Origin of the sequence: Christiangramia crocea (assembly GCF_022410465.1) — a bacterium.
GTDB classification, from domain to species: Bacteria; Bacteroidota; Bacteroidia; order Flavobacteriales; family Flavobacteriaceae; genus Christiangramia; species Christiangramia crocea.
This window is the reverse complement of record NZ_JAJSON010000012.1, coordinates 1-115343: the sequence shown is the minus strand read 5'-3', so window position 1 is coordinate 115343 and position 115343 is coordinate 1. Positions and strand designations below refer to the sequence as shown.

113 protein-coding genes and 1 other RNA gene (1 of these 114 running past the window's edge) are annotated in these 115343 nt (G+C 39.8%); 34 read left to right on the top strand and 80 right to left on the bottom strand.

Going from position 1 to position 115343, the window contains the following annotated elements:
• Positions 1 to 1368, top strand: partial view of a heavy metal translocating P-type ATPase gene (locus tag LU635_RS04400; RefSeq protein ID WP_240096605.1) — the 3' portion only. Its footprint begins 624 nt before the window's first position; 1368 of the gene's 1992 nt are visible here — the last part of the coding sequence; its start codon lies off the left edge, out of view; the stop codon is at positions 1366 to 1368.
• Positions 1369 to 1450: 82 nt separating this feature from the next.
• Positions 1451 to 2218 carry a LexA family transcriptional regulator gene (locus LU635_RS04395; RefSeq protein ID WP_240096603.1) on the top strand — a complete coding sequence of 256 codons (768 nt, stop codon included), beginning with the start codon at positions 1451 to 1453 and terminating at the stop codon, positions 2216 to 2218.
• 77 nt (positions 2219 to 2295) lie between these two features.
• Here LU635_RS04395 and LU635_RS04390 read toward each other — a convergent pair whose 3' ends face one another.
• From LU635_RS04390 to LU635_RS04375, 4 genes are all read right to left on the bottom strand, one after another.
• Positions 2296 to 2433, bottom strand: a complete 138-nt coding sequence (locus LU635_RS04390) for a hypothetical protein (protein WP_240096600.1) — start codon at positions 2431 to 2433, stop codon at positions 2296 to 2298.
• Between the two features lie 12 nt (positions 2434 to 2445).
• Positions 2446 to 2754, bottom strand: coding sequence for a hypothetical protein (locus tag LU635_RS04385; protein ID WP_240096599.1), 309 nt, complete (start codon positions 2752 to 2754; stop codon positions 2446 to 2448).
• 37 nt (positions 2755 to 2791) lie between these two features.
• Positions 2792 to 3025, bottom strand: a complete 234-nt coding sequence (locus LU635_RS04380) for a hypothetical protein (protein WP_240096597.1) — start codon at positions 3023 to 3025, stop codon at positions 2792 to 2794.
• A gap of 108 nt (positions 3026 to 3133) precedes the next feature.
• Positions 3134 to 4336: a 3-deoxy-D-manno-octulosonic acid transferase gene (locus LU635_RS04375; protein ID WP_240096595.1), complete on the bottom strand. Its 1203-nt coding sequence runs from the start codon at positions 4334 to 4336 to the stop codon at positions 3134 to 3136.
• Between the two features lie 115 nt (positions 4337 to 4451).
• Between LU635_RS04375 and LU635_RS04370 the strand changes: the two genes are divergently transcribed.
• A complete protein-coding gene (locus tag LU635_RS04370) occupies positions 4452 to 5585 on the top strand; it encodes a DegT/DnrJ/EryC1/StrS family aminotransferase (protein WP_240096593.1) in 1134 nt (377 codons plus the stop codon).
• 309 nt (positions 5586 to 5894) lie between these two features.
• Here LU635_RS04370 and LU635_RS04365 read toward each other — a convergent pair whose 3' ends face one another.
• From LU635_RS04365 to LU635_RS04335, 7 genes are all read right to left on the bottom strand, one after another.
• A complete protein-coding gene (locus tag LU635_RS04365; RefSeq protein ID WP_240096591.1) occupies positions 5895 to 6566 on the bottom strand; it encodes a hypothetical protein in 672 nt (223 codons plus the stop codon).
• A 23-nt stretch (positions 6567 to 6589) separates the two neighbouring features.
• Positions 6590 to 7348: an SDR family oxidoreductase gene (locus LU635_RS04360; RefSeq protein ID WP_240096589.1), complete on the bottom strand. Its 759-nt coding sequence runs from the start codon at positions 7346 to 7348 to the stop codon at positions 6590 to 6592.
• 79 nt (positions 7349 to 7427) lie between these two features.
• A complete protein-coding gene (locus LU635_RS04355) occupies positions 7428 to 7583 on the bottom strand; it encodes a lmo0937 family membrane protein (RefSeq protein WP_240096587.1) in 156 nt (51 codons plus the stop codon).
• 149 nt (positions 7584 to 7732) lie between these two features.
• The gene (locus LU635_RS04350) at positions 7733 to 9280 is read right to left on the bottom strand and encodes a cryptochrome/photolyase family protein (RefSeq protein ID WP_240096570.1); all 1548 of its coding nucleotides are present in this window, start codon (positions 9278 to 9280) and stop codon (positions 7733 to 7735) included.
• Positions 9281 to 9456: 176 nt separating this feature from the next.
• Positions 9457 to 10110: a flavin reductase family protein gene (locus LU635_RS04345; protein ID WP_240096568.1), complete on the bottom strand. Its 654-nt coding sequence runs from the start codon at positions 10108 to 10110 to the stop codon at positions 9457 to 9459.
• Positions 10111 to 10186: 76 nt separating this feature from the next.
• Positions 10187 to 10432 carry a hypothetical protein gene (locus LU635_RS04340; RefSeq protein ID WP_240096566.1) on the bottom strand — a complete coding sequence of 82 codons (246 nt, stop codon included), beginning with the start codon at positions 10430 to 10432 and terminating at the stop codon, positions 10187 to 10189.
• Between the two features lie 89 nt (positions 10433 to 10521).
• The gene (locus LU635_RS04335; RefSeq protein WP_240096564.1) at positions 10522 to 11631 is read right to left on the bottom strand and encodes an alkene reductase; all 1110 of its coding nucleotides are present in this window, start codon (positions 11629 to 11631) and stop codon (positions 10522 to 10524) included.
• 209 nt (positions 11632 to 11840) lie between these two features.
• Between LU635_RS04335 and LU635_RS04330 the strand changes: the two genes are divergently transcribed.
• The gene (locus tag LU635_RS04330) at positions 11841 to 13184 is read left to right on the top strand and encodes an FAD-dependent oxidoreductase (RefSeq protein WP_240096562.1); all 1344 of its coding nucleotides are present in this window, start codon (positions 11841 to 11843) and stop codon (positions 13182 to 13184) included.
• A gap of 151 nt (positions 13185 to 13335) precedes the next feature.
• Here the strand turns inward: LU635_RS04330 and msrA are convergent, their stop codons facing one another.
• From msrA to LU635_RS04310, 4 genes are all read right to left on the bottom strand, one after another.
• Positions 13336 to 13998 carry a peptide-methionine (S)-S-oxide reductase MsrA gene (msrA, locus tag LU635_RS04325; protein WP_240096560.1) on the bottom strand — a complete coding sequence of 221 codons (663 nt, stop codon included), beginning with the start codon at positions 13996 to 13998 and terminating at the stop codon, positions 13336 to 13338.
• Position 13999: 1 nt separating this feature from the next.
• The gene (locus tag LU635_RS04320) at positions 14000 to 14590 is read right to left on the bottom strand and encodes a hypothetical protein (protein ID WP_240096558.1); all 591 of its coding nucleotides are present in this window, start codon (positions 14588 to 14590) and stop codon (positions 14000 to 14002) included.
• 186 nt (positions 14591 to 14776) lie between these two features.
• Positions 14777 to 15556, bottom strand: a complete 780-nt coding sequence (locus tag LU635_RS04315) for a zinc ribbon domain-containing protein (RefSeq protein ID WP_240096555.1) — start codon at positions 15554 to 15556, stop codon at positions 14777 to 14779.
• Position 15557: 1 nt separating this feature from the next.
• On the bottom strand, positions 15558 to 16652 hold the full coding sequence (locus LU635_RS04310; RefSeq protein WP_240096553.1) for a Nif3-like dinuclear metal center hexameric protein: 1095 nt from the start codon (positions 16650 to 16652) through the stop codon (positions 15558 to 15560).
• Positions 16653 to 16773: 121 nt separating this feature from the next.
• Here LU635_RS04310 and lpxK point away from each other — a divergent pair, with 121 nt between their 5' ends.
• Positions 16774 to 17784, top strand: a complete 1011-nt coding sequence (lpxK, locus tag LU635_RS04305) for a tetraacyldisaccharide 4'-kinase (protein WP_240096551.1) — start codon at positions 16774 to 16776, stop codon at positions 17782 to 17784.
• A gap of 108 nt (positions 17785 to 17892) precedes the next feature.
• On the opposite strand, the gene LU635_RS04300 is transcribed toward lpxK, so the two are convergent.
• From LU635_RS04300 to LU635_RS04275, 6 genes are all read right to left on the bottom strand, one after another.
• Positions 17893 to 20121, bottom strand: coding sequence for a hybrid sensor histidine kinase/response regulator (locus LU635_RS04300; protein ID WP_240096548.1), 2229 nt, complete (start codon positions 20119 to 20121; stop codon positions 17893 to 17895).
• Between the two features lie 42 nt (positions 20122 to 20163).
• Positions 20164 to 21171 (bottom strand): type I glyceraldehyde-3-phosphate dehydrogenase, encoded by a 1008-nt coding sequence (gene gap, locus LU635_RS04295; RefSeq protein WP_240096546.1) that lies wholly within the window; start codon positions 21169 to 21171, stop codon positions 20164 to 20166.
• 7 nt (positions 21172 to 21178) lie between these two features.
• Positions 21179 to 22060 carry a lipoyl synthase gene (gene lipA, locus LU635_RS04290; protein WP_240096544.1) on the bottom strand — a complete coding sequence of 294 codons (882 nt, stop codon included), beginning with the start codon at positions 22058 to 22060 and terminating at the stop codon, positions 21179 to 21181.
• 77 nt (positions 22061 to 22137) lie between these two features.
• Entirely contained in the window at positions 22138 to 22707 is a 570-nt protein-coding gene (locus LU635_RS04285; RefSeq protein WP_240096542.1) for an RNA polymerase sigma factor, read from the bottom strand.
• On the bottom strand, positions 22698 to 23801 hold the full coding sequence (locus LU635_RS04280; protein WP_240096540.1) for a glycosyltransferase: 1104 nt from the start codon (positions 23799 to 23801) through the stop codon (positions 22698 to 22700). Before LU635_RS04280 ends, LU635_RS04285 begins: the two co-directional genes overlap by 10 nt.
• Positions 23802 to 23806: 5 nt before the next feature.
• Positions 23807 to 24013 carry a membrane or secreted protein gene (locus LU635_RS04275; protein WP_240096538.1) on the bottom strand — a complete coding sequence of 69 codons (207 nt, stop codon included), beginning with the start codon at positions 24011 to 24013 and terminating at the stop codon, positions 23807 to 23809.
• Positions 24014 to 24181: 168 nt separating this feature from the next.
• Between LU635_RS04275 and LU635_RS04270 the strand changes: the two genes are divergently transcribed.
• On the top strand, positions 24182 to 24799 hold the full coding sequence (locus LU635_RS04270; protein WP_240096536.1) for a fasciclin domain-containing protein: 618 nt from the start codon (positions 24182 to 24184) through the stop codon (positions 24797 to 24799).
• Positions 24800 to 24854: 55 nt separating this feature from the next.
• On the opposite strand, the gene murB is transcribed toward LU635_RS04270, so the two are convergent.
• Together murB and LU635_RS04260 are read right to left on the bottom strand one after the other, a co-directional pair.
• A complete protein-coding gene (murB, locus tag LU635_RS04265; RefSeq protein ID WP_240096534.1) occupies positions 24855 to 25868 on the bottom strand; it encodes a UDP-N-acetylmuramate dehydrogenase in 1014 nt (337 codons plus the stop codon).
• Entirely contained in the window at positions 25868 to 27064 is a 1197-nt protein-coding gene (locus LU635_RS04260; RefSeq protein WP_240096531.1) for a pyridoxal phosphate-dependent aminotransferase, read from the bottom strand. Before LU635_RS04260 ends, murB begins: the two co-directional genes overlap by 1 nt.
• Before the next feature lie 97 nt (positions 27065 to 27161).
• On the opposite strand from LU635_RS04260, the gene LU635_RS04255 reads away from it, so the two are divergent.
• Complete coding sequence (locus LU635_RS04255; RefSeq protein WP_240096529.1) at positions 27162 to 28511, top strand: aspartyl protease family protein; 1350 nt, start codon at positions 27162 to 27164, stop codon at positions 28509 to 28511.
• A gap of 50 nt (positions 28512 to 28561) precedes the next feature.
• Here LU635_RS04255 and LU635_RS04250 read toward each other — a convergent pair whose 3' ends face one another.
• Positions 28562 to 28951, bottom strand: coding sequence for a DUF1573 domain-containing protein (locus LU635_RS04250; protein ID WP_240096527.1), 390 nt, complete (start codon positions 28949 to 28951; stop codon positions 28562 to 28564).
• Positions 28952 to 29088: 137 nt separating this feature from the next.
• On the opposite strand from LU635_RS04250, the gene LU635_RS04245 reads away from it, so the two are divergent.
• Entirely contained in the window at positions 29089 to 31719 is a 2631-nt protein-coding gene (locus tag LU635_RS04245) for a valine--tRNA ligase (protein ID WP_240096525.1), read from the top strand.
• A gap of 75 nt (positions 31720 to 31794) precedes the next feature.
• On the opposite strand, the gene LU635_RS04240 is transcribed toward LU635_RS04245, so the two are convergent.
• From LU635_RS04240 to rsfS, 6 genes are all read right to left on the bottom strand, one after another.
• Positions 31795 to 32070 (bottom strand): acyl-CoA-binding protein, encoded by a 276-nt coding sequence (locus tag LU635_RS04240; protein ID WP_240096522.1) that lies wholly within the window; start codon positions 32068 to 32070, stop codon positions 31795 to 31797.
• Positions 32071 to 32076: 6 nt separating this feature from the next.
• Complete coding sequence (locus LU635_RS04235) at positions 32077 to 32733, bottom strand: phosphatidylserine decarboxylase family protein (RefSeq protein ID WP_240096520.1); 657 nt, start codon at positions 32731 to 32733, stop codon at positions 32077 to 32079.
• Entirely contained in the window at positions 32723 to 33526 is an 804-nt protein-coding gene (locus LU635_RS04230) for a phosphatidate cytidylyltransferase (RefSeq protein WP_240096518.1), read from the bottom strand. The genes LU635_RS04235 and LU635_RS04230 overlap by 11 nt, the downstream gene beginning before the upstream one ends.
• 3 nt (positions 33527 to 33529) lie before the next feature.
• Positions 33530 to 34141 carry an LUD domain-containing protein gene (locus tag LU635_RS04225; protein ID WP_240096516.1) on the bottom strand — a complete coding sequence of 204 codons (612 nt, stop codon included), beginning with the start codon at positions 34139 to 34141 and terminating at the stop codon, positions 33530 to 33532.
• A 98-nt stretch (positions 34142 to 34239) separates the two neighbouring features.
• Entirely contained in the window at positions 34240 to 36300 is a 2061-nt protein-coding gene (gene ftsH / locus LU635_RS04220; protein WP_240096513.1) for an ATP-dependent zinc metalloprotease FtsH, read from the bottom strand.
• Positions 36301 to 36322: 22 nt separating this feature from the next.
• Complete coding sequence (rsfS, locus tag LU635_RS04215) at positions 36323 to 36694, bottom strand: ribosome silencing factor (protein ID WP_240096511.1); 372 nt, start codon at positions 36692 to 36694, stop codon at positions 36323 to 36325.
• Between the two features lie 93 nt (positions 36695 to 36787).
• Between rsfS and LU635_RS04210 the strand changes: the two genes are divergently transcribed.
• A complete protein-coding gene (locus LU635_RS04210; RefSeq protein ID WP_240096509.1) occupies positions 36788 to 37519 on the top strand; it encodes a biotin--[acetyl-CoA-carboxylase] ligase in 732 nt (243 codons plus the stop codon).
• Between the two features lie 31 nt (positions 37520 to 37550).
• Here the strand turns inward: LU635_RS04210 and LU635_RS04205 are convergent, their stop codons facing one another.
• Both LU635_RS04205 and pyrE read right to left on the bottom strand, forming a co-directional pair.
• Positions 37551 to 37943, bottom strand: a complete 393-nt coding sequence (locus LU635_RS04205) for an SRPBCC family protein (protein WP_240096507.1) — start codon at positions 37941 to 37943, stop codon at positions 37551 to 37553.
• Between the two features lie 2 nt (positions 37944 to 37945).
• Positions 37946 to 38587 (bottom strand): orotate phosphoribosyltransferase, encoded by a 642-nt coding sequence (gene pyrE / locus LU635_RS04200; RefSeq protein ID WP_240096505.1) that lies wholly within the window; start codon positions 38585 to 38587, stop codon positions 37946 to 37948.
• An 8-nt stretch (positions 38588 to 38595) separates the two neighbouring features.
• Here pyrE and LU635_RS04195 point away from each other — a divergent pair, with 8 nt between their 5' ends.
• Positions 38596 to 39219, top strand: a complete 624-nt coding sequence (locus LU635_RS04195) for an NUDIX hydrolase (protein WP_240096503.1) — start codon at positions 38596 to 38598, stop codon at positions 39217 to 39219.
• On the opposite strand, the gene LU635_RS04190 is transcribed toward LU635_RS04195, so the two are convergent.
• Positions 39187 to 40938: a M14 family metallopeptidase gene (locus LU635_RS04190; protein WP_240096501.1), complete on the bottom strand. Its 1752-nt coding sequence runs from the start codon at positions 40936 to 40938 to the stop codon at positions 39187 to 39189. The genes LU635_RS04195 and LU635_RS04190 overlap by 33 nt on opposite strands.
• A gap of 175 nt (positions 40939 to 41113) precedes the next feature.
• Between LU635_RS04190 and LU635_RS04185 the strand changes: the two genes are divergently transcribed.
• On the top strand, positions 41114 to 43402 hold the full coding sequence (locus tag LU635_RS04185) for a TonB-dependent receptor (RefSeq protein WP_240096499.1): 2289 nt from the start codon (positions 41114 to 41116) through the stop codon (positions 43400 to 43402).
• 82 nt (positions 43403 to 43484) lie between these two features.
• Here the strand turns inward: LU635_RS04185 and coaD are convergent, their stop codons facing one another.
• Positions 43485 to 43940 (bottom strand): pantetheine-phosphate adenylyltransferase, encoded by a 456-nt coding sequence (gene coaD / locus LU635_RS04180; RefSeq protein ID WP_240096497.1) that lies wholly within the window; start codon positions 43938 to 43940, stop codon positions 43485 to 43487.
• Between the two features lie 49 nt (positions 43941 to 43989).
• On the bottom strand, positions 43990 to 44970 hold the full coding sequence (locus tag LU635_RS04175; protein ID WP_240096495.1) for a D-alanine--D-alanine ligase: 981 nt from the start codon (positions 44968 to 44970) through the stop codon (positions 43990 to 43992).
• A gap of 101 nt (positions 44971 to 45071) precedes the next feature.
• Between LU635_RS04175 and LU635_RS04170 the strand changes: the two genes are divergently transcribed.
• From LU635_RS04170 to LU635_RS04155, 4 genes are all read left to right on the top strand, one after another.
• Positions 45072 to 45692 carry a PASTA domain-containing protein gene (locus LU635_RS04170; RefSeq protein ID WP_240096493.1) on the top strand — a complete coding sequence of 207 codons (621 nt, stop codon included), beginning with the start codon at positions 45072 to 45074 and terminating at the stop codon, positions 45690 to 45692.
• Positions 45682 to 46746, top strand: coding sequence for an RluA family pseudouridine synthase (locus LU635_RS04165; RefSeq protein WP_240096491.1), 1065 nt, complete (start codon positions 45682 to 45684; stop codon positions 46744 to 46746). The genes LU635_RS04170 and LU635_RS04165 overlap by 11 nt, the downstream gene beginning before the upstream one ends.
• Positions 46747 to 46987: 241 nt before the next feature.
• A complete protein-coding gene (gene yaaA, locus LU635_RS04160; protein WP_240096489.1) occupies positions 46988 to 47749 on the top strand; it encodes a peroxide stress protein YaaA in 762 nt (253 codons plus the stop codon).
• 43 nt (positions 47750 to 47792) lie between these two features.
• Positions 47793 to 48458, top strand: a complete 666-nt coding sequence (locus LU635_RS04155) for a uracil-DNA glycosylase family protein (protein WP_240096487.1) — start codon at positions 47793 to 47795, stop codon at positions 48456 to 48458.
• Positions 48459 to 48465: 7 nt separating this feature from the next.
• On the opposite strand, the gene LU635_RS04150 is transcribed toward LU635_RS04155, so the two are convergent.
• The 12 genes from LU635_RS04150 to LU635_RS04095 form a co-directional block, all read right to left on the bottom strand.
• A complete protein-coding gene (locus tag LU635_RS04150) occupies positions 48466 to 48600 on the bottom strand; it encodes a 30S ribosomal protein THX (RefSeq protein ID WP_131397972.1) in 135 nt (44 codons plus the stop codon).
• A 2-nt stretch (positions 48601 to 48602) separates the two neighbouring features.
• Positions 48603 to 48758, bottom strand: a complete 156-nt coding sequence (locus LU635_RS04145; RefSeq protein ID WP_240096485.1) for a hypothetical protein — start codon at positions 48756 to 48758, stop codon at positions 48603 to 48605.
• A gap of 72 nt (positions 48759 to 48830) precedes the next feature.
• The gene (gene trpA, locus LU635_RS04140) at positions 48831 to 49601 is read right to left on the bottom strand and encodes a tryptophan synthase subunit alpha (RefSeq protein WP_240096483.1); all 771 of its coding nucleotides are present in this window, start codon (positions 49599 to 49601) and stop codon (positions 48831 to 48833) included.
• A gap of 97 nt (positions 49602 to 49698) precedes the next feature.
• The gene (gene trpB, locus LU635_RS04135; protein ID WP_240096481.1) at positions 49699 to 50880 is read right to left on the bottom strand and encodes a tryptophan synthase subunit beta; all 1182 of its coding nucleotides are present in this window, start codon (positions 50878 to 50880) and stop codon (positions 49699 to 49701) included.
• A 1-nt stretch (position 50881) separates the two neighbouring features.
• The gene (locus LU635_RS04130; protein WP_240096479.1) at positions 50882 to 51595 is read right to left on the bottom strand and encodes a phosphoribosylanthranilate isomerase; all 714 of its coding nucleotides are present in this window, start codon (positions 51593 to 51595) and stop codon (positions 50882 to 50884) included.
• A 2-nt stretch (positions 51596 to 51597) separates the two neighbouring features.
• Positions 51598 to 52386 carry an indole-3-glycerol phosphate synthase TrpC gene (gene trpC / locus LU635_RS04125; protein WP_240096477.1) on the bottom strand — a complete coding sequence of 263 codons (789 nt, stop codon included), beginning with the start codon at positions 52384 to 52386 and terminating at the stop codon, positions 51598 to 51600.
• Between the two features lie 5 nt (positions 52387 to 52391).
• Positions 52392 to 53387 (bottom strand): anthranilate phosphoribosyltransferase, encoded by a 996-nt coding sequence (gene trpD / locus LU635_RS04120; RefSeq protein ID WP_240096475.1) that lies wholly within the window; start codon positions 53385 to 53387, stop codon positions 52392 to 52394.
• A gap of 3 nt (positions 53388 to 53390) precedes the next feature.
• Positions 53391 to 54032, bottom strand: coding sequence for an anthranilate synthase component II (locus tag LU635_RS04115; protein ID WP_240096473.1), 642 nt, complete (start codon positions 54030 to 54032; stop codon positions 53391 to 53393).
• Between the two features lie 55 nt (positions 54033 to 54087).
• Positions 54088 to 55482, bottom strand: coding sequence for an anthranilate synthase component I family protein (locus tag LU635_RS04110; protein ID WP_240096471.1), 1395 nt, complete (start codon positions 55480 to 55482; stop codon positions 54088 to 54090).
• Positions 55483 to 55706: 224 nt separating this feature from the next.
• Positions 55707 to 56276, bottom strand: a complete 570-nt coding sequence (locus tag LU635_RS04105) for a YceI family protein (protein ID WP_240096469.1) — start codon at positions 56274 to 56276, stop codon at positions 55707 to 55709.
• Between the two features lie 18 nt (positions 56277 to 56294).
• Positions 56295 to 56945 (bottom strand): NAD(P)H-dependent oxidoreductase, encoded by a 651-nt coding sequence (locus LU635_RS04100; protein WP_240096467.1) that lies wholly within the window; start codon positions 56943 to 56945, stop codon positions 56295 to 56297.
• Entirely contained in the window at positions 56929 to 57381 is a 453-nt protein-coding gene (locus LU635_RS04095; protein WP_240096465.1) for a MarR family winged helix-turn-helix transcriptional regulator, read from the bottom strand. Before LU635_RS04095 ends, LU635_RS04100 begins: the two co-directional genes overlap by 17 nt.
• 149 nt (positions 57382 to 57530) lie before the next feature.
• Here LU635_RS04095 and LU635_RS04090 point away from each other — a divergent pair, with 149 nt between their 5' ends.
• The 3 genes from LU635_RS04090 (at position 57531) to LU635_RS04080 (ending at position 60091) form a co-directional block, all read left to right on the top strand.
• A complete protein-coding gene (locus LU635_RS04090) occupies positions 57531 to 57845 on the top strand; it encodes a rhodanese-like domain-containing protein (RefSeq protein WP_240096463.1) in 315 nt (104 codons plus the stop codon).
• Positions 57846 to 58021: 176 nt separating this feature from the next.
• Positions 58022 to 59245 (top strand): S8 family peptidase, encoded by a 1224-nt coding sequence (locus tag LU635_RS04085; RefSeq protein WP_240096461.1) that lies wholly within the window; start codon positions 58022 to 58024, stop codon positions 59243 to 59245.
• A 162-nt stretch (positions 59246 to 59407) separates the two neighbouring features.
• The gene (locus LU635_RS04080) at positions 59408 to 60091 is read left to right on the top strand and encodes an outer membrane beta-barrel protein (RefSeq protein WP_240096459.1); all 684 of its coding nucleotides are present in this window, start codon (positions 59408 to 59410) and stop codon (positions 60089 to 60091) included.
• Positions 60092 to 60305: 214 nt separating this feature from the next.
• Here LU635_RS04080 and LU635_RS04075 read toward each other — a convergent pair whose 3' ends face one another.
• From LU635_RS04075 to LU635_RS04060, 4 genes are all read right to left on the bottom strand, one after another.
• The gene (locus LU635_RS04075) at positions 60306 to 63419 is read right to left on the bottom strand and encodes an efflux RND transporter permease subunit (protein WP_240096457.1); all 3114 of its coding nucleotides are present in this window, start codon (positions 63417 to 63419) and stop codon (positions 60306 to 60308) included.
• A gap of 6 nt (positions 63420 to 63425) precedes the next feature.
• Positions 63426 to 64631, bottom strand: a complete 1206-nt coding sequence (locus tag LU635_RS04070; RefSeq protein ID WP_240096454.1) for an efflux RND transporter periplasmic adaptor subunit — start codon at positions 64629 to 64631, stop codon at positions 63426 to 63428.
• 12 nt (positions 64632 to 64643) lie between these two features.
• Positions 64644 to 65984, bottom strand: a complete 1341-nt coding sequence (locus LU635_RS04065; RefSeq protein ID WP_240096452.1) for a TolC family protein — start codon at positions 65982 to 65984, stop codon at positions 64644 to 64646.
• A 419-nt stretch (positions 65985 to 66403) separates the two neighbouring features.
• Positions 66404 to 67843 (bottom strand): exonuclease domain-containing protein, encoded by a 1440-nt coding sequence (locus LU635_RS04060; protein WP_240096449.1) that lies wholly within the window; start codon positions 67841 to 67843, stop codon positions 66404 to 66406.
• Between the two features lie 252 nt (positions 67844 to 68095).
• On the opposite strand from LU635_RS04060, the gene LU635_RS04055 reads away from it, so the two are divergent.
• Positions 68096 to 68974 carry a DUF808 domain-containing protein gene (locus LU635_RS04055; RefSeq protein ID WP_240096447.1) on the top strand — a complete coding sequence of 293 codons (879 nt, stop codon included), beginning with the start codon at positions 68096 to 68098 and terminating at the stop codon, positions 68972 to 68974.
• A 58-nt stretch (positions 68975 to 69032) separates the two neighbouring features.
• Here LU635_RS04055 and LU635_RS04050 read toward each other — a convergent pair whose 3' ends face one another.
• Complete coding sequence (locus tag LU635_RS04050; protein ID WP_240096445.1) at positions 69033 to 70058, bottom strand: c-type cytochrome; 1026 nt, start codon at positions 70056 to 70058, stop codon at positions 69033 to 69035.
• Positions 70059 to 70307: 249 nt separating this feature from the next.
• Between LU635_RS04050 and LU635_RS04045 the strand changes: the two genes are divergently transcribed.
• Together LU635_RS04045 and LU635_RS04040 are read left to right on the top strand one after the other, a co-directional pair.
• Positions 70308 to 71000 carry a DUF6799 domain-containing protein gene (locus tag LU635_RS04045; protein WP_240096443.1) on the top strand — a complete coding sequence of 231 codons (693 nt, stop codon included), beginning with the start codon at positions 70308 to 70310 and terminating at the stop codon, positions 70998 to 71000.
• 51 nt (positions 71001 to 71051) lie between these two features.
• Positions 71052 to 71942: a hypothetical protein gene (locus LU635_RS04040; RefSeq protein WP_240096441.1), complete on the top strand. Its 891-nt coding sequence runs from the start codon at positions 71052 to 71054 to the stop codon at positions 71940 to 71942.
• A 406-nt stretch (positions 71943 to 72348) separates the two neighbouring features.
• Here LU635_RS04040 and LU635_RS04035 read toward each other — a convergent pair whose 3' ends face one another.
• Positions 72349 to 73572 carry a hypothetical protein gene (locus LU635_RS04035; RefSeq protein ID WP_240096439.1) on the bottom strand — a complete coding sequence of 408 codons (1224 nt, stop codon included), beginning with the start codon at positions 73570 to 73572 and terminating at the stop codon, positions 72349 to 72351.
• A gap of 364 nt (positions 73573 to 73936) precedes the next feature.
• Between LU635_RS04035 and LU635_RS04030 the strand changes: the two genes are divergently transcribed.
• The gene (locus LU635_RS04030; protein ID WP_240096437.1) at positions 73937 to 74605 is read left to right on the top strand and encodes a Crp/Fnr family transcriptional regulator; all 669 of its coding nucleotides are present in this window, start codon (positions 73937 to 73939) and stop codon (positions 74603 to 74605) included.
• Between the two features lie 15 nt (positions 74606 to 74620).
• Here LU635_RS04030 and LU635_RS04025 read toward each other — a convergent pair whose 3' ends face one another.
• Together LU635_RS04025 and LU635_RS04020 are read right to left on the bottom strand one after the other, a co-directional pair.
• A complete protein-coding gene (locus tag LU635_RS04025; protein ID WP_240096435.1) occupies positions 74621 to 75034 on the bottom strand; it encodes a YeeE/YedE family protein in 414 nt (137 codons plus the stop codon).
• A gap of 4 nt (positions 75035 to 75038) precedes the next feature.
• On the bottom strand, positions 75039 to 75596 hold the full coding sequence (locus LU635_RS04020) for a YeeE/YedE family protein (protein ID WP_240096433.1): 558 nt from the start codon (positions 75594 to 75596) through the stop codon (positions 75039 to 75041).
• Positions 75597 to 75863: 267 nt separating this feature from the next.
• On the opposite strand from LU635_RS04020, the gene LU635_RS04015 reads away from it, so the two are divergent.
• On the top strand, positions 75864 to 77015 hold the full coding sequence (locus LU635_RS04015) for an FAD-dependent oxidoreductase (RefSeq protein ID WP_240096431.1): 1152 nt from the start codon (positions 75864 to 75866) through the stop codon (positions 77013 to 77015).
• Positions 77016 to 77280: 265 nt separating this feature from the next.
• On the opposite strand, the gene LU635_RS04010 is transcribed toward LU635_RS04015, so the two are convergent.
• Positions 77281 to 78633, bottom strand: a complete 1353-nt coding sequence (locus LU635_RS04010; protein ID WP_240096429.1) for an MBL fold metallo-hydrolase — start codon at positions 78631 to 78633, stop codon at positions 77281 to 77283.
• Positions 78634 to 78850: 217 nt separating this feature from the next.
• On the opposite strand from LU635_RS04010, the gene LU635_RS04005 reads away from it, so the two are divergent.
• Both LU635_RS04005 and LU635_RS04000 read left to right on the top strand, forming a co-directional pair.
• On the top strand, positions 78851 to 79219 hold the full coding sequence (locus LU635_RS04005; RefSeq protein WP_240096427.1) for a hypothetical protein: 369 nt from the start codon (positions 78851 to 78853) through the stop codon (positions 79217 to 79219).
• A gap of 288 nt (positions 79220 to 79507) precedes the next feature.
• Positions 79508 to 81163: a bifunctional metallophosphatase/5'-nucleotidase gene (locus LU635_RS04000; protein ID WP_240096425.1), complete on the top strand. Its 1656-nt coding sequence runs from the start codon at positions 79508 to 79510 to the stop codon at positions 81161 to 81163.
• 299 nt (positions 81164 to 81462) lie between these two features.
• Here LU635_RS04000 and LU635_RS03995 read toward each other — a convergent pair whose 3' ends face one another.
• Positions 81463 to 82260, bottom strand: coding sequence for a sulfite exporter TauE/SafE family protein (locus tag LU635_RS03995; protein WP_240096423.1), 798 nt, complete (start codon positions 82258 to 82260; stop codon positions 81463 to 81465).
• Positions 82261 to 82969: 709 nt separating this feature from the next.
• On the opposite strand from LU635_RS03995, the gene LU635_RS03990 reads away from it, so the two are divergent.
• Genes LU635_RS03990 through LU635_RS03980 form a run of 3 tightly spaced genes read left to right on the top strand, consistent with a single transcriptional unit; the run spans position 82970 to position 86791 of the window.
• Positions 82970 to 83512, top strand: a complete 543-nt coding sequence (locus LU635_RS03990) for a hypothetical protein (RefSeq protein ID WP_240096421.1) — start codon at positions 82970 to 82972, stop codon at positions 83510 to 83512.
• Positions 83513 to 83528: 16 nt separating this feature from the next.
• The gene (locus LU635_RS03985) at positions 83529 to 85406 is read left to right on the top strand and encodes a hypothetical protein (RefSeq protein ID WP_240096419.1); all 1878 of its coding nucleotides are present in this window, start codon (positions 83529 to 83531) and stop codon (positions 85404 to 85406) included.
• A gap of 26 nt (positions 85407 to 85432) precedes the next feature.
• Complete coding sequence (locus tag LU635_RS03980) at positions 85433 to 86791, top strand: tetratricopeptide repeat protein (protein ID WP_240096417.1); 1359 nt, start codon at positions 85433 to 85435, stop codon at positions 86789 to 86791.
• 327 nt (positions 86792 to 87118) lie between these two features.
• Here the strand turns inward: LU635_RS03980 and LU635_RS03975 are convergent, their stop codons facing one another.
• The 4 genes from LU635_RS03975 to LU635_RS03960 form a co-directional block, all read right to left on the bottom strand.
• On the bottom strand, positions 87119 to 87739 hold the full coding sequence (locus LU635_RS03975; protein WP_240096415.1) for an alpha/beta hydrolase: 621 nt from the start codon (positions 87737 to 87739) through the stop codon (positions 87119 to 87121).
• Between the two features lie 74 nt (positions 87740 to 87813).
• Positions 87814 to 88752, bottom strand: coding sequence for a ring-cleaving dioxygenase (locus LU635_RS03970; protein WP_240096413.1), 939 nt, complete (start codon positions 88750 to 88752; stop codon positions 87814 to 87816).
• Between the two features lie 4 nt (positions 88753 to 88756).
• Positions 88757 to 89299, bottom strand: a complete 543-nt coding sequence (locus LU635_RS03965) for a YceI family protein (RefSeq protein WP_240096411.1) — start codon at positions 89297 to 89299, stop codon at positions 88757 to 88759.
• A gap of 217 nt (positions 89300 to 89516) precedes the next feature.
• Entirely contained in the window at positions 89517 to 90101 is a 585-nt protein-coding gene (locus LU635_RS03960; RefSeq protein ID WP_240096409.1) for a Crp/Fnr family transcriptional regulator, read from the bottom strand.
• Positions 90102 to 90451: 350 nt separating this feature from the next.
• Between LU635_RS03960 and LU635_RS03955 the strand changes: the two genes are divergently transcribed.
• A complete protein-coding gene (locus tag LU635_RS03955; RefSeq protein WP_240096407.1) occupies positions 90452 to 90940 on the top strand; it encodes a hypothetical protein in 489 nt (162 codons plus the stop codon).
• A 265-nt stretch (positions 90941 to 91205) separates the two neighbouring features.
• Here the strand turns inward: LU635_RS03955 and LU635_RS03950 are convergent, their stop codons facing one another.
• From LU635_RS03950 to ssrA, 7 genes are all read right to left on the bottom strand, one after another.
• A complete protein-coding gene (locus LU635_RS03950) occupies positions 91206 to 92168 on the bottom strand; it encodes a hypothetical protein (RefSeq protein ID WP_240096405.1) in 963 nt (320 codons plus the stop codon).
• A 279-nt stretch (positions 92169 to 92447) separates the two neighbouring features.
• The gene (locus LU635_RS03945) at positions 92448 to 94310 is read right to left on the bottom strand and encodes an AAA family ATPase (protein ID WP_240096403.1); all 1863 of its coding nucleotides are present in this window, start codon (positions 94308 to 94310) and stop codon (positions 92448 to 92450) included.
• Positions 94311 to 94476: 166 nt separating this feature from the next.
• A complete protein-coding gene (locus tag LU635_RS03940) occupies positions 94477 to 95445 on the bottom strand; it encodes a phage exclusion protein Lit family protein (protein ID WP_240096400.1) in 969 nt (322 codons plus the stop codon).
• 161 nt (positions 95446 to 95606) lie between these two features.
• On the bottom strand, positions 95607 to 96209 hold the full coding sequence (locus tag LU635_RS03935; RefSeq protein ID WP_240096398.1) for a hypothetical protein: 603 nt from the start codon (positions 96207 to 96209) through the stop codon (positions 95607 to 95609).
• A 165-nt stretch (positions 96210 to 96374) separates the two neighbouring features.
• A complete protein-coding gene (locus LU635_RS03930; RefSeq protein WP_240096396.1) occupies positions 96375 to 97406 on the bottom strand; it encodes an AlbA family DNA-binding domain-containing protein in 1032 nt (343 codons plus the stop codon).
• Between the two features lie 49 nt (positions 97407 to 97455).
• A complete protein-coding gene (locus LU635_RS03925; protein ID WP_240096394.1) occupies positions 97456 to 98595 on the bottom strand; it encodes a tyrosine-type recombinase/integrase in 1140 nt (379 codons plus the stop codon).
• Positions 98596 to 99225: 630 nt separating this feature from the next.
• Positions 99226 to 99625: a transfer-messenger RNA gene (ssrA, locus tag LU635_RS03920) on the bottom strand.
• A gap of 356 nt (positions 99626 to 99981) precedes the next feature.
• Between ssrA and LU635_RS03915 the strand changes: the two genes are divergently transcribed.
• Positions 99982 to 101211: an NAD(P)-dependent oxidoreductase gene (locus LU635_RS03915; protein WP_240096392.1), complete on the top strand. Its 1230-nt coding sequence runs from the start codon at positions 99982 to 99984 to the stop codon at positions 101209 to 101211.
• Positions 101195 to 102031 (top strand): endonuclease/exonuclease/phosphatase family protein, encoded by an 837-nt coding sequence (locus tag LU635_RS03910; RefSeq protein WP_240096390.1) that lies wholly within the window; start codon positions 101195 to 101197, stop codon positions 102029 to 102031. Before LU635_RS03915 ends, LU635_RS03910 begins: the two co-directional genes overlap by 17 nt.
• Here LU635_RS03910 and LU635_RS03905 read toward each other — a convergent pair.
• The 10 genes from LU635_RS03905 to kdsA all read right to left on the bottom strand — a co-directional run bounded on the left by LU635_RS03905 (position 101995) and on the right by kdsA (position 110649).
• Complete coding sequence (locus LU635_RS03905; RefSeq protein ID WP_240096388.1) at positions 101995 to 102396, bottom strand: ribosomal maturation YjgA family protein; 402 nt, start codon at positions 102394 to 102396, stop codon at positions 101995 to 101997. The two genes, LU635_RS03910 and LU635_RS03905, sit on opposite strands and share 37 nt — an antisense overlap.
• Before the next feature lie 26 nt (positions 102397 to 102422).
• Positions 102423 to 103193: an oxygenase MpaB family protein gene (locus LU635_RS03900; protein ID WP_240096386.1), complete on the bottom strand. Its 771-nt coding sequence runs from the start codon at positions 103191 to 103193 to the stop codon at positions 102423 to 102425.
• A 114-nt stretch (positions 103194 to 103307) separates the two neighbouring features.
• Positions 103308 to 104552 (bottom strand): hypothetical protein, encoded by a 1245-nt coding sequence (locus LU635_RS03895; protein WP_240096384.1) that lies wholly within the window; start codon positions 104550 to 104552, stop codon positions 103308 to 103310.
• A 34-nt stretch (positions 104553 to 104586) separates the two neighbouring features.
• Positions 104587 to 104871, bottom strand: coding sequence for a hypothetical protein (locus LU635_RS03890; RefSeq protein ID WP_240096382.1), 285 nt, complete (start codon positions 104869 to 104871; stop codon positions 104587 to 104589).
• Between the two features lie 92 nt (positions 104872 to 104963).
• On the bottom strand, positions 104964 to 105275 hold the full coding sequence (locus tag LU635_RS03885; protein ID WP_240096380.1) for a winged helix-turn-helix domain-containing protein: 312 nt from the start codon (positions 105273 to 105275) through the stop codon (positions 104964 to 104966).
• Positions 105272 to 105916 (bottom strand): hypothetical protein, encoded by a 645-nt coding sequence (locus LU635_RS03880; protein WP_240096378.1) that lies wholly within the window; start codon positions 105914 to 105916, stop codon positions 105272 to 105274. The genes LU635_RS03885 and LU635_RS03880 overlap by 4 nt, the downstream gene beginning before the upstream one ends.
• A gap of 169 nt (positions 105917 to 106085) precedes the next feature.
• Positions 106086 to 106940, bottom strand: a complete 855-nt coding sequence (locus tag LU635_RS03875) for a universal stress protein (RefSeq protein WP_240096376.1) — start codon at positions 106938 to 106940, stop codon at positions 106086 to 106088.
• 8 nt (positions 106941 to 106948) lie between these two features.
• Positions 106949 to 108568: a BCCT family transporter gene (locus tag LU635_RS03870; RefSeq protein ID WP_240096374.1), complete on the bottom strand. Its 1620-nt coding sequence runs from the start codon at positions 108566 to 108568 to the stop codon at positions 106949 to 106951.
• 21 nt (positions 108569 to 108589) lie between these two features.
• A complete protein-coding gene (locus tag LU635_RS03865; RefSeq protein ID WP_240096372.1) occupies positions 108590 to 109747 on the bottom strand; it encodes a hypothetical protein in 1158 nt (385 codons plus the stop codon).
• A gap of 83 nt (positions 109748 to 109830) precedes the next feature.
• Positions 109831 to 110649, bottom strand: a complete 819-nt coding sequence (kdsA, locus tag LU635_RS03860; protein WP_240096370.1) for a 3-deoxy-8-phosphooctulonate synthase — start codon at positions 110647 to 110649, stop codon at positions 109831 to 109833.
• 119 nt (positions 110650 to 110768) lie between these two features.
• On the opposite strand from kdsA, the gene LU635_RS03855 reads away from it, so the two are divergent.
• Complete coding sequence (locus LU635_RS03855; RefSeq protein ID WP_240096368.1) at positions 110769 to 111257, top strand: DinB family protein; 489 nt, start codon at positions 110769 to 110771, stop codon at positions 111255 to 111257.
• Between the two features lie 49 nt (positions 111258 to 111306).
• Here the strand turns inward: LU635_RS03855 and LU635_RS03850 are convergent, their stop codons facing one another.
• A complete protein-coding gene (locus tag LU635_RS03850) occupies positions 111307 to 111861 on the bottom strand; it encodes a hypothetical protein (protein WP_240096366.1) in 555 nt (184 codons plus the stop codon).
• A 356-nt stretch (positions 111862 to 112217) separates the two neighbouring features.
• Here LU635_RS03850 and typA point away from each other — a divergent pair, with 356 nt between their 5' ends.
• Both typA and LU635_RS03840 read left to right on the top strand, forming a co-directional pair.
• Positions 112218 to 114020 (top strand): translational GTPase TypA, encoded by a 1803-nt coding sequence (gene typA / locus LU635_RS03845; protein ID WP_240096364.1) that lies wholly within the window; start codon positions 112218 to 112220, stop codon positions 114018 to 114020.
• Positions 114021 to 114151: 131 nt separating this feature from the next.
• A complete protein-coding gene (locus tag LU635_RS03840; RefSeq protein WP_240096362.1) occupies positions 114152 to 114403 on the top strand; it encodes a PQ-loop repeat-containing protein in 252 nt (83 codons plus the stop codon).
• Here the strand turns inward: LU635_RS03840 and ppgK are convergent, their stop codons facing one another.
• Positions 114404 to 115150 carry a polyphosphate--glucose phosphotransferase gene (ppgK, locus tag LU635_RS03835; RefSeq protein ID WP_240096360.1) on the bottom strand — a complete coding sequence of 249 codons (747 nt, stop codon included), beginning with the start codon at positions 115148 to 115150 and terminating at the stop codon, positions 114404 to 114406.
• Between the last annotated feature and the right edge of the window lie 193 nt (positions 115151 to 115343).

Here is a 115343-nt window from a genome sequence, read left to right as displayed (position 1 = left end):
GAAATTCCTCAAAAGAGCAGAGTCTATGCCGGTACCATTAATGGAGATAGCAGCATAGAAATAAAAGTGATCAAGGAATCCCAGGATTCTACGCTTAACCGGCTTATCACCATGGTACAGGAAGCCCAGGAGAAGAAATCGCCTACGCAACTGCTCGCCGATAATTTTGAAAAATTTTATGTACCCGCCGTGCTTACGCTGGTAATACTGCTCAATTTTGCATTCCTGGTGATCGATGAGAGCTGGTCTCAAAGTTTTTATCGTTCCATGGCTGCACTGGTAGCCGCAAGTCCCTGTGCGCTGGCCATTTCAACTCCTTCAGCCGTTTTAAGCGGAATTGCCCGGGCGGCCAGGGGAGGAGTCCTTGTAAAAGGTGGCAAACCCCTGGAAGATCTGGGGACCTTACGGGCCCTTGCCTTTGATAAGACAGGTACCCTAACCGAAGGTAAGCCAAAGCTAACCGACCTTGTTCTGTTAAACGGACTTTCTAATGATGCCTTTCTCAGAAATGTGATAGCTCTTGAAAGTTCCAGTAACCATCCCCTTGCCAGGGCTGTGGTTCGTGACGGGAAAGAAAGAATGGAGGTTCAGAACGGGATTCCGGAAGTGAGGCATTCTGAAGCTATCCAGGGAAAAGGAATTAAGGGCGAGGTAGATGGTTCCATGCTTAGAATTGGAAACCTTGAACTTTATAATGAATCTGGTGGGGTGCCTTCAGAAGTGAAACAAAAAGTTGAAAATCTCGAGAAAGAAGGGAAAACGGTTATGCTTGTTCAGCATAATAAAGAGTTTAGCGGAATTCTGGGACTTATGGATACGCCCCGGGAGGCTGCAAAACCTACCCTGGCAAAACTTAAAAAGATTGGTATTAAGAAGATGATCATGCTTACCGGTGATAACCAGAAGGTGGCCGATGCGGTGGCCTCTGAAATCGGGATAACCCAGGCCTTCGGTAGTCTTTTGCCGGAGGAAAAAGTGGAGCGTATAAAACAGCTTGAGAAAGAAGAATCCAAGATCGCCATGGTAGGAGATGGGGTGAACGATGCCCCGGCTATGGCCAGTAGTACCGTGGGAATTGCCATGGGAGCCGCGGGTAGCGATGTGGCGCTGGAAACGGCCGATATAGCTCTGATGGCCGATAAGCTTGAGATCCTTCCTTTTGCCATTGCATTAAGCCGTAAGTCCCAGCAGATCGTCCGGCAGAATCTCTGGATTAGCCTGGGGGTTGTGGCGCTGCTCCTGCCGGCTACCATTTTTGGCTGGGCCAATATTGGTATCGCCGTCGTGTTCCATGAAGGTTCTACCGTAGTAGTTGTTTTGAACGCATTGCGGTTATTAGGCTTTAAGGACAGATATAGCAATTCCTAAATTTTTCTAAGATTTTATAGCTAAATAGGATTAAATCCAATATTTTTGATTAAATTTTGGAATTATTCCTAATTAAAAAAACATGGGCACACCCGGATCTATTGAAATTAAGCACTTTAAAGAAGTAAGAGAGGAGAATAATTACACTCAGAGCGAATTTGCCTCCCTGCTCGGGATCAAAAATTCAACTGCCGATATTGAAAGAGGAAGAACCAAACTATCCGGAAAGGTAGTGGCGGAACTCCTTCGTCAGTTCGCCATAAACCCCTTATGGTTGTTTGGACAAAGCGGACAGAAATATTTAAAGATCTCCAAAGGAGATGTGAGTCCCAAGGTGGTGACCGTAGATAATGCCGACAATGAGAATATCGTGCTGGTAAACCAGAAGGCGGCAGCCGGTTATCCACATAATGTCCAGGATGTGGAGTGGTACAATCAGCTTCCGGCTTTTGATATTCCATTGCCAGAATTTCGTAATGCTACCTACCGTGGGTTTCAGATAGAAGGGGACAGTATGCTTCCAGACTACAGGCCGGGAGAATGGGTGATGGGTAAGGCAGTGCCGAGTATTGAAGAAGCCAGCAATAACAGGGTATATGTTGTGGTGATGTATGATTCGGTACTGGTCAAGAAACTCCAGAAGTTGCCAGATCCTTCAAAGGTTCTGCTTATATCTCTCAATGAAGAGTATCTGCCACTTGAGGTCAATGTTCACGATATACAGGAAATATGGCAGGTAAACTCCAAGCTTACCTTTAATCTGGACAATCCTTCCAACAGCGGCCTGTTCCAGGAACTTCAGCAATCAATGGAAGAACTAAAAAAAGAACTGAAATCCTTTAAAAAATAAAGAACCCTTTTTTTAAAAAAAAGGGTTCTTGTTCCGGTTAATAAGCTTGTTACTGTACTACACTGGTAGTATTACGATTACATGTCATCAGCCACATCCTCGGCTGCATCTTCAACATCGTCTGCAACCTGTTCGGTTTTGGATTCTTCGCGGCATGAGGTCATTACTACAGAAGTAGTAAATGTAAGCGCCAGTAACAGGATCAACTTTTTCATAATTTATCTGTTTTAATAATCGTCAGTGGTTTCTTCTTCGATCTCACCTTCAACTTCTTCTGCTGCTCCTTCCACAGCTTCTCCGGTTTCTCTCGCGGCATTTTCTACCGCGTCTCCGGCATCATTAGCTGCCTGCTCAATATCTTCGCCTAGATTATTATCATCATTCATATCATCCATGTCGTCCATGTCATCCATATGGTCTTCGCCTTCTTCATGCATTTCTTCCATATCGTCTGCTCTATCCTCAGCAGTTTCCCTGCAGGAATAAATAACACTTACAGACAGGATTAAAGCCAGCATTAAAAATAACTTCTTCATAATTAAAAATTTTAATTAGTAGTTTATAGATTGGTTTTTAGTTATCGTCTCCTATTTTTTCGATCTCTTCGTTGATCTCCTCATTTACTTCCTTATCCACCTCTTTGGCGGTTCTTTCAAGTATTCCTTCTCTTTCTTCTTCAGGAGTGTCAACTTTCTTTTCAACTTCCACCTCTTTTACGATGGTTTCCTTTTCTTTGGTTTCCCTGCAAGAAGTTAGTACAGAGGCGAACATAAGCAGCATAGCTGCTAAGATTGATAAACGTTTCATGTTAGTAGTTTTTGGTTATTAAAGACCGAAATTACAATTAAAAGGCATTGGACGTTCTTATTTTAAGCTTTTTTAGCACTAAATGTTAACGTTTCTAAAACCTGTAATTTACAGGTACTCCTCTAAAATACGGGTAGCCCCGGTATTGCTATTGATGAAATGCCCGGATATCATCCCGGTCTTTCTTCTGAAGTCTGTATCGGTATACAAACTTGTCATTATGGCTGTAAATTCATCTTTGTCTTTTACCGAGAACAGGCCGGCGAGCTGTCTCAGTCTTTGGGCTTCGGGGAATTTTTCAAAGTTCCTTCCGATAAGGATGGGAATACCGAAGGTGGCTGGTTCCAGGACATTGTGGAGCCCGGTATTTCCTGCTGCACCACCCACATAAGCGATATTTGCATAACTATAGGCTCTTCCCAGTAGTCCGATAGTGTCCAGAATAAGCACCCGGTAATTTTTTAAATTCCTGTCTTCTTTTTCTGAGTACTTTATCACCGGAATACTGATATGCCGCCTGAGCTTTTCAACTTTTTCAGGTTTTATTTCATGAGGCGCGATAATGAACTTTATACTACTGGAATTATTGATGAAATCCAGCATCAAGTCTTCATCTTCCGGCCAGGTACTTCCGCAAACCACGAGTAACTGATCATCCTTAAAGTCTTCTATGAAGTCTATCTTATTATCTGCTTCAATTTGCGCAGCCACCCGGTCAAAACGAGTATCTCCGGCCACGGTTACATTTTCAAAACCTATGGAATTGAGTAATTCTTCAGATTCCTTATTCTGGACGAAGAAATGTTCAAAGGCTTCGAGGGCAGATCTCATCCATTTTCCGTATATCTTGAAAAAAGCCTGATCTTTTCGGAAAACACCGGAAACCAGAAAGGTCCTTACCTTTCCTGCCTTTAATTCATTCAGAAAATTCGGCCAGAAATCATACTTAATGAAAAAAGCCATTTCAGGCTGAATAATATCCAGAAATTTTCGTGCATTCTTTTTACTGTCAAGGGGGAGGTAGGTAAAGTGATCTACAAGGGGATGCTTTTTCTTATTCTTATAACCGGAAGGGGAAAAGAAACTCACGATGATTTTATGCTCCGGATATTTATTTTTTAGCATTTTTAATACCGGGACAGCCATCTCAAACTCCCCGAGCGAAGCTGCATGTACCCAGATATGGTCTTTAGAAGGGTCGATGGCCTTTTCCAGTTTTGGAAAAAGATCCCTGCGTCCTTCAGTAAATTCCTTAAGCTTTTTGCTGAAATAGGCTGCCGATTTAAGTACGACGCCGGTTAAATTGACCAATAAGTTGTAGACTCGCTGCACACTAAAAAACTTCTGTTTGCTAAAATAGGCCTTTCAAATGGATTGTTAGTAGGGTCTATATTTTGTATTTTCGTAGACCTGAAAAATATTGCAAATGAAAAAGATTCAAATGGTTGACCTTAAGGGTCAGTATGAAGGTATAAAAAAACAAGTGAATGATTCCTTGCATGAGGTGCTTGAAGATACATCCTTTATAAACGGGCCACAGGTTCATGCTTTCCAAAAGGAACTGGAAGAGTACCTGGGAGTGAAACATGTGATCCCCTGCGCTAATGGAACAGACGCTCTTCAGATCGCCATGATGGGCCTCGGTCTGAAACCCGGTGATGAGGTGATCACTGCCGATTTCACTTTTGCGGCGACGGCAGAGGTTATCGCACTGCTTCAGCTTACTCCCGTGTTGGTAGATGTAGACCCGGTAACCTTCAACATAGACCCTGAAGAGATCAAAAGGGCGATTACTCCTAAGACCAAAGCTATTGTACCTGTTCACCTTTTCGGGCAGCCAGCCGATATGGATGCGATAATGGAAATTGCAAGGGAACATGATCTTTATGTGATAGAAGATAATGCACAGGCCATTGGTGCCAACTATCATTCAAAAGAAGGCAAAACCATGAAGGTGGGGACTATAGGGGATGTAGCGGCAACCTCGTTCTTTCCTTCCAAGAATCTTGGATGTTATGGCGATGGGGGAGCTATCTTTACCAATAATGATCAACTGGCACATATCATAAGAGGAGTGGTGAATCACGGCATGTACGAGCGGTATCATCATGATGTGGTTGGGGTGAATTCCAGGCTGGACAGCTTTCAGGCTGCCGTTTTAAGAGCGAAACTTCCAAATCTGGATAAATATAATGAAGCCCGAAAAGAAGCCGCAGCAAAGTATAACAAAGCCTTTGAAGGTGAGGAAAGCATTGAAACACCTGTTCGCACTGGGGATTCCAGCACCCATGTTTATCATCAGTATACCCTGAAGATCAAAAATGGGAAAAGGGATGCACTTGCAAAACACCTTCAGGAAAAGGGAATTCCATTCGGGATCTATTATCCTATCCCGTTACACCTTCAGAAGGCATATACAGATGAAAGATATAATGAAGCAGATTTTTCGGTAACCAATCAGCTGGTGAAAGAGGTTATTTCCCTTCCTATGCATACTGAACTGGAAGATGATCAGATCGAACATATCTCAAAAACCATTATAGATTTCTTAAATAACTAGGCAAGGAGAAAACTGTTTTTAGCCGCACTGGCCATTTATCTTTTCGAAGCTAAGGGCTAGTGATAAGGTCATCGTGGTTTCAGAGAAAAGGATAAAGGATGAGGAAGATGGCGTCCTGGCTCTGCCTGCGGCCGAAGATAGTTTGATAGACCTGAAAGAATGGTATTGCAGGGACTAACCCATATGCACGTTCATAGTGCAGCCGAGTTTAATCCCATGAAATATCTTCATGGCAATACCCACAGTGAAGCCGATAATGCCTTCAATTCTGTCTGCCTTTTTTTGTAAAAACCTTTAAGCTATCCTCTTCTATTCCACTGAAATATCCGAGAAGAACAGCTCAAAGTTGCCATCCTTGGATTTATGCATGGTGGCGATCTTTATCCCGTCAAAATCTTTATAATCTTCCCAGGTTGAAGGAGATTCCCTTTGCCCGTCTGAAGATTTATAGACCCATTCTCTTATCATATAATCTTCATCAAAATAAATGTCATAGCTGTCGCCAGGTGTATAGCCGCCTTCAGAAGGATAGCTTACGGTTAGCATTTTCATCTCTTTTTCACTTATAGGAGCTTTGGCAGTCTTTACTTCACTGAACTCAGCATCAGACCATTTTAACTGGTAGGGGAAAAGCAGCCAGTAAGAGTCATTTACAAATCTGCGATCTATATATTTTTTGTCTTCAGCAAGGCTATCCTTTTTTGTATAGCTCATCGTACTGTCCTTTTCGGTAAGGCTTATTTTATCGGTTTTGATGTTCCATGACCAGCGCCTTTGAGAACGAAGGGTATCATTTACTTTTACATTAAAGGTAAAATTGATCTTGTTTATGCTGTCGAATTTTTCAAATCCGTTGGCCATGGCAATTTTTTCATGGACTTCGAGATTGGGATCTCCGGCTACTTCTTCTTTTTTCTTCTTTTCCTGGTTACAGGCAATTACTGTAAGAGACAGTAGAATTAGTGTGATTGTTTTTTTCATATGGTCAATTTTTAGTTGTTGGTTTATATTGCTTTAATACTCATACCTCCATCGGCAATAATATTCTGTCCCGTGATGAAGGATGATTTTTCCATGGCCAGGAAGGATATGACCGCCGATATCTCGGTTGCCTCTGCTACTCTTTTCAGGGGAGTACGGTCTAAAATGGCCTTCAGTTTCTCTTCCTGATTAAGGTAGCCTTCTGTTAGCGGAGTTCTGGTGAACCATGGGGAAACAGCATTTACTCTTATTCCATCTTCAGCCCACTCTGCAGCCAGGCTTCTTGTTTGCTGAAGTAATCCGGATTTTGACATGGCATATGGAACTCCCGTCCCCACATCCTGATTAGCGGCAGAAGAGGATACATTAATAATGGATGCCCTGGCTGATTCCTTAAGAAAAGGATGCAATAATCGGCTGAGTTCAAATGGAGAGATCAGGTTGATCTCAAGAACCTTTCTGAATTCTTCATCTGAATAATCAATCGCTTTTCGGCGAATATTGATGCCGGCATTATGAACAAGAATATCAAGCTGTTTCCAGTTTTCAGCTACCCATGATTTTATCTTTAAACGATCTTCTTTATTAGAGGAGTCTGCAACCAGACCATGAGCTTTTAAACCTTTATTACGAAGTTCTTTTTCGAATTGCTGTACATCTTCTTCACTTCTGGAGGTGAACAGTACTTCGGCTCCCAGTTCCAGAAATTCAAGTACTGTAGTACGACCAATTCCCTTTGTGCCGCCCGTGACTAACGCTTTCTTTTTATTTAATGTCCACATAGACCTGATTATCACTACTAATTTAAGAAATAAAAAACCCTTTGATCGCTCAAAGGGTATTCTTAAAAAATTTCAATTCTTAAAGTCTTCGTCCGGTCAATAATTTGTAAAGGATCATTATAACGGCAAGTACTATGAGGATGTGAATAATGCTTCCAAGATCTGGGAAAGCAAAATACCCTACAAGCCAACCAATTACCAGCAAAACGATAATAAGCCAAATTAAATCTCTCATGTCAGGTTGATTTTTGAACAACCTAAAAAAAAGGCTGTTGTTGGTTAATATTAAATATAAGTCAGTTAAAATGTTGGTTAATTCTCATACTAATTTAGATAATCGACTCCCCTGTAACACGGCATTTAACCTTGATTTAACGTTAGTTATTAAAAATCAGAGGGATGCTCAATAATGCTGGCAGCTCTTTTTCTGATCTTTTCCATTTCTTCAGAATCCTTTTTATCAAGCAGGCTCATCATCATATTCATCCTTTGATTTTTACTGAATTCTTCCCGGTTTACATCCAGGAAATTCCAGTAAAGACTGTTAAAAGGGCAGGCATCTTCTTCGATTTTTTTATTCACCTTATAATGGCAGTTTGTGCAATAATTACTCATTTTATTGATATAACTACCGCTTGAAACGTAGGGTTTGGTTGCCACCAGGCCTCCATCTGCAAACTGGCTCATTCCACGGGTATTGGTTATTTCTACCCACTCAATAGCATCAATATAGATTCCCAGGTACCATTTGTCTACTTCATCAGGATGCGTTTGGGTTAAAAGCGCATAATTTCCGGTGATCATCAAACGCTGAATATGGTGAGCATAGGCATTTTCAAGGCTGTTCTTTATGGAATGATGAAGACAATTCATTTTAGTCTCAGCATCCCAGTAGAAAGGAGGAAGATCATTTTGGTTTCGCAGCTTATTACTTCTCGCGTAACCTGGCATTTCTTTCCAGTAGATCCCTCGCATATATTCTCTCCAGCCCAGTATTTGCCTAATAAAACCTTCTATCTGGGAAATATCGATCTCATCCTTATGTTTATAATAATAGTCAACCGCGCTATCGGTAACTTCTTTCGGGCTTATCATCTTCGTGTTAAGGCTGAAAGAAAGGCGGGAATGAAATAAATAGGCCTCGTTAGTATGCATTGCATCCTGGAAATCGCCGAAATGTATCAGCAGGTTTTTGCAGAAATAATTCAAAACCGATAGAGAATCTTCCCGGGAAGTGGGCCAGTTAAAACTTTTCTCATTCACCTTCCCCATGGTTTTGATTCCTGCTTTATTTATCTCTTCAAGGATACCCGAAACATCCTTTCTGAAACCTCTTTCATGAGGGATTTCAGGCTCAGCCTTCCATTTCTTTCGGTTAGATTTGTCAAAATTCCATTTTCCGCCTTCAGGATTCCCAGAGTCCAGCATCAGGATGTTGTGTTTTTTACGCATATCCCGGTAGAAGTACTCCATAGTAAGCTGTTTCTTTCCTTTAAAAAACTTTTCCAGGTCATCCCGCCTGGTAAAAAAATGTTCGGTATCAAAAGCTTCGGTCTCAATATTCAGCCCTTTGCAAATTTTCTTTAACTGCTCATCCAGCCTATATTCATCGGGAAGCTGGTATTCGAATTTTTCAAAATTTCCTTCTGAGATCAGTCTTTTTAAATTCTTTTCCAGGTCCTGTTCGTTGTTCTTATCATTTATTTTGAAGTAAATAACATCATGTCCTTTTTCCTTAAGAAATTCGGCGAAATTCCGCATAGAACTGAAGAAGCCAATAACTTTTTGGATATGATGAACCACATAATCTGTTTCCTGCCTCATTTCCATCATCACATAGGTAGTGTTCTCTGGTTCTGCCTGAAACCAGCTATGCTGATGGTTCAACTGGTCTCCCAGGATCAAACGAAGTGTTTTTAAATCTTCAGCCATAGATCCTGATATTCATTATAAGGCTCATAGTTTTCTTAAAATCATGAGCCGACTTTTGATAATGCCCTGGATTAACAAAATATACAGACCTCATGAAGATTACAGGTGATTTTCAGTCTTCCATTATCCCGGCTTCGAAGATCATTTCTAAACCAAAACTGAGCTGGACTCATATTTTACTGACTGGCTTCCTTACTAAAGAATGATTTTACTTCCTGTCCGGGACGTGCGTAATGGAACCTGTCAAGCAGTGCAGGGAGGGAATATCCATCCAGCCCATTTATAGCTACGGTTCCTGCATCATCAAGGCGTAGCCATCCGTCGGGCATCTGTATTCCTTCATCAAAATAAATGTGTTCTATAGAGGCAATGATTAGAAGAGTGTCATTTTCTTTGATCTTATATTCATTCAGGTATTTACAGCCCATCTTTATTTCAGATTGTTTTACATAAGGAGCAAAAAAGCCGTTCAGGTATTCTTCTTCCAGTCCTGTTTTGTGGAATTCAGAAATATCCTCCTCATATTTTGCAGCCGTTTGATGGGCCTGTTCGATCATTTTTTCATGAATATGGTTAACGGTGAAATAAGAGGTCTCTTTTATATTCTGATAGGTATTGCGAGCCACACTTAATGGTCTGGTCACAAACCCCAGCATTGCCGGGTCGCTTCCAATGTGGGTTACCGAACTGAATACGGCCACATTCGGATTTCCAGATTTAGATTTGGTGGCTATAAGGTTTGCAGATTTATAACCGGAACAGCTGTTGATCAGATTCAACCGGTAGATCTTCTCCATTTTCCTGATATCCTCTGCGCTAATATGCTTCATAAAAAAAGGTCAGTTTTGTTAGACTGACCTCAATTTAGAAATTGCTTGTTTAAAAGCCTGTTAACGGACTTTTAAATTAATCCTGATTCTCTAATTTATTAATTGACATTTCGTAATCTTCCATCGCTTCTCTAATAGCATCAATATTATCTGAAGCTTTTTGATGTGCGTCTTCCATAATTTTCTCCAGATCTTTATCCGGATGCTGAAATAAATCTGTGATCACATGGTTTATTTTATCTATAAGACTTTCCTGAGTGTTCTTGATATCCTCAAGTTTGTTCAGTACAGATCTCATGTGGTCTAACTTTTCCTGATCCATAATTATATTATTTAGTTGATACTAATTTAATTTTTCCCTTAGACTGGCGAAAAATCCTTAACAGCTTTTATAACAGGTTTATTAAAAAATTAGGACTTTTTCTCTTCATAAGCCGGGTAATCGGTATATCCTTTGGATCCCTGGGTGTAAAATGTTTCTGTATCCCAATCGGCAGTTGGCCAGTTATTTTTAAACCTTTCCGGTAGATCAGGGTTGGAAATAAACAGCCTGGCAAAGGAGACAAGGTCTGCATATCCATCTTCAAGAATTTTATTTCCCTTTTCCTGAGTAAATCCCTTATTGGCCATTATAGTGCCTTTGTAGATTGGTCGGTAATGTTTACAAACCTCAGAGACCAGATAATCAATATTGCTTACATCATTCATTGGTTCCGATAGGTGAACATAGGCCAGATCATATGCATTAAGCTTCTCCATGATATAATCAAAGACCGCGATACTTTCTTCAGTTGCCGTAATTCCAAAAGCTCCATTCAGAGAAGGGTTGAAGCGGCATGCAATCCTGTTCTCGGGCCATATCTCACCGATTACCTCCAGAACATCAAAGAAAAATCTTGCCCGGTTAGGAATACTTCCTCCATAATCATCGGTTCTTAAATTTGAATTCTTATTGAAGAACTGATGAAAAAGATAACCATTGGAGGAATGGATCTCCACTCCATCGAATCCGGCCTTTTTGGCCATTTCGGAAGCATGGCGAAATTCCTGAATGGTTTCCTGGATCTCCTGAATGCTCATTTCCTTAGGTTCTGTGGTCTGTTCAAACCCATCAGGAGTAAATACCTTAGTTTCGGGATTTACGGCACTTGGAGCAAGAGGTCTCTCCCCGTTGTGGAACTTAGGATGCGACAACCTTCCGCAGTGCCATAATTGAACGAATATTTTGCCTCCTTCCTCATGAACGGCATCTGTGACTTTCTTCCAGCCGGCAACCTGGTCTTCAGTATGAATGCCTGGAGTATGTAAGTAACCAACGGCCCGATCTGATACCTGGGAGCCTTCAGTAATAATAAGTCCGGCGCCAGCACGCTGGGTATAATATTTTACGTGAAGGTCGGTGGGCGCATTGTATTTATTATCTGCCCTGTTCCTTGTCATTGGTGCCATGACCACTCTGTTCTTTAACGGAAGGTCTCCAATTTTATAGGGTTCAAGAAGGGGTTGGTTAGCCTGGGCCATGTCGCGGGATTTTTTCTGTTTGTTCTATAAAATTACCAGATATGAGCCTTTAGGGCTGTTAATTAAATGATAAATGCCAGAAATCAATGGGTTTATTCACAGCTTTCAAATAAGTCTGTTTCATTTTTATTAAGTAATTTCGTAATTAAAATTTTGAAATCCTTTGGCGCCGCTTAGACCTCTGCCAAAATTTATTTTCAAACCATTTCATGCAAACAAAAAAGAATGTAGCCATAGTAGGATCGGGACTAGTTGGATCGTTGCTGGCTATTTACCTTAGGAAGCAGGGTCATTCAGTTACGGTATTCGATCGCAGACCCGATGTAAGGAAAGTTGAGTTCTCAGGGAGATCCATTAATCTTGCGATGTCCAATAGAGGCTGGAAGGCTCTGGGAGTGGTTGGAATAGAAAAGGAGATAAGAAAGTTAGCCTTGCCTCTGGACAAACGTGCTATGCATGTTGAGGGAGAACCTGTGTATTATCAAAAATACGGAGAAGAAGGAGAAGCCATCTATTCGATATCCAGAGGCGTGCTGAACCGGAAGATGATCGATCTGGCGGAAAAGGAAGGAACTCAGTTCAAGTTTGAAGAAAAAGTTTGGGAAGTAGATATGCCCAATGCCCGCCTTTATACAGGGGAGTCTGAGAAGAGCAACTGGGAAGAATATCAGTTTGATCTCATCTTTGGAGCCGATGGTGCTTTTTCCCGGGTGCGACATAAAATGCAGCGACAAAGCAGGTTTAATTATTCCCAGCACTTTATTGATGTAGGTTATAAAGAGCTTACCATCCTTCCCAATGAAGACGGGACTCATAAACTGGACAGTTCGTCTTTTCATATATGGCCCAGAGGGAATTTTATGCTTATCGCCATGCCAAACCTGGATGGGACTTTCACCTGTACGTTGTTTTTACCTTTTGAAGGAGAGGTTTCATTTGAAAGTATAAAGTCTGAACAGGATGCCGATGTATTTTTTGAGACTTATTTTTCTGATATCAAGGATGAGATATCCAATTTGAAGAAAGACTTTTTCAGGAATCCTACGAGCGCCATGGTAACTATAAAATGTTTCCCCTGGTCTTATTATGATAAGATCACCCTGGTGGGAGATTCGGCCCACGCGATTGTACCTTTTTATGGACAGGGTATGAATGCAGGATTCGAGGATATTTCAGTGCTGAATGAAAAAATGGATAAATATGGAAACGACTGGCAGAAGATATTTGAAGAATACCAGACCGAAAGAAAACCTAATGCCGATGCTATAGCCGAACTGAGCTACCGGAACTTCATGGAGATGAGTAGTAAGACGGCAGATCCAAAATTCCTGTTGAGTAAAAAAATAGAAAAGAAATTCGCCCAGGAACATCCGGATCTCTGGACCCCTTTATATTCCAGGGTTACTTTTTCTGATAAGGCCTACTCTGAAGCCTTAAAAATTGGGGATTATCAAAGGGAAATTATGGATGAAGTAATGAAGATTCCCAATATTGAAGAGAAATGGGATTCCAGGGAGGTTGAAGAAAAGATTATAAGTCTTATTAGAAAATAAAGAAACTTTCTTAAAACTGTTAGTCTTCTCGTCAGGGCTGAACTTGTTCAGCTTCTTTTAATATTTCTCATGAATTTTTCCAGACAGATCCTGAGATAATCCCGATAGCTATCGGAACAGGATATATTTCAAAAAAATTCCCCAAAGTATTTTAATGAGCATCCTCCTTCAGAATATCAGGAAATTTTGCTTTGAACCTGTTTAATCTCGGAATTGAAACTTTTTGAATATATGGATTATTAGGATTGTTCTTCTCATAATCCTGGTGGTAGTTCTCGGCTTTCCAGAATTTTTGAAATGGTAAAATTTCTGCGGCAATAGGTTCGTTATAGTCTTTGGCCACTTCAGCCTTAACCTCTTCTATGATCTTTTTCTGTTCTTCATTCTGATAAAAAATGATGGATCGGTATTGGGAACCTCTGTCGGGACCCTGGCCATTCACCTGGGTTGGATCCTGGGATCCAAAATAGACTTCTACTAGTGTTTTAAAGCTAACCACATCGGGATCATATATCACTTCTACAGATTCTGCATGTCCGGTTGTCCCTGTGTTGCTTGATTCATAGGTTGGATTCTTAGTGTGCCCTCCCGAATAACCCGAGATGGCCTCTTCTACGCCTTCAATACTTTCGTAAATGGCTTCTACACACCAAAAACATCCACTGGCAAAATAAGCCCTTTCCATTCCGTTTTCAGCTGCAACTTCAACAGGCTCTGCATTGGCAATTTCAGGTCTTGTAGCAGTATTTTCCTTTGTCTGGTTGCCACAGGCAAGAAGCACCAGACTTATTAAGTTTAATGCTAGAAATCTCATATTATTTTCTCTTGTAAGTTCCTTCTAAAGTCTTCTTTCCGTAAAGCGCGTAATCTACAGCTATCTTTCCGTCGATTGTAAATCCTTTCCAATCCAGATCAAAGCCGTTTCCTGATGGGCTTAGAACCGCTATTGGAGTGTTTTTTTCAAACTTATCCCATGGAATTTCAGAATCTGTTGTTTTGGACGACTTCCCTGAATAATAAACATTGATATTATTTCCACTCTGCTCAAACCGGCCATTTACATATAATTTGTCTTCAGAAAGGCATAATTCTGAAGTGCCGCTCATTTTTACTTCCAGGCAGAAGCAACTGCAATTCCAGTCTTCGGGATGATCACTTCTAATATAGGTCCCTGCAATACTATTACCTGTATCGGGGTTCACTTCAGAGTCAGAATTTGCGGTATCAGAATCAGGAACATCAGGGTTTTGGTTTATAGGCTGATCCTGGGAGGTACCTCCTGTTTTTTCCTTTGATTCTATGGATTCGGTTTGATTTTCCTCTATTTCTTTTTCTGCGTTTTCCTTATTGTCTTTACAAGACATTAAAAACAGCATCATGCAAAAAAGGATTAATGTAGTTCTCATCTTTAACGAATTGGGTTAGTTAAAGGTAGCTTTTTATAGCCCGATAAATGTGAAATACTTGTTAATCCCATATCAGTGGGGTAAGCCTGAGATTAAGACATAAAAAAACTGCCTGAAAAACTTTTGCTTCAGATCTAAGATCCTACTGTTATTTTTCAGGCAGTTTATATTTACTGTTTAAAGAGTTTAGAACTTCTTAAACATGCTTGACATTTTTTCCTGTTCTTCTTTTGCCAGTTCCTCGTCTACAAGTATTCTACCACTATGCTCATCGGTGATGATCTTTTTGCGGCCAGCAATCTCCATGATCACCTGTGGTGGAATGGTAAAGAACGAACCTCCTGAAGCTCCACGCTCAACAGGAACAACTGCAAGACCATTCTTAACGTTACTTCTTATTCTTTTATAAGCAGTAACCAGTCTTTCTTCAATGTTCTTTTCGTATTCCTGTGATTTTTCAATAAGGGCCTGCTCTTCCTTTTCGGTTTCTTTTAATATCTCGTCAAGCTCACCTTTTTTGTGCTTAAGATGTGCCTCTCTTTCTGCAAGCTTCTCTTTGGTTTGGGTAATAACCTCTTTCTTCTGCTCGATTTTGGCCTTATACTCCTTGATGTGCTTTTCAGAAAGTTCTATTTCAAGCTCCTGAAATTCGATCTCTTTACTTAGGGCATTGAACTCCCTGTTGTTACGAACATTTTTCTGCTGTTCAGAATATTTTTTGATCGTAGACTTAGACTCCTCAATCTGGTTCTTCTTGTTCTTGATGTCATTTTCAATGACTTCTATGTCGGCTTCCAGTTTTTCCAGGCGTCTGTTTAAACCTGCTACTTCATCTTCCAGATCTTCAACTTCAAGGGGAAGTTCACCACGTACGTTTCTAATTTCATCAATTCTCGAATCTACCAACTGAAGATCGTACAGTGATCTTAACTTCTCTTCTACAGTAACATCGTTTTTTTTCGCCATATTATAAATAGTTGATTGGATTGGTGTTTGTATCTGCTAAAATAAGTGCAAAACTACTAATTTTTTTGCTAAGAAAAGAATATAGTAAATTTTTTGTAAACTGTTCACTTTCATAGTGTCCAATATCTGCTAACACCAGCTTTTCCTCGGCTTTATAAAAGTCGTGATATTTGAGATCTGCGGTGATAAAGATATCGGCTCCTGCAGCTTTGGCATTTTCTATCGCAAAAGCGCCACTTCCACCCAGAACAGCTACTTTTTTTACTGGTTTGTTCAGCAATTTTGAATGTCTTATGCAGCCGGAGCCAAAGGTTTTTTTAACCTTATCAAGGAAGCTGGCTTCATCTATTTCTTCCGAAAGTTCTCCTGTCATTCCCATCCCTAAATGCTGATTTTTATTTTCCAGGCTGTGGATCTCGTAAGCAACTTCTTCGTATGGGTGAGATTTAAAAAGATTTCCAAGAATTCGCCCTTCCAAATGAGCAGGATAGGTGATGCCTATTTGTACTTCTTCCTCGAAATGGACCTGGCCTTTTTCCCCGATTACGGGATTGGAGTCTTCATTACCTTTAAATGAACCTTTTCCCTGCATATTAAAACTACAGTTATCATAATTGCCAATGCTTCCACCACCGGCATCAAATAGGGCCTTCCTTACCTTATCGGCACTATTTACCGGAACAAAAGTGCTAAGTTTTTTTATGGAGTCCCTGCGAGGAATCAGGATCTGCCGGTTCCTTAATCCGAGTTTTTCCGATATCATATCATTTACCCCTTTAAACTGGTTGTCTAAGGCAGTATGTATGGCATAAATGGCAATATCATTTTTAATAGCCTTAAGAACCGTTCTCTCCACATAGTTTTTGCCCGTAAGCTTCTTAAGTCCGGAAAAGATGATGGGATGAAAACTGATGATAAGGTTGCAGTCTTTTTTGATTGCTTCATCTACTGTAGCTTCCAGGGTGTCCAGTGTTATTAAAGCACTGGTAACTTCCTTTGAATTATCGCCTACCAGGAGCCCTACATTATCAAAATCTTCAGCATATCTCGTGGGGGCAAAATCTTCTATAAGGTTAATTACTTCCTGTATGGTCATAATTTAATATTTTAGCCTTTGATTTGTGACAGAGAGAATATTAAAATTGTAGAATTATTCTCCAGTATTCCAATTTTTCAACCTTTAACTGTCCAAATATAAATATTATATATAGCCTTCCATGCCGAATCCGAGAAAATTACTCTTTCCTTTTTCAGTCTTATACCATGTAGTGACCGGGCTTCGGAATAAACTTTATGATAAAGGTATCCTCAATTCAGTTTCCTATGATCTGCCGGTAATTGGTGTGGGGAATCTCAACATGGGAGGGACGGGAAAGTCTCCAATGATCGAGTATCTTCTAAAAATGCTTCATAAAGATTTTAAAGTTGCAAGCCTTAGCAGGGGCTATAAAAGGGAAAGCAAAGGTTTTCAGCTTGTTGAAACAGATCAACCGGCAGCAAGGGCTGGGGATGAACCATTACAGTTCAAAAATAAATTTCCTGAGGTGACTGTGGCTGTGGATGCCGATAGGAGGGAAGGTATCAGGGAATTACAGAAGTTTTCTCCAGATGTTATTTTACTGGACGATGCTTTTCAGCACCGGAAAGTTAAGCCCGGTTTCTACATATTGCTAACGGCTTATGGAGATCTGTATACGGATGATCTTCTATTACCCGCAGGGAATCTAAGGGAATCGTCAGCTGGGGCTGAAAGGGCTGATATTATAATTGTAACCAAATGTCCTTCTGATCTATCTTCAGAAGACATGAAGAAGATCAGAGAGAAGATTAAGCCCGGGTCTCAGCAGGATTTATTCTTTACGTCGATCAATTATTCTGATAAAGTGTACTCCCATAAGGATGAAAGGCTATTGGAAGATGTATCGGTTGCCGAATACTGTCTGGTAACGGGAATAGCCAATCCAAAACCTCTTCTTGAGTATCTTGAAGCCATGGGAATAAGTCCTGAACATTTCAAATTTCCTGACCATCATAATTTTTCAGAAAAAGAAATTCAAAAGCTTCAGCAACTCCCAAAAAAGATTCTTACCACTGAAAAGGATTTTATGAGGTTAAAAGACAGGATACGAAATGAGCAACTATACTATCTGCCTATTGAAATGGAATTCCTTAATGATAGGAAGGCTAAGTTTGAGAAGCGAATTTTAGATTTTATCAATAAAAAATGAGGTGTGGGGAACACCTCATTTTACTTTGGCTAATTCAAACTATATAAGATAATTCTTCGCTATATAATTCTACTAACCATTCTTTAAACAAAGCATGTGCCAAAGAAGTTAAACCGTTGTTTCTCTGGATGCTAAGTATTTATTTATCTTATGGAAGAACTCTTCCGTTTTATAAGGTTTTGGTATAATATCATTGAAACCATTAAGGTAGAATTCATCCAGATTATCATCAAGGGTAACTGCTGTTAAGGCAATGATCGGGATGTCCTGGTTAAACTTCCTTATCTCCACTGTAGCTTCAATCCCGCTAATTCCGGGCATGTGTATATCCATCAGAATAAGGTCAAAATGATTGTTCTGAACCTTTTCTATAGCGGTAGTTCCATTATCAGCGACATCACAAATCACCTTGTTCTTTTCAAGGATCTTGCGTGTAATCATCTGGTTGATCTTATTGTCTTCAACCACCAGGATTCGCTTGTCTTCCATTATCTCGTTGGATAATTGTTTCTCTTCCACTTTTGGAGCCACTGGAGTGTCGGTAACTTCTACTTCAGGGGCTTCAAATTCCAGTTCAAAGCTGAATTTGGAACCTTTTCCTAATTCGCTATCCAGGTTAATTTCACTGTTCAGTAGGGTCAGCAGGTTTTTAACAATGGAAAGGCCTAAACCGGTACCACCAAACTTTCTGTTGATCTGTGTAGATCCCTGGGTGAAGTTCTCAAAGATCGCTTTTTGTTTCTCCTTGCCAATTCCTTCTCCGTTGTCACGAATTTCAAACTGAAGGTAAACTTTTTTGTCTTGCTGTCTGTTTTTCTTAACCGAGATCCAGATATCTCCGTTTTCGGTAAATTTAATCGAGTTACCTATAAGGTTGATCAGGATCTGCGAGATCTTCAGTGGATCACCTATCAATTTCTTAGGAATGGTTTTGTCAAAATCGAAATGAAGCTTGGTTTTCTTCTCGTCTGCCGAATTCTTTAAGGCTATAAGTACATCAGACATTCTCTTTTCAAGATTGAAGGCTGATTTAACTATTTCGACCTTATTGGCCTCCAGTTTGTTGAGGTCTAAGATATTGTTGATAAGAGATAAAAGATATTCGCCTGAAAATTTCAGGGAATTAAGATGTTCCTTCTGGCTCTCAGTAGGACTTTCTTCCAGGAGCAGATGGGTGAGACCCGTTACTGCATAAAGAGGTGTCCTTAATTCATGAGTGATCGTAGATAGGAATTGCGCTTTTGCCAGGGAAGCTTTTTCAGCATTCTCTTTGGCCAGGGTGAGTTCAGAGTTTTTCTTCTGAAGCAATTCATTAGCCCTTGCTCTTAAATTGTTGTTCTTATATAAGGATAGAGTTAAAAGAGACAGAATCGTTATTAAGGCTACACTTAATATCGTAGTGAGTTTGTTAACTTTTAAGGTCCTTTCCTGTTCGGCGTTTTGCAGGGTAAGTTCATTTACTGTAGACTTCAAAGATTCCATGCCCAGGCGTTCAAATGTTTCGCTGGAAAGAGCTTCTTTATTCATATCAAAAACGGCTTCCTGGATTTCATTGGCCTTTTTTAAATGTTCAAGTGCCTTAGACGGCCTGTCCTGAAGTTCTGCGATCTGGCTTAGGATTGCATAGGAGTACATGGTCATTCCTACGAAATTTCCAGATTGTGCAAGACTTAGAGCTCCCTGTGCTGCTTTTTCGGCTTTTTCGTAATCGTTTGCAAGTATGGCCGCCCTCGCCCTGTAATAGTGAAGTCTTGAAAGCTCGTAATTATTTTTGCTGTCCTTTAGATATATTTCAGTGTTGTTTAATAAAGCTAAAGCCTGGTCTCTTTTACTTTTATCATATAAGTAAACTATAGCTTTATTAAGGGATATAATTCCCAGTTGTTCCTGGTTTTGTTCCTTTTCATAATAGTCCTGAGCCAGATTAAAATATTTGATGGCTCGATCATATTCGCCTTTCGACTGGAATAATTTTCCATAAAGTATATAGGAATAGGCGAGGCCGGCTTCATCATCTATTTCGCGCTGTATGTTTATAGCCCTTTGAAGTTGGGTTACACCTTTATCATATTCATGCCTAACGTGATACATCCGCGCTAGAATACTGCTTGAAAGAGCGATATATCTCTTGTGGTCTATGCGTTTCGCTAATTCTAACGACTTGTTAAGCTGATCCTGGGCTTTATCAAATTCCATCATATCTATGGAATTTTCAGCCTGAGTTAAAAGTTGCTTTATCTCATTTGGACTGGGCCGAGCTTCATCTATCTTTGAGTCCTGAAAACTCAAGGTTAGAAAACAACAAAGTAATAAAAAGGTTAGCTTTAGGTTCTTCATTCGGGAAAAATAGCAAGCTGCTGTTAATGTGGTTAAATATAGCTATTTATCGCTAATGAGTGAAATTAAATCGATAAGACGATTAGAATATCCAATTTCATTGTCATACCATCCTATCAATTTTATAAGCTTTCCGTCAATTACGGAAGTCATTTGCGCGTCGAATATGCAACTGTACGGGCTGTCAAGTATATCTACGCTTACAATGGGATCGTCTGTATACTGGATAATTCCTTTCATTGAATTTTGAGCAGCTTCTTTAAATAAATTATTCACTTCTGTGATACTGGTCTCTTTTTCAACATTTAGAGTCATATCGGTTAAGGAACCATTTGGAACGGGTACGCGAATTCCGCAGCCACCTATAACACTGCTTAGGTCGGGGAAAATTCTTGTCAGGGCCTTTGCGGCTCCAGTGGTTGTGGGGATAATGGACTGTGCCGCAGCGCGGCTTCTTCTCAAATCCTTATGTGGTTTGTCATGAAGACTTTGATCTGAAGTATAGGAGTGAACCGTTGTAATATAAGCCTGTGTTACTTTAAGATTATCATTGATCACTTTCAGCATGGGCGCTGCATTGTTAGTGGTGCAGGAAGCATTTGAGATTATTTTCTCGGTACCGTCTAAAATTTGCTCATTAACACCTAAAACTACCATTCTGATATTATCGTCCTGGGGTGGAACCGAGAGAATCACTTTTTTAACCCCTGGTTTTAAGTGTGGTTCCACAGAATCCTGGGTTTTGAACTGTCCTGAGCATTCCACAACATAATCTACCTCATAGTTGTTCCATGGAATATCTGCCGGATTCTTAAAATTCAGTAAGGGGATAAGATTTCCATTTACGATGATTCCTGATTTGTTAGATGAAACCTCGGCCTTCAAAGTTCGATGAACGCTGTCATATTTCAATAGGTGGGCCAGACTTCCGGAATCGTGGATGTCGTTTATAGCCACCACCTTTATAGAAGGATGGTTTAATAAAATGCGAAAGAGGTTTCTTCCAATTCTGCCAAAACCATTAATGGCAATATTAACAGTTGCGGCCATTTGCAGACTAGTTAATATGTTTTTGAGCTTTGTAAGAAGATCTCACCAGTGCACTGCTTTCTACATGTCTGAAACCGAGGTCCAGCCCGATCTCCTCATATTTTTTAAACTGGTCTGGTGTGACGAACTGCTTTACCGGCAGGTGTTTCTTACTTGGTTGTAAATACTGGCCAATAGTTACTACATCAACTCCGGCTTCTTTCAGATCGTGTAAGGTTTGAATTACCTCTTCTTCCTGTTCGCCGAGACCCAGCATGATCCCTGATTTTGTTCTCTTTATACCGCTATCCTTCAGGTATTTGAGAACAGCAAGGCTTCTTTCATATTTTGCCTGTATCCTTACTTCCCGGGTAAGCCTTCTTACGGTTTCCATATTATGTGAAACCACTTCTGGCATTACCTCCACGATACGATCTATATTTGTTTCATTTCCCTGAAAGTCGGGTATGAGTGTTTCCAGGGTAGTGTCGGGATTCATTCTCCTTATGGCCTTAACGGTTTCAGCCCAGATGATGGACCCCATATCTTTAAGGTCATCTCTGTCAACACTTGTAACAACCGCGTGCTTAATCTTCATTAGTTTAATGGACCTTGCCACTTTTTCAGGCTCATCCCAATCTACTGTCTCGGGTCTCCCGGTTTTTACACCACAGAAACCACAGGAGCGGGTACAAATATTCCCAAGTATCATGAATGTGGCCGTACCTTCACTCCAGCATTCCCCCATATTCGGGCAACTCCCGGAAGTGCAGATAGTATGCAGGTCATATTTATCTACAAGATTCCTTAGTTCGGTATATTTTTTTCCGGTAGGAAGTTTTACACGAAGCCATTTAGGTTTTGGCTTTCTTTCGGTTTTTGATTCTACGGTTGCAACGTCTGTATTCATAGCAAAAATCTGTGGTTCAAAGATACAATAATAAGCTGAACTGCATAAATTAGACTCGACTGCTTTTTATTCCTTACTCAGCTTTTTCTGGCTTCAATAATTTCAGCCAAAAGCTTCTTGGCCCGCAGTAGTTTTACCTTCACGTTATTCATGGGTTCATCAAGACTATTGGCGATCTCTTTGTAACTTTTTTCCTGAAAAAATCGAAGATTGATTACTTCCTGGTAATGGGGTTTCAGCTGTTTGATATCGGCAAGCAACTGCTCCAGATGTTGCTCCTTGATGAGTTTGTCTTCAATGCTTGGAGTTTCATCTGCAATTTCATAGACCCTGTTCTCATCCTGAACACTGGTCTTTGAACTTATAGAAGAATTTTTCTTACGTATCTGGTCTATATGGATATTCTTTGAAATGGCTATTAGCCAGGTAGTAAAGGAATAATTCTCATCAAAGCTGTCTATCTTATTGAAAGCCTTGGAAAACGTCTGAATGGTAATGTCTTCAGCCTCATATTCGTTTTTGGTCTTCTTTAATTGAAAACCATATACATCGTTCCAGTATCTGTCTAAAAGATAATTAAAGGCCGATTGGTTTCCCTTTTTGGCCTCCGTGATCTTTTCCAGGAGTTCGTCCGGGTTTATTTCCAATGTCTTGGTTTTGAAATGAGGTTAGATATAAAGATAGCCATTTGCAGGAAGATTAAAAAAAGATCGAAAAACGGAAAGAACCAAACAACATCGGTCTCATTCAGTTTTTTGGCTGATTTGAAATAAACAAAAGCTTCAATTATCAGCTTAAAACCTAATACTCCAAGTACGATTTCCGGATATATCTGCAAAACCAGAAGCAATGCCAGCAGTATCCAGAAAATAAATCTGAAAATGTAAAAAGCACCGAGTAAAAACTTATGTTTTGCCTTATAGTGTTTCGCTACAGCTACATGTCTTTTTTTCTGATTAAACCATTCGGAAAAGTTGGTTTTAGGGATGCTTCGAGTCAGTGCGTCTGCATTAAAACATATGGCTGTATTGTTGGAATTGGATGCCTCATTCACAAAAAGGTCGTCATCACCAGACCTTAGGTGAAGGTGGTTTGCAAAACCTTTTAATTCATAGAACTGGGAAGAGGTGTATGCCAGGTTCCGGCCAACTCCCATGTAAGGAGACCCCAGACGGGCATAAGAAAAATACTGGATAGCTGTGAGCAATGTCTCAAACCTGATGAGTTTATTCAATAAAGATCCGGTATGATGGAAATATCCTCCGTAACCAAGAACTATAGAAATTCCTGGTTGGAAATTAGCTGACATCTCCCTTATCCAGTTCCTGGATTGCGGGGCACAGTCGGCATCAGTAAAGAGCAAATGCTCATGTTTGGCCTTTTTGATCCCTAGCGTTAATGCATATTTCTTATTAGCCCAGAAGGCTTCATTGTTCTGGACATCTACAATCTTTATACGAGGATCGGTTTTCTGAAATTCCTCAATGATCTCCAGGGTATTATCTGAAGAAGCATCGTTAATAACAATAACTTCAAACTGTGGGTAGTCCTGTTCGAGTATGGAGGGCAGGAAGTTTCCGAGATTTTCTGCTTCGTTTTTAGCACAGATTATTACTGAAACCGGAACTTCAGGGTGTAACTTATTTTTACTTTCTGCAGTAGCAAAAGAAAAAAAGGAGAAGAAATAGAGGAGATTAACTAAGGCAACAAAAATGAATAATCCCAGTAATAATGTTCCCATTCAGCCTATTTGGTCTTAGGGGTTTCAGAACAATTTTCTATTTCATCTGGCATTTTCCCACAGAAACTGCATGGTTCGCCAGCTTTATTCAAATAGGGATTCTGGCTGGCACAGGTACCGGCAAATTTCCCGTCTTTTTTACCCCAAATTTTTATTGCAATGCCTGCAAAAGCCAGGGCGAGTAAAATGATACTTATAATTAATAATTTCATATGGCTTCATGATTCTGGTGCAAAAATAACAATAAAAAAAAGCCTGTGAAAATAGGAGGATGCATTAGTATAATCTTTACACTATTTAACTAAAATTTAATCGAAATGGATTATGTATATATCTTTTACACAATATCTTGCGCTGTTAATTCAAAAAAAGCTTCGATTATGAAAATAAAAATTTTATTTATTCTTTTTGCCATTTCGGCAATGGTCTTCACTTCCTGTGAAGATAATAAGAAGAAGGAGCAGGAAGATAATGAACGTATGGAGCAAATGGAGGCCGAGAGAGAAGCCGAAATGAATGCCGAGATAGAAAGAATGGATATGGAATCCAATAGCATTGCCGCAAAAGCAATGGAAACCGATACCCTTAGTACTTTGGTAAGTGCCTTGCAAACGGCGGAAATGGCAGACCTCCTAACTGTAAGTGAAGGGCCATATACTGTTTTTGCACCGAATAATGCGGCCTTCGAAAAAGTTGATAAGGCAACTCTTGATAATCTTATGAAAGAAGAGAATCAGGAGGATTTGAGTAATTTTTTAGAATACCATGTGGTTGAGGATGAAATTACTTCTCAGGAGCTGGTGGAAATGGTCAATGATAATGAAGGCGAATATACCATTACCACTCTTGAAGGAGGAGAATTGAGATTTACTCTGGAAGGGGAAAGCCTTATTATAACCGATGAAGCTGGTAATAAAGCCAAGATCGTTCAGGCCGATGTTGACGCTTCTAACGGAATTGTACATATCATTGATGCCGTTGTAATGAAGAAGGCATAAAAAGGCTTTATCCACGGTGAAACAGGGGGCTGCAATCGAGTAGTTCCCTGTTTCTTTAGATAATATTCACTTCCGGCTCCAGTTGAACGCCGAATTTCTTTTTGATTTCCCTTTGGATCTTTTCAGAAAGGGCGAGTATTTCCTGGCCAGTGGCTTCCCCATAATTCACCAGTACTAATGCCTGGTTGCTATGCACTCCGGCATCGCCTTCCCGATAACCCTTAAAACCAGCTTTATCTATCAGCCAGCCTGCGGGTACTTTTATAGCCTCATCAGAAACATGATAGGATGGTACGCCAGGGAACTTTTCTTGTAGTTTTTCAAACTGTTTAACCGGAATGACCGGGTTTTTAAAGAAACTGCCACTATTCCCAAGTCTCGCCGGATCGGGTAGTTTTGATTGCCTTATGCTTATTACAGCGTTTGAAATATCCCTGATAGTAGGCGAATCTATTCCGCTACTTTCCAGCTCAGCTTTTATTGAACCGTAATCGGTGTGCAGGGAATGATCCTTTTTTGTAAGTCTGAAATTAACAGAGGTAATTATATACTGTCCTTTCAACTGATTTTTAAAAACAGAATTCCTGTACTCAAATTCACAGTCTTCCAGGCTGAATTCACGCTCTTCAAGCGTCTGGATATTCATTGCATGGCAACTCACAAAACTGTCTTTTAACTCAACACCATAAGCCCCGATATTTTGAATAGGCGCTGTACCCACATTTCCAGGGATTAGGGATAGATTTTCAAGTCCGCCATAATTCTGTTCCAGCGACCATAACACGAATTCATGCCAGTTTTCGCCGCCGGCAGCCCTTATCAGTACCTGGTCTTCAGTTTCGGAAATGATCTCTTTTCCCTTAATTCCGATATGTATAACGGTTTTCTTAATATCTCCCGTTAAGAGCATATTGCTTCCTCCTCCTAAAATGAATACTTCAGAGGCGTATGTTTTGCGAAGAATAGTCCTCAGGTCATCAGTGTTCTCAACAGAAATAAATCGGTTGGCTCTAACATCAATGCCAAAGCTGTTGTGATTTTTAAGAGAAAAGTTTCGCAGTATTTGCATTAATTCTGCAACTTATATTCCTTCAGGGCTTTTTCAAGAATACTGATTGAACGTTCCAGGTCTTCCTTTTTCAGGACATAAGCTATTCTCACCTGATTTTTTCCTGTATCTGGAGTGGAATAGAAACCTGCTGCCGGGGCTACCATTACAGTTTCGTTATTATCTTCGAAACTTTCAAGAAGCCAACGGGCAAAATCATCGGTATCTTCAACTGGGAGCTCTGCAATACAATAAAATGCTCCATTAGGTTTGGCTACACGAACCCCTTCTATTTTTTCAAGTCCTTCAACCAGTAAATTCCTTCTAAAGGTGTATTGTTCTATAACTTCATCAAAATATTCCTGAGGAGTGTCAAGAGCGGCTTCACTGGCTATTTGCGCAAAAGTTGGAGGACTAAGCCTTGCCTGGGCAAATTTCATGGCTGTAGACATCACTTCTTTATTCTTCGATACCAGACAGCCTATTCTTGCACCACACATACTGTAACGTTTGGATACGGAATCAACCATAATAGCATTCTCTGCCAGTTCAGGAAGGCTCATAATAGAGTGATGTTGGGCTCCTTCGTAAGCAAATTCCCTGTAAACTTCATCTGACACTATAAAAATATCATGCTTTAATGCGAGGTCTGCCAGTTGTTTAACTTCTTCCAGGGTATATAAATAACCGGTGGGATTGCCCGGGTTGCAAATTAAGATCGCCTTTGTTTTTTCAGTGATCAGTTTTTCGAATTCAGATATTGGTGGAAGTGCGAAACTGTCTTCTATACTTGCCCGGATAGGCTTTATCTTCACGCCTGAGGCTGTGGCAAAACCATTGTAATTGGCGTAGAAAGGCTCAGGGATAATCACTTCATCTCCCGGATCTGTAATGCTTCCCATTGCAAAAAGCAAGGCTTCGGACCCGCCAGTGGTAATGATAATATCTTCTTTCTCTACCGGGAGGGCGGTTTTTTGGTAATAACCGGCAAGTTTTTCCCGATAGGTATCAAATCCTGCGGAATGACTATATGAAAGAACCTCTATATTATGATTTTTTACCGCATCCAAGGCACTTTTAGGAGTCTTAATATCCGGCTGACCTATATTCAACTGATATATTTTTCGTCCTTTTTTTACAGCAGCTTCGGCAAAAGGAACAAGTTTTCTTATTGGTGATTCGGGCATTTCCCGCCCCTTATTTGAAATTTTAGGCATTGCATTTTATTTGTAGGGTGCAAAATTGCAAAATTATAGGATTAAACAATAATAATACGCGGGTAATTATGCTGTATTTTTCGTAATTTAACGTAGTATGATCTGTTATAAACACCCATCGGTCTGGATCATTATCATATTAATTTCAGCCATTTTCTCCAACACTTTCTCACAAAATGAATTTGTAATAGAAAATGATAAAGGAAAATTTAAGCAAAAATTTGATCTGGTTAATGATCTTGTGATACTTCCCGTTGAAGTAAATGGGAGAGAGATGTCATTTTTACTGGATACCGGGGTGAATTCTACCATTCTTTTCAGTTTATCCAGCGAAGATTCAGCAACGGTTAATAATCCTATGACGGTATACCTCAAAGGAATGGGTGTAGGAAAGCCGCTGCGTGCTCTTAAAAGTAACCATAATGAGTTCAAAGTTGGAGAAGCCGTAAGTAAAGATCATAGCATATACATTATCGAGGGACAGGTGTTTAGTATATCAAATCGTCTTGGTTATCCATTGAATGGAATACTGGGATATGATTTTTTTAAGGATTTTGTGGTAGAATTCAATTATAAGCGGAAATTCATGTGGGTATACATGAAAGATGAATATGAGTATAAACGCTGCAGGCGTTGTGTGGATCTGCCCTTGAATTTTTATAAGAATAAGCCCTATGTAGAGGCTGAAGTTTCAATCGAAGGAGAGGATGCTCATCAGGTAGATCTTTTGCTGGATAGTGGTTCCGGAGATGCTTTGTGGTTGTTCAGTGATGAGGAGAATGGTATATATTTGCCTGAAAAATCTTTCGCAGATTTTCTGGGATTTGGGATAAGCGGGAGTGTATACGGGCATAGAAGCCGTATTAGCTCGCTCTCTTTGGGCAAATATGAACTAAAGGATATAACTGTTAGTTATCCGGATAGTCTTTCCCTTGAAACTGTAAGTTCCTTTGAGGAAAGGAACGGCAGTGTTGGTGCTCAGGTTTTAAAAAGATTCCATTCGGTAGTAGATTATAAGGGAAGGAACTTAAGGCTAAAACCCAATAATAATTTTCATGATCCTTTTGAATATAATATGAGTGGAGTAATTATAAAGCATAGTGGTTATCAGGTAGTTAAAAGTGCTGCTGCCTCCAATAGCTTTCAGATCCAGAATGATGATCCTTCCAATGAAGGAACAAAGGTCTATCAGACTACACGGCAGGTTATTTACAGCCTGGAACCAAGTTATGAAGTAGCCGAAATTAGACCTGATTCTCCTGCCGAAATGTCCGGACTTAAAATAGGTGATAAAATAATCAAGCTCAATGGCCGGCCCGCATACAAATACAATTTGCAGAAAATTTCAGAAATATTTTCTTCTAAAGAGGGGAAACGAATAAAAATGGAAGTTCTGCGGGAAGGAAAAGCGATTGAAATAGAATTCAGGTTAGAACGCATATTATAAAAATAAGCCCTCCTTAAAAAGGAAGGCTTATTATCAAATATATTGTGAGTCTAGCTATCGTCAGATTCATCTATAACAGTCCCCTTTATTTTCAGGGCTTTTACCGGTTCGTCTGAATTTGAATATACGGTCACTGTTTTTCTGATTGGGCCAACTCTTTTGGTGTCATATTTCACCTCTATTTTCCCGGTTTCACCAGGCATTACTGGTTCTTCGGGCTTTTTAGGGACGGTGCATCCACAACTGGATTTTACATCCTCTATTACCAATGGTGCAGTACCAGTATTAGTGAATTCGAATACTCTTACTCCATCACTGCCTTTTTTTATCTCACCATAATCAATGGTTTCGGATTTAAATTCCATTTTTGCGGTTTTCTGAGCCTGTGCCGTGGCAAAGCCTGCAAATACAAATATGGCGATTGCAATTAGTTTTTTCATAATCTTAATTTTTTTAAGCGGAAAAGTAAAGATAAGCCGAAATACTTCAATTCTCAAAAATTTTAATCATTTCAGCAGCTTTCATAATCCTTCATTAATAATTACTTTTGCCATTATTTCAAAAATCAGACCAAGAAATGGCAATTGCTTCACAGTATAATGCGAAAAAGGTAGAAGATAAGTGGTATGACTACTGGATGAAAAATAATTATTTTCATTCTGAAGTCGATGAGAGAGAACCATATACAATCGTAATTCCACCCCCTAATGTTACCGGAGTTCTGCATATGGGACATATGCTGAACAATACGATCCAGGATGTACTGGTTCGCAGAGCCCGGCTTAAAGGCTTTAACGCCTGCTGGGTGCCGGGAACCGATCATGCATCTATTGCTACTGAAGCCAAGGTGGTTGCTAAACTTAAGTCTGAGGGGATTGACAAAAAAGATCTGACCCGTGACGAATTTCTACAGCATGCCTGGGACTGGACCAATAAGCATGGTGGCATTATTCTGCAACAATTGAAAAAGCTGGGAGCTTCCTGTGACTGGGAGCGTACCAAATTCACCATGGATGAGAAAATGTCGGCCTCTGTGATAAAGGTTTTTGTAGACCTTTATGAAAAAGGGCTCATTTATCGTGGATATCGCATGGTAAACTGGGATCCACAGGCGAAAACAACCCTGTCTGATGAAGAAGTGATCTATGAAGAAAGAAACGGAAAGCTCTATTATCTGAAATACAAGATCGAAGGTAGTGATGAGTACCTTACCATTGCTACCACTAGGCCTGAAACCATACTGGGAGATACCGCTATCTGCATAAATCCTAACGACGAAAGATTTAAGCATTTAAGAGGTAAAAAGGCTATAGTGCCTATTTGTAACAGGACTGTTCCAATCATTGAAGATGAATATGTAGATATGGAGTTTGGTACAGGTTGTCTTAAGGTTACTCCGGCCCATGACGAGAATGATAAGAATCTGGGGGATAAACACAATCTGGATGTAATAGATATTTTTAACGACGATGCTACCCTTAACCATTATGGTTTGCACTATGAAGGGAAAGATCGTTTTGTGGTCCGTGCTGAAATCGTTGAGGAACTTGAAATTTCAGGTTTTCTATCCAAAGTGGAAGACCATATGAATAAAGTGGGTACCAGTGAACGTACCGGTGCGGTTATAGAACCAAAATTGAGTGATCAGTGGTTTCTTAAAATGAAGGAGATGGCCAGGCCGGCTCTGGATGCTGTTCTGGGTGATGAAATCAATCTGGTTCCTGAGAAATTCCTGAATACCTACCGTCACTGGATGGAAAATGTTAGAGACTGGAATATCTCCCGCCAGTTATGGTGGGGACATCAGATCCCGGCTTATTATTATGGAGATGGGAAAAATGATTTTGTGGTGGCAGAGACCGCACCGGAGGCTCTGGAAAAAGCCAGAAAGAAAACGGGGAACAATAATCTTCAGGCTTCAGATTTAACTCAGGATAAAGATGCTCTGGATACCTGGTTTTCCTCATGGTTATGGCCAATGAGTGTCTTTAATGGTATTCTTGAGCCTGAAAATGAAGAGATCAAATATTATTATCCCACGAATGATCTTGTAACAGCACCTGAAATACTTTTCTTCTGGGTTGCAAGGATGATCATGGCCGGGTATGAATATCGCGGTGAGCGACCTTTCAGGAATGTTTACCTAACAGGAATTGTTAGGGATAAACAAAGGAGAAAAATGTCAAAATCCCTTGGGAATTCTCCAGATCCGCTAGGTTTAATAGAACAGTATGGAGCCGATGGTGTTAGAGTAGGCATGCTTTTAAGTTCACCTGCAGGAAATGACCTGATGTTTGACGAGGACCTTTGTAAACAGGGAAGCGCTTTTTCAAATAAGATATGGAATGCCTTTCGTTTAGTGAAAGGCTGGGAGGTTTCTGAGGAAATATCACAGCCCGAAACAGCCAGGATAGCCATACAATGGTATAATTCCAGATTCCAGAAAACCTTAAGAGAGATAGAAGATCACTATTCAAAATACAGGATCAGTGATGCTTTGATGGCTACTTATAAGCTGGTTTGGGATGATTACTGTAGCTGGTTCCTGGAAATGGTGAAACCTGGATATGGAGAACCAGTTGATGCTCAAACCTACAGGGCTGTGATCGAGATACTGGAAGAAAATCTGAAGATCTTACATCCGTTCATGCCTTTTGTGAGCGAGGAGATCTGGCAGGAGATTACTACCCGTAAACCTGAAGAAGCCTTAATAGTAGCGAAATGGCCTGAGGAAAAAGCTTTCGATGATACTGTGATCAAAGAATTCGCCCATGCCGCAGAGGTTATTGCCGGTGTTAGAAAGATCAGAAAGGACAAGAATATTTCCTTTAAAAATGAAATAGAATTAAGTGTTCTGAATAATGAGAATACTTCTAAAACCTTTGATCCGGTAATTGTAAAAATGGGGAATATCTCAAAACTGGAATATGTAACCAATTCGGTTGAAGGCGCCCTTTCTTTCAGGGTTAGGTCTAATGAATATTTTATCCCGATTGTTGGCGCTATAGATGTTGAGGCCGAAAAGAAAAAGATCGAGGAAGAACTGAATTATACAGAAGGCTTTTTGAAATCTGTAGAAAAAAAGCTTTCAAACGAAAGGTTTGTTAACAATGCGCCAGAAAAGGTTGTTGCTATTGAAAAGGCGAAGAAGGCTGATGCTGAAGCAAGGATCGAAGCTTTAAAAGCAAGTCTTGAAAATCTTAACTAGTGTAAATAACCTGATAAGAACTAAAAAAGGAGGACGATTCGTCCTCCTTTTTTAGTTCTTATTTTTCTTTTTTAGTTATTCCGGGATGGAACCTATATGAAGTTCTACAAGCTCGATATATTTTTTACGGGCTTCTTCTTTGCTGAGATCTTTTACCTGTACAAGTGCGTTTACCTTGAATGCGCTTCTAAGATCCCCCCGGTTGGTGGTTGGGATATAGAAACCATTCTTTTCTGTTGCTCTTTTGTAAAGTGCGTAAAAATGCAAAAGCACATCTGGTGGGAATTGCCTGTTTGTGCTGCTCGCCATTTCATAGGCTTTTAGAAATTTTGAATTTTCTTCTGCCATCATAATTATCTAGGATGGGATATCAGCAATTACACTAACACCACCTTTTACTTTTTCATTTAAACCAACTCTTACTTTCGATCCTACTGGAACGAACACATCAACCCGGCTTCCAAATTTTATAAATCCACTGTCGCTACCCTGAACCACTTCGGAATCCACTTCAGCGTAATTCACGATCCTTTTTGCCATAGCTCCGGCTATCTGCCTGTACATGATCTCTCCGGCTGTGTCATTTTTAACAACAACGGTGGTCCTTTCATTTTCTTCACTGGATTTTGGATGCCATGCAACCAGGAATTTTCCAGGATGATACTTACTATAAGTGACTTTTCCGCCCACGGGATGACGAGTTACATGCACATTAATAGGTGACATGAATATCGAGATCTGAAGCCGGTTATCCTTAAAATATTCCTTTTCATAAACCTCTTCAATCGCCACCACTTTTCCGTCTACGGGAGCTATTATGTGCTCGTTATTGTGAGCTGTACGTCTTTTTGGATTTCTGAAAAACTGAAGTATCAGAAGAAAAAAGATCACCGAGACTATAAGAATGGCAAATTTGATCCAATATGTATTAATTAAACTGTAAGTAATGATATTTATTGCAATCAGAATGATCGCAGTAATGGTCATTATTTTAAATCCTTCCTTATGAAACATAGTTCAATATATATAAATAAGCATAAATAAACGGACTTGCAAAGATAATACTATCCAGTCTGTCAAACAATCCGCCGTGACCGGGCATTAATTTTCCGCTGTCTTTTACTCCTGCCTGTCTTTTGAATTTAGACTGTATAAGATCGCCAAGGGTTCCGAATAAACTCATTATTATAGCCAAACCGAACCAGATCTCGGGATATAGGAAATCAGTATAATACCAGAATAAATAACTTATGATGCAGGTAAAGATCAATCCTCCCAAGAATCCTTCGACCGTTTTGTTAGGTGATATTTTTTCATAAAGTTTCGTTTTTCCGAAGTTTTTACCAACGAGATAAGCAAAGGTGTCGTTGGTCCAGATCAGAAAAAATATTCCAATAACCAGATTGGGTTTAAAGGTACCCTGGATAGTGGGGATCAAAGTGAGGAAAATTGTAGACGAAATTAAATAGAAAATGATAATAATGTATTTCTTTTTCTCGAAGACCGGAATCTTCTTAACTACAAGTAAATCCTTTACCAGAAACAGGTTTACGAAAATCGTTATGAATAGGAGTAGGACTGTGGCGTCCTGGTTAAACTTGAGAAAGCTGAAAAGGTAGAAAAGTATTGCCTGTAAAAAATAAAGGGCATAGCTTTTTAATCGTAGCAGCTTCTGCATTTCAATTAAGCAAACCAGGCTTAAAAGGTAGAAAAGCAGAATGAAAATCAGCTCGGAAGATAGGATTGAAGCTACTAAAATAGATGTATACAACAATCCTGAAACAGCACGAATTATGGTTTCCCTCATAAATTACAGATCTTCCAATAGAAGCAAATATAAGTTTTTTGTGCTACTTCCGTAACTCATGAAATCACCCTCTTTCTGGGTCTCAAAATTCTTGATTGTAGTGATGTTTGAAGGGATTTGCTGTCTATTCTTGAATTTGATGCCTCTTAGGCCTTCCCCAATTGTGTCTATTAACTGGCTGGTTGAGGATAGAATGACGAAATTGGCAGGGAGATCATGTAGCTTACGCTCTTTGATCTGGTTGGATGAAATGAGAATGGAACCATCATTCGCCACAAGAAACTCACAGGTTGAAAGAAAGAACTCGGCACTTGCAGATTTATTGAACTCCAGGTTGAAGCCGTTGAACTTGCTTTTTAATTTCTCATCAAAACAGCAGCACTGCTTTTCATACCAATCGTTCTCCAATAGAATATTGTCAAAGGCTTCCTGTATTTCCGTATCGTCTATACAATACAGGAACTTCCCCCCATTATTCTTAAAGTTCATCATGAAACGCTCGTCGGTAGGTAATTTTACCTCCGGCATATATTTCCCTCTTTCAGCATTCTCAGGCACATCCTGATCCTGTTCTGCTTTAGGTTTTGGATTGAGAAACCTCTTGAATAGATTCATAGAGTTTTGGGTATGGTTCCTACAGTCATTTTACCAAAGTTAAAAAATCTCAAATTAACGCTGATTGAATTTGAGATTTTTTACCTGGAACTTCTACACTATTTATTAACCGAATCGTTTTCGGTCAATTCTTCTTCATCATCTGTACTTTTCCCCTTGGTGGCAGGTGATTCTTTGCCATTTTTGTTCTTTTCTCCGAGGGTGTTCTTTTCCTTCAAAGGCTGACTCTCTTCTTTTTCCTGGTTGAACGGGCGCTTCCCAAAGATCTTTTCAAGGTCGTCTTTAAAGATAACCTCTTTGTCCAGGAGGATCTCTGCAAGCTGGGTAAGCTTGTCCTTATTGTGTTCTAAAAGATCCACAGCACGCTGATACTGGGTTTCAATAAGATTTGAGATCTCTTTATCTATTAATTCGGAAGTCTTTTCACTATAAGGTTTGGTGAAATTGTATTCACTCTGGCCTGAAGAATCGTAATAGGTAAGATTACCAACGGCTTTATTAAGACCATAAATGGTAACCATGGCTCTTGCCTGTTTCGTTACTTTTTCCAGGTCACTAAGTGCGCCGGTTGAGATCTTATCGAATATCACTCTTTCAGCAGCGCGTCCTCCAAGGGCGGCACACATTTCATCCAGCATTTGTTCCGGTCTAACAATAAGTCTTTCTTCAGGTAAATACCACGCTGCGCCCAGTGATTGTCCACGCGGAACAATGGTTACTTTAACAAGTGGGGCGGCATGTTCCAGCATCCAGCTTACAGTAGCATGGCCTGCTTCGTGAAAAGCGATTGCCTTTTTCTCGTCGGGGGTAATTATCTTGTTTTTCTTTTCAAGACCGCCAACTATCCTGTCTACTGCATCCAGGAAGTCCTGCTTTCCTACAGCCTTATTACCTTTTCTGGCTGCGATAAGTGCGGCCTCATTACATACATTCGCGATGTCGGCTCCTGAAAATCCTGGAGTCTGTTTCGCAAGGAATTCTATATCGAGTTCATCTGAAACTTTTTTAAGAGGTTTCAAATGAACTTCAAAAATTTCTTTTCTTTCTCTAAGGTCCGGAAGGTCAACATATATCTGACGGTCAAAACGACCTGCCCTCATAAGCGCTTTATCCAGTACATCTGCACGGTTGGTCGCGGCAACCACGATCACATTGGTATTGGTCCCAAAACCATCCATTTCTGTTAACAGCTGGTTTAGGGTATTTTCACGTTCGTCGTTAGAACCTGAAAAATTGCTTTTACCACGGGCTCTACCAATAGCATCTATCTCATCAATAAAGATGATAGAAGGCGATTTTTCTTTTGCCTGTTTGAAAAGGTCCCTTACCCTGGAAGCACCCACACCAACAAACATTTCCACAAAGTCTGATCCTGATAGTGAGAAGAACGGAACTTTTGCTTCTCCGGCTACCGCTTTTGCCAGTAAGGTTTTACCGGTTCCTGGAGGTCCTACAAGCAGTGCTCCTTTTGGGATTTTTCCTCCGAGAGCTGTGTATTTTTCCGGTTGTTTCAGGAAGTCTACGATCTCCTGGACTTCTTCTTTAGCGCCTTCCAATCCGGCTACATCCTTAAAAGAAGTTTTTACATCGGTGTTCTGGTCGAATAATTTGGCTTTGGATTTTCCAATATTGAAGATCTGCCCTCCTGCGCCACCACCGGCACCGGAACTCATTTTTCTCATGATGAAGATCCAGACACCTATTATCAGTATAAAAGGCAGCAATGCCCAGAAGAGTTCACCTATAACATCGTTTGAAGTTTCGTAGGTGACAACGGTTTCAAGATTATTCTCATTCTTGATTTCGTTAATATCATTCTCAAAATTCTGAAGGTCTCCAAACTGGAAGCTATAAGTAGGGCTTTCTCCGGTTGGAAATAATTCAGGGTCAATATTTTTCTTATGAATTTCTTTTTGTTTGGCCTCTTCCGTCAGATAGACACGTGCCAGATTTCTGTTGATGATCTCAACTTTCTTAATGTCCCCATTCTTCAGATATTCTTTGAATTCTGCTGGATTGGTCTTGGCAGGTTCAGAAAATCCCCCTCCTCCAAAAAAGTTTATGCCTAAAAATATGATAATGATCGCCGCATAAATCCAGTAGGCACTGAATTTAGGTTTTTTGGGATCTAGTTTTTTCTTCGGTTTTTGATTCGCCATTCTCTCGTTCTATAATTTAGATTTAATAACTGGTTTCTATGGATGTGATTTTAGCATCACCCCATAGGCTCTCAATATCGTAAAATTCCCTGATATGTTTTTGGAATACGTGAACTACTACATTCACATAGTCCAGTAGAACCCATTCGGCATTCTCACTTCCTTCAACGTGCCAGGGCTTATCTTTCAGGTTTTTACTAACTGTTTTTTGTATGGAATTTACTATGGCGTTAACCTGCGTATTGGAGGTACCGTTGCAAATTATAAAATAATCACAAACTGTGTTTTCTATCTCTCTAAGGTCCAGGATATCAATATCATTCCCCTTAACTTCCTCTATCCCTTTAATAATATGTGCAATAAGTTGATCGCTGTTTTTTTCCTTTTTCGACATTAAATTAATTTATTTACGCAAATTTATCATTTTTTGCTCTTTTAGAGGGATTGTTTACACAAGATTTAACGCCCTCTGCCTTAGTATTTATATATGCGTATAATCAAAGTTGATGCCATTGATTCCACTAATTCCTTCGTTCGTAAGTTTTATGAAGGTAATAATGATTTTGACCCGGTGTGCGTGCGTGCCATTCGTCAAACCAGGGGCAGGGGCCAGCGTGGCTCTTCCTGGCAGTCAAAAGCAGGTGAAAACCTCACTTTCAGTATTCTGTACCCACAGAAAAAGCTGAATGTTTCCCGTCACTTTTTGCTTAGCGCAACCATTTCGTTAGCGGTCCTGGAAGTCCTTGAAGAACTGGGACTTCCGGAACTTAAAGTGAAGTGGCCTAACGACATTCTGTCAGCCAAACGTAAGATAGGTGGTATCCTAATTGAGAATATGGTAAAGACGGAAGGGATCGTAGCCAGTATTATAGGTATTGGTCTTAACGTGAATCAGACTGAATTTGAAGGACTTCCGCAAGCTGCATCACTAAAAAGCATTTTGGAGAAAAGCTTTGATTTAGACGAATTAATGAACAAAATCCTTTCGGTTGTCGAGAATAAGATGAAAGGACTTCCTGAAGTTAGTGCTAACCGGATACTGGAAGATTATGCTCAGAATATGTTCAGGCTGAATGTGGTTTCCACCTTTTCCACGCCTGATGGAAGGAAATTTAATGGAATTATTAGAGGGGTTACAACAGAAGGTAAACTGAATCTGGAAATTGAGGATGGTGTTTTTAGAACTTTTGACCTGAAAGAAGTGCAGCTTCTTTACTGAAATAAAAAAGCCGGCACAGCCGGCTTTTAATTTATAATTTTGAAGCGTTCTCGCTTAAGGTATTTATAAACTTTTTGAGCGGTCCTTTGATCATCATACTCATCATCGCATTAAATTTACCTTCAAAATTCATAAAGACCTCACTTTGTGAAGGTCCAGCTTCAGCAATATGAATATCTAAATTAAAAGGAAATTTATCGGAAGTTGAGCCCAGTCGAACCAGTTCCGGTTCCTTTGTTTCGGTTATTTTCAATCTTATTTCAGGCATTCCTTTTAACTGAAAAAGGAATGTGTCCTGAGCGGTAGGTTCAAATTTTTCTTTTGTTTCCGGCATCAGCTGTTCATAGTTCTCTACATTGGTGAGAAAATGAAACATTTCCTGCTGACTTTTACCGGTTATTACTTTCTGGCTTTCTAATTTCATGTTTATGCTTTCCAGTTGGCAGGATCTTCTCTCCATTTACGAAGGACTCCTGCTTCTTCTGTATTGATATAATTGGTTTTCTGAGCGGTTTCTATAAGATGCTCATAATCGCTTAAAGTGTGCAGTTCGACCTCTGCCTTTTTAAAACTATTTACTGAAGTATCAAAACCATAGGTAAAAATGGCAAACATGCCTTTTACGTTAGCGCCAGCTTCTTGAAGTGCCTTAACGGCATTCAAACTGCTTTTACCTGTGCTTATAAGGTCTTCTATCACCACAACAGTTTGACCTTCTTCCAGATTCCCCTCTATCTGATTTTGCCTTCCGTGCCCTTTTGGTTCAGGTCTCACATAGGCAAAGGGGAGACTTAAATATTCTGCAACCAGCATGCCTATTCCAATGGCACCTGTTGCAACTGCTGCGATTACATCTGGTTTCCCATACTTTTCTTCTATTTGTTTAGCGAAATGTTCACGGATGTAATTTCTGATCATCGGATATGACAGAACTATCCTGTTATCGCAATAAATAGGGGATTTCCAGCCACTTGCCCAGGTAAAGGGTTGTTGTGGTTCCAATTTTATTGCTTTAATTTGCAACAAAAGCTCAGCAGTCTTTTTTGCTGTTTCTTTATTCAAAATCATAGCTGCAAATGTATAAAGTTTTTGTGAATGATATTCCCATAATTCTTTCTACAGAGAAAGAAATTGGAGAAAAATATACATCCTTTCCCTTAAAAACTGTCCGATTCAAGAGGGTTGTGAAGCGGATTCTGAAAGGTGAATTAATGTATGTAAACCTTTACCATCCCGATGAAACAAAACTCCTGAAGTATCTTTTCAAAAAGATGCGGGTGGTTACTGCAGCAGGCGGAATGGTAATTAATCGTCAAAAAGAGATCCTTTTTATTTACCGGAATAATCGGTGGGACCTTCCAAAAGGTAAGATCGAAAAGAATGAGGATGTGAAAACCTGTGCGATCAGGGAAGTTGAAGAGGAAACCGGAGTACAGGGTCTTGAAATAACTCGCTTCATTACCAGAACCTATCACGTATTCAGGAGAAAGGGAAAACTACGCCTAAAGGAAACATATTGGTATGAAATGTATACCGAATATGAAGGTGAACTTGTACCTGAGTTAAATGAGGGTATAAAGAAAGCAAAATGGAAGAACATGGAGAAAAGCCAGAAAGCCCTGAAAAAATCCTATGCCAATATAAAAATGCTTTTTCCTGAAAAATATTTAGCGGGGAAGTCGGAAGACTGGGTAGCGTAGATGTGCTTCTTCATAATTTTCAGAATGCTTATGCAACCAGTCTAACTGGGCATACCAGCGATTACTGAATTGAGCATCATTGCGTTTCCTTTCTTCGAACTCAGCTTTGAGTTCTGGATCTTCTTCAAGTAATTCTTTGGCGATATCTTCAAAAACATAAGGTGAAAAACCTTCCTTCTGCTGAAGTACAGTATCAAAAAAGTTCCAGTTAAAGAAAGAATCTACTGCCCTTGGTTCCAGCGTTTCCAGTAAATATCTCGCACCATCCTGAAAAGTGGTGACCAGATAATCACCTTTTCTGAACCTGATTTCTTCAACAGATTTGCTTACGGAAGTATTTTTATGAAGATAATGACCCTCGTAAGCCGAGTCAACTGTTTCAAAATCTTCAATTTTGTAGACCTCCACTTGAATCAGGGTATCTCTTCCCAAACTTTCCATCTTGATGTTGTTCATTTTTAACCGGTCTATCACCTGCCACCATCCCTGAGGTATTATATATGCTCTTGGAATTTCTATTTCCTCGGTTACGGTAAAATTATCGTAATACTCAATTTCTTTGGTAAAAGCCTTTTTCCGGTTATATTTTAAACGCTCATCACCAGTAACTTCACTTGTAATTTTTTCAGCTTCATAGCCTTTAAATTTTCGTGGGGAAGGGTTTTCCTTATCTACTTCAAATTTCAGATTGTAATGGCGGTCGGTGAGGTATTTTCTTCTGGCCTGGCTTCTAAGATCTTTGATTATGGTTGTTTCTGCATCTGTAATTGTGATCATAGAGCGCATCACCTCATAAGTTCCCTTTACTCTTTTGTCATAAGGTTTAAGCATATGGGTTTCCACCATCATTCCAAGCGTATTCCAGAGCGTGGTGTACCCGGTGGAATACCTTGGGTAATCCATGAACTGGGAAAACCCGTTTTCCGGCACTTCATTGAAAACATTCACATAAGGAGTAATATCCCATTTTTTTGCTCTTAAAGAGTCTTCAAGGGCAGGCATCATCTTTTTATTTACATATTCACCTAAGTTTCCACCTAGCTTATTATGCTGAGTGAATAAATGTGTGAGCGTATACTGGTAGTCTGCACCATTGCTAACATGATTGTCTATAAACACATCGGGATTCAAATAATGGAAAATCTCGTAAAAGCTCTGGGCGTTCTTAGTGTCGGCTTTTATGAAATCGCGATTGAGATCATAATTTCGGGCATTTCCTCTAAATCCATATTCCCGAGGACCATTTTGGTTGGTTCTGGTGGTGGAGTTCCTGTTAAGCGCTCCACCAACATTATATACCGGAATTGTAGCAATGATAGTATTTTTGGGAGAAGAGATAGAATCTCCCGCCATATCCCTGAAAAGCATCATAGTAGCATCTATTCCATCGCTCTCACCAGGATGTATGCCATTGTTTATAAGTATTATGCTGTGGGACTTTCTAAACTTTTCAAGGTCTAATTCATTATCCGGATGATAAACAGCAAGGTGAAGGGGTAAACCACTGTCAGTTTCCCCAAACTCCAGTAAGCTTACACTTTCATAAGCATCTGCCAGTTGTTCATAAAAATCGATTACCCCGTAATAGGTGTCAGTTTCTTTTCCTCCCGATTTTTCAAACTGGGTCTCAAAATCATATTCCTTTATTAGCCTGTATTTTGAAAAATCACAGGAGCTTAGGCTGATCAAAATCCCCAATACCAACCAAAATTTTTTCATAAAATTTTCTGAAAATATTAGCGTAAACTTACTTAAAAAGTCTGAAAGCAGCCAAAATCCTTGCCTTTATCTCGACTTTCTGCAACTCTTAAATATGTCCTGGGATTTTAAAAACATCATTTTAGGTAGTATTCTTTTATATTTTAACTAAAATTGCTAAAAAATAACGAATATTTTGAATAGATATTTACTCATTTTTATTGCACTTATATGGATAAATTTACTCGAGGCGCAAAGCATCTCTGGTAAAATCAGGGATTCTCATACCGGAGAAGCCATGGGAAATGTTGAGATTGAAAATATTCAGTCCGGAAGGATAGTCTATTCCGATTCTCTGGGCCTGTTTTCCCTTGATGGAATAAATTATCCATTGGAAGTAAGGTTTTCTTACCTGGGGTATAAAGACAGAATCAGGCTTCTGAGGTCACCAAAAGCCAGTTTAGATGTGTTCATGGAGCGGGAGATTGGTCAGTTATCGGAAGTGGTTTTGAGAAGTACAAATATTCCACGCCAACTTATAAGAACACCTGCTGCAGTCAGCCTTATTTCAAAAAATGACCTGGAAAGATCAGATAATATCAATCTCGTCCAGAATTTCAATTATATCCCCGGTGTTTATGTGAATCAGGGTGCCCTTAATACCAATAAGATCAATATTCGTGGAATAGGTTCCCGGGCTCAGTACAGCACGAACCGCATCAAAGCTTATATCAACGGAATTCCTCTAACCACGGGAGAAGGCGAACTTACTTTAGACGATTTTGATCCCGAATTTCTGGATGGTATTGAAATTTATAAAGGACCTGTATCTTCAGTCTTTGGAGCCGGCCTTGGTGGAGCCATTAATCTCTATACCGAAAGGAAAACTGATAATCTAAGATCGGTAAATGGAGATTTTACCTATGGAAGTTTTAATACCCGGAAAACAAGAATGAACATCACTTACGTTAAGGATAGTCTGGATCTGTCAGTGAATTACAATAAAATAGACAGTGAAGGTTATCGGGAAAATGGCGATTATGACAGGATCTCGATGACCGCTAATGCCGGTCTTCTTAATAAGAAAGGAAATTACTGGTCTTTTCTGTACTCGTATACCAATTTAAAAGCTTTTATTCCCAGTTCTTTAAATGAGAATGATTTTCTGAATGACCCCCAAAAAGCAGCCTTTACCTGGGGTCAGGCAGCGGGATATGAATCTTATAGCAAAAATCTTGTTGGCTTGTCTTACGAGCACAAGTTCTCACAAAATTTAAGGAATCAAACTTCGGTTTTTTTTAGTTCCCGTGACGGCTATGAGCCACGGCCCTTTGATATTCTGGATGATGACCGAAGTTCTGTGGGGATTAGAACTAAATTCAATCTGGAAACCTCCCTGTTTAGAAAACCTGCTCAATTTAGTTTTGGGTCTGAAGCGATGCTGGAATGGTATGATATTGCCAATTTTGAGAATCTCTATGAAGAGTCTGATATACCTGAAAGTGTTCAGGGCGAACTTTTAAGTCAGAATCATCAGAGTCGAAATTATATCAATATGTTCGGCCAGGTGAATATGGATCTAAGCTCTAAACTGCTGCTGGAGTTAGGCTTTAATTTTAATACCACTGCTTACAGTCTTGAAGATGAATTTGCGGAGGATGGTGTAGACCAGTCCGGTGATTATCGATTTGATCCTGTTTTCTCTCCGCGATTGGGGCTGAGCTATGAAGTTTCTTCGGGAAAGAACTTTTATACATCTGTAAGTCATGGGTTTTCCACGCCAACTGTGGCAGAAACTCTTACTCCTGAGGGTTTAATAAATACCGATCTTCAAACAGAGAAAGGCCTGAATTATGAAGTGGGATTCAAAGGGAACTGGCTGAACAACCGGCTTTATACGGAAGTGAGTTTATATTCCATACAAATTAATGATTTGCTGGTAGCGCGCAGAGTGGGTGAAGACCAGTATGTAGGTTTGAATGCAGGAAAGGCTGATCGTACCGGGATCGAGTTCACCTCTTCTTATGTAAGCAGTTTTACTGAAGATTTTCAGTTGAATTTATTCCTGAATTCAAATCTGAATTTCTACGAATATGACCGGTTTGTGGACAGGGGAGAGGATTATTCCGGAAATGAAATTCCAGGAACACCACAGTATATGATCTCTCCCGGGATTGAGCTGAATTTTCAGGAATTGTCGGCTCACCTAAATTATCAGGCTTTTGGAGAAATGGCGCTAAATGATGCCAATACAGAGTATACAGATCCTTACCAGTTACTAAACTTAAAACTAAATTATGATCTACATTTAAGCCGGGGATTGGATCTTGGACTGAATTTCGGAATAAATAATATTCTTGATGAGCATTACGCCGCAAGTGTAGTGACCAATGCTGTTGGATTTGGAGGGGCAGCGCCCCGATATTACTATCCGGGGAATCCGAGGAATTATTTCGGGGGGTTGAGTCTAAAGTATATGTTGTAAAACCGTCCTGTTCTGATAACTATCGGGAATTGTTTCAGGAGCTGTAAGAGATTCATCACTTAGTTCGGGATGACCATTAGAACTACTTCTTCCTCACCACATCCGGGACCATGAATTCATAATTTCCTCCATGATGAATCACGTCTCGCACCACAGTTGAAGAGATATGTCCTTTTCCAGAACTGGAAATAAGAAAAACGCTGTCTATACCAGACATTTTATAATTGGTTTGTCCTATGGCCTTTTCAAATTCGAGATCCTGGGCGTTACGTAATCCGCGGAGGATAAACCCGGCGTTTTGAGATTTGCAGAACTCCACTGTAAGACCTTTGTAGGTCTCGACTTTTACTTTCGGTTCATTTTCGTAGGTCTTTTTCAAAAAATGAAGCCTTTCTTCCAGGCTGAACATATACTTTTTATTGGAATTCGTTCCTATGGCAAGGATGATCTCATCGAACAACGGCAGGGCACGGTCAATGATATCTGTATGTCCCAAAGTTAACGGATCGAAAGATCCGGGAAAAACTGCTTTTTTCATCTCGCGGTTTTTTTGATCGGTTATGATTTCAAAAGATAATCAGAAATTATCACTTTTGGTTTAAAGCTGCTTCGATGGCACTTCCAAAAAGTTCCTGCAGGCTTATTCCGGCTTTTTCTGCCTGCTGAGGTAAGATACTTGCCTGGCTAAGTCCCGGGTTTGTATTCATTTCAATAAAATGGGGTTCGCCATTATGAAAGATGAACTCAGACCTTGAATAACCCTTCATCTTCAGCTTCCTGTATATCATTTTTGCGATATTCTGAACTTTTTCAGTGTCCTCTTCAGAAATTCTCGCCGGGGTTATTTCCTGGGATTTCCCCAGATATTTTGCTTCATAATCAAAGAATTCATTCTCTGATACGATCTCGGTCACCGGAAGTGCCAGGATCTCACCTTTATAAGTGATCACCCCAACTGAAACTTCTGTTCCGTCAAGAAAGGATTCAATAATGATCTCATTATCTTCCGATAGGGCATTTTTTATTGCAGGAACAATATCCTCTTTGGTATTTGCCTTTGCTACACCAAAACTACTTCCAGCGCGATTGGCCTTCACAAAACATGGAAGTCCTACTTTATCCACTATTTCATCAATATTAACTTCATCACCCTTATCCAGGAAATAGTTGACAGCTGTTTTTACGCCATAAGGTCTCAGGACACTAATAAGATCACGCTTGTTGAAGGTGAGTGCTGACTGATACATATCACAGCTGGTTTGGGGGATATTAAGAAGTTCCAGGTAAGCCTGTAAAAGGCCATTCTCACCGGGTGTACCGTGGATGGTATTAAAAACACAATCAAAACTTATTACCTTATCGTTTATAGTAACGGTAAAATCACTTTTGTTTACCGGGTATGGGGTGTCGTCTGCTGCCACCACGAACCATTCATTTTGCAGGATATGAACACGATATGGTTCATATAGGTTACGGTCAAGATTTTTATAAACTATATTTCCACTGTTGATGGAAATGCGGTATTCACTGGAATATCCACCCATTGCGATGGCAATATTTTTCTTCATATTCAATATATCCGGTTAGAAGTCGTTAAACAAAAATATCACTTAAAAGGGCAGTCACCAAAACCAAAGGGTTTTATATCTTTGCCCATTATCAATAAACTATGGGATTATTCAGATTTATTTTTAGCAAGACCTTTTTAATTCAGTTAGTACTTGCGGTTATTGTACTGATTGTTATAGCATTCTTAACGATGCAATGGCTTGATTATTCTACCAATCAGGATCAAAGGATAGAAGTGCCAGATCTGGCAAAAATGAATCTGGACGTGGTAGAGGATAAACTGGATGAGCTTGATCTTAAATATGAGATCCTGGATTCTGCCAATTTTAATCCTGATTTCCCACGTTATTCGGTAATAGACCAGGTTCCGGCCCCGGGCAAATTTGTGAAAGAGGACAGGAAGATATATTTAACCCTTAACCCTTCTGGGTACCGTAAGATACAGATCCCGAATGATCTTATCAGAAAGACAAGAAGACAGGTTGAACCCACCCTGCGTTCCCTTGGTTTTGAGATAGGAGAAATTACCTATAAACCGGATATCGCCGAAGATGCTGTTTTGGAAATAAGACATAAAGGTAGACTTATCGAGCCGGGAGATGAACTGATGAAGACATCGGTTATAGACCTGGTATTAGGTGATGGAAGTGGAAGGTATAATCAGGAAACTGAAGATACCAATGAAGTGGATGAAACAGAAAACGAAGTTGATGAATTCTAAAAAAGACCAGAGGGAAGAGATAGACGAGCAGGAGGAGGACGAAAGTCTTTATGAACATCATAAATTCGTTGCTGAAGTAGGCCAGAAGCCTTTGAGGGTGGATAAATACCTGATGAATTTCATTGAGAATGCCACTCGGAATAAGATTCAGAAAGCCGCGAAAAGCGGAAATATCTACGTAAATAACGAAACGGTAAAACAGAATTACAAGGTTAAGGCCGGGGACGTGGTACAGGTGATGTTTGAGCATCCGCCTTATGAATATTTGCTGGTTCCTGAGGATATACCAATCGATATCGTTTATGAAGATGATCATTTGCTGGTCGTTAACAAGCCTGCCGGTATGGTAGTGCATCCCGGGCATGGCAATTACAGTGGTACCCTTATAAATGCTCTGGTTCATCATTTCGATAATCTGCCAAATAATAGCAGTGACAGGCCTGGATTGGTTCACCGTATTGATAAGGATACCAGTGGCCTGCTTGTCATCGCTAAAACTGAGCAGGCTATGGCCCACCTTTCTAAACAGTTCTTTGATAAGACCAGCAAACGGGAATATGTTGCGCTTGTTTGGGGGAATGTTGAGGAAGAGGAAGGCACTATTGAGGGAAATATTGGCAGAAACCCTAAAAACCGGCTTCAGAATTTGGTTTATCAGGGAGATGATGCCGATAACGGCAAGCCCGCGGTCACTCATTACAAGGTCATAGAGCGATTTGGATATGTGACCCTGGTCTCCTGTAAGCTGGAAACGGGAAGAACGCATCAGATCCGCGTTCATATGAAGCATATTGGTCATACACTTTTTAATGATGAGCGTTATGGCGGCGACCGGATTCTAAAAGGTACCACCTTTACCAAATACAAGCAATTCGTTGATAATTGCTTCAAGATACTTCCAAGACAGGCTTTACACGCGAAGACCCTGGGCTTTACCCATCCCGAAACAGGAAAATGGATGAGCTTTGATTCCGATCTTCCACAGGATATGGTGGACTGTATTGAGAAGTGGCGTAATTATGCTAAGAATCAAAAGGAATATCTGGATAATTAGGGCGTGCCGCAAAATAAGATTTTGGGTCGGGCTTTAGGAAGTCGCTGCCCCGCTAAAGGCGGGACGAGCTCCAACAAAGCCTCAATCCCTCACGCGAGAAAATCAAATCGCTAAATCTGGTTCAGAACAACGGGACTTTACCTGCATAAATGCCTTCTATCGGTTAATAAGAAACAAATTTCAGCGATCTTTCGGTTTTTGAACTGATGCGTTATCTTTGATGTAAAATAACCGAAAAGAAATGAAAATCGTTGTTTCGCCGGCTAAAACGCTGGATTATGAATCAAAATTACCAACTACAAGAGGAACTCAACCTGAATTTCTGGAAACAGCCTCAAAACTGAATCGCAAACTTTCCAGACAGAGTAAAAAGAAGATTTCAGAATTAATGAGCATCAGCGATAAGCTGGCAGATCTTAATTATACCAGGTATCAGGAATTTCAGGAAGAACACGATAAAAAGAATTCCCGCCCTGCCATCTATGCTTTTAATGGAGATGTGTATACCGGACTGGATGCCTACACGATCCCTACTGACAAACTTGACAGACTTCAGGATACCCTGAGGATTCTTTCCGGAATGTATGGAGTTTTGCGTCCGTTAGATCTGATTCAGCCTTACCGGCTTGAAATGGGAACTTCTATTGGAATAGATAGAAAAAAAGATTTGTATGGCGTCTGGAAGAAGAAGGTGACAGAATATTTGAACAACGAACTGGAAGATGATGAGCTGTTTTTAAATCTGGCCAGTAACGAATATTTTAAAGCTGTAGATACCAAAAAACTCAAAGTACCGGTAATTTCTCCTGTTTTCAAGGATTTCAAGAATGGAAAACTTAAGATTATTAGTTTCTTTGCGAAGAAAGCCCGTGGCTCCATGGTTCGTTACATCATTGATAATGATTGTAAAACTCTGGACGATATAAAAGGCTTTGATTATGACGGGTACCGCTTTAGTGAGGAATATACCGAAAAGGAGAATGAACCGACTTTTATAAGATAAATCAAGCTTTAAGCTTATTGCTTTCAGCTAAAAGCTATTTAAATTGGAACTCTTCCACCACAAACATCCATTTCCGCCATTTATCCCGGAAAATGCCACAAAATTGATCGTAGGCACCCTTCCGCCGCCAAGATTCACCAAAAGGCAGTTGAGGGAAGATGATGTGGATTTTTGTTATGGTAGTGGAGATGGTTTGTTATGGATAATTTTAGACCGGATTTTTGACCTGGATCTTAAATTTGAAAACACCGATGATGCTGTGGAGCAACGTAAGAATTTCCTGCGTGAAAGAGGGATCGGGATCTGTGATGTGGTTGAAAGCAGTCGGCGGGAAAAGATCGATGCTTCCGATCTTGGAATGCAAAAGGTGGAGTTGAGGGATATGATAGGTATTCTTAAAGAAAACCCGAAAATAGATACGCTCCTTTTTACCGGCGGGAATTCTAAGAATGGCCCGGAATATTTCTTCAGAAAATATTTAAAGGAGTCAACTCATGATATTCGGTTAAAGGTTATTTCAAACAGATCTCCGCGAATCCATCAGTTTGTACTTGATGGCAGGTTGATCAAAACTGTTTCTTTGATAGCACCCTCCGGAGCCGCTAATATAGCGGTGGGAAGTTCACAGTTGTATAAGGATCTAAAAAAGAAAAACCCTGAATTCAATACGATTGATTTCAGGGTCCTTCAGTATAAGGAATTTTTCTAGGTGCTAATCATTGCAATTCTTTTTTTTCCTGATCGGCCAGAGTAGTAGGTTTGATCTTAAACTTTTTACGTTTAGGTCTTAACTTACCATGTGTGCCGATAGCAATTTTACCACGCTTGGTCTTTTTATCACCTTTTCCCATAGTTATTTTTTATTTTTCTGATCTCTTATGGTCTCTTCGTCAATGTCAACTTCATTGTGGTCCACATCACGATCACCGATTCCTCCACTTAGAGGATCATTTTCGCTTCTTCTTTTATCTTTTTTTCCTTTGTGTTTATCTTCAATTGGTCCTCCCATAACTTAAAATTTTAAAGGTTTATTCTAAGATAAGGAGAACTGCAATAAAAAGTTGCTAACAGGCTGTTACAATTAGGTTAAAGCTTTAACATTTTGAACAAATGAAGAAATGTCTGAAACCCCATTTTTATCTACATATTTAATAAATGCACTACCTATAATGGCGCCTTTGGCATATTCTGTAGCCTGGTCAAAGGTTTCACTGTCTTTTATTCCGAAACCTACAATCTGTGGATTTTTTAGCTGAAGATCATTGATCCTTTTAAAGTATTTCCGGGTTTCCTCTCCAAATCCAGTGGTAGAACCGGTCACACTGGCACTGCTCACCATGTAAATGAATCCGTCAGAAACTGAATCAATGAATTTTATTCGCTCATCTGAAGTTTGGGGTGTAATAAGAAATACATTGATTAGTCCGTATTTCTCGAACAATTTCTGATATTTTTCATGATACACATCCACCGGAAGATCCGGAATTATCAATCCGTCAATCCCAACCGACTGGCATTTTTTGCAGAAATCTTCCACTCCGTATTGTAGGATAGGATTGAAGTATCCCATAATAATAAGAGGGATTTCCACTTTTTCTCTTATACCATCAAGTTGCTCAAAAAGTTTTTTAGTGGTCATTCCATTTTTCAGCGCCTTGGTAGAACTTTCCTGGATAGTAGGTCCGTCAGCTAACGGATCGCTAAAAGGTAGTCCGATCTCAATGAAATCCACTCCGCTTTTTTCAAGATCCACGATGATTTTTTCAGTGTCATCAATATTCGGAAATCCGGCTGTAAAATATATTGATAGCAGTTTATGATCTTCCTGCAGTTTTTGCTTTATTCTGTTCATTTTCTTTGTTTTCTGTCATTGCGAGTTAAGAATTAGCGACGCAATCCCATATTGTACTGGAGATTGCGTCGGGCATTGCCCTCGCAATGACGTGATATTACAAACTAAAATATTCGATATAGGTATTGAGGTCCTTGTCACCTCGTCCGGAAAGATTCACAACAACAATATCATCCTTCTCAAATTTCCTGGTTTCAAAAATCGCCAGGGCATGGGAGGTTTCAATGGCGGGAATAATTCCTTCCAGTTTTGCCAGTTCGAGTCCTGCTTTCATGGCATCTTCATCGGTAATACTGATGAATTCTCCTCTTCCGCTGGTAAAAAGGTTGGCATGCATGGGGCCCACACCGGGATAATCCAGTCCGGCAGAAATAGAGTAGGGCTCGGTAATCTGTCCGTCCCCGGTTTGCATCAGTAAGGTTTTACTTCCGTGGATGATTCCCATTTTACCCAGGGCTGAGGTAGCTGCGCTTTCACCGGAATCTACTCCTTTGCCGGCAGCTTCCACAGCTATAATACCAACTTCAGGATTATCTAAATAATGATAATAGGCTCCCGCGGCATTACTGCCCCCACCTACACAAGCAACTACATAATCTGGGTCTTCCTTACCTTCTTTTTCTTTTAGCTGAACTTTGATCTCTTCTGAAATTACACTCTGAAATCTCGCCACCATATCCGGATAAGGATGAGGCCCTACAACCGAGCCAATAATATAATGAGTGTCCACCGGGTTATTGATCCAGTCACGGATTGCCTCATTTGTCGCGTCTTTCAACGTACGGCTTCCTGATTTTGCAGGAACTACCTTAGCCCCCAGCATTTTCATTCGGGCTACATTTGGTGCCTGTCTGTCTATATCGATCTCGCCCATATAAACGATACACTCCATTCCCATTAGTGCACAAACAGTAGCTGTAGCTACACCATGTTGCCCGGCGCCGGTTTCCGCGATAATTCGATTTTTTCCAAGTTTCTGGGCCATCAGGATCTGCCCGATGGTGTTATTTACTTTATGAGCGCCGGTATGGCATAGGTCTTCCCTTTTCAGGTAAACCTTTGTTCCATATTTTTCACTAAATCTTTTCGCATAATAGAGTGGAGTAGGACGGCCTACATATTCTTTCAGAAGCTCTTTGAATTCTTTCTGAAAGGACTCTTCTTTCATAATGTCCAGATAGCGCGAACGCAATTCCTCGACATTGGGATATAACATTTCGGGAATGTAGGCACCGCCAAATTCCCCGTAATATCCTTTTTCATCAACCTGATAGCTCATTCTATGAATTTATCTTTTTTTTGAAATCTTTTAATTCCTTTAATTTTTTTAATCCCGGCTTAAGTTCAAATTTGCTGTTCACATCAACTGCATAAAGCAAGGCCGGTTTTCCTATTCTTAAAAAGTGATCTTTTAATTCTGCAATTGCACTCCCGTGTTCCGGCCCGATTCCTCCACTAAGAAAGAAAGGGGTGTTGGACGGATATTCTTTAAGGATCTTCCAGTCGAAATCTTTTCCGGAACCTCCTCTTAATTCAGTTTTTGTATCGAACAGAAAATAATCAACTATTCCTTCGTAGGGTTTTATCTCCTGAAAATCGAAATTTTCTCCAACAGAAAATACCTTGATCATTTCAGGCGTATTTCCCAATTGCTGAAGTTCGGTTTTCAGATCTTTACAAAATCCTGCCGATTCATCCCCGTGAAGCTGAACGGCGTTCAGATTGTATTTTGAAACTTTTTGGAGGATATCTTTAATCGAAGCATTCACGAAGATCCCTGTTTTCTTGATCTCGGCCGGAAGTTCAGGCAATTCTTCGTCAAAATAACGGGGAGATTTGTCATAAAAAATGAATCCCATGTAATCCGGCTGAAGTTCAGCCACCTGGATCATATTTCCTGGCTGTTTCATCCCGCAAACCTTAAGACTCAATCCTGAACTCTGTCCTGAAGCCGGTGTGATCAGGGTTTTTTCTTTCATGTTTTCTTCGTTCATTTTTATGCGATGCTTTTTAATTGGGTAATAAATTCCTTAGCTGATTTTCCCGGGTCGTTCGTTTTCATAAAATTCTCACCAATCAAAAACCCTTCAAATCCATATTTTTTTAGATCGGCAATTGCTTCTGTATTGCTTATTCCGCTTTCCGAAACTTTCACGAAATCATTCGGAATTAGACCAGATAGCTTTTTCGAATTAGCGATATCTACCTCAAAGGTTTTCAGGTTACGGTTATTCACCCCAATCATATCTGCGTTCACTTTAAGGGATTTCTGTAATTCTTCTTCATTATGAATTTCCAGAAGCACATCCATACCAAGCTTTTTGGCAGAATCTGCAAGATAAGTCAATTGTTTTTCAGTTAAAACCGCAGCAATTAACAGGATGGCATCAGCACCATAGGCTTTAGCTTCTAATATCTGGTATTCCTCAATCATAAATTCCTTCCTAAGGATAGGGATATTTACAGAAGCCCTGGTGTAAAGCAAATCTTCTAGCGAACCACCAAAATATTTCCCGTCGGTTAAAACGGAAATTCCTGAAGCACCGGCATTTTCATAACCTGAAGTTACATCCTGAACATTCAGACTTTGATTAATCACAGATTTAGAAGGAGACCTTCTTTTATGTTCCGCAATAATGCCTGATCCTGTTTTTAAATTATCGGCCAGAGAAATGCAATTTCTGCCAAAAAGAACTGAGTTTTCCAATTGAGAAACCGGGATCAGCGCTTTCTTTAATTCAACTTCCTTAAACTTATCTGCTATGATCTTATCGAGAATATTCATCTAATTCAAATTTGACTTAATTCCTGCAATTTTTTGAAACTTTCAAATGCTTTTCCGGATTCCAGAGACTCTTTAGCGGACTGGAAGCCATCCTGCGGACTCAGATTCCTGGATGTCGCTATGGCCATTCCTGCGTTGGCACAAACTACATTATTCTGGGCTTCGGTTCCTTTACCTTTTAAAATATTGGTAAGAATTTCTGCGGAACTTTCAATAGTACCACCTCCGGTAATCTCTGATTCCTTTAGTTGTGACACTCCAAAGTCTGAAGCCTTAAGAATACGTTCAGAATTGTTGCTGATACTTTTAGTTTCACCCGTTAAAGAGATCTCATCATAACCGTCAAGAGCATGTAAAATTGTATAATTCTTATCGGTATTCTGGTAAAGATAGGCATACATACGGGCCAGTTCAAGGCTAAAAACACCAACTAATTGATTCTTCGGAAAGGCTGGATTAACCATGGGCCCCAGCATATTAAAAAAAGTCTTTACCGCCAGACTTTTTCGAACCGGCGCGACATTTTTCATCGCAGGGTGAAATAATGGCGCATGGAGAATGCAGATATTAGCCTTATCAATACATTTTTCCAGAAAACCAGCATCATTACTGAATTTGATTCCGAGATATTCCATCACATTGGAACTACCGCTTACCGATGAGACTCCGTAGTTTCCATGTTTAGCCACTTTAACTCCAGCTCCCGCAGTAACAAATGATGAGGTAGTGGAGATATTGAAAGTATCCTTTCCATCGCCACCGGTTCCGCAAAGGTCTACAGCTTCATAACCAGAAAGATCAACCTTGATGCATAATTCCAGAAGTGCATCGCGAAATCCTTCAAGTTCTTCAATGGTAATACTGCGCATCATATAGACCGTAAGAAAAGCCGCGATCTGGGTTTCGTTGTACTTTCCCTCTGAAATATTGAAAATGACCTGTTTGGCCTCTTCGCTGGTAATGGTCTCGTGGCTTATGAGCCTGTTTAATAGTTCTTTCATTTCCTAAATTTCGTGCTGAGGTTTGGCTTCTGTTTTTTCTTGTTTCCCTTCAGGATTGTGGCTTACCCAGTTCCTGATCATTTTTTTTCCTTCCGGAGTTAACACTGATTCAGGATGGAACTGAACTCCCCGAACATCGAATTCCTTATGTCTTAAAGACATGATCTCACCTTTTTCATCATAGCTGGTAGCCTGAAGGCCCGGAGGCAGATTTTTATCTACGACCCATGAGTGATATCGCCCCACTTGCAGCTCCTTGTCGAGGCCTTCAAATATATATTCATCGTCCACAAAAAGCTCAATCTTAGTGGCTACCCCGTGATAAACATCATCAAGATTATTCAGGGTCCCACCGAAGACTTCGCCGATGGCCTGCATTCCAAGGCAGACTCCAAGTATACTTTTAGTGGCAGCATATTTTGCAATTATTGGCTTTAAAAGTCCGGCTTCATCAGGGATCCCGGGCCCGGGAGATAATAATATCTTATCATAATCTTCAGCCTCATCAATATCCAGCTGATCGTTCCTTTTTACTACCACATGGCAATCAAGTTCCTCCAGGTAATGAACCAGATTGTACACGAAAGAGTCGTAATTATCTATTACCAGAATTTTCTTTCCTTTTATGATTTGATCTTTATTCATTTCTTTCTTTTTAATCAACTAGTCAAAGCCTCTCCTAGGAGGCGTTTGGGGAGACCTATATTTCTTCAGCGATTTCAAGGGCTTTGGTCAAAGCGCCTAACTTATTATATACTTCCTGTAATTCGTTTTCGGGTTTTGATTCAGAAACTATTCCCGCTCCAGCCTGATAATGCAGTTCATGATTCTTACTTACAAAAGATCTTATGATGATCGCGTGATTAAAATTTCCGTCAAAATCCATAAAACCTATGGCTCCACCGTAAGCGCTGCGGTTTACATTCTCAAATTTTTCGATGAGCCTTAGCGCCATGGGTTTGGGAGCTCCGCTTAGAGTTCCGGCCGGAAAAGTGTCTGCCACGATCTGTGGCGTTGAGACATTCGGGTCTTTTTTGCCGGTCACCTTGCTTACCAGGTGTATCACATGCGAAAAGAACTGGATCTCCCGATAGTTTTCCACCTTTACCTCGCTTCCATTCCGGCTAAGATCGTTTCTTGCTAGATCTACCAGCATCACATGTTCCGAATTTTCTTTCTCATCGGCTGCCAGTTCTTTGGCAATCTCAGCATCTTTTTCATCGTTCCCGGTTCTTTTAAAGGTTCCGGCGATAGGATGTATTTCTGCCATTCCTTTATTTACAACCAGTTGAGCTTCGGGAGAACTTCCAAAGATCTTAAAGTTTCCATAGTCGAAATAGAACAGGTAGGGGGAGGGGTTAACATTCCGTAATGCCCGATACACGTTGAATTCATCTCCCTTGAATTTTTGAGAGAACCGCCTTGAAAGCACCAACTGAAATACGTCACCTCTGTGGCAATGCTCCTTTGCAGCTTTGACTACAGATTTATATTCTTCATCGGTTAAGTTAGAAATCGCGTCTTCATTTCTGCTGAAATTATAGGAAGCGAAATTCTTCACCTTTAATAATTGCTCAATTTCATCGATCTTATTTTCTGATTTGTAGGAGTGATCAAAAATATAAGCTTCATTTTTGAAATGATTGATCGCAATTATATTCTGGTAAACAGCGTAATAAATATCGGGGATCTGAAGATCCTTTTCTTTGCGTTTCACCTCTACGTTTTCAAAATATCTGACAGAATCATAAGCGATATAACCGAAAATTCCATTATTGATGAATTTGAATTCTGAAGGATCTGTTGTGAATTTCCCGGAAAAATTCTGAATTGCCTCTGGGACAGAAACCGAATCATCCACTTTTGTCTTTTGGGTGCTTCCATCAGGAAAAGTTTCGGTTATTTGTTCATTCTCAATTTTAAAGGAAGCAATAGGATTGCAACAGATATAGGAGAAACTATTATCACTCGCATGATAATCGCTACTTTCCAGTAATAAACTGTTAGGATATTTATCCCTTAATTTCAGATAAATACTTACCGGGGTAATGGTGTCCGCAAGAATTTTTCTGTACCTGGTATTTAATTTGAACATTGAATGCTGATTTTTTTTTGCAATAAAAAAAGGCTTGTCGTGAGACAAGCCTTATATTTTATATAAATGAATGGCAGTTTAGCTCACGAATTCCGACGTAAGTTAATCCACCACCAGTTATGTCCTTTTGTTATAAACATGGCCTCAAATATAGAAACGATATTTTTCTAAACAAACATTTTTTAAATAAAAATCCCGGAATTAAGATTCCGGGAGATCTATTCTTAGAATTTCAGGTTTACATCTAACTCGAAATTATCATATATGGTCTTGTCTCCTAAGTTGTCGAAGAAGCTTCCTGAACCATATCTCACGTTGTATTTAGAACGATCGATGGTTAATTGAGTTGAAGCCGAACCTTCATTCATTTTAAGATCGAAGGTGATTGGATGTGTCTCATTCTTTATAGTAAGGTCCCCAACAATGCCATAAACTCCATTTCCTTTTGGAGCAGCACTTGTGATCACTAATTTGGAGGTAGGGTGATTTTCCACTCCGAAGAAGTCATCAGATTTCAGGTGGCCTTCGAGTTTACCTTTGTTTTCGCCGGAAAGATCTGTTACTGTGATGGAGCTCATGTCCATTACAAACTCACCTCCGACAATCTTCTCATCTTCAATCATTAAATGTCCGCTTTCAAGCTCGATTGTTCCGTTGTGTGAACCTGTTACTTTTTCACCGGTCCAGGTTACGGTACTGGCTTCAACGTCTACTTCTTTCTTGGTGTTCGTGAACGCTAAGGTTGTTAGAACAATTACTGAGGCGATTCCGCCTTTTAAAAATCTGTTTTTCATAGTTTTCAATTTTTGTTATTATAAAATGGTATATAATTCTGATTTACTTTTTCTTACTTTGTCAAGGTGTTGAACATTATCCTCTTCACTTCGATAACCTACGGTGGCAATTACAGAGGAAGTGAGATTTTTGCTGTTCAATTCTAAGATTTCATCAAACTTAGAATTGTCGAATCCTTCCATTGGGCAGGCATCGATCCTGAATTCGGCAGCAGCCGAAAGTAGATTGCCAAGTGCTATATAGGTTTGCTTGGCACCCCAGATCCGCTGTTCTTCTTCTGTAAAGGAAAGAATCGTGGTTTTTAGCATGTCTTCCATACCTTTCAAATCTTCCCTGCTTATATTTCTCGTTTTAGCGATATTGTCCAGGTAAGCATCTATATCTGCTTCTTCAATTTTTCTGAAATTGGCAAAAACGAATACATGTGAAGAATCAGTAAGCTGTGGCTGATTCCATGCAGCCTCCCTTAGTTTTTTCTTCGTTTCGGTGTCTTTTATTACAAAAATTTCATAGGGTTGCAACCCGTAGGAAGAAGCTGAAAGCCTCACGCTTTCAAGCAACTTCTGCAGGTCTTCTTCACTAAGTTCTCGTTCTTTATCGAATTTCTTAGTGGCATAGCGCCAGTGGAGATTTTCAATATAATTTTCAGTCTTAACTTCTAAGTTCATTCAAATTTGTGTTTAGTGATAAAATTTCCTTTTCATTTATTTTCTTGGCAAAATCATTTTCTAGCTTGTCGATGACCGGATCTATTTTTTTAAGCAATTCCAAGCCTTTTTTGGTTATCCTGATTTCTACCTTTCGGCGGTTGGATGGACAAACAATTCTTTCGCACAATTCCTTATCCGCGAGTTTGTCTACCAGTCGAGTTGTATTACTCATTTTACTTACCATTCTTTCCTGTATGGTGGATAGATTAGCTGGTTTACCCTTTTGTCCACGCAGGATTCGAAGAACGTTAAACTGCTGGTTACTTATTCCAAATGGCTTTAATGCTTCTGCCAGAAGTTCACTTATGTGATTAGCTGTAACAATAAGATTTAGTACCAGCCTTCTGGATTCTGGCATCTTATCTTTGGTCTTAAGTAATTCTTCAATCTTCATTTGTATATACAACAATTGTAGGTACAAATATAATGGAATTGTAAAATGAAAGCTTTAATTTTTTGTTAAAATATTCAGAGAGAGCTCCAGAGATTTCTCAGACAAAAAAATCGGTTATATTTACAGTTCTTAAAATTAAAATTTTTACTATGAAAGAATTAACTCAGGAAGAATGGCAGGAAAAGCTTAAAAATGACAGTGATGCCGTTATTCTCGACGTTCGTACTGAAGAAGAAGTAGCTGAAGGGTACATTCCCAATGCTAAGGTTATAGATATCTATAAGGGCCAGGGATTCATCAATGAAGTCGAAAAACTTGATAAATCCAAGCATTATTATATCTATTGCCGCTCTGGCAAAAGGAGTTCTCAGGCATGTACTTTATTAGACCAGATGGGATTTAGTGAAACCTATAATCTGTTAGGCGGTTTCATGGAATGGGAAGGAGAAAAAACCACTGACTAGATTAAAAGTGTAAGCATTTTAAAACACTGATTATCAAATAACATAAAAGTCACGCTATCAGCGTGACTTTTATGTTATATTTTGTGAGTTTTAAGTTAAAAAGATTTGCATTTTAACTAACAAATCTTAGCTTTAAACGATCTATTAACCTTTTTTTAACTTTAAACTTAAAATATATGAAGCTAAAAACACTCAAAAGACTAGGTGCTACTCTTTTCGCGGCAGCATTTTTATTTTCCTGTAATCAGGACTCTACTGCTCCTGTCGAGGAAGGAGATGTTCAAATGGTCGCACCATCTGATTCTCAGGTTATTCCCGGTCAGTATATAGTTGTATTTAATAAGACTGATGAGGGTAAATCTGTCGAGAATTATCAAAAATCTCAGGATATGGTAAAAGCCCGTGCCATTAAATTAATGTCTGATGCAGGTATAAAAGGAGAGATTGTAAATGCGTACAGTAAGACCATTAAAGGGGCTACATTGAAATTAAGCTCCAGTGATGCCTCAAAACTCAGCAAAAGGGAAGAAGTGGCATATGTGGAAGAAGATCGTATTGTAGTTTTTGCTCCTCCATGTGGAACTCCTAACGGTGGACCATGTGATGGTGGTGGAGGTGGTGGTACTGAAGGCCAGGAGACACCATATGGAATTACTAGAGTAAATGGAGGTGTAACTTATTCAGGTTCAAATGTAGCCTGGGTGATAGATACTGGTATCGATCTTGACCATGAAGACCTTAAAGTAGATGCTTCACGCGGATTCAATGCTTTTACTTCGGGAAGAGATGCCAAATCATTAGATGACGGTCATGGGCATGGGACTCATGTAGCGGGAACTATTGCCGCTATAGACAATAATGTAGGTGTTATTGGTGTAGCAGCAGGAGCTACCGTTATTCCTGTAAAGGTTCTGGATAGCAGAGGGAGCGGATCTTACTCTGGCGTCATAGCAGGTGTTGATCATGTTGGAGCAAACGGTTCTAATGGTGATGTAGCAAATATGTCTTTGGGTGGACCTGTTTCACAGGCATTAGATGATGCGGTGCTTGCTGCTTCTGCAAATGGGATCAAGTTTTCACTTGCTGCAGGAAATGAATCTGATGATGCCAATAATCACTCACCAGCCCGTGCAAATGGTTCGAATATCGTAACAATTTCAGCTATGGACGATACAGACACCTGGGCTTCTTTCTCCAATTACGGGAACCCACCTGTTGATTATGCAGCTCCCGGAGTAGCAATTAAGTCTTCCTGGAAAAATGGAGGATATAATACTATTAGTGGTACTTCTATGGCTGCACCGCATGCCGCAGGAATTCTGTTACTTGGAAATGCAGGAACTGACGGAACCGTAGTCGGAGATCCGGATGGGGATGCTGATCCAATAATTGTACACTAAAAATCAAAATTTTATAGATCTGAAAAGCACCGTTTCCTGGTGCTTTTTTATTTTCAGATACTCAAATTGAAATTTTTACGTTAAAAACATATGCCGAACTATTTGATTGGTTTTTTAAATTGATATATTTAACCCCGATTGTCCGCGAATTATACTATGAATATGAATAAAGCACTTTATCTATTTTTACTTGGTTTCTTTTGCTTTTCCTTTGCTAATGCTCAGGAGTTTAGTTTCGGAATTAAAGGAGGAGCGAATTATGTTATGGGAGGTCAGATCACTGGAAATAGCTCTAACGGACTCTATTATGATGGTACCGTTGAAGCAGATTCCAAATTTGGATTTCACGGTGGAGCTTTTTTCGAAGTAAGATTCGGAAAATTCCTACTTAGGCCTGAATTTATTTACAGTGCCATGGAGACTGAATTTCAGTTTCCAACGGCACCTTCAATATATGCAGTTGATAAAATAAGCGTTCCCTTATTATTTGGTTACAATGTTTGGGGACCGATAGATATATATGCCGGACCAGCATATCAAAATATTCTGGATTCTTCTTTAGAAGGAACCGAGCCTCCAAATCAGGCTATTGTTTCTCAAAATACACCCTTGGCGGCTCAGGCCGGAATAAAAGCAAGCTTTGGTAGATTTGAAGTAGACCTGCGTTATGACCGGTCTCTGGCATCAAAGGAATCCATGCCATTGGATATAGTAAATAGCGATTATGGTATTAACCGTGCTACTTTTGATGATACACGATTGAATCAGTTTCTGATCAGTTTAAGCTTTAAAATATTTGACAGTTCAGCTAATCCAGGCAGGCGAAAAGGAGGCTGTTACTTCTAGTGCTATCTAACAAGATAAGAATAAGAACAAAAGGGATGCATTAATTAATGCATCCCTTTTTTCGTGTTGGTTAGTTAAAGAATAAGTTGAAAAATAATGCCTATGCTTTAAGCTTACTCAATAACCAGAACTATGGATTTTAAAGTTATAGCTAAATTTTCATTATTCCTATAGGGGTATAACCATCGAAATTGCCAGGTTATATAAAAAAGAGTTATGAAGCAATTTTTCTAATATTTTCCCTTAGCCTCATAGTTTTTATATCTTCAAGAATAAGGTATAAACAGGGAACTATTATCAGAATGATCGAGGTAGCAAATACAATTCCAAATCCTAATGATATGGCCATAGGAATTAAATAATAAGCCTGACTCGAAGTTTCGAGAATAATAGGCGTAAGACCACCAAAGGTTGTTAATGTAGTAAGCAGGATAGGCCTGAAACGGCGTAGCCCAGCTTCATGAATTGCATCATACACAGAATTACTCCTTCTCAGTTTGTTTGCATAGTCTATCATTATGAGTGAGTCATTTACTACCACTCCCGATAAAGCTATGACTCCCATCAGACTTACTAAGGATAGATCATAACCTAAGATGATATGCCCTATAACTGCTCCAACAATGCCAAAGGGAATTGCTGTCATGACGATTAGTGGTTGGGTATAACTGTTGAATGCGATGGCTAATAATGCATAAATTAAAAGCATTGCCATTGAAAATCCACTCCAGAGCACAGCGGTTGATTCTCTCATATCAGCCTGACTTCCTTCAAAGGTCCATGTAATACCAGGAAAATCGGCTCTAAGTTGGGGTAGAATTTCTGCCTGTATTGATTCAAGTACACGCGTAACTGCGTTGGCTGGTTCTACATCCATCCCTACATTTACAACTCGGCGGCCATCCCTTCTGTTAATACTCGTAAAGGCTTCTCTTTGTTCCACTTTTACAACATCCATTAATGGAACTTCAACTCCATTTTGATTTCTAATGAAAAAATTTTCAAGATTCTGAATATCTCTTCGTTCTTCCAGCGGTAATTTCACCCGGACTTCAATTTCCTCGGTGCCCCTCAGCTGTCTTAGTGCTAAAGCACCGAAAAATGCATCTCTCACCTGCTGGCCAATCTGTGAAGATGTGAAGCCCAGGTTGCGGCCTTCCGGAAGCAGCTTGAAATCGAATTGCAGCTTACCTTTATTATAATTATCACTAATATCTCGTGTGTTTTCAAACTTTTCCATGCGCTCAAGGAAAGCATTGCTTGCTTTTTCAAGCACATCAATATCTGAATGGCTCAGATCTACACTTATATCCTGCTGGTAGCCTCCGGGGCCCCTTTCGGCTTCAAAGGTGATCTGGTCAACTCCCTCGATTTCGCCAATATTATTACGCCAAAGTGCTATAAGCTCCCTTGCCGACATATCTCTTTCATCCGGTGGACGCATGACTATTTCAACATCGATAAAATTCTGTCCCCGTACATTGGTCTTGATACCTTCGGCTACTTCGTATAGATTATGCTTTTCAAACATTTCCCGGGTAGATTTCGTAATATCCTCCGCTACCTTTGCAGCCTGCAGGGTAGTAGTACCTACAGGTAACCTTACACCGGCTTCAATCTCATCTGCTGCTACTTCCGGCATCATGATCATTCCCATGTGGTCGCTGTAGCCATAACCTCCAACCATTAGAAGAAGTGCCAGGGCAGCACTCATGGTAATATAGCGGTACTTAAGACAAACATCAAGAAATGGACGGTACTGGTTTTGAATTATACCGTTGAATTTACTGGCGAATTTTCCCTGCCAGTTTTCCAGTTTTGCCACCCAGCCTTTGGTTTTCTTTTCTTTAAGATGGGCAAGATGGGAAGGTAGAATAAACAGGGCTTCCAGAAGAGAGACAGCCAGAATTACTATAACAACTACCGGCAGCGGCCACCAGAATTTCCCGGTTTCGCCAGGCATAAATAATAGGGGGATAAAGGCAATAATAGTTGTAATGATGCTAAAAATAACCGGTTTGGAAACATCTTTTGTGCCTTCAATGGCAGCTTTTACATAGCTCAATCCCTTCTGGCGATATTCATAAATGTTTTCTCCTACCACGATAGCATCGTCCACTACAATCCCCAGTACTACCAGGAATCCGAACATGGAGATCATGTTAATGCTAACGCCAATCACGGGCAATAAGATTATCCCGCCAATAAATGATATCGCCATTCCCATCATCACCCAGAATGCAAGGCGATACTCCAGGAAAAGAGTTAGGATTAATAGAACGATTACTATAGCTAGGATGCCATTTTCAGTAAGCAGGGAGAGACGCTCCCTGTAATCTTCAGCACTATTACTGTCTATTCGATAATCCACTCCTGGTGGAAGCTGAAAGTCATCGAGTATCTGCTGAACAATTTCGGCAATTTCCAAAGGCGACTGATCACCAACCCTGAAAATATTAAGTTCTACTGATGGAGTTTGATTGAATTGCCCATGAAAGCCCGATTCCTCAAATCCATCGGTGATCTTAGCGATATCGGCTAGAGTAATTTTTGCTCCGGAAGAGGAAGAGACTATGGTAATATTTCCAAATTCTTCTGCCCATTGTTTGCGTTCCTGCATTCGTAACAGGATCTCGCCTGATTCTGTTTCAACTGCTCCGGCAGGAACATCTTCACTTGACTGGGCAATTATATTGGCTACCTGTCCCAAGGTAAGATTATACTGTCTCAGATCATGTCGGGAAATTTCCACATGAGTGACATAATCGGGGACATTCCCTATTTCAACCTGGGTTATTTCAGGATTGCTCAAAAGCCTGTTCCTTAATCTTTCGGCAAGTTTTCGCAAAGTCCAGATATCGGCACTGCCATAAAGGCCAATTTCCATTACCTCCTGCTGTCTGGATTGAAGACTTACCTGTGGTTGTTCAATATCATCAGGAAAGGTGCGGATTCTACTCACGGCCTGATCTATCTCCTGAAAGGCTTTCATCCTGTTTGTGCCGGCTATCAATTCTATTACTACTTCCCCTGAGCCTTCATTAGCGGTAGAAACAATCTCTTTAATCCCCTGGATCCCCCGAATGGCTTCTTCCACCGGAAGCAGGATTCCCTGTTCTACTTCAGCCGGGGCAGCTCCGGGATATACCACGTTAACATTCACATAATCAAGTTGAAATTGTGGGAAAACCTCCTTCTGAATATTGAACATGGTCCATATACCTCCACCGATAAGGATTATCATCAGTAGATTTGCGGCAATGGAATTTCTTGCCATATAAGCTATGGCTCCTTCTTTTCTTGATTCTTTGTTTTCAGAGTTTTCCATTTTCTTCTATTCCACTGCTTTAGCTGAATTTCCTGTGTCGGTTAAAGAATCATTGGCCTGGGTTCTGAGTTTTATTCCCTCTGTAACGGTACTCAAATTTGTGGTCACTATTTTTTCTCCTTCTTTCAGGCCCTGCGAGATGTATGCATAATCTGAATCTGTAAGTACTATTTCAACATTTCTTATAGAAAGTTCATCTTCCTGCATTACCCAAACTGTTTGATTGTTCCTTACATAATTCCTGTTTATTCTTATCACTTCTTTTATTTCATTTGCCTGAATATTTGCTTCTACAAAGGTTCCAATCATAAGTTTAGGTTTATTCTGCTCCTTCTTCTGTGCAAGAGGATCAGGAACTTTAATAAGTACCCTTGCCAGTCTTGTCTGTTCATCCAGGGCTCCAACCTGTTTATCCAGATAACCGACCCTGAAACTTCCGGCAGGCCAGGCCGTATTGTTTCTAATTTTTACTATAGAACCCGTCTCATTCTCAGAATCGGGAAAACTCAGCCATTGAAGTTTTGATACCGGGACAGTAAGTGTCACCCAGTAATAATCTGTGCCTACCAGCCGGCCGAGGTTATCTCCCGGAGCAACTTGTGAGCCCACGGTTACATTTTGATTAAGAATATGCGCGTCGAACGGAGCTCTTAAGGTAGTTCTGGAAAGATTGATCTCAGCCTGATTCACAGCGGCCCTTGCCGCCTTGATATTAGCTTTTGCAGCATTTAACTGTGGCTCTCTAAGCACAAGGGAACGCTGTTTCGAAGAAAGGGAATCATTTCCAACGAGTTCCAAATCCTTTTCTGCCACTTCCTGTCGACCCATTTCCATCTCCAGATCGGTTTCTGTCTGGAGCAGCTCACTTTTTCTAAGCTCCAGTATGTTGCGATAATCTGAAGGGTCTACCTGTAGCAGTATCTCTCCCTTTTTAACAAATCCTCCCGGTACGAATGATGGGTCACGTCTAATAACCTTTCCATTCACCAGGGGGCTAATAATCACGTCCTCAACTGGCTGAACAGTTCCGGTGGCCTGGATTACAGGGATGAAATCACCTTGTTCTGCAGGTGTAACTTCCACCAGCATAGCCATTTGTTTGGTAGCTCCTTCCTGCTTGGCTTTAGGTTCTGTCATAAAGATGAGCAGGGTTACTGCTATGGCGGCCAGCAGGATTATTCCACAGATCATCAATATTTTACGGGTTTTCATACTTGAATGTCTTTAGTTTATCTGAGAGTTTTCCGGCGGTTCATATCCAAAGTCACCCGCCAAAGCCCTATACAATGAGATCCTTATTTCCAGCAGGCTTTGTTTAGCCTCGATCATATCCCGCTGTAACTGTTGCTGTTCATCCAGCTGTAAAAGCACTTCCAGATAATCGCTAAGACCATTAAGAAATTCTGTTTTTAACTGATCACTGGTTTTTTTTGCCAGATCCAGTCGCTTTTGCAGAACTTCTATTCTTTTCTTTTGGTTTTGTTCTCTGATAAGGGCATCCTCTACTTCCCTGAAGGAGATTAATACAGTTTGTCCGTAGTCATATAATATCTGGTTTTTGGTGGCCTGGGTCCTGTCAACTTCAGCCTGTAATCTTCCTCCATAAATCAGGGGAGCTACAATATTTCCGGCCAGAGTATAGGCCCAGTCCTGAAACAATGAATTATAATTGTTGGACCGCATTTGACCTTCTAAATTTAATGATATTCTGGGATATTTATTTCTTATTGCCTGTGCCATGTCCCTATCGGCTGCCAGCACCAGATTATATGCCTGCCTTACATCAGGACGGCGCCTGATAAGTTCCAGAGGAAGTCCGGTCTCAGGTAAGGGAGGGAGTTTCGGAAGGCTGTCTGCGGGAAAAATACTTTCATTCTGTGGAGGTCGCCCCAACAATACTGATAATTGATTACGGAGCAACTCAATATTAGTCTCGTAAAATATTCTTTGATCTTTTGTGCTTTCAAGTAATTGTTCCTGTCTCAATATGTCTACAGCTCTTATCTGTCCACCGGTAAAACGTGCTCTGATCAACCTCACAATATCTTCATTGGTTTCTATCTGTTTGTTGATGAGAGCCAGTTGCTTTCTGGCCGAGACCAGTTGAAACCAGGTAATACTCGTTTCTGCGGATAGAGTCATGGCAGCCGCCTGGTAATCAAAATAAGAAGCCTGTGCCCGGAATTTTTCAGCTTCGATTCCTGAACGAATGCGACCCCAGAGATCGATCTCATATGAGGCTGAAAGGCCCACCTGCATATTTTCTCCCCCGGCAAAGTCCGGTTCCGGTCGGCTTATGGCTGCTCTGGCCGAGGCTTCAATATCTGGCCAAAGAAAGGATTTTTCTCTTTGCACTACGGCAAGGGCTGCCCTGAATTGTTCCCAATCGCCCGCGAGCTGAAGATTGGTCTCTAAAGCCTGATTTACCAACCGATTCAAATTGGGATCCTCAAAACTGGTCCACCATTTTTCCGGGATGGTATCAGTTCCTGAAACTGAAAATTCTTCCGGTTCACTGATTGGAGCCTTTACATCTTCAAGCTTTGGTGCACAACTGGTTTTCAAAAAGAAAATAAAACAGAGAGTTAGTATCCATGTATTATATGGACGCCAATGAGCGAGGAGGTCGCCTATCTTTTTAATGAAATTTTTTGCCAGAATAACGCCTGTTTTAATTTAACTGAACGAACTGGTATAGACTTGAATCTTCAGGTTGATAACCAGCCTTTTAAAGTTACATTTTTTTGTGATAAGATGGAATATAACGATTCTTGAAGGGACTAATAGTTGAATTTACAAGAGTTTAAGATTAGTTCAACTTCCGTTAAATGTTTAAAAGAAAAAAAAGGCGGAGCTAAAGTTTTTTATAATGTTGATTTTTTGATTGGGGATTTGATTTGCAAAAGCCTTAGAAGCTTGCATTTCTATAAAGTAAGGAAAGACGTATTCAGTGTTGCAGAAGCCGCAGAACCTCTCTTTTGATTTTATTGGATCAGCCCACCGAAGAAACTTTCGGTAGATTTTGTCCCCGCTTCCCGGGATGTGTCGAGTGGAATTTTAATAAGTTCCTTTTTGGTATTCAAATATCGACTTAGAATTCTATCGGTATAACTGGAATTCTTCTGCGGAATAAGAAAATTTTTGAATTCCTCCGAATGATTGAATTCCTGGGAATTATCTATGAAACCATATCCGGCATACCTGCCCTGGTTGAGGTAGATAAAAGATTTTTCCTTTGCAGTTCTTCCTTTTTCTACCAAAAGACAGGAATCCTCAAATTTTTCAAGATACTCTATGGCTTTAGAGACCCTAATATTATATTCTTCCGCATCGATCTCATTCTTACAGGCACCACTACAGGGAGTAATCTTGTAATGGTCACAATATTTAACCCCACTTTGAAGTGCGCAGTATTTTGGGCAGAGTTTAAATTCCTCGCATAAAAATTCCAGGAATTTTATCGCCTCATCGCGGGTGTAGAACTTCATCCAGGTCACTGGTGCGATCTTATTCTTATGCAAAGCAAACTGTTCGATACCTTTTTGATTATGATAGGAGGTAAGTGTATATGGCCGTCCCGGCTTTTTTTGTGCTTTGTTAAATTTCGGGTAATATTTCAGGATCAGTTCAGATTCGCGCAGCAGGGCGAGTAGTTCATTTCCGGTAAGTTCATAATCTATACTGTAGGTAGCCTGCATCAGTTTATATTTCCTGTTAGACCTTTCCTGAAAATGGGACTTTATTCTACTCTTAATGTTTTTTGCCTTTCCTATGTAAAGGGGAATCCCGTCTTTATCTTTGAAGAAATAGACCCCTGTTGATTGCGGAAGTTTTTCAAAATCAGATCTTTTGAAATTTGGAGGGAGATAGGATGCGGCCGTTCTCTGATTCAGTAATTTTGTGATCACTTCATATTCAGGGTCTAATGAAAGACACCTCTGAAAAAGGTTGACTGTAGCTTCAGTATCGCCTCCCGCACGGTGACGATCGTAGTGAGGAATATTGATAGATGTACAGATATTTCCAAGACTGTAGGAAAACAGTCCGGGGATCAGGTTTTTGGTGAGCCTGACAGTGCACAGGCGCTTCCGCTTGAATTCCTTTCCGATAGCGGCAAATTCAGAACGAATAATGTTATAATCGAAATTTACATTATGAGCCACGAACACGCAATCTTCTGTGATTTTCTCCACATCTCCAGCAATCTCAGAGAATTGAGGAGCATCACCAACCATCTCATCATTGATTCCGGTAAGACTTTCAATATATAATGGTATTGATTGACTGGGATTCACCAAAGAAGAGTATTTATCTATTACTTCTCCATTTTGCACCACCATGACGCATATCTCGGTGATCTTATTGCCTTTGATCCCACTGCCGGTAGTTTCGATATCGGTTATTGCGAACTTGACATCTTTCATGGCGGCAAATTAAAAGTTTTCTGGAAGTTTTGAAAGGATTTTATCCAAATTAATGGAAAAATTCCACTATATGGTAATTGAAAGCTTGATTGTGGATTCGGAGAGAACTACTATTTTTCGAAGTTTACATATTCTAAGGGGGTTAACAAAAGGGCTCAAAATAGTTAATAATGGGAGAATAAAGCCATAAAATTTTTCAGTTTAGCTGAAAAAGACTGAAATTGGGCTCTTCTTAAAACAACCAAAAGAATTATGGCGTCAGGATTTTTTGCGCTGCTGGACGATATAGCTGCTTTAATGGACGATGTGGCCACCATGGGAAAAGTAGCCGGAAAAAAAACCGCCGGCATCCTGGGGGACGACCTCGCGGTGAATGCCGAAAAAGCCTCGGGCTTTATGTCTTCCCGTGAGATCCCCGTGCTCTGGGCCATCACTAAAGGTTCCTTTCTCAACAAACTTATCATCCTGCCCGTCGCCTTTCTGTTAAGTGCCTTTGTGCCCATCGCGGTAAAGATTATCCTGCTCATGGGCGGACTCTACCTGGCTTATGAAGGTGCCGAAAAGGTCTATGAATATTTGTTTCCGCATGCGCACCCGAAGGAAAAGCCTAAACTGGAGAAGATCACCAAAGAAGAGGCTCTGGCACGGGAGAAGGAAAAGATAAAATCGGCCATTATCACCGATTTCATCCTCTCGGTGGAGATCGTGATCATCGCCCTTGGTACGGTAAGCACTGAGCCTATCGCCACCCAGATCATGGTGGTTTCCCTTATCGCCCTCGTGGCAACGGTGGGTGTCTATGGAATCGTGGCGCTCATAGTTCGTATGGACGAGTTCGGGGCGAAACTCATAGAGCTTAACGACAAAACCGATAGTTTCTCAGACATGGTTGGTAACTTCCTGGTGAATGCCCTGCCCTGGGTGATCAAATCTTTGGGAGTGATAGGGACCATAGCTCTGCTACTGGTTTCAGGAGGGATCTTTGTGCATAATCTTCCTTTTATACATGAACTGGTACACAGTCTGCCATCCATCCTTGGAGAATTTCTGGTAGGAGTGGTGGTTGGTGCGATCACTCTGCCGGTGGTAGGCCTGGGGAAAAAGATTTGGAAGGGCATTAAGAAAAACTAGTGCGCCTGCACATCTTGTCAGACTAGTGAACCAACGGAACTAAAAACCTCTTCAGGCCTTACTTTGTCTTGGTAAGATTATATTTCTTCTTATAGAATTCGATGATAGGAGGGAAGGGCCCCGATCTGTGCTGCTCGGCCGAAAAATCATCCGCCCATGGACCGTATGGAGTGGAGACCGGTTTCAGTTTTCGGTCGGGGAAATCAAGTTCCAGATGCTGTTTATGGGGTCTGGAAAAACTGTTGATATATCCCGCGAGGTGATAAGCCTCTTCGTCGCTGAGTTTTGGAGCGTCCCAGGTAGCCTGTTCAAACGGCATATTAGATCTGATGAACTGAGCGGCCGTTAGCACCCTGTGCATTCCCGCGCCATCATTAAAACTGTCCTCTCCCCACAGCGGCGGATAAAGATATGCGATGGAGGGATCATTGCTTTTCTGGCCCTGTCCGTCCTCGCCATGACAAACGGCGCATTCCTTAAGATATAAGGTCTTTCCTTTTTGAAGGTCTACGACCATATCGGGTATTTCGATCTGCGGAAAGCCTTTGAACTCCTTTTCCCTTTCCTTCGGAAGACCTTCCCCAAGCCATTCCATATAGGTGACGATGGCTTTCATCTCTTTTGATGCTTCGGGTAATTTCTTCCCGTTCATGCTTCGTTCCATACAGCCATTCACCCGGTCTTCTATGGTACCTTCACTATTGGAGCGGCCACGGAATTGTGGAAACCTTTCGGTAACCCCTATCCAGCTGCCGGATCCGGCCTGGGTCCCCGCCTTAAGATGACAGTTCACACAGGCGAGGTTATTCCCCGCAAAATGCATTTTCGGATCTTCGGCCATTGGGCCGATATGCGCTGAAGTTTCAGTTATCAGTAAATAGCCGTATTCAACATACGGCTCTATAAAACCGCCGGCAATTTCAGCGGCGGGATCTTTGGGTTGCCAGATCTCTTCTGACGCTCCTGCAAAGAGCCCGGGGTTCTGATGATAAAGGAAAGTGCCAAGCAATATAACAACGATCAGCCCTGCCACTGTGACGAAGACGACCGAGATGGATCTGGCCAAAGCTCTGAAAGCATTCATAAGATTACTACTAAGATCTCAATATTTTGAGTGAACATTATCCAAACCTAATTCTTCCCATTATTATTTCCAGTAACATTTGTTACAATAGGGATGTGAGTTTTTTACCATGCCCTAAGGCCTTTAAAACTGGGGGATCTGCCTGAACCTGTGTATTCGGTTCATAATAGTTCCTTCCGGGAGTGATTTATGTCATTCTCTTTGAGGGAGCCGGATAGTAACTTTAATAGGATGATAAAATAGTTAAAAATGAAAACTTTAGTAATTCTATTAGCATTTCTGGTCTATAGCCCTTTCGTAGTGACTGCTCAAGACCAGATAAAAGATCAGGATCGGGATCAAACCCGATTAATGATGGTAGACGGTGATTTATTACAAATCAGAGATCGTGATCAGGTTCGGTTAAAGGATAAAATCACCTTGAATGATGGAACTGTGCTTAGCCCTAATGGTCGATATGTGACCAGAGACGGAAAAAGACTCAGATTAAAGGACGGCGAATGCCTTGACATGGACGGGGTTAAATATAATAATGAGTACCAGTACAGGTTCAAAGTAAGGCAGGAGAATAAAGGCCTTTCTCAGGAACAAATGAGAGAAAGGAATCAGAACCGAACCCAGTTCGTATTTATGGACGGACAGATGTACCAGATCAGGAATCAGGAACAGCAACGTATTCATAATCAGCTTGTGCTGGAAAATGGTGCCAGGATCAATCCCGATGGTTCCTATCAAATAAGAGATCAGCAGCAACTGAGACTTAAAGACGGGGAATGCCTGAATCTGGATGGACAGAAATTTCAGAACATCATGCAGCAAAGAAAAATGGTTATGCAAAAAAATATGCAAACCAATAAAAACCTGAATAAGATTAAGATGCAACAAAAGGTTCAGAAAAACGTAAAGAAAAGTACTGCCGCTAAAAAACGGGGTAAAAAATAAGCAAGTCATAAAAAGAGTTCCTCAGGAACTCTTTTTTTTAATCTTATAATCATGAAACATATTTTTAAATTTTTCGCGCTCTTGCTTATACTATCTGGAAATATAGAAGCCCAGAACCCTCAGCATGAAGGTTCAGATTTTTCCTATTTTCTTGCAGACGTGAGTTACATGAGTGATGCGATCTTTATGGGACGCAAGGATTCGGTAAGGGCACCTTATGTATATTCTTCTCTTGGATACTATGACAAATCGGGTTTTTTTGGCAATTTTTCTGCCTCGTATCTGGTATCTTCAGAAGATGAAAGATTTGACCTCTTTCTGCTTAGTGCCGGATATATCTACTCCCGGAACGATCTTAGCGTAGGGCTTTCTGGGACAAAATATTTTTTTGACGACGAGAGTTATAATGTACAATCGGAGATCGAAGCTGGTATTACAGGGCTGCTTGCTTATGATTTTGATATACTTGAATTTACTTTAAGCGCTTCGGGTTACTTTAGTGATAATGATTCTCCTGATGTAGCTGTTAATTTCATGGCTGACCGAAGCTTCTTTGCTTTGGAGAATAATCTTATGATAACACCTACTTTTATTCTGGCAGCCGGAACGCAGTACTTTTATGAGGAGTATTATAATTCCAGCAGGTTGGGTAACCGAAAGGGAAGTGGAAATGGTCAAGGACAGGGAGGGAATAATATTATGCAATCTCCAATGACAAATGTTTCAATTTCGGAAGCTTCAGAGTTTAATATTCTCAATATTGAAGCAAAATTACCTCTTATGTATTTTTATAAGTCCTTTATATTTTCATTTACTCCTATAATATCGTTTCCGCAAACTCCTGCAAGCATTATTACAGATGACGCTGTGTATAAGGAGGACCTGGAAAGCATTTTCTATTGGTCTGCCGGAATTAGTTACTGGTTGAAGACTGGAAAGTAGACTGAGTAAAATCATTTTTATTTACCCGGAGCATAGCATTCCGGGTTTTTTTAGGAAGTGCCTGGAAATTTTAAAAAACAGTCCCTTTTTAAATAAAATTACTGAACCTGTTTTACTGAGGGTGCGGAGCATTAGGAATTGACTGGGTTATTTCCGGATTTCATTTTTCCTTAAAATGTGATTTGCTGATTCCTTTCAGATTGGTGGTAAAAGTAAAACCTTTGATCATTTATGAGCACAGATAGAAATGCTTTAATCAACCCTATTTTCCCTGATACTCTACAAAGCTATTCAGAAAAATAGTAATGCAATTGACCAATTCTGAAATACTGAATAGCAAGTGTTTTAAAAAGGAACGGTTCGCAGTAAAACTACGAACCGATCTGCTTTTCGTGAAAAAATCCTTTTAGTTTTTTGGACCATTACCACTTCCATTATTGCCGCCATTATTGCCGCCACCTCCACCACCGGTAGATCTTTCTACAATTCTTATGTCCATGTAGGTCAGGTTTTGCGAGACATCTAAAATGCCTGTACCACCTTTCACTTCTTCTTCCGATTCGAGGCTGATTTCCTCTTCTTCCTCCAGGGGCAGGATTATTTCGGTAGATTCTGTAAAGAAGGTGTTCAGACCGGCAGAGGAAGGAGCAGAGGCATCAAAGCTGTAGGTTATCCTGTAATCGCCGGATCCTTCATTGAGTTTCTTCATATCCCAGGTAAAACCGTACATGATCTTACCTTTAACATTGACTTCGGCATTAAAATAACCGGGTCCATCGGCAGCTTCATGAATAGCATTGCTAAGAAGTGGTTGGTTAATAACAAGGACCTCATCTTCCACATTATCTATCCACATAGAATTTGCCGCATCCCATTCCAGTTGGTCCATTAGAGGATCATCCCGGTCTATATTAAGCTTTTGGATGGTCAGTCTGGTATGGGTGGAATATACAGTAGCCTGATCGCCTGGTGCATTGTCAAACTGTATGTTTCCGTCAAGATCTGTTTGCAATCCATGCACCTCAGTGATACCCCATCCTGTAACATGTCTCATTGGATATTGAAGAACAGGTGCGGGCATTACTTCATAAAGAACCAGCTCGGTTCGTACCTGGGATTTCAACGTCCAGTCTATAGACTCCAGATTGTCACCCCAGTCAATGAAATCTACATAGACTGGTTCTTCTGCATTAGCATTAAAAGCTTCCCAGAAATTAAGCGCATCTTTTTGAACAAAGGCCTTAAACAACCCGGGATCGTTTAGGTCAATTTGAGTTTGATCTAAGCACAGCAATGGATTTACAGGGTTTGGCTCACAGCTAAAGATAGGAGACGCCGGATCTATTGGTTCTTCTCCCCATACATACCACCATACCCCTTCCAGTTGCAAACCATCTGTCGCGTTGGCTGGAGGTGTTCTGAGAGTTTTTGCAATTCCCTCTGCCCAGATCACCGGGAAGGAAAGATTATTTCCCGCAGACTCTACGGCAGGAGCTTTTACTTTTAAAAAAGCTTCGGTTGTTTGATATTCAAACTGCTCCTGGTTCAGCTCTTCTTTTTCACATCCGGTGAAAAAGATCATCAGCATAGCGAGTATTGCTGTTTTTCGAAAAGTGTTGAAAAATTTCATCTTTGAAGAATTAGATATTAAACATCTTCAATTTAGGCGGAAACCCATTCCTGAGGAATGACTAAAAGTGGGTTGAGCAGGATTAAATATCTGTATATCAGTAATAAAAGTCACTGCTAAAGATTGTTTTATGGCATGGATTAGTCAGAAGTAATGATAGGATCCCTGTGCCCAAATGGATTTTAGTATTTTATTATTTCAATGAGATATGCCTGAGGCTTACGGGAACTTTCGATAAAGCTTAATGGTGTTAAAGCTGTGTTATTTAAAAGGTTGTGATCGCGAAAATGATTTTTGTCATTTTAGAGGAAGAGAATAGTTTCTATCTTCCGAAAAAGAATAACCCATTAATGAAGGATGTCGTATGTATACTATTAATTATAAACCCTCTTTCGCCGATCTTGAAATTCCTCAGGCGATGCGAGAAAGAGCAGATGTGCTTTTTTTCAAAAAAGGACAGATCGTTTATCAGGAAGGAAGTACTCCCCTCGGGGCTTATTTTGTAGATTCTGGCCAGGTCAAGATAAGTATGCTGGGAAGTCTGGGTAAGGAAAAGATCGTTAAGATTGTTACTGATTCTGAACTTTTATGTTTTTCAGACCTTTTTTCTCATCGAAGATATAGTACCAGTGCCCAGGCTATGGAAGAGACTTCCCTATTGTTTATCTCAAAACGCGATTTTTGGGAAGTGCTCAATGATCGAAGAGATATCTTTTTGAGCTTGCTCTGGCGGCTTTCAGAACAAATAAAAGTGGTTCAGGAAACAATAACCGATCTTGCCTATAAACCGGTAAGAGGCCGGCTTGCCGATGCGATACTTAATTTAAATAACAAGATTAAAGGAAAAGACCTGGAATACCAGTCCATTTCTCTTACCCGCGCCGATCTTGCCGGCTATGTAGGAACGGTAAAAGAAACAGTGAATAGACTACTGTCTGAATTAAGGGAAGAGAAAATAATCTCCACCTCGGGCAGCCGCATAGTAATCCGGGACATGGATAAGCTTATCAGGATAAGTGAGATGTATAATTAAATGCTGGCCAGGGTCTTAATGAGGTAATTTATGCCTTAAGAGGCCATATATAAATGTCCCGATAAGTGCTCCCGCAAGGGTCACCAGGATGGGCAGGTAACCGGCCCCAACCAGGGTATAGATAGGCCCCGGACAGGAACCTGCAAGGGCCCAGCCCAATCCAAAAAGGATCCCACCAAACATATAGCGGGAAAAACTCTTATCCTTTGGTGTGAATTTGATGGGCTCTCCATCTATAGACTTCAATTTATATTTCTTGATAAGATAGGTTCCCAGAACGCCCAAAAAAAGGGCAGAACCTATGATGCCATACATATGGAAAGACTGGAACTGGAACATCTCGTAAATGCGAAACCAGGATGCGGCTTCACTTTTGAACATTACAATTCCGAATGCAATACCTATTAGAACGAATTTTAAATATTTCATCTTCTTAAAAAATTAATGGGAATAAAAAGTGAATCATCACAAGACCTCCAATAAAAAAACCTATCACCGCAATTAAAGAGGGCAGCTGCAGATTACTAAGACCTGAAATAGCATGGCCTGAGGTACATCCGCCTGCATACCTTGCTCCAAATCCTATCAAAAGTCCTCCGATAAGGAGAATGGCCAGCGCCTTGGGATCTGTAAATGCCCCTGTGGCGAATAGTTCATCTGGCAGATATGCTTTACCTGCGCTCTGGAAACCAAGCCCTTCTAAAGTAGAGACGGTCTCCGGGTTAATATCCACCGCAGGATCTTTGCTCAGAAAGTTCGCCGCTATGAATCCGCCAATAACAGCGCCAACCACGACCATCAGATTCCAGCGCTGGGCTTTCCAGTCAAAAGCGAAAAAATCAGCTTTTTTTCCGGCACCGCCAATACTACACATGGTTCGCAGGTTAGAAGACATTCCAAAGTTCTTACCGCCAAATAAGAGCAGGAACATGATCGCTGCAATAAATGGCCCGGCAACATACCAGGGCCAGGGTTCGTAAATCCAGTCCATTCAATCTTTTTTTTGTGGATACTAAGAAAATATGATTTTCGTCATAGCACAGTAACAATTGTTACAGTATAGTATAAAATAGAGATCACTGTGTAACAAAAGTAGCTTTCTAAAGCCAGACCTGTCTATATCTTTGATTTTAAGTAGAGGCTGTTTGCCCCTGAATTATAAGCAAGAGATCCTGCCAGCAACATTTGGGACCCTGGTAGGGATTGTTCATTTACAGACCTGTTATTAAAGAAATCTATAACTGAAAAAACCTTAATTATGAAAACGATCCTGGTATTAGGTGGTGGAACCGGTGGAGTGGTCACAGCCAAAGAAATAGCTAGACACAGCGGAAACGAAGAAGATATCACCCTTGTACGGATCCTTCTTTTCGAAAAGGAAGAAGCCTATGTATTCTCCCCATCACTTCCATGGCTGATGGTGGGCAAGAGAAAGCAGAAGGAGATCACTGAAAAGATAGACAGGCTTCAGACTTCGGGTCTTGAAGTGATCAAGGGAGATATAGAAAATATAGATCCCCAGGATATTTCGGTTACAGTAAAGGGGGAGAAATATAAAGGTGATCATATGGTGATCTCCCTTGGGGTTGAACAAAAAGATATTTATAATCTGGGCCATTATGGTCATAATTTCTTCAGCCTGAAAGGAGCGGAGAATTTCTATACAGAGCTGAAGGAATTCAAGGGAAGTGATATCGCCATCCTGGTTTCTTCCCTGCCTTTTAAAAGCCCCGCTGCACCATACGAGGTGGCCATGCTCGTGGAGGATTATATAAGGAAAAATGGTTTATCAGAAGATACCACTGTCTCTCTTTACACCCCTGAATCGGGCCCCATGGAATTTGCGGGTGCCGAAGCATCAGAGGAACTTAAAGAGCTGCTGGAAAAGAAAGGCATAAGATATTACCCAAACCACGAACTTATCTCAGCATCAGAGAACAGCCTTGAATTCAGTAATGGAAAAAGCTATTCCTACAATCTACTGGCCTATACGCCAAAACATGAACTGCCAGAGGTAGTAAAACAAAGCAGGCTGCAGGGCGATTCAGACTGGATAGAAGTGGACGAAAAGACCCTCGAAACCCGGTTCGCTAATGTATATGCTATTGGAGATGTTACTGGCATTACCACCGAAACGGGGGCGGTCTTTCCAAAGATCGGGGTGTTTGCAAGGCACCAGGGCGAAGTGGTAGGTCATAATATAAGCCGGAAGATCGCAGGGCTGGACCCCGATCGAAGCTTTGTGCCGGAAGGCAGATACTTTATCGAAGCTGGGGAAGGAAAAGCCAGTGAGACCGGTGGCCGATTTGAAAATACGGAGGAAACCCATTTAAGGATGAAGACTCCGGCTCAGTGGGGGCATTTCTCCAAATGGTGGGATGAGAAATTCTGGTTCTTCAAGAACTTTTGATCAAAGGCGATCCCTGGAATTAACTTCAGGGGAATGCAAAGACTTTCCTGTCAGCCTCTTTTTCTATGGTAAATAAAAATTAAAGGAAATCTTCGGGAACTAGCCCGGATCAAATAAAGAATAAAGCTTAATAGGGGTCTAGCGTGAGATGAATTTGCTTCTCCGAATCCAGGGCAAAGAAACCAGCCTGAAAAAGCCTGGAACATCCTTTCTGATAAAAAAAGAGGCTGCCTTTTGGGCAACCTCCTTTCCTCAATCAATTAAACTAAACCTTTTCCGCTTCCTTAAAATCCTTAATAGCCTCGCTAAGGTCAAAGACCTTCTGCTCCCTGAATTTATTTTCCAGGATACTGCTTCCTGCTGCAGAGCGGTATCCGCCCGCACAGTGTACTAAGATAGGCTTGTCAGCTGGTAACTCATTTGCACGGTTTCTCAATTCGTTCAGCGGGATTCCTATAGCCTTGTCAAAGATCAATCCTTCGGCAAGTTCATTTTCGTTCCTGATATCTACAATGGTGTAATTAGCCTTGTTCTTCTTAAAGTCATCAAGATCAAAATCATCTGAAGTCGCAGAGACCTTTCCGCTTAAGGTGATCACACCTTTCATTTGTTTTTCATAGCCTATTTTGGCGGTCCTTTCCAGGATCTCATCTATATCTTCCACCGAGCTCACGGCTAGGTAGAATGATTCATTCGGCTCAATTATCGCGCCCAGCCAGGTCTCATATTTGTCTTTTTCGCTGCGGGCCATGATATTTATACTATTTGGCAGGTGGCCTTTTTTATAGGCATCGCCATCCCGTACATCTACTACCGTGATACCTTCTTCAACTTTATCGGCGGCTATATGCAAGGGAGCACGATATTTTTCCTGCTGAACATTACCTGCGCCATTTCTGTTAAGGTCTACGTTGAAACCGAAGTAAGAAGGAATGAAGGGCTGATCTTTAAGAAGCTCTTCCACGAATTCTTCTTCGGACTGGTCTTTAAAAGCCCAGTTGGACATGCGTTCATTTCCCAGGGTACTTGAGGGAGAATCGCTCATGTTCTTCCCACATAAGGAACCAGCTCCGTGCGCCGGATATACCAGTGCGTCATCAGGCAGGTCGTTGAACTTGGTCTGTATGGTCTCGTACATGGCTTTTGCAAGTTCAACCCTTTTAGCCTTCATATTTCCGGCTTTTTCACGCAGGTCGGGTCGGCCAACATTGCCTATAAAAAGCGTGTCTCCCGTGAATAATGCAGTTTTTCCTTCTTCTTCGGCTACAAAGGTAAGGCTGTCTGGCGAGTGACCGGGAGTGTGTAAAGGTCTGAAGCTGGTCTTCCCAACCTGGACGCTCTGGCCTTCATCAAAAGCTTCATGCGGATAGCTTACTCCAACTTTCTCACTTATATATATAGTAGCACCGGTCTCCTGATGGATCTGCAAATGTCCGCTCACAAAGTCGGCGTGAGGGTGAGTCTCGAAAACAGCGACGATCTTCGCATTGTGTTCTTCTGCGAATTTATAATACTGCTTCGGGTTACGGCTTGGATCAACCAGAGCAATCTCTCCATCGCTTAAAATAGCATAGGAATAGTGCGCTAAAGGATCATCTTTGAATTGTTTTATTGTCATAATTCTTCTTGTTTTAAAATTCACTTATATAGAACTGATAAACAGAACTTTTGATTTTTTATAGGGACAAAAATATCCTCATTCGGTGCCTTTCGCAGTAACAATTGTTACAATAAGGACATTAACCGAATCCCATGGTCCTGCCAGCAGAGGGCGAAGAGGGCTATGTAACCAAAGTCACAAAACACCAGAGAGAGAATCTTTACATTTGGGCTTCATGGATCTAAAACCATACATAGCACTCTATTTCATCTTTGTTTTCTTCGGAAAATTTGTAGTGATGGATTCAAAGATCCTGCTGGCTGTAATGGATGGTGACGAGATCGCGTATAATAACCCCTTCTGTGAGAAGCATAAAAGGAAGGTTCCTGCAGTGGCTTTTATGGACACCATGGAAAGCGATTCTGAGGGTTTCGATCTTACTATAGAATCCTTGTGTAACAATCCCCTGACATTTGAACTTTTCAACTGGAACTATAAGAATATTAAAGTGAAATCCCGGGAATACGCTTATTATACTCCCTCCCTGCAGGAGTCTGTTCCGGACAGGTTTTACCCTCCCCCAAAGATGTATTCTGCAGGTTAATATTGCAGAACTGAACTGAACCTACTGCCCTTAAGATATTGAAGTGACCGGGCAATATATATATGATATTTCCAAGGGCCGAAGCCGGAGCAGAACAGGGAATCCTGGTTCTCTTCAGGCTTTCCGGATCGGAATTATTCGGCTCCATGGAAAAGACATAAAGCTAAGCTGACATCTCAGGAAAGACTGAATATTGACAAATACGTATAAATAAAAAGGTGGCAGACTTCTCCGCCACACACAATTATAAAAATCAGAATACTACAGTATAACCCTAACATAAAACTTATGAAGATTAATTTGAAAATATTTTTCTGGATACCTGCCATAGTGGGGCTGTTAAGCCTTGCCGCCTGTAACCAGGCAACCGGAAGGGATTCAGACAAAACAGCTAATAAAAAAGATACTCTCAGCATAACCGTGCTGCAAACGGCCGATATTCACGGGCAGCTGGACCCACACCCCGAACTATTCTGGGAAAACGAAAAGATAGTTTTCAAAGAAAGGGGCGGCCTGGCAAATATCAAGACCCTTTTTGAGAGAGAACGTAAGAAGAACCCGGGGCGTACCATTATCGTAGATGGTGGGGACCTGATCCAGGGCAGCGGATATGCGGCACTTTCAGAAGGGCGTATCTTTCCGGATCTTATCAGCGAGATGAACTACGATGTGATCATTCCGGGAAACTGGGAGGTAGTCTACGGAAAAGAAAGAATGATGGATATTATGACCCATTATAACACCCCGGTTATTGCTCAGAATATGTTCCATGAAAAAGATGGGAAAGAACTTTTTCCTCCTTACTGGACAAAGGAGATCGAGGGGGTTAAGATAGGCTTCATAGGCATCAACGATCCCGATGTCCCGGTGCGCCAGAATCCTATTTTTAGTGAAGGCATTACTTTCAGCGGGATAGAGGATGAGGTGAAAGAACTTATAGACACCGTCAAGAAAGAGGAAGAGTTAGATGTTCTTTTTCTTATCACGCATTTTGGGGTGTTTAAGCAGGTAGACCTTGCCGACCGCGAACTGGCCAAAGAAGTGGATTATATCCTGGGGAACGATACTCATGAGAGACTGCGCGAGCCTATACAGGGAAAATACGCCAAGGTCACTGAACCTGGAGCTTTTGGCTCCTTTGTGGGGAAACTGACCTTACATTTTGTTGATGGAGAACTGGTGGGAGACGATTATGAGCTTATGGATGTGGATCCCGAAGTATATCCGGCCGACCCGGAACTTCAGCGACTTGTGGATAAGGCCAAGGAACCTTACGAAGAACATCTGGAGACAGTGGTTGGTTATACGGCTACTCCCATTTACCGTTACCTCACCGTTGAAAACCCGATGGATAATATGATCACTGATGCCGCAAGGTGGAAAACCGGGGTGGATATTTCCATTTCCAACGGTTTCAGATTTGGGAATCCTATAGTACCTGAAAACGGAAAACCAGCGCCCATCACCCGAGCTAACCTGTGGAACCTGCTTCCGGTAAACGAAAAGGTGAAGACCGGTGAAGTAACAGGTCAGCAGGTGAAAGACTGGCTGGAAAGGGAAATGCATAATGCCTTTGCAAAGAATCCTACCGAACGTTTTGGTGGCTGGCTGGTGAGGTTCTCAGGGATGCAGGTAGATTTTAACAGCCAGGGCGAAAAAGGAGAACGGGTACAATCCATAACCATCAATGGGGAGCCTATGAAAATGGACGAATATTATACCATTTCGGCCTGTGTGCGTCCCGGGGATCCTGTGGATAATCTTTGCCGAATTCCCGATGTGAAGAATGTTGAGGTAAAGGATTATTATATCCATGATGTGGTTGAAGAGTATCTGAGAAAGAACTCTCCGGTATCTCCCAAACTGGAAGGTCGTGCCTATTGTGAGTATTTAGGACAGTATTCCTTCTCCACGGTGCCCAAAACAGATTATAAATTTCAATAGTTAGAGAAAACTGTTTTTCTTACAGGCCTGCCGGAGTTTGATCATCTACGGCAGGTTTTTTTTTATGGAATGATATCACATGATTTTACAGATCCATGGAGATGAATCCATGCTTTTTCTCATGAAAAATATGAGAGAGGGATATGGAGCAGAGGAGCCTGGTAAGTAATTCCGTCAGCATTGGCGAGGATCTTACAAGGCCTGGTGAGCGAGGAATTATATGAGTGGTTTATTGAGCTTCCAAATAAAAAAGGAAGGAAAGGGCAAGACCCAGACCTTCCTTATTATCCTGTTAAAATTTATATGATCTCTTTTCCGAGTATATAGATCCCCATCAGGAGGACGAACCAGCCAAAACTTTTCTTTAGTTTCTTACCGTTAACGAATTTATTCAGGTAACCTCCCAGAAAGATCCCGGCGATGGACAGACCTGTAAAGATTATGAGGAAAAACCATTCGATCTTAAGGTTCTGAATATCTCCTATAAAGCCAATGAGAGACTTCACAGCTATAATGAGAAGGGAAGTTGCCACGGCCTTTTTCATCGGCAGTTTAGCCAGGAGTACCAGGGCCGGGATGATAAGGAATCCTCCCCCGGCACCTACGATACCGGTAAGCGCACCTACCACTATCCCTTCAATGAAGATGAGCGGATAGTTATACTGCACCTCGGTCTCTGTCGTATCATCCTTCTTCTTATCACTGATCATGGAAACCGAAGCTACGATCATAATGATCGCAAAGAATATCATAATGCCTATATCCTTGGTCACTTCAAAACCCCAAAGAGTGAAGATATGTTCGGGGATGGCAGGAACAAGGTATTTCCTGGTAGCGTAAACGGCTATAAATGCGGGAATGGCAAAAACCGTTGCCGTGCGAAAATCTACCAGTTTGTGCTTCATCGTGTTCAGTGCGCCCACCAGGGCCGTGAATCCCACCACAAAAAGGGAGTAGGCCGTTGCGGTGACAGGATTCACGGCTAATAAATACACCAGTACGGGTACCGTGAGTATGGAGCCACCGCCCCCAATAAGTCCTAAGACCACTCCGATCAATAATGCTCCAAAATATCCAATAAGATCAATTATTTCCAATGTTCCTGTTTTTAGTTAGGCGAGCAAAAATAACCTACGATTCCGCCCGGGGCAGTAACAAAGGTTACAGTAAGTGTCCTAAAGAGCTTTATAAATGCAGGAACCACGGCCGAGAGTAACAGCATAAATTCCCGGCTAGAATTGTAATAATCTATTAATCAATGAATAGCATTAGGTTGTCTCAAGAAAAATTAATTTATATCAACAGATGCTGGAGCTTAAACCGTTTTCTAAGATCAGAACAGGTCAGTTTATTGAGCTGGTTCAATTTGATATGTTATGAAACCAAAAAAGATATGGGCAAACTTTGGGGTCGAAGGCATTGAATGAATCCAGGAATTCTACCAAAGCCTGGGACTCAGGCTAAATGGCAAGCCTGCTAAGGATTTAGTAAGTCTTCTTCAGCGATGATGATTTCAGATAATATAGATTTCTTTCTGTTTCACATCTAAGACTGATTTTATCTGTAAAAGAATGCCATTGTACAGAAATCATACAAATGTGAAACAAAATACGTAAATCCTTATATTAACAAATCACGGTTCTAAATAGTGGAGTCGGAAGGGCTTGCGCCAAAGGCGGATGAGTCAGGCGAAATGACTTGGTAATTGAATACATTTTAATATTGGTTTAAAATACCTTTTTAATGGTATTGACCTGCTTTAACATTTTTTTAAAGTTTGCCTTGTGAATTTAAGCCCTGTTTATCATGAAACCGAATTCCATCGTGATCCTGCTATTTTTTACCATTAATATATATGGGCAACAGGTTCAGAGATTTACGAAAAATTTCGAGACGAGTGATGGTATTTATGGTACGGTAAAGATATCGACCAAACCTATGACCTTCTCTGGTGGTTCGATTATGATCCAGCAAGATGCTGTAATTGTACAGGGTATTAGGTATGAAGGACAAACCTATTCGGGAAATCAGTTGTCGTCTCTGGGAATTCAATTTCCTATAGAATGCTCTAATTGCTACTTTACAGCAAGCGGAACCGTTAGTATGCTAATTCCGGGATCAGTTGAAAGAGATTTCGGAAAATTTGAAAGTGGAGGATCTGTGCATAAGGGAGGTTTTTTAAAAACCAATCAGGAGGTGATTTTTTCTGACAGTGTAAAAGAGCGTCACAATGCCAATAATCAAAATGGTTCTCCCTGGGAAAAAACCGGAAGAGTAGAAGAATTAAGAATTTCTGAAGTTCAGGGTGCAGATTTGCATAGGATTATCGATTCGGTAAATAATCATTGATTAAAACTCATATTTAATGAATAAAAAATTAATAATCATAGTTTTAGTCTTGTTTGTGGCTTCAAATAGCTTAGCTCAAAATGACCGAAAGTCCTTACTTATAAATCATCGCACTCCGGATAATATTCAAATTCGCATTGAGATAGATTGGTGGTGGGGACCGGTAAGAACAATTCAGGTATATACTAAAAATATTGTAATAGAATGGGCTGGAACAAAATATGGGCGTGGAAACAAATTACAACATAATGGGAAAGTTTATGAGTTCCCAATGAATTGTTCTGATTGCATTTATGACATAAGTGGTTCTGTGACCATTGATACAAGATCTTACAATTTCCAACAAAGAAGGCTTGGTAATCGCAGACAAGAAAGAATAGACCCAGATTTAAACCACAATGAAATCGATCAAATTGAATGGGAGAATAACGCCTCTTTGGATTCTCCTTTTGTAAAAGCTTCTAACATTTCGGGAGCAATTCTCAGAGACATTCGAGCAGCTGTTGCAGCATTTAACTCCTCTCCGGAATCGCAAACTACTTCAGCTTCCAATTCCACAATGGGTAAAAGAAATTGGAACGGTCAGGCCCATGTAGCCCATGTTGCAGAACTAGAGCGGAAAGCCAAAAACAAGTCTGGCGATAAAAGTAATGGACTTTCAAGAGATGAATTTCATAAACAGCATGTGCAGCAAAACAATGCTGCATATTATGAGAGGGTAAAGCAGAAAAAGTCCAACGATAATGCTTCGATGAAAGAATTTCAGCAACAACAGGAGCAAAAAACTTCGAACATTATTGAGGAACAAGAGCAAAAGCGTAGGGAATACTACGAAGAATTAGAACAGAGGCGAATTGCCCAGATAGAAAAACAACGGATAGAGAATGAAAGGATGGACAGGGCGGCTACACAGGCAGCACAGCAGATTCAAGGGGGTAATTATGTGGGGGCAGGTATGACGCTTGCTCAGGAAGCGGCTAACCAGGGATCTGCAGGGGGTGCGGCTGTAGCAGCCGGAGCTGGAATCGTCGCACAGATTTTTCATGATGCTGCAAAGGAGAAGGAACGAAAGAGACAGGAGGAAGCAAGACGGTTAGAACGTGAAAGAATTGCGAGAGAAAGAGAAAGAAAAAGGCAGGCACTCCTGGCCAGTCAGAAACGAGAGTTCAACGCTTTGGTAGATGAAATAAGAAGAGGAAAAAAGGCCATAATTCGATCCCGGGAGAATTTTTTAAATTCAGATATAAGTTATACAAAGACTTATGATAAGTTCGCGAAAAATGGAGAGCCTATTTATTTGTTTTTTACCGAAACTAATAAGAATTATAACTCCTACAAAGAGAACGTTTCGTTTCCTAATACCATGGAAATTACGATTGAGGACAAGGTAGAGCTCCGGTTTTCCCCGATTATCGCGATTTATCCTAACTCAAGTGGAGAATACCCTTATTTAAAAGATTTGTTTGCGCAATTAGAAACAGAATATTTTAAAAAGTCTACTTCTCACTACAAGCTTTATAACTGGCGAGGAACTTTGCCCGAAATACAAAAACTTTATTCAGCAGTTTCTGAAAAAGCTTTGAAATCGAATTTTATTCCAAAGATACCTTCTGGAGAGTTGTTGGTAGAATTTAATAAATCCCAGAATTCAGAATCAGATGATGCCTACTGGGCTAATGAACAGCCAATATCTCCCAAAACTTCTGGAGATGATTACTGGTCGTCGGATACTAAGGATCAGGAGTCCGTTTCAAAGCAGCCACAAAAGCCCAATTATTGGTCGACATCGGTAGAAATGAAAACAGACTCTCTCTCCATACCACGGGTAGATGAAAAATCCGACTACTGGTCAGAAAAAAAGAAACAAGATTCTATTCCGGATAACTTTAATTAAACCTAAATAACTGAAATTTCTAAATCATGAAGTTAAAATTACTTTTTATCGCAGTAATGCTATGTCTTTTTTCTACCCAGGCTTTTAGTCAAAACCTGGCCAGGGCTTATTATATTAAAGCAAAAGAAGCCTATTCTGGTAATCAATATACAGAGACTCTTGAGTTTCTGGAAAAAGCTGAAAAAGAATTGGGTAATACCAATCCGGATATTTTATATCTGGAATTGATGTCCAGATTTGAGATCAATAAAAGAGATAAAAATATTCCGGAACTTTCAAAAGAATTCATGCGCACTGCAAGGTCTAGTGATGATCGCACACAACAAGTGAGTATGATAGCCGTAGAACATAAAGAATTGCTGGAGGCCGATAGAGAAGCTGAGGATAACGCCTATAAAATGGCTGTTAACACTAAAAGTCTAAAAGATCTGAGATCATATTTAAGTAAATATCCGAATACTTCAAAAGCGGAGGAGATAAAAATAATTCTGGCAGATAAGGAAGCAAAGGACTTTGAAAATGCCAAATCGGTAAATACAGCCAAAGTTTACGAAGAATATCTGGAAGATTATCCGGAAGGAAGATATATGGATGAAGTTAACGACCTTCTTGCAGAGGCCCGGGAAGAAGAATTATACAAGAAAGCTATGAAACTGAATGATATTCAGATTTATAATACTTATAGGATTAAATATTCTACAGGAAAATATATTGATGAGATTGAAGAAGCCAGAAAGAAGGCCATCCTGGCAAAAGCTAACCGACAATTTGAAAATGAAGAGTTTGGTTTGGCAAAAAACACCTACCAACAGTATAAAGCTGATTATCCCAGGGGAGAGGAGGTAGGTTTTGCAAATGAAAGGCTTGAGGATATCGATCAGGAAATGAAAAAAGAAGATCGGGTTGCCAATCAGACTTCCTCCAAATATATTTTAGGTAGTTACTCAAGTAACGAAATGTTTGGACTGGAATTCGGTAGAATGAGTTTGAGAGGAGTTGGAACCTATTTTAATTTGAACGCTAATCAGAATGTGGGAAATACATCGATATTATCTTTTTCCGGTACTGAGAAGGAATCAGTTAGTGCTGCTTCCGAAGATTTTGAAGAAGCCAAGCTAGGTGCAAATTTTGGATTCACTTTCAAGGTGTTATATCCGCTATGGGTGTATGCGGGGGCCGGTGTAGTTTACACTGACTATTATTCTGAGAATGATGGAGAGGTAATATATTATGAAGTAGAAGGGGTTGAAAATATTCAGTTTTACCCGGAATTAGGCCTTCAGGTTAAATTAGGGAATGTGGCAGTACTCAAAGCAGGAGGTGCGTATATTGATGGAGAAATCTATGCGAAGGCAGGTTTTGGTTTCCAAACGAAAATTTGGTAAGCTGGTAAAGTTAGTAGCTTTAGTTAAAAAAGGCTTGTGTTCTGAACACAAGCCTTTTTTGCTGGTTTTATGAGCTTTTCCCTCGGTATCTTCCATTAGCAGGATTTTACCCCCTTCAAAAACTCTTTTTTCACCTGTTAAGGTTTCTATCTCTATTTGTCCATCCAGCAGAATAATATATTGTCGCTCCGCAGCATTATGAAAATCAAAATCATATGTTGGCAGAACTTATCTGAAAATAATCCCTTTTGTTGCTCAAGTGCTTACCACTATTCCTTAACGAAGCACAATCTAAGTTCTTGTTACTAAGTAATTTTCAGGATTTTCTTAATTTTCAAAAACCAGTTCATTAGCCTTTTCAATCTCATCCTGGGAAATGGTATGCGGCCTGTTATCATAAATCGTTACGCTAACTTTGGCATTCATACTTTCCATTATTTTCTGAGTTTCCTTTACTCTTTCTACTGGCACGTGGGCATCCGGATTTCCGGACCCTATAAATACCGGGGTGCCATTGAAATTTCCGCTATAGTTTTCAGAATAAATCTTATCCCCAATGAGTCCGCCGGTAAAAAGTACTATTCCCCCAAATTTTTCTGCATTTCTGGTTACGAATTCTGCTGTTAGACAGGCGCCTTGCGAGAATCCTCCAAAGTAAATATTTTCAGCAGCGATGCCTTCACTTTTAATATCTTCCAGAAGCTGATGTAGGATTTCTAAAGCCGAAGAAAGCCATGGTTCATTCTGACTTGGCGGTGCAAGAAAGGAATAAGGATACCAGGTGTTATTAGTTGCCTGAGGTGCGAAAAGAGCAAAATCTTCGGTATTTAAATTATCGGCCAGGGAAAGTATCTGCTGTGCATTACCACCACGGCCATGCAATAGGATCAGCACCTTCTTTGCTTCTGAAATATTTTTCCCGCCTGTAATTATATTTTTTGTGTGCATAATTTTAGTTTAAAAAAAGAAAAAGTCCGGAGAAAATGTCTTCAAATCTTTACTCCGAACTTTCATCTGTAAATTTACTGTTTCAATTCCGGCAGAGCTTTTTCTATCTGCTCCCTAACGCCTTTATACCTGTCTGGTAACTGAAGGCTGCTTCCCAGTTCTTCTACAGTTTCATCTGTAGCAAACCCGGGGTTATCTGTCGCGATCTCAAAGAGCACTCCTCCCGGTTCTCTGAAATAAAGAGAAAAGAAGTAATCCCGATTGATTTTCTCAGTGATCTGCAATCCTTTTTTAAGAACTTTCTCTCTCATGGCCATGAGGGTTTCCTCATCTTTTACCCTGAAAGCTACATGATGGTTTGTACCACCAGCATTAAGGCCTCTGGGCAGATCTGGTATCTCCAAAAGATCTACTATCGCGGCATTTTCAACCGTATCAGTTTTATAACGGGTTAAGTTACCTTCAGATTTAACTTTTTTGTATCCAAAAACTTCGGTCAATATCTCTGCAGTAGCAGCATTGTTATTCAGGCTTAATGTAACTGCATGAAAACCTTTAATAGCCACATTTGCCTTTACTTCTGCAGTTTCAAAGCCCTTTCTCTCGTCCTTATGTTCAGTTTCAATAAGGCTTAACTTTAAACCATCAGGATCCTGAAAGGGCAGTTTTCTCTCTCCAAACTGCTCGGTAATCTGGTAATGCCTTACATTCTTTTCTTCAAAACGATCTTTCCAGAACTCAAGGCTGCCTTTGGGTACAGAATATCCTATCTCGGTAGCCATCCCTGAACCGTCTTTCCCTTGCCTGACATTAGTCCACGGGAAAAAAGTCAGAATGCTTCCGGGAGTTCCTACTTCATCTCCAAAGTAAAAGTGATAGGTTTGAGGATCGTCAAAATTCACTGTTTTCTTTACCATTCTTAACCCGAGGGTTTTGGTATAAAAGTCGTAATTTCTCTGTGCATCACCCGCAATTGCGGTGATATGATGCAATCCTAATATTTTGTTTTCCATGATTTCAGGCTTGTTTTACAAATTGTAATTCCCCGTTGATACGTACGTCATCACTTACCATAACTCCACCGGTTTCCAGGGCTGCATTCCATGTTAATCCAAATTCCTTACGGTTGATCTTCCCGCTTATTGAAAAACCGGCTTTTTTCTGCCCATAAGGATCTTTCATCATTCCACCGTGTTCCACATCAAGAATCACTTCTTTTGAATTTCCTTTAATCGTTAGCACGCCAGTTAATTTATAATTATCCTCATCCAGTTTTTCAAAGTCGGTTCCTTCAAATTTAAGCTCTTTATTCTTTTCAGCATCAAAGAAATCTGCACTTCTAAGGTGGGCGTCACGATCTTTATTATTGGTATACACTGAATTTGCTTCTACTTTACTTGTAACTTTGGCGCTATTAAAATCCTCTCCCTGGGAAACGATTTGCGCATCAAAATTTTGAAATTCCCCTTTAACATTGCTTATCATAAGGTGCTTTACCTTAAATGTAAGTTCGCTGTGTGAAGGGTCCAGTTTCCAGATAGTTGTTTTTGTAGTATCCATAAAATTTGTTTTTTTAATTATTTCTATTCAAAGATCCCTTAATACTTCTCCGATTTCGTTCACCTATGTTAACTTCGAACGGGATCTTATTTTCACTAATTAAAGAAGGTTAAAAATCTGCATATAGTTTTTTAAAACCCTATAGAATTAGACTACAAGGATTCATATATAACGCATCAAAATGATTCACTTATGTTAACTTCGAAAAGAAGAGGATCTACCTTTGGACAAGATTTTTGCGAATTCTGCTCAAAGACTGCGGTTTGATCCCCAAATAAGAGGCTATGAGATATTGGGGAATACGCTGAATAAAATATGGGTGTTTATCTGAAAATTCCTGATATCTAAGCTCGGCTTCCTCACTTATGGTTTTTGCGATTCGCTGGTGCAGGGAGGCCAGGGCATTTTGCAATAAGATGCGGAAGAATTTATCAAAGAGGGGATGGGAGCAGCAAAGTTTATCGTAATCCTGGCGATTAATGAGTAGGGCTGTGGTAGGCTCCAGCGTTTCAATAGTAGAAACAGCAGGCCTCCCCGTAAAGTAGCTGGCAGCATCGGTGATCCAGTATTCTTCAATAGCGAGTTCGATGACATTTTTATCGCCTTTCTCATTTACATAAAAAGAATATGCAGAACCTTCAATAATAAAATACTGGTATTTACACTCAACCCCCGCCTCAGCGAGTAATTCTTTTTTATCGAAAGACCTTTTAAAGGAATATTTTTCAATAAGATCAAATAATTCTTCGGGAATTTCACTTCCCAGGCTACGTTCAAGATTATTTTTTAGAATTTCCAGCATAATATTAACAAGATTCCCTAAAGATAGAAAATCTCGTTTTGCTTATTTTTAATACGATATAAAAACTTTTAAGTGCCCCCTTTTAGTTGAAGATAGGGTTGTATTAACGGTTTGTGGCTATAGCAAGTTGCGGGAGTAGGGCCGCGGTCCCGATAGCTATCGGGATGTCGGATTAACTATTTTCTTTCTTGATTTCTAAAATTACACTTTTTCGATTAAACCCGTTATTTGGTATAACCGATGTTAGGCAAAGTAAATTTGCAGAATTTTTTCGATTGAGAAAATATTACAAATCCTTTAATACTCTAAACGTTAAGGTTTTAGTATTTTTAATTAAAACCATAAACGATATGAAAAAACTAATCAATCTTTTTGTACTACTCATCTTAATTGTAGGATGCGAAAACAACAATAAAGAACTATCAGAGAAATTTGAGAAACTTCAAAGTCAACGAGACAGTATTAGCCAGGTTCATTCCAAGTTTAAATCTATCCATGATGAAATGTTAAAAAAGTTTCAAAATTTTAATCAGAAACTAGGATCTATGGATGTACAGGATTCTACGATTTTTGAAGATGTAGCAAAACATTCAACGATATTGGAACAGCATGATGCAATCATTAAAAGCCATGATGAAATACTTGAAGGACATAAAGAAATGAAAACAAGCTTTGATGAAAAATCTGAAGCCGAGAAAAAAACTCAGATCGAAGAAATGATCGCAACCCACAAGAAACTTATGGAAGAACATAAAGCGATGGAAGAAGACCATAGCACAATGGAAAAAGAGCACGAGGAAATTATGGTAAAATTGGATAGCACAGATACTTCCAATTAATAATTAAGATTTAGAATTATAAGAGCCGCTGGTCATATAGGTCAGTGGCTTTTTCTATAAATCCCATTTTAAAATACACTTAGAATTTCAAACCCGTATATTTTATTTTGCCTAACCGTCCCGGTTATCGCCAGTTGGCGGAGTAGGGACGCGGTCCCGATAGCTATCGGGATGTTGGTTTAGTATTGGATTGTTGGTCAAGTTAATTATTTTCTTTCTAACGCTACCGCTTATTGGCGATGAACTTTTGTTCGCAACTGTTGCTTTAATAGACCTTAAAAGTTTTATACATATTTCGGTCTATAGCATTCGGAATTTCCGAGATTAATACGTAAGTACCTTGCTTAAGCTGAGTTTTAAAATAACCTGTTTCACCTTCCTCTAAATCCTCTACGCCACCTAAAAATGTCAATCCTTCTGGAATTGGAGTTCTAAAAGCTTTAATATTAGCAGCATTAATCCACCTGCCTAATGTATCCAATTTTGAAATATTGTCAAGTCTAACTAAGTTCACATCATGGCCTAAAAGTGTTTCATATTGCTTTTGATCCTTAAAGTTGATAGCTAACTGGTAATTTCCGGCTTTAATTGAATCTTGAAATGTAATTCCTTCTTGACTTGAAATACTTATTTGATGATCGTAAGAGGGTTCTTTGAGGTCATTTGTTTCCTCTGTCACCTGAATTTCTTTTAACATTCCATAGAATGCATGAGGCATGCCATTGGGCATTCTAACATAGCATTCCATTACATAGGTTCCCGGGTGCATGTAAATTGTAGATTCAGCTACACTCTTTGGAGAAATTAAACCAACACCGCCACCCAGTTTCACATCATTCCACCAGGCTGGGACTTTTTCAAATTCTTCCATAGCCTTTTCCACTTCATCATTTATTAGATGATTAAAAGCCGCTTTAAAAGGTGGTACTAATTCATTGTTATAATTGTCAATCGTTATCCCTTCTGGCATCTTTTCAAAAATGAAAAAATGAGTTTCTGAAGATTTATTGTTATACCTGAAAGTTGTCCATCCAGATTTAAGGCGAGATGGTATTTGAAAATCCATTTCATTTGTTACTACTTCAATGATATTTTCGGTATTGTTAGCTTCAATATTATCCTCTTTTTGATTCGGATTATTTTCTTTGTCATTTTTACAACTTATCAAAGGGACTATAAATATTGATAATACTAGTAATGACTTTTTAAAGTTAGAAACTGCATACATAATATTAGAATTTAATTAGTAGTCAATTGTTTTAATTTCTGATTATCAGATGTTTGTGATGTTTCTAATTTAATTCTTTTTTTCTTTTTCAGAGTTAAGTAGTAAAAATTAAGGTAGTTTTTTGCCATGGGCAATTGTTGCCAACGGTTTGCGGTTATCGCAAGTTGCGGGAGTAAGGACTCGGACTTGTCGGATTTACCATTTTGTTTCTTGGTTTCTAAAATTACATTTTTTCTACAATACCCGGAATTTGAGATGAACCGCTGTTATCTCTAGCCTTTAACTATTTGCTTTTTTAATATCTAAAACTAACTGCTGTAATTTTTTATTTATCTCTGAATCTTCAACTGAAAATCCATTTCTAACAAGCTTTTCGGCCACCTTTAGTTTATCAATTTTTCTTACTGTTTTTGCAGTTTTTTGAATGGCATTTTCAATTTCTTTTCTTAATTCCTTACCGTCGATTCCTGTAAGTTTGCCATTTTTATTTTTTTGGATTTTTTGAAATAAGTCATTGCTTAACTTTATTGAAGGTTTATAATTTGGTTTTGCATCTAAGTCAATGAATTGACATCTATCCCCGAAATCAGATTTATCAATTTGTATATTTTTGATTTTATGAGCATCTTTTACAGCTTTTTCAAAATCATCAAAAGGAATATAATTTTCAATTTCCCGTAATCTTGTTAACCAGAAAAATGCATTATTTTCTTCAAAAACTCCCTTCAATTTCTTTTTCTTTTTATTGTATGGTTCGGTTGCCTTGGATCTGTCACTATCCATTATGAGCGCGTAATTCTGGTTAAGGGATTCAATAAAATCTAAACTAAAATCACCGTTGTTCTCCAAGAAATGTTTATAAGAACTTCCACCATAGAACATAATGCTATAATCTTCCTCCTCAACCAAATTTTCATCTAACTTCTTAATTAAATAGTTTAAATAGATTTTATCGCTTGGTCCTTCAACCCACAATAAATAGTTTGTTTGAAATAAGTCATTAGGTTTATAACCTAATTCTTTTAAAACATCAACCTTTTCTGTCTTAATATCAGAGAAGTTGATCTGAGTTTTTCCATTATTTTTAGATACGATAAAAATTGAATTCTGAGGAGAATTAATAAATATTGAAGAATGAGTTGAAATAAAATATGTGTGCTCAGAAAATAAGCTCATAGCTCTAAAAAGCAATCTTTGCCATTTGGGATGTAAGTGGGTTTCTGGTTCTTCAATAAAAATTATATGACGTTCCTTTCTATTAAGGAATATTGGGAATAATATAATAATTAATGTTTGAAGTCCATCTCCTAACCTATAAATTGGGAATTGTGATTCTTCTCCAATTTTAATATGCAAAACATCATCGTTATACTTGGGAATTAAGTTGATTTTGTCTTTAAAAACATTTTCGCTTAGAAAACTCTCAAATTCTTTTATCTCATTTCTTTCATTTTCATCACCCAATAATAAACTTTTTACGTTTTCATAAATTGAAAGACCGGAAAATACGTCACCATTAGGAGTTGAATTTTGAAAATAATCGTGTCTGGTTCTTTTAGAATAAATATCATCTTTAGAGAAATTCTTTTCTTCTTTAGCAATAGGTCTAAGCCCTCTTAAGATAGGTATGTAAATTCGTTTTACTTTTTCATTTTCAATTCCTAGGCTTTCTAATATGGCAGTTAAATTATTTTTTTGCGAACTTATATTTGATAAATTTCTAATTAAAAGATGACGCTTACCTTCAAATATTACTTCGAATTGATTTTGTTCTAAATTTTTAATAAAGTTATGGAGTATAGTTATTTGATCAAGGGAATTCTGATTTCCATCAATATCATTAAGTGCTTTCTCAAATTCTTGTCGATGTATGTATTTAATACTGTGACCATCTAAAACTTTAATAACTTGGAAAATATCTCTAATTAGCCTAACTGAATTTTTAAAGATTGATTCATCAATTTCGTAGATGAATTTAATGTGATTGGATCCTGAAAATACTGTTCTTAAAAATCTACTTTTACCGGTGTTATTTGCTCCCACTATTGTATTTAGCTGATTTAAATTTGTAATCAACCCTAATTCATTTGGGATATCATAAACGGCTTTTAAAGATTCACTTATTTTTATTCCTTGGAGCATAATCTTCTTTAAAGGTTAGAGATAACGGTCTCGGTTATCGCCAGTTGGCGGAGTAGGGGACGCGGATTTGTCGGCTTAGTATTGGTTCTTTGGTCAAGTTAATTATTTTCTTTCTAACGGTGCCGCTTATTGGCGATGAACCGTTGTTATATCCAGTGCCTTAGTATTAAGTTTCTTTTGCAGTTGATTTAATTTCTTCAATTAATGGTATTCTACCACCATACCTCTCTTTTACTTCTTCAACTTGTTTTATTGAATCAGTAAAATATTGCTTTGGATTTTTAAATTCTTTAGCAAATAAAATCCATTTTTTAAATATTACTTGCCATTCCATTATAACCATAACAGCTATCGACCAACTCATATTATCTTCTTGAAAATTCCAATAATTGAGCATATCTAAAAGCCTTTGATGAGGATTGGGGTGTTGTCCACCATTCAAATTTTCTGTTGTTATAAATAAAGAACCTATAGCTGTAGTATATCCTGATGCTAATGAACCAATAAGATTTTTATCCGTAATACCTTCGAATTTTGAACAGTATTTTAATGCAAATTGGTCAGCTTCCTTTTCCATTTCTAAAGCTCTTTCGTCAGAAATTTTAGCACCCGATATTTCCTTAAAATGATCTAATATAATATGTGCAAATTCGTGATATACTATAAAGTTAATCCCATTCAAACATAAAAAATTTGTTTTACCTACGTACTGATCAAGTTCTTTGCTATATAATTCAGGATTAGGAAGTATTTCCTTATCCCAATAAGGAAATGAATTTAAAAGTGCTCTTCCATATTCAATAACTTTACCACCTAATTCCCATCTGTCTTTGTCATAGGAATTTTGTTGTGGCATTCTTGCCATTATTCCGTAATTGAAACACCATAAGAAAGATAAAAAAGAGTCGTGTAGCAGAATTTCATTTCCATTCGTATACGGGCCAATAACCTTGGAATTTTGAGTAATTATTCTAAGATTAATTTTATCTAAATCTTTTGTTGGAAACTCTCTTTTTAATATTGATTTAATCTTTTCGAATTCTTCTGTAATAGAAAAAATTAAAACTCTACTCGGTTGGTCGCCGGGTTGATAAAAATTTCCGTAAGTATAATAATCACAAAAAAAATCTGTCATAAAAGTTGAATTTTCAGAGGCATTGGATATAACGGTTACGGTTAACGCCAGTGTGCGGAAATCAGCACGCGGAGTTGTCGGCTAATAGTTTTGTGTTTTGGAGTTCTAAGTTATTGTTTTTCCTGGAATACCCGCATATTGGCCGTTAACCGATGTTGTGGTTAGTTTTTTTTCCTCAATAATCCTATCATTTGTCCTATGCCTATTCCGATGTATGTTCGATCTTTATTAATTTGTAGCATAGGGGAAAGGGTCAATCCATAAAATCTTGTAAAGGGAAATTCTATTTTTGGATTTATTATTAAGCTTATGGTATTGTATTTATTATATTCAAATGAATAATTTTGATTTACAAAACTTCCTTCTATGGGTTGCCAATTAGTAGGTTCTCGTATTACCGTAAATCCAAGTCCAAAAGAAATATTTGTTCGTATAGTACCTTTTTTATTTAATGGATAAATTTTTCCTGCCAAAATCTGGAAATTTTCCATTTGATCATAAGGATCAGCGAGACCAAAAGTCAAAATACCGAATAAGCCCGAAGAATAATTTTCAGGTGCATTTTTCGCTCTTCTGATAAATCCAGAATATCCTAGTTTGAAAGAATATTTTTCATTTAATACATAATTGGCATGTATATCAATTCCCAAATAGTTTCCAATTGTTATTTCACTAGTATGATAGATTGCATTGTTTTCAGAAAATTGAGCATTTAAATTATTTACACTAAAAATAAAAATAAGGATAAAAAGTATCTGTTTCATTTATAGGTTTTATTTAAAAAATTAACCACAACGGTTACGGCTATCGCAAGTTGCGGGAGTAGGAAGGCGGACTTTTCGGATTAACCATTTTCTTTCTGGGTTTTTAAAATTACTCTTTTTCGGCAATACCCGTTATTTGTGATGAGCCGATGTTGGTGAGAGTTTTTAGTTCTTAATTTCCTCGTCATTTTCAATATTCTTATACCATTCTTCAATTTGTTCAATTGTATAAGTTTCTTTTAAAACATCGTTATTATTATATAGTCTTTGTATTGTCTCTTTTGCCTTTTCATCGATACCATTTACATTACCTAAGTGTTTGGTTATAGATTCCTTATAAAAACTTAGTAAATTCTTAGTGTTTATCCTGGCGTTCGTTATTTCTGGATCTTCAATGTTATTATGTTCCAATAAGGCATTCAATTTCCAAGCTAAACTATATATATTTTTATCTACCTCTTGTAGTTTTTGTTTTACATCGTAAGTGATTTCTAAATCGGCCTTCATTTGATAAGTATCTTCTTTTATTTCCTCCACAAAATTTTCTAAATCAAAGCTTGAATCTTCTATCTGAAGTTGAATCCCATCTACCATTCCACCAATCCTTTGAACTACATTTTCAATTTCTGTAGTGGTTTCAAAAGTGTTATTCCACATTTCCCTTATTTGAGTTTTATGCTGCTTTTCTAATTGTTTCCTAATATCCAAGGTAGCTTCAGAGTATTTTTTCAAAAAATTGCTTGATTCTTGTTTAAGGAAAATCGATAATAACTCTCCTTGTAGTAATGGTTTATTAGCGCCGTCGCTTCTTACTTTGTAAACTCCAGCTTGGGTACAATGTGGTTTATGTTTACTTGATGGAATTTCAATTCTGTAAAAGGGGGTGTATTTAGTATTTTCTTGATGGATTGATATTTTTATATGTGGAAAACACTGGTTTGCCTTATTGATTATTTTTAATTTTTCTTCATCTCCTATTTCACATCCGACAACTTTTCCTTTTTGTGATCCATCAGGTTGTATTTCTTCATCTACTCCTAGCAAAAGTGTTCCTCCCGTGTCAGAATTTGCAAAAGCAACTAAATCTTCTGCACTTATTTTTGTAGTTCGCTTGAAGTCAACATCAAATCCTTCTTCCTTCTCAAGTAAAAGTTTTGCTCTTTTTGAGATTCCGGCATATTTGTTTTTACCATGCATATTTTAAAAAATTCTCACCAACTCGTTATATGATGGTAAATATACTTTTTTATCCGAGAATGTTCCGGGATAAACGGAGGTTTGCAAGATCTTTACCGTCCTGGCTCCGTTCCATTAAATCTTTAATACTTCTGTCCAATGGACTCTCAAGCCTTGTTAGGTCATGTTGAGTTACATGAGTATAGATCATCGTTGTTTCCGGTTTAGAATGTCCTAACAGTTCCTGTATATACCTCAAATCAGTTCCATTTTCCAGCAAATGTGTCGCAAAACTATGACGTAAGGTATGTGGCGTAACTCGTTTCTTGATCTTTGCACTCACACAGGATTGCTTGAGAAATTTGCGGATAGATGAAGGGTTATAAGGTTTGCCATTATAACCTTCAACCACATAACGGTGAGGCTCATAAGTTTGAAGGTAATTGTAAAAAAGAGGCAAAAAACTTTCAGCTAGCATCACATAACGGTCTTTCCTGCCTTTTGCCTGTTTTATATGAATTTGCTTTCGGTCAATATCTATATCTTTTAGTTCTAGCTTTATGAGTTCCCCAATTCTAAGTCCCGAGGAATAGATAAGTGCCAGCGTGCAACGATGCTTTAAATTCCTGGTTACTCTCAATAGGTCAAGTACTTCTTCCTTGCTCAGAATTCCCGGAAGATACCTGCTTTTCTTCGGCCGTTTCAGCAAAGAAATATCAAAAGTTGCTGCCCCGGTAAAATCAAAATAGTGTTTCAATGCGCTAATACATTGCCTATGGGTACTTATCGAATATCCCTTTTCTGCGATTTCAGATTCCACAAATCTGGCCACGTCATTCTCGGTTATCTTTACCTTGAAATCATGAAACCTTAAGAACTTTTCAGCAAAAGACATGTAAGTGTTAATGGTACTTTCACTATAGCGAAGACCTTTGAGATAACGCAAAAAATTCAGCACCTGTAGGTTATCACTTTCAAGCGTTTTTTGTTCCGGAATTTTTGAATAATCCAGGAGCATCTCATTGGCTGTGATGTTTTTTTGGCGAAGATGTTCATTCAATTCTCTCAAGGCCTTTCGGTTAGATTCCACATAAAAGCATCCGTGGGTCTGCGTCCAATGAATACTTTTAAGCTCTTTTAGGCTTTCTTTTATCTGAAGGTCAAATTTGAAATCGATTCCAATTTGGTTCCTGTTTTTGTGTTGAAACAAAAATAAATTTACTTTTTTCATGGCCGTTACTATATTCAATCAAACATGTCTGAAAAACAGTTTTGTAAGTTTAATAATCGATTAAATCTTACCTGTTAACATAAGTCGCACTCTAAATAACTTCACTTAGAATTTTAGATTTGTATGTGAATTTGAATTAGATTAAATATAGCTGAAAAACAGATGCTTAGATGATTTAATTTTAAATATTATTAGGGTCAAAAGGTCATAATTTGTTTCTTTTCATCGTATAACTTCATACTGAAGTATTCCGCTTATAATATCATATTTAAGAGCTCAAACAGAATAAGCAAAGTAGGAAATCGGAAACTGAGAAAGCTATTGTTCCTCTGAAGCTTTACTGTTTGTGACGATAATAAAGCCTGTAGAGAATTTTATTAATGCATTGTGGAAACAAGGGATGAGTTAGAAACGCCGTATGAAACAAGCTGCTGAAACAGGCATATGCCATAGCCAGATCAAAAACCTTCTATCAGGAAAATTATATGTTGATATTAGCTTAGAATTACTTGGATTATGGCTTAGTTCTTATTAAAACGAAAAAACCTGCTCAGGCAAAAAAAGCTTAGCAGGTTTTCAGGTTTTAATCCGCAGCATAGCTGCGCTTAATTGTGGAGTCGGAGGGGTTCGAACCCTCGTCCAAACAAGCAATTCAGATGCTTTCTACACGTTTAGTCTTCACTTGATTGTCGATGCAAGACCGGCCGAAGACCACCAATCTTACACGTATCCTCGCTTAAGTTTCGGAACCGCATCAAGGCCCTGCAGTTCCTATATTTACTTTATCGGTGCCCCGAATGCGAACGCCGTAAATCAAGGCTTTCGCGGGACATCTTGGCTCCCTGTCTTACAGGGACTAAGAGTAACCTACTGTGATTCGGTTACGCAGCCAAGGCGTAGTTATTCTCGCCGTTTAAAAAAGTGTGAAATATGAGATTTACGAGCTATATCCCAGCGCTCGACGTGCTTACAACTCAATTAGACTCGCTGTCAAAACCAAGTCGACCCCATAAAATAATGAACATCTTCTTTGTTATAATGGCGCCCCCTTCTTTGAAGGGCCGGGCTTTACGCTGTATCTTTTTTCAAGCGCTTCGACAAGCTCAGCGCAGCCAAAAAAGGATGCCGCTTCAATCCCTGGCGCAATATCCATCCTTCAAATACATTCCGTCAGGCTGAACTTGTTTCAGCTTCCTAACCCGAGATTCTGAAAAAATCCAGATAACTATCAGGACAGAATGACGCTTATTTAAAAGATCAGATTTCAAAGAAACCAACCAGAGTTTCCGGTTGGGCCAGCAAAGATACAGATTTAAATTTATATCTTTGGGGCACTTCATAACTACACAAAACCCATACCAGAATATGATCAGATTTGCCCTCATTAAAGAGAGAAAGACTCCGCCGGATAGACGGGTGGTTTTTTCCCCTGAAATGTTAAAAAAGATCGCGAAAGAATTTCCGGATGCTAAGTTTAAAGTGGAAAGTTCAGATATAAGGGTATTCAGTGATGAGCAATACAGGGCCGCGGGATTTGAAGTATCAGAAGATGTTACAGATTGCGATGTAATGTTGGGTGTAAAGGAAGTTCCTATTCCGGCTCTTATCGATAATAAGAAGTATTTTTTCTTCTCACATACTATCAAGAAACAACCTTATAATCGTGACCTTCTCAGGGAGATATTAAATAAAAATATAGAACTTTATGATCATGAGGTGATCATTGATAAAAAAGGAGCACGACTCATTGGTTTTGGAAGGTATGCGGGACTGGTAGGTGCTTATAATGGAATAAGAGCTATCGGTTTAAAAGAAGGGTCTTTTGAATTGCCAAAAGCAGAAAACCTTCCCGATTTGGATGCCATGCTGGCAGAACTTGATAACATAGAAGTTCCCAATTATAAATTCGTGCTTACGGGAAGTGGTAAGGTTGCCCATGGCGCAAAGGAGATCCTGGATCATTTAAAGATCAGGCAGGTTAGTCATGAGGAGTATTTGAAAAAGGATTTCGATCAACCGGTTTACTGCCATATAGATGTGCTGGAATATGCAAAAAGAATTGATGGTAGTAAAGGCGGCCGCATGGAATTTTATACGCATCCGGAAAATTATGAATCAGATTTCTTCAGGTTCGCCAGCAGCAGTGATGTTTTTATTGCCGGACATTTTTACGGTGAGGGAAGCCCGGTCTTTTTCACTGCTGAAGAGGCAAGGTCAGATGATTTCCGCATCAAATATGTGGCAGATATTTCATGTGATATAGCCGGGCCCATAGCAAGTACCATAAGGCCTTCAACGATAGCAGAACCTTTTTATGGATATGACCCTCAAACCGAAGCAGAAAGGGATTTCAGGGATCCTGAAGCGATTACCGTGATGGCCGTGGATAATCTCCCGTGTGAACTGCCGAAAGATGCAAGTGAGGGATTTGGTGAGATGTTCCTGAAAAATGTTCTTCCTGCCTTTTTTAATGATGACCAGGATGGAATTCTTGAAAGGGCGAGAATGACAAAAGACGGAAAACTGACTGAAGGCTTTTTATATCTGGAAGATTACGTAGAAGGTAAATTACATAAAAATGAGACTACAGAATAGACTTGTAATAATATTCATCTTAACAATTTGTAGCACAATGTTTTCCCAGGAAATGGAGGTGATGACCTACAATATCAAATACGCCAACGAAAATGATGGTGAAAACAGCTGGTCAAAACGAAAGGACTTTATAACCAATCAGCTGAAATTCTATGAACCCGATATTTTTGGAGTTCAGGAAGCAGTAATTGGTCAGCTCACCCATTTTATTGCCGAATTAGATGGATATGAATATATAGGAACCGGTCGTGACGGGGGTGATAACGGGGAGTTTAGCGCCCTTCTTTACAAGACCGCGAAATTTGATGTACTGATATCTGGCACCTTCTGGCTGGCAAAAGACATAACCAAACCTTCCAGGGGATGGGATGCGGCCTACCCGCGTGTCTGTACCTACGCTTTGTTCGAGGATAAAGAATCCGGTGAAAAATTCTGGGTCTTTAATACACATTTTGACCACAGGGGGAAAAAGGCAAGACTGGAAAGCGCAAAGCTGATTCTAACTAAAATAGCCGAGATCAATTCAGCAGGTCTCCCGGCTATCCTTATGGGCGATCTTAATCTTGAGCCCGATACCAGGGCTATTCAGCTAATAGCAGATAAATTAAGAGACTCCAGAAATGTTGCCCGGAATGTGTCTTTCGGATCTGAAGGCACCTTCAACGGTTATGAGTTCCATGAGCCGGTCACCCGAAGGATCGATTATATTTTTGTGAACGATAAGGTTGAGGTTCTTAAATATGGAGTGCTTACAGATTCCAAAGATCAGAAATACCCGTCTGATCATTTCCCGGTCCTTATCAAAGCTGAACTAAAGTAAAATTCCATGGCTGCGGTGAATAAAATTCCGAGGCTATAAGCCAGGAGGTCCCAGACCGAAAAGCTGCTTCCCAGGATTATCATTACTGGTTCTGGCGGTTGGTATTGCATTACTTTTACGATATTGATTATCTGGAAGAATTCAACAGCAAAGGAAAATACCAGGACGATCAGCAGTCCCCTGATTACTGAAATATTAGATATAGCCATTAAGAAACAATAGATCAGGATAACTACCAGGAAATCCCCACCATAAGGGCGGATTATTTTATCATTCACGAATACGGCAATGAGAATTTCTGTACATAGCAGGATCAGAAACCAAAGGAGGTAGGAGATTCTACTGGCTCTTTTTAAAGACATCATTAGAAGTTAATTCAATAAAAATAAGCCTAAGCTGTCACTTTATCCAGATGTTTGATCTCCTTTTTGTACTGGGCGGGAAGAATAAGTTCTTTTAAGATCCTGTCTAATTTAATCTCCCTGCTGATCTTGAAGACTTTTATGAAAGGACCAAGCATTGAAAACCTCCGCAGCCCTAAATATTGCCTCACTAATCCCGGGACGATCATGATCTGGGTTTCCAGCAACAACCTGTAGCGCATCCATCCTAAATGTTTTCGATATTGCTGGTATAGGTCCCGGCTATATTCTCCATAGTACAGGTGATCCCGGATATGTAGTTCCCGCATTTCCAAATACTGCTCATAGGTCTCTGGCAAACCTTTCAGGTGCATGAGATTTCCCACTTCTGAAAATACATTAAAGACTTCCTGTTTCTCAGAAACCTTCAGCTTTCTCTCGAGTATTTCATAAGACCTTACGGAATAATCGATCAGCATGAACAGAACATCACGGTATGCCCAATCGGGAATGTCTTTCCCCCGTTCATTTTCAACGGAAGAATGAATGTGATTCATCCTTTCAATTGCTTTTATGGCAGAATTGCGGTAGGAAAAGACAATTTCCCTGGCGTAAGAGACCTTAGAGAATAAGCGGCCCAGGGGATCTTCAGGAAGCTTACCGGTAAAGTAAAGCCAGTCTACCGCCTTATTCAGTGCAAATTCTGCGGAAGCTCCCGCGAAAATAAGCAGGATCGTATCACTTTTACCCCAGATCTCCCTGACGATCGAATCTTTCTTTACAAAATATTCCTTATCCATTTTTTCGTTTTAGAGTGAGTCGATGATTTCTAGGTAATATCCTTCTTCAATTGGGCCAAAGACCAGACCAATCCAGCTAATAGATCCTGAAAATTTGAAATAAGATACCATTACCTATTTAAAGTTAAAAATTAATGGAAACAGAAAAATGACCACAACGATCCAAACAAAATAGACAGGTAAATAGCTTACGATGGCTTTGCCTGCCTCAGAAATGGGATACTTTTTAAAAGTACATTTAAGAATTTTGAAGCCTACCATGATCAAATGGATCAGCATTAAGATGTTTCCGCCTAAAACCGCAAGTCGGTTAGGAGTAAAGCCCCATTCAGAGATCCTGAAAATGATAGCAGACAGTGCGATCAGGTTTACAATAGTAGTGACTATAGAAAGCGGTAAAAGAACATATTTGTTGGTGCCCAATCTGTTTTCTTTCCAGCCTTCGGTAATTGAGAAAAAGATAAGAGCCATCACCCCGATAAGTAGAAGGTTAAAGATGATTAGAAAATCCCTGTCGGTATATGGATCTTTTCCCACATACATAATTGCCGCCAAATAAATAGAAAGCATGATCAGGACCGCGGGACTGAAAATTTTCGCGATCACCGGAGAAACTTTATTTACCAGGTTTGGATTTGTGAAAACCAGAAAGCAAGCGAGAATGGGTATTGCTGGTAGTGCAAATACAACGATATACCTGAAATAGAATTCAGCTATATCAAGCCCGATCAGCTCAAAAAGGCCAATTGTGATACCGGTTAAAATAATTCCGGCAAGAACAATCATGGCAGACATGACCAGTAGTTCCCCAGTAAAACTTAGGAAGTTCAGTCGTTTTGTTTGATCATGGATGTCATTTCCTGAAAAGGAAAGCCCGAATACTCCCCATAATAGCAAGAGTAAATGTATGCAAGCCAGGAAAAGGGTATCACTATTCGGGTTAGCCGGTAACAGATTAATATACAGCAAGCTTATCGCTGTAACACCTATTAAAAGCAGGATCCTTTTTTTGGATAAATTATTTTTCCAGATAAAGAATGCGCTCAAAAACGGAAATGCCAGAAAGCCAATATTCCTTGGATAGAAGAACTCTTCATCAATGAAAAATATATCAGGTAATTTTGCCAGAAATCCGGCAATGATGGAAGCTATGATAACAAAGCTCCAATCTTTTTTAGAACCCCAGCTTATTTCATGGGATTCAAAATTGAGTCTTTCGTGCCAGAATTGAACTATGGGTAGATCCCGATATTCAGTATAAATTGAACTGAAGATCTTCCTGAATTCAGCTTTGTTTTTCCTGTATAAGCCTTCCAGTTTTGCCGGATCATTAAGTCCTGAAATTATAGAATCACGCATGACGATTTATTTTAATGAAACTTCAGGTAGTTTTTTAACTACCGGCCAGGGGAGTCCCGAATATCCCAACGGCCAGTTCTGCCCAGATTAGAAAGAATACCGCCAGAATAATTCCGCTTACAATGATCCGGTTCTTTGTATCCGGGATTTTCCTTAGTGCCAGATCAATTAAAAGTCCGGTGCCTAAAAGTAAAATTCCCATGATCAGAAAATCAAATCCGGACCAGTCAACATCCTCACTAAATTGCATTCCGATAAACGGAATCAATAACAGCGCTCCTACGATAAGTACAATGATTAAAATTCTTTTTGTTTTCATAATGATTGGTTTTTAGTTTATTTAAGTACTTTGAAATTCAAAGTAAATTGATAAAAAAATATAGTTGCTTATTGCCTGCTTATTTCCCCCTTTTAATTATTAAGGTCATTTTTAGAATTCAATAGTTTTTCAAGGGCATCGAGATGCTCCTGAAAAGCCTTCCTGCCTTTTTCTGAAGCGATATATCGCGTATTGGGCTTTCTGTCTATAAATGACTTCTCAACTTTAATGTATTTCTGTTTTTCCAGCGCTTTTGTATGACTGGCGATATTTCCGTCTGTAGCTCCCAATAGTTCCTTCAGACTTTTAAAATCGGCATATTCATTCACCATTAGAACACTCATAATTCCCAGGCGGATCCTATGATCAAAAGCTTTATTTATATTGCTTATAATACTCTTCATTCAGCACTTTTTCTATCATACTTATTATGCATCCAGATGCCATAAATAATATGAAAGAGTCCAAAGCCTATCGCCCAGAAATACAATCCATAACCTATAAACTGAGTGGCAATAAGACCCAGAATCAAATTGGCATATCCAAGGCCTCTGAGATCTGCAAAGGTATACTTACTGGCATGGATCAAAGCCAATCCGTAGAAAATAAGCATACATGGAGCAATTAGGCCTATAAGACCGTACTGTAACAGAACCAGGCAAAAAAGTCCGCCGGCAACCAATGGCGCAAAGAAATTAACGACTAATCTTTTGCTTGTACTGTCCCATATCTTCTGGTCATTTCTCCTGGCTTTGCGGGTGGTTAGAAAAATTGCTGTTCCAATCGCAAGGATTAGCACTGCCACAGCGATCGCGAATAATTGAGTGGTTAGCTCTGAATTTATATTACCGGTGGTGACCAGATCATAGTTCTCATTATAAACCGATGTGCTGTCACTAAGCAGCATTTTTGCAATGATGGCTCCAATGATCGCATAGCAACCGGCAAATACTCCTGCCAGCCCGCTAAGGGAAATAAAACGGGAGGAGCGATTCATCATATTCTTGATCTCGCTGAGGTCCTGAAGATACTTTTCGTTTTCCATTTTAAAGTACTTTGAAAAACAAAGTAAAATAAAAAACTTCAATTATTGATGATAAATTTTAAAAATTTAATTCCACTTTGTTTAAAAGTAGTAATAAAAAAGCCCTTCAAAATGAGGGCTTTTATATTCTATAGGTCCAATCGCAGGATACTAAAATTAGTTGGAGAAGTTACTTCACTATCCAAAGTGGAATTTTAAGGGTACGGTCAAAAAGCTCATCGGTAACACTACCCACCAAAAGAGAGGAAAAAACATTTCCGCCTTTATCGGCCACCACTAAGAGATCTGCACCGGACTTTTCTGCTTCGATGGTCATTTTCTCGGCAATACTGGCTTCGCGGCCCCGAATTACTTTCATTTCACAGTCGGTAATTTTATTCTTTTTTAAGAATTTTTCAAATTTTTCCCTGGTATGCTTTTCGATCTTAGGGACTATTTCTTCCTTATTGAGATAGGGGGTGAATTGTACCGGAACATTATAGATATTCACTGCGGTGATCTTTGCGCCGGTATAGTTTGCGAGAATTGAAGTCAGCTGGAACACCTTGGCAGATTCCTTGGAAAAATCGGTTCCTCCCCAGATATTGTCCATACTTAGCCTGGCATTTTCCGGAACAGATAGAATGTCGCATTTAAGCAGTCTCATCAATTTATCAGAAACTATTCCCGTTCCCTGGTTCTTGGATTTATTACCTACCATCACCAGGTCTATCTCGTATTTGTTAGCTATATAATTTATAAGGGATTCAGTATAGGGATCTTCAGAAATAAGGACCTTGGAAGGAGTTTCAGCCTTAAAATGAGTTGCTACCTTTTCATCAAGTTCATCACTGATCAATTTTTCCAGATTGAAATTCTTCAGTTGTTCCTGGAACAGATCAGAGATCTCATATTTCTTTATGTTATGTACAAAATAAATATTTTTCGGCTTTAAGGTATCCGCTAAAAATGAAGCATACCGGATTATATCTGTATCAGTAGAGGTAAGGTCAAGCGCTACAAGGATGTTATCTATATTTTTCATGATTATTCTTATTTATCTGATTCTTGAAGATTTCTTTTGTTCACTATTTCAGAAACGATCTCCTCATAATTTTCCATCTGTTTTTCAGATTTTTTCTCATTCAGTTTTTTCAGGTCTTCATTCAAACCTTTATATAGGGAATAGCACATAAAGAGTAAAATAACAGCGAAGGGTAATCCGGTGACTATGGTCGCCGTTTGTAAAGCCTGCAAGCCGCCACCAACCAGAAGCACAGCGGCTACGGTTCCCTCGGTTACCGCCCAGAAAATTCGCTGTCCTACCGGCGCATCGATCTTCCCTCCTGAAGTAAGACTGTCCACTACAAGAGATCCTGAATCTGACGAGGTAATAAAAAATCCGGCAATAAGTAAAACCGCGACTACATTAATGATCATAGATAATGGATAATCCTGGAAAAAAACGAATAGGGCAGTAGCGATATCATCGTTTACGGCCTGGCTAATCACATCATTTCCAGACATGATCTGGTCTATAGCTACGCTACCAAATGCAGACATCCAGAAGAATGTTAACAGCGAAGGAACCAGTAATACTCCTAAAATAAATTCCCTGATCGTTCTTCCTTTAGATATTCGTGCGATGAACATTCCAACAAAAGGAGACCAGCCTATCCACCAGCCCCAGTAGAATACGGTCCAGGCGTTCTGCCAGCTCCCATTGGTAAAGGTTTCACTCCAGGTAGCTATCTCCAGAAAGTTAAAAAGATAACTTCCTGTGTTTTGGACAAATGATCTGAATATAAACAGTGTTGGTCCCAGTACTACTGCCAATAGGAGGAGTACTACCGCGATTCTCATATTCCATTCACTAAGAATTTTTACTCCCTTGTCTACACCCAGTACTACCGAGATGGTTGCAATGGCAGTAATTATGGCTATGATCAGAATTTGAGTGGTGGTGCCATCAGGTAAACCAAAGACATGATTTAATCCTGAAGCGATCTGCTGTACCCCAAATCCCAGGGAAGTTGCCAGCCCGAACACTGTGGCCAGCACCGCAAAAATATCAATGATATCTCCAATTCTTCCGTAGATACGGTCGCCGAGAAAAGGATAGAAAATAGACCTGATAGTTAATGGCAGCCCGCGGGTATAGGTGAAGTAGCTTAAAGAAAGTCCCACCAGTGCATAAACAGCCCAGGCGTGAAAGCCCCAGTGTAAAAATGTGAAATTCATTGCTTCCTGTGCCGCCGCCGCAGTTCCGGCTTCTGCCATGGGTGGAGAATTAAAATGCATTACCGGTTCACCAACACTAAAAAATAAAAGTCCTATTCCCATTCCTGCACTAAAGAGCATGGCGAACCAGGAAAGCGTTTTGAATTCCGGTTTGGCATTCTGGCCACCAATACGAAGTTTTCCAAACCGGCCCAGGGCCAGATAAATGAGGAACACGAAAAAGATATTTATCGCCAGGATAAAGAACCAGTCGGCGTTTTCTGCTACAGAGTGCTGCAGATCTTCAAAAAAGCTTTCTGCCTGTTTTTTATAAATTAAGGTTAATACTATACTTATAATTATAAAGATGGAAGAGGTGAAAAATACCGGCCCGTTAATTTCCAGTCCGAATATGGATTTCTTCTCATCACTTCTGGTAACTTTCTCAGCCATAAATCTAGTTTCTGGTAGTTATTAAAAATAATAACCAATATTAATATTGAATCTTGCTTCCCATTTCGCATCAGGATTACCTACGGAGAAATCGTCTACAAAATTTCCTCCCAGCCAGGATTGATTATATCCGGCTGCGTAATCTATATAAGTGTATACATGTCCCGCGCTCACAAGAACACCGGTTACATTCATAAATGAATCTTCAAATGATTTTATCTTTTTATCCATAAATCCGAAGTCATTATAGAACTGAAGGTTACTTATGGGACCTAATTTCACAGGAATGCTTTTTGAAAAAGCCAGGGTGTAAATATTAAAATCTGACGCTACTTCATAAGGCACTCCATATGCTCCCATTTGAATCACATCATCAGACTCTTCCGGTAGGTTTTTAGGATCATGATTAATGATCATTCCCTGCAATTTAAAATTCCAGTTCCTGAAATCTAATTCATAATGAAGAGCCAGGCCGTTGTGTGATCCGGTTTCTTTAGTATCCAGGTTGTATAATCCGCCATATTGAGCTGAAAGGCCCAGCCGGTTTTTTATCGAATCCCCGAACTTATAGATCAGTTTCCCATTTACCTGGTTCACTTCTTTATTTCTTCCAACTACATCATAGGAGTATCTGCTGGAAGAAGATTCGGTATCTCCGCCAAAACGTAATTCTTCAGAATTTTTATAGAATGCCAGGTCATATTCGAAATTATCACCTGTATGTAAATATTTAACCCCCATATCATGATCGTCCTCTAAACCAAAATAATAGGTAAGGTTGAAAAACCAATTGTGGGAATTGTATTGTTGTATACCGAAGGGAACCTGGTTTAATCCAATTTGTATCTCATCCTGGTCATTAAATCTATATCCAACCCAGCCCTGCTTCATGAAGCCACCTCCAAAAGCTTCGGAGTAAAGTCGGTACTCAGCATTTAGATACAGGTCTTTCCATGCGGCATCGAAGTTGACTCTAAACATATCATAGCCAAAATCTCCTCCCCGTTCTTTCTGCCCGTCTTTCCAGGAAGACAGGTTATAATTGAATCTTAGAGCACCACCAACATGTATTTCAGGTTTTTCCTGAGCCTGTACCTGATTTCCCGGTGCCAGTAAAAATCCGGGAATTAAAAATCCCACCAGTAAGACTCCGGCAATTTTCGAAAAGTAACTTCGCATGTCAGGGAAATATCAGGTGAATCCTTAATGTACTTTGAAAATCCCTCTTTAGGCGTAAGCGTTCCTAAATTTTGTGAAAGTTTTTAGATTTCGTTCACCGTTTTTCTTATTGCAACAAGGTTGCTAAGCAATTTTTCTAAATAGTCCAGATCCAGCATATTAGCACCATCACTCTTTGCGTTAGCCGGATCGAAATGTGTTTCAATGAACAATCCATCCACATTATTTACTACTCCAGCCCGGGCAATAGTTTCGATCATATCAGGACGTCCACCGGTTACACCGCTGCTTTGATTGGGTTGTTGAAGTGAATGCGTAACATCCAGAACAACCGGCGCATATTCTCTCATGGTAGGAATTCCGCGGAAATCTACAATGAGGTCCTGATATCCAAACATGGTACCTCTGTCTGTTATCATCACCTGCTCATTATTGCAGTCGGTGACTTTAGTTACAGCGTGTTTCATGCTTTCCGGGCTCATAAACTGTCCTTTCTTAAGATTCACAACTTTTCCGGTTTCGGCAGCAGCGACTACCAGGTCTGTTTGTCTCACAAGAAACGCCGGGATCTGAAGCACATCAACATATTCGGCAGCCATATGTGCATCGTTGATCTCGTGGATATCGGTTACGGTTGGAATATCAAAAGTTTCAGATACTTTCCTAAGAATCTTTAAGGCTTTTTCATCGCCTATTCCGGTAAAACTGTCAATACGGCTTCGGTTTGCTTTTTTAAAGGAACCTTTAAAGACATATGGAATTTCAAGTTTATCTGTAATAGAAACCACTTTTTCGGCAATTCTTAGTGCCATATCTTCACCCTCAATAGCGCAGGGGCCTGATAGGAGGAAGAAATTATTGCTGTTTACGTGTTTTAACTTCGGAATTTTATTCAGATTCATTATTGTCAATTTTTCACAAAGATAATCGAAATAAGAGCGAAGGACAATTCAGAATAATTTCAGTAGAATTAATATTGAATTTTCTCTAAATTAGATACACATTCCTAAAACTGAAAAAAATGAAAATTCATGAATTTCTAATTCCGCAGTTGCAGCAGGAAGTTGCTCTTACCGAAAAATTCCTCAAAAGAATACCTGAAGATAAACTTGACTGGAGACCCCATAAGAAATCCATGACCATACGCCAGCTTGCCAATCACCTGGCTGAAATACCTTCCTGGATAACCGGAACCATGAATGCCGGCGGAATGGAGATGAAAGGCTATAAACCAACAGATCATGCCACTGTAGATGAGATAATAAAGGAGTTGAAAACGAATGCGGCCGAAGCAGAAAAGTCTTTGAAAAAATCTGATGATGAATTTGAAAGAATGTGGAAAATGACCAATGATGGAGAGATCATTTTTGAAATGCCAAAATTTAACGTGCTTCAATCTACAGTGATGAATCAGTTCCCTCATCACCGGGCTCAGCTTGGAGTTTATTTCAGACTTCTCGATATTTCGGTGCCAGCCACTTACGGTCCTTCGGCTGATGAGCAGGAATAAAAAAACCGCCCAATGAGCGGTTTTTCATACTTAATATTTCAATAATTTTCTACTGAAGGGACAATTCTCCACATGCTGCCGGTGTGGTTGGTACATAAGCACCATCACCATCATTCATTCCGTGCAGAACGATCACCCTGTTTTGAAGGGCAGAAAGATCTTCAACTGTTGGATTACCATTTTCGCCCAGAATAAAAGTTTGCTGGTAGCTAATAGTTCCATTTTCATCTGCTACCGGGAAATCCGCTAGGGGAAGTAAAACACCTCCATAAAAAGGAACTCCTTCAGGAATTGTTATAATACCGTCCTCATTGGTGTCAGCCGATTCTGGAGGGCAGGTAGCATTTTCCTCACCATTCTCCAGCCCGTGGATATGTTGTGGGTGAGGCTCTCCAGGCGTCATTCCCTCTGCTTCCACGAGCACGGTCAGACTGTTCCCCTGAACGCTTATGGCTGCGGTACCACTGACCCCGGAATCATTAATTTCTGATAACTGTGCTGTAAAGTTGAACGTTTCTTCTATCACTTGATTGTCATCGTCATCATCACAACTGGTGAAACTTAATAATAGTACTGATAAAAATAAACCTTTAATAATTTTCATAATAATTTTTTCTTTAACCCAAAGCTACACACATACATTCCCCATCCCAAAGTATTTAAAAGTGTTTAACAGCAACATTAAATGAATTTAACACAAGGGATAAACCTTTATTTCTCAAAAGAAGGTCTGAAAATCAGGATTCAATGTGATTGTATGAAGGCATGTGGTTTAAAACTTTTCAGAAGATTTTGATACAGGGACAGGGGGAGACTGAAACAATTAGGTGACGTCTGGTCTTATTAAAAAAAACACGGAGGTTTAAATGTGTTGATTTTCAGTAATTTAAAATCTTGTAAATCTGCGATGGATTAGCGAAAAATAGCTGTACATTTGCAGCCTTAAAAATAAGGCTATATATGGCAGCTATAAGAAATATCGCGATTATCGCACACGTTGACCACGGGAAGACTACTCTGGTTGATAAAATAATGCATCACTGTGAACTTTTCCGTGATAATGAGTCTACCGGAGAATTGATCCTGGACAATAACGATCTGGAAAGGGAAAGAGGGATTACGATTACTTCAAAGAATGTTTCGGTAACCTATAAGGATACGAAGATCAATATTATTGATACTCCTGGTCACGCCGATTTTGGTGGAGAGGTGGAACGTGTACTTAATATGGCTGATGGCGTACTACTTTTGGTGGATGCCTTTGAAGGACCTATGCCGCAAACACGTTTTGTTCTTCAAAAAGCGATAGATCTTGGTCTTAAGCCATGTGTGGTAATAAACAAGGTAGATAAAGAAAACTGTACTCCAGAGGAGGTTCATGAAAAGGTTTTTGACCTGATGTTTGAACTTGGGGCTGAAGAATGGCAGCTGGATTTCCCAACCGTGTATGGTTCTGCCAAGAATAACTGGATGAGCGAGGACTGGAAGCACCAGACCGGAAATATTGAGCCTTTGCTTGATATGGTTATTGAACATATTCCTGCTCCAAAGGTCGACCTGGAAGGATCTCCACAAATGCTTATTACTTCTCTTGACTTTTCTTCTTTTACAGGAAGGATTGCCATAGGACGTCTGCAAAGAGGAACCTTGAAGGATAATCAGCAGGTTTCCCTTGTAAAAAGAGATGGTAGCATTAAGAAAACGAAAATTAAGGAATTACATACTTTTGAAGGTTTAGGCCGAAGAAAGATCGAAGAAGTTCAGGCAGGTGATATTTGTGCGGTAGTGGGACTGGAAGGATTTGAAATTGGTGATACCATTGCCGATATTGAAAATCCTGAAGGATTAAAGACTATCGCGATCGATGAGCCTACCATGAGTATGCTTTTTACCATTAACGATTCTCCATTTTTCGGAAAGGACGGAAAGTTTGTGACTTCAAGACATATAAAGGAAAGACTTTATAAAGAACTTGAGAAGAACCTGGCCTTGAGAGTTGAAGAGACTGATAGCGCTGATAAATTTATGGTTTACGGTAGAGGTGTACTTCACTTATCTGTACTTATAGAGACCATGAGACGTGAAGGCTATGAGCTTCAGATTGGCCAGCCGCAGGTTATCATCAAGGAAATAGATGGTGTTAAGTGTGAGCCGATTGAAGAGCTTACTATTGATCTTCCGGAAGAAGTTTCAGGTAAGGCGGTGGAAATGGTGACCATGCGAAAAGGAGAGATGCTGAGTATGGAAGCGCGCGGTAACAGGATGAATATTCAATTTCTTATTCCTTCAAGAGGAATTATTGGATTGAGAAACCAGCTTCTAACGGCTACTGCCGGAGAAGCGATCATGGCTCACAGATATAAAGAATATCAGCCTTTAAAAGGTGGCATTCCGGAACGTCAGAATGGTTCATTGGTTTCCATGGAAAAAGGCAAGGCGATTCCTTATTCTATTGATAAGCTTCAGGATAGAGGAAAGTTCTTTGTTGATCCGGGAGAGGAGATATACGAAGGTCAGGTGATAGGCGAAAATTCCCGTCAGGATGATATGGCAGTGAATATTACCAAAACAAAAAAGCTTTCTAACGTACGCTCTTCAGGAGCCGATGAAAAAGCTAAAATTGTTCCGGCTATCAAATTTTCTCTGGAAGAGGCCCTTGAGTATATTCAGAAAGATGAATATGTTGAAGTTACCCCGCATCATTTGAGACTAAGAAAGATCCTTCTTACCGAGAATGAAAGAAAAAGATCGAAAGCTATTTAAATTTAATGTTATTTTGAAGATGCGAAGGGGTTGAGAATTCAGATTTGTACGGATATCTACCTTCGGTTGAAATGACTAATTAAATTATACTTAAGCCTGCCGGAAGGCGGGCTTTTTTTATCCTTTTTGTTATGACTGAATTTTTAGGTGTATCCATTACCGAATGGATTGGTTATTTAGCCTCCATATTTGTACTTCTGTCTTTTTTGATGAGAAATATCGTAACCCTGCGTTCGGTGAATATAATAGGTTGTTCCTTCTTTGTAGTCTACGGTTTTTTGCTGAACAGCTGGCCTATTATAATTACGAATCTGGCCATAGCCGGAGTTAATTTCTATTATCTTTTTATAAATAAGAGGAAAAAGCCGGCCGCCGACGCTTAATTAGCGGTTGTATTTACTTTTAGCCGCAATGGCTGCACCCAGAATACCTGATTCATTGCGCAGTTGGGCCGGGATGAGCCTGGTGTCTACATCCAGGTATTTTTCAAATTTGTCCCAGTCGTTGGAAATACCACCCCCAACGATGATCACATCGGGATTCAAAATCCTGAACACATGATTGAGGAAAATATTAAAGCGGTATGCCCAGTCTTTATAACTCAGGTCCTGTTCGGTCTTTACCGAGGATGCTGCCCATTCTTCGATCTTTTCATATTCTTTATAAGGGATCTGGCCGAGTTCAAAATTCGGGATAAGTTCTCCATGCAGATAGGCACCACTTCCCAGGCCAGTGCCCACTGTGATCATAATTGCAAAACCGGTAGCATCACGACCTGCCCCAAATTTGATCTCTGCTAGTCCGGCTGCATCAGCATCATTGATCACCGTAAAATTCTGACCGGTTGTTTTCTCAAAAAGGCCGTCAACATCCACATCCAGCCATTTCCTGCTTAGATTTCCTTCGTGCTTACAAATTCCTTTTTTTACGATTGTAGGAAACCCACAACCAACCATACCGGTATACGAAAAGTGATTAAGCATTTCTTTTACAGCAATGGCCATTTCTTCAGGCTCACGGCTTTCGGGAGTTGGGATCTTATGGGACGGGGTGATAAGTTCACCGGAATCCACGTTCACTATCGCTCCTTTCAAACTGGAGCCGCCTATGTCTATGCCTAATATTTCCATCCGGATAAATTGAAGTTCTCACCAATTTATCAAAAATATGACCGTCAAAAAAGGTTTTTAGCGAATGTTTAGGTTTAAAGTTCGGGAACAAAAGTCACCTTGAGGGGAGCCGATTATTTAAAATCTTGGATTAATGAGTTTGCTTCGTCGTTTCACTCCTCGCAAAGACGTTTGTTTTGAAGGTTTCTGCAAT

Coding starts and splice junctions, on each gene's coding strand:
- LU635_RS04395 (WP_240096603.1), top strand. CDS start 1,451: ATGGGCACACCCGGATCTATTGAAATTAAGCACTTTAAAGAAGTAAGA.
- LU635_RS04390 (WP_240096600.1), bottom strand. CDS start 2,433: ATGAAAAAGTTGATCCTGTTACTGGCGCTTACATTTACTACTTCTGTA.
- LU635_RS04385 (WP_240096599.1), bottom strand. CDS start 2,754: ATGAAGAAGTTATTTTTAATGCTGGCTTTAATCCTGTCTGTAAGTGTT.
- LU635_RS04380 (WP_240096597.1), bottom strand. CDS start 3,025: ATGAAACGTTTATCAATCTTAGCAGCTATGCTGCTTATGTTCGCCTCT.
- LU635_RS04370 (WP_240096593.1), top strand. CDS start 4,452: ATGAAAAAGATTCAAATGGTTGACCTTAAGGGTCAGTATGAAGGTATA.
- LU635_RS04365 (WP_240096591.1), bottom strand. CDS start 6,566: ATGAAAAAAACAATCACACTAATTCTACTGTCTCTTACAGTAATTGCC.
- LU635_RS04360 (WP_240096589.1), bottom strand. CDS start 7,348: ATGTGGACATTAAATAAAAAGAAAGCGTTAGTCACGGGCGGCACAAAG.
- LU635_RS04355 (WP_240096587.1), bottom strand. CDS start 7,583: ATGAGAGATTTAATTTGGCTTATTATCGTTTTGCTGGTAATTGGTTGG.
- LU635_RS04350 (WP_240096570.1), bottom strand. CDS start 9,280: ATGGCTGAAGATTTAAAAACACTTCGTTTGATCCTGGGAGACCAGTTG.
- LU635_RS04345 (WP_240096568.1), bottom strand. CDS start 10,110: ATGAAGCATATTAGCGCAGAGGATATCAGGAAAATGGAGAAGATCTAC.
- LU635_RS04340 (WP_240096566.1), bottom strand. CDS start 10,432: ATGGATCAGGAAAAGTTAGACCACATGAGATCTGTACTGAACAAACTT.
- LU635_RS04335 (WP_240096564.1), bottom strand. CDS start 11,631: ATGGCCCAGGCTAACCAACCCCTTCTTGAACCCTATAAAATTGGAGAC.
- LU635_RS04330 (WP_240096562.1), top strand. CDS start 11,841: ATGCAAACAAAAAAGAATGTAGCCATAGTAGGATCGGGACTAGTTGGA.
- msrA (WP_240096560.1), bottom strand. CDS start 13,998: ATGAGATTTCTAGCATTAAACTTAATAAGTCTGGTGCTTCTTGCCTGT.
- LU635_RS04320 (WP_240096558.1), bottom strand. CDS start 14,590: ATGAGAACTACATTAATCCTTTTTTGCATGATGCTGTTTTTAATGTCT.
- LU635_RS04315 (WP_240096555.1), bottom strand. CDS start 15,556: ATGGCGAAAAAAAACGATGTTACTGTAGAAGAGAAGTTAAGATCACTG.
- LU635_RS04310 (WP_240096553.1), bottom strand. CDS start 16,652: ATGACCATACAGGAAGTAATTAACCTTATAGAAGATTTTGCCCCCACG.
- lpxK (WP_240096551.1), top strand. CDS start 16,774: ATGCCGAATCCGAGAAAATTACTCTTTCCTTTTTCAGTCTTATACCAT.
- LU635_RS04300 (WP_240096548.1), bottom strand. CDS start 20,121: ATGAAGAACCTAAAGCTAACCTTTTTATTACTTTGTTGTTTTCTAACC.
- gap (WP_240096546.1), bottom strand. CDS start 21,171: ATGGCCGCAACTGTTAATATTGCCATTAATGGTTTTGGCAGAATTGGA.
- lipA (WP_240096544.1), bottom strand. CDS start 22,060: ATGAATACAGACGTTGCAACCGTAGAATCAAAAACCGAAAGAAAGCCA.
- LU635_RS04280 (WP_240096540.1), bottom strand. CDS start 23,801: ATGGGAACATTATTACTGGGATTATTCATTTTTGTTGCCTTAGTTAAT.
- LU635_RS04275 (WP_240096538.1), bottom strand. CDS start 24,013: ATGAAATTATTAATTATAAGTATCATTTTACTCGCCCTGGCTTTTGCA.
- LU635_RS04270 (WP_240096536.1), top strand. CDS start 24,182: ATGAAAATAAAAATTTTATTTATTCTTTTTGCCATTTCGGCAATGGTC.
- murB (WP_240096534.1), bottom strand. CDS start 25,868: ATGCAAATACTGCGAAACTTTTCTCTTAAAAATCACAACAGCTTTGGC.
- LU635_RS04260 (WP_240096531.1), bottom strand. CDS start 27,064: ATGCCTAAAATTTCAAATAAGGGGCGGGAAATGCCCGAATCACCAATA.
- LU635_RS04255 (WP_240096529.1), top strand. CDS start 27,162: ATGATCTGTTATAAACACCCATCGGTCTGGATCATTATCATATTAATT.
- LU635_RS04250 (WP_240096527.1), bottom strand. CDS start 28,951: ATGAAAAAACTAATTGCAATCGCCATATTTGTATTTGCAGGCTTTGCC.
- LU635_RS04245 (WP_240096525.1), top strand. CDS start 29,089: ATGGCAATTGCTTCACAGTATAATGCGAAAAAGGTAGAAGATAAGTGG.
- LU635_RS04240 (WP_240096522.1), bottom strand. CDS start 32,070: ATGATGGCAGAAGAAAATTCAAAATTTCTAAAAGCCTATGAAATGGCG.
- LU635_RS04235 (WP_240096520.1), bottom strand. CDS start 32,733: ATGTTTCATAAGGAAGGATTTAAAATAATGACCATTACTGCGATCATT.
- LU635_RS04230 (WP_240096518.1), bottom strand. CDS start 33,526: ATGAGGGAAACCATAATTCGTGCTGTTTCAGGATTGTTGTATACATCT.
- LU635_RS04225 (WP_240096516.1), bottom strand. CDS start 34,141: ATGAATCTATTCAAGAGGTTTCTCAATCCAAAACCTAAAGCAGAACAG.
- ftsH (WP_240096513.1), bottom strand. CDS start 36,300: ATGGCGAATCAAAAACCGAAGAAAAAACTAGATCCCAAAAAACCTAAA.
- rsfS (WP_240096511.1), bottom strand. CDS start 36,694: ATGTCGAAAAAGGAAAAAAACAGCGATCAACTTATTGCACATATTATT.
- LU635_RS04210 (WP_240096509.1), top strand. CDS start 36,788: ATGCGTATAATCAAAGTTGATGCCATTGATTCCACTAATTCCTTCGTT.
- LU635_RS04205 (WP_240096507.1), bottom strand. CDS start 37,943: ATGAAATTAGAAAGCCAGAAAGTAATAACCGGTAAAAGTCAGCAGGAA.
- pyrE (WP_240096505.1), bottom strand. CDS start 38,587: ATGATTTTGAATAAAGAAACAGCAAAAAAGACTGCTGAGCTTTTGTTG.
- LU635_RS04195 (WP_240096503.1), top strand. CDS start 38,596: ATGTATAAAGTTTTTGTGAATGATATTCCCATAATTCTTTCTACAGAG.
- LU635_RS04190 (WP_240096501.1), bottom strand. CDS start 40,938: ATGAAAAAATTTTGGTTGGTATTGGGGATTTTGATCAGCCTAAGCTCC.
- coaD (WP_240096497.1), bottom strand. CDS start 43,940: ATGAAAAAAGCAGTTTTTCCCGGATCTTTCGATCCGTTAACTTTGGGA.
- LU635_RS04175 (WP_240096495.1), bottom strand. CDS start 44,970: ATGAAGAAAAATATTGCCATCGCAATGGGTGGATATTCCAGTGAATAC.
- LU635_RS04170 (WP_240096493.1), top strand. CDS start 45,072: ATGGGATTATTCAGATTTATTTTTAGCAAGACCTTTTTAATTCAGTTA.
- LU635_RS04165 (WP_240096491.1), top strand. CDS start 45,682: ATGAATTCTAAAAAAGACCAGAGGGAAGAGATAGACGAGCAGGAGGAG.
- yaaA (WP_240096489.1), top strand. CDS start 46,988: ATGAAAATCGTTGTTTCGCCGGCTAAAACGCTGGATTATGAATCAAAA.
- LU635_RS04150 (WP_131397972.1), bottom strand. CDS start 48,600: ATGGGAAAAGGTGATAAAAAGACCAAGCGTGGTAAAATTGCTATCGGC.
- LU635_RS04145 (WP_240096485.1), bottom strand. CDS start 48,758: ATGGGAGGACCAATTGAAGATAAACACAAAGGAAAAAAAGATAAAAGA.
- trpA (WP_240096483.1), bottom strand. CDS start 49,601: ATGAACAGAATAAAGCAAAAACTGCAGGAAGATCATAAACTGCTATCA.
- trpB (WP_240096481.1), bottom strand. CDS start 50,880: ATGAGCTATCAGGTTGATGAAAAAGGATATTACGGGGAATTTGGCGGT.
- LU635_RS04130 (WP_240096479.1), bottom strand. CDS start 51,595: ATGAACGAAGAAAACATGAAAGAAAAAACCCTGATCACACCGGCTTCA.
- trpC (WP_240096477.1), bottom strand. CDS start 52,386: ATGAATATTCTCGATAAGATCATAGCAGATAAGTTTAAGGAAGTTGAA.
- trpD (WP_240096475.1), bottom strand. CDS start 53,387: ATGAAAGAACTATTAAACAGGCTCATAAGCCACGAGACCATTACCAGC.
- LU635_RS04115 (WP_240096473.1), bottom strand. CDS start 54,032: ATGAATAAAGATCAAATCATAAAAGGAAAGAAAATTCTGGTAATAGAT.
- LU635_RS04110 (WP_240096471.1), bottom strand. CDS start 55,482: ATGTTCAAATTAAATACCAGGTACAGAAAAATTCTTGCGGACACCATT.
- LU635_RS04105 (WP_240096469.1), bottom strand. CDS start 56,276: ATGAAAAACAGATTTTTAAAAGGCGGAATCGCCTCAGTAATTGTTCTA.
- LU635_RS04100 (WP_240096467.1), bottom strand. CDS start 56,945: ATGAACTTAGAAGTTAAGACTGAAAATTATATTGAAAATCTCCACTGG.
- LU635_RS04095 (WP_240096465.1), bottom strand. CDS start 57,381: ATGAAGATTGAAGAATTACTTAAGACCAAAGATAAGATGCCAGAATCC.
- LU635_RS04090 (WP_240096463.1), top strand. CDS start 57,531: ATGAAAGAATTAACTCAGGAAGAATGGCAGGAAAAGCTTAAAAATGAC.
- LU635_RS04085 (WP_240096461.1), top strand. CDS start 58,022: ATGAAGCTAAAAACACTCAAAAGACTAGGTGCTACTCTTTTCGCGGCA.
- LU635_RS04080 (WP_240096459.1), top strand. CDS start 59,408: ATGAATAAAGCACTTTATCTATTTTTACTTGGTTTCTTTTGCTTTTCC.
- LU635_RS04075 (WP_240096457.1), bottom strand. CDS start 63,419: ATGGAAAACTCTGAAAACAAAGAATCAAGAAAAGAAGGAGCCATAGCT.
- LU635_RS04070 (WP_240096454.1), bottom strand. CDS start 64,631: ATGAAAACCCGTAAAATATTGATGATCTGTGGAATAATCCTGCTGGCC.
- LU635_RS04060 (WP_240096449.1), bottom strand. CDS start 67,843: ATGAAAGATGTCAAGTTCGCAATAACCGATATCGAAACTACCGGCAGT.
- LU635_RS04055 (WP_240096447.1), top strand. CDS start 68,096: ATGGCGTCAGGATTTTTTGCGCTGCTGGACGATATAGCTGCTTTAATG.
- LU635_RS04050 (WP_240096445.1), bottom strand. CDS start 70,058: ATGAATGCTTTCAGAGCTTTGGCCAGATCCATCTCGGTCGTCTTCGTC.
- LU635_RS04045 (WP_240096443.1), top strand. CDS start 70,308: ATGAAAACTTTAGTAATTCTATTAGCATTTCTGGTCTATAGCCCTTTC.
- LU635_RS04040 (WP_240096441.1), top strand. CDS start 71,052: ATGAAACATATTTTTAAATTTTTCGCGCTCTTGCTTATACTATCTGGA.
- LU635_RS04035 (WP_240096439.1), bottom strand. CDS start 73,572: ATGAAATTTTTCAACACTTTTCGAAAAACAGCAATACTCGCTATGCTG.
- LU635_RS04030 (WP_240096437.1), top strand. CDS start 73,937: ATGTATACTATTAATTATAAACCCTCTTTCGCCGATCTTGAAATTCCT.
- LU635_RS04025 (WP_240096435.1), bottom strand. CDS start 75,034: ATGAAATATTTAAAATTCGTTCTAATAGGTATTGCATTCGGAATTGTA.
- LU635_RS04020 (WP_240096433.1), bottom strand. CDS start 75,596: ATGGACTGGATTTACGAACCCTGGCCCTGGTATGTTGCCGGGCCATTT.
- LU635_RS04015 (WP_240096431.1), top strand. CDS start 75,864: ATGAAAACGATCCTGGTATTAGGTGGTGGAACCGGTGGAGTGGTCACA.
- LU635_RS04010 (WP_240096429.1), bottom strand. CDS start 78,633: ATGACAATAAAACAATTCAAAGATGATCCTTTAGCGCACTATTCCTAT.
- LU635_RS04005 (WP_240096427.1), top strand. CDS start 78,851: ATGGATCTAAAACCATACATAGCACTCTATTTCATCTTTGTTTTCTTC.
- LU635_RS04000 (WP_240096425.1), top strand. CDS start 79,508: ATGAAGATTAATTTGAAAATATTTTTCTGGATACCTGCCATAGTGGGG.
- LU635_RS03990 (WP_240096421.1), top strand. CDS start 82,970: ATGAAACCGAATTCCATCGTGATCCTGCTATTTTTTACCATTAATATA.
- LU635_RS03985 (WP_240096419.1), top strand. CDS start 83,529: ATGAATAAAAAATTAATAATCATAGTTTTAGTCTTGTTTGTGGCTTCA.
- LU635_RS03980 (WP_240096417.1), top strand. CDS start 85,433: ATGAAGTTAAAATTACTTTTTATCGCAGTAATGCTATGTCTTTTTTCT.
- LU635_RS03975 (WP_240096415.1), bottom strand. CDS start 87,739: ATGCACACAAAAAATATAATTACAGGCGGGAAAAATATTTCAGAAGCA.
- LU635_RS03970 (WP_240096413.1), bottom strand. CDS start 88,752: ATGGAAAACAAAATATTAGGATTGCATCATATCACCGCAATTGCGGGT.
- LU635_RS03965 (WP_240096411.1), bottom strand. CDS start 89,299: ATGGATACTACAAAAACAACTATCTGGAAACTGGACCCTTCACACAGC.
- LU635_RS03960 (WP_240096409.1), bottom strand. CDS start 90,101: ATGCTGGAAATTCTAAAAAATAATCTTGAACGTAGCCTGGGAAGTGAA.
- LU635_RS03955 (WP_240096407.1), top strand. CDS start 90,452: ATGAAAAAACTAATCAATCTTTTTGTACTACTCATCTTAATTGTAGGA.
- LU635_RS03950 (WP_240096405.1), bottom strand. CDS start 92,168: ATGTATGCAGTTTCTAACTTTAAAAAGTCATTACTAGTATTATCAATA.
- LU635_RS03945 (WP_240096403.1), bottom strand. CDS start 94,310: ATGCTCCAAGGAATAAAAATAAGTGAATCTTTAAAAGCCGTTTATGAT.
- LU635_RS03940 (WP_240096400.1), bottom strand. CDS start 95,445: ATGACAGATTTTTTTTGTGATTATTATACTTACGGAAATTTTTATCAA.
- LU635_RS03935 (WP_240096398.1), bottom strand. CDS start 96,209: ATGAAACAGATACTTTTTATCCTTATTTTTATTTTTAGTGTAAATAAT.
- LU635_RS03930 (WP_240096396.1), bottom strand. CDS start 97,406: ATGCATGGTAAAAACAAATATGCCGGAATCTCAAAAAGAGCAAAACTT.
- LU635_RS03915 (WP_240096392.1), top strand. CDS start 99,982: ATGATCAGATTTGCCCTCATTAAAGAGAGAAAGACTCCGCCGGATAGA.
- LU635_RS03910 (WP_240096390.1), top strand. CDS start 101,195: ATGAGACTACAGAATAGACTTGTAATAATATTCATCTTAACAATTTGT.
- LU635_RS03905 (WP_240096388.1), bottom strand. CDS start 102,396: ATGATGTCTTTAAAAAGAGCCAGTAGAATCTCCTACCTCCTTTGGTTT.
- LU635_RS03900 (WP_240096386.1), bottom strand. CDS start 103,193: ATGGATAAGGAATATTTTGTAAAGAAAGATTCGATCGTCAGGGAGATC.
- LU635_RS03895 (WP_240096384.1), bottom strand. CDS start 104,552: ATGCGTGATTCTATAATTTCAGGACTTAATGATCCGGCAAAACTGGAA.
- LU635_RS03890 (WP_240096382.1), bottom strand. CDS start 104,871: ATGAAAACAAAAAGAATTTTAATCATTGTACTTATCGTAGGAGCGCTG.
- LU635_RS03885 (WP_240096380.1), bottom strand. CDS start 105,275: ATGAAGAGTATTATAAGCAATATAAATAAAGCTTTTGATCATAGGATC.
- LU635_RS03880 (WP_240096378.1), bottom strand. CDS start 105,916: ATGGAAAACGAAAAGTATCTTCAGGACCTCAGCGAGATCAAGAATATG.
- LU635_RS03875 (WP_240096376.1), bottom strand. CDS start 106,940: ATGAAAAATATAGATAACATCCTTGTAGCGCTTGACCTTACCTCTACT.
- LU635_RS03870 (WP_240096374.1), bottom strand. CDS start 108,568: ATGGCTGAGAAAGTTACCAGAAGTGATGAGAAGAAATCCATATTCGGA.
- LU635_RS03865 (WP_240096372.1), bottom strand. CDS start 109,747: ATGCGAAGTTACTTTTCGAAAATTGCCGGAGTCTTACTGGTGGGATTT.
- kdsA (WP_240096370.1), bottom strand. CDS start 110,649: ATGAATCTGAATAAAATTCCGAAGTTAAAACACGTAAACAGCAATAAT.
- LU635_RS03855 (WP_240096368.1), top strand. CDS start 110,769: ATGAAAATTCATGAATTTCTAATTCCGCAGTTGCAGCAGGAAGTTGCT.
- LU635_RS03850 (WP_240096366.1), bottom strand. CDS start 111,861: ATGAAAATTATTAAAGGTTTATTTTTATCAGTACTATTATTAAGTTTC.
- typA (WP_240096364.1), top strand. CDS start 112,218: ATGGCAGCTATAAGAAATATCGCGATTATCGCACACGTTGACCACGGG.
- LU635_RS03840 (WP_240096362.1), top strand. CDS start 114,152: ATGACTGAATTTTTAGGTGTATCCATTACCGAATGGATTGGTTATTTA.
- ppgK (WP_240096360.1), bottom strand. CDS start 115,150: ATGGAAATATTAGGCATAGACATAGGCGGCTCCAGTTTGAAAGGAGCG.